The organism is Tepidibacter sp., from assembly GCF_025210165.1.
In the GTDB taxonomy this organism is placed as follows: domain Bacteria; phylum Bacillota; class Clostridia; order Peptostreptococcales; family Peptostreptococcaceae; genus Tepidibacter_A.
In genome coordinates, this window is record NZ_JAOASI010000010.1 from 1 (window position 1) to 87,546 (window position 87,546).

87 protein-coding genes, 1 pseudogene and 1 other annotated feature are annotated in these 87,546 nt (G+C 28.5%); of the genes and pseudogenes, 76 read left to right on the forward strand and 12 right to left on the reverse strand.

What is annotated here, in order from left to right; translation table 11 throughout:
• From N4A48_RS01145 to N4A48_RS01290, 30 genes are all read left to right on the forward strand, one after another.
• A partial coding sequence (locus N4A48_RS01145; RefSeq protein ID WP_293663841.1) for a PhzF family phenazine biosynthesis protein occupies positions 1-283 on the forward strand: 283 nt, incomplete at its 5' end.
• Between the two features lie 801 nt (positions 284-1,084).
• A complete protein-coding gene (locus tag N4A48_RS14935; RefSeq protein WP_330665022.1) occupies positions 1,085-1,249 on the forward strand; it encodes a hypothetical protein in 165 nt (54 codons plus the stop codon).
• Between the two features lie 11 nt (positions 1,250-1,260).
• Complete coding sequence (aroA, locus tag N4A48_RS01155; protein WP_330665026.1) at positions 1,261-2,289, forward strand: 3-phosphoshikimate 1-carboxyvinyltransferase; 1,029 nt, start codon at positions 1,261-1,263, stop codon at positions 2,287-2,289.
• Positions 2,267-3,367, forward strand: a complete 1,101-nt coding sequence (gene aroC / locus N4A48_RS01160) for a chorismate synthase (protein WP_293663842.1) — start codon at positions 2,267-2,269, stop codon at positions 3,365-3,367. Before aroA ends, aroC begins: the two co-directional genes overlap by 23 nt.
• Positions 3,355-4,461, forward strand: coding sequence for a prephenate dehydratase (pheA, locus tag N4A48_RS01165; RefSeq protein ID WP_293663843.1), 1,107 nt, complete (start codon positions 3,355-3,357; stop codon positions 4,459-4,461). The genes aroC and pheA overlap by 13 nt, the downstream gene beginning before the upstream one ends.
• An 18-nt stretch (positions 4,462-4,479) precedes the next feature.
• A complete protein-coding gene (gene aroE / locus N4A48_RS01170; RefSeq protein WP_293663844.1) occupies positions 4,480-5,310 on the forward strand; it encodes a shikimate dehydrogenase in 831 nt (276 codons plus the stop codon).
• A complete protein-coding gene (locus N4A48_RS01175; protein ID WP_293663845.1) occupies positions 5,307-5,804 on the forward strand; it encodes a shikimate kinase in 498 nt (165 codons plus the stop codon). Before aroE ends, N4A48_RS01175 begins: the two co-directional genes overlap by 4 nt.
• A complete protein-coding gene (locus N4A48_RS01180) occupies positions 5,795-6,034 on the forward strand; it encodes a type II 3-dehydroquinate dehydratase (protein WP_330665023.1) in 240 nt (79 codons plus the stop codon). The genes N4A48_RS01175 and N4A48_RS01180 overlap by 10 nt, the downstream gene beginning before the upstream one ends.
• A 33-nt stretch (positions 6,035-6,067) precedes the next feature.
• Positions 6,068-7,159: a histidinol-phosphate transaminase gene (hisC, locus tag N4A48_RS01185; RefSeq protein ID WP_293663846.1), complete on the forward strand. Its 1,092-nt coding sequence runs from the start codon at positions 6,068-6,070 to the stop codon at positions 7,157-7,159.
• A gap of 240 nt (positions 7,160-7,399) precedes the next feature.
• Positions 7,400-7,909: a flavin reductase family protein gene (locus tag N4A48_RS01190; protein ID WP_293663847.1), complete on the forward strand. Its 510-nt coding sequence runs from the start codon at positions 7,400-7,402 to the stop codon at positions 7,907-7,909.
• A gap of 100 nt (positions 7,910-8,009) precedes the next feature.
• Positions 8,010-9,029: a hypothetical protein gene (locus N4A48_RS01195; protein WP_293663848.1), complete on the forward strand. Its 1,020-nt coding sequence runs from the start codon at positions 8,010-8,012 to the stop codon at positions 9,027-9,029.
• Positions 9,030-9,144: 115 nt separating this feature from the next.
• Positions 9,145-9,825 carry a response regulator transcription factor gene (locus N4A48_RS01200; protein ID WP_293663849.1) on the forward strand — a complete coding sequence of 227 codons (681 nt, stop codon included), beginning with the start codon at positions 9,145-9,147 and terminating at the stop codon, positions 9,823-9,825.
• Positions 9,822-11,669 (forward strand): sensor histidine kinase, encoded by a 1,848-nt coding sequence (locus N4A48_RS01205; RefSeq protein WP_293663850.1) that lies wholly within the window; start codon positions 9,822-9,824, stop codon positions 11,667-11,669. The genes N4A48_RS01200 and N4A48_RS01205 overlap by 4 nt, the downstream gene beginning before the upstream one ends.
• A gap of 470 nt (positions 11,670-12,139) precedes the next feature.
• Positions 12,140-13,114 carry an ABC transporter substrate-binding protein gene (locus N4A48_RS01210; protein ID WP_293663851.1) on the forward strand — a complete coding sequence of 325 codons (975 nt, stop codon included), beginning with the start codon at positions 12,140-12,142 and terminating at the stop codon, positions 13,112-13,114.
• 53 nt (positions 13,115-13,167) lie between these two features.
• Positions 13,168-14,004, forward strand: coding sequence for an ABC transporter permease (locus N4A48_RS01215; RefSeq protein ID WP_293663852.1), 837 nt, complete (start codon positions 13,168-13,170; stop codon positions 14,002-14,004).
• A gap of 13 nt (positions 14,005-14,017) precedes the next feature.
• Complete coding sequence (locus N4A48_RS01220) at positions 14,018-14,767, forward strand: ABC transporter ATP-binding protein (protein ID WP_293663853.1); 750 nt, start codon at positions 14,018-14,020, stop codon at positions 14,765-14,767.
• Between the two features lie 94 nt (positions 14,768-14,861).
• Positions 14,862-15,863, forward strand: a complete 1,002-nt coding sequence (locus tag N4A48_RS01225; protein WP_293663854.1) for a peptidylprolyl isomerase — start codon at positions 14,862-14,864, stop codon at positions 15,861-15,863.
• A gap of 73 nt (positions 15,864-15,936) precedes the next feature.
• Positions 15,937-16,809: a methionyl aminopeptidase gene (locus N4A48_RS01230; protein WP_293663923.1), complete on the forward strand. Its 873-nt coding sequence runs from the start codon at positions 15,937-15,939 to the stop codon at positions 16,807-16,809.
• Between the two features lie 511 nt (positions 16,810-17,320).
• A complete protein-coding gene (locus tag N4A48_RS01235; protein WP_293663855.1) occupies positions 17,321-18,265 on the forward strand; it encodes an ABC transporter permease in 945 nt (314 codons plus the stop codon).
• A 12-nt stretch (positions 18,266-18,277) separates the two neighbouring features.
• The gene (locus tag N4A48_RS01240) at positions 18,278-19,120 is read left to right on the forward strand and encodes an ABC transporter permease (RefSeq protein WP_293663856.1); all 843 of its coding nucleotides are present in this window, start codon (positions 18,278-18,280) and stop codon (positions 19,118-19,120) included.
• Between the two features lie 35 nt (positions 19,121-19,155).
• On the forward strand, positions 19,156-20,148 hold the full coding sequence (locus N4A48_RS01245; RefSeq protein WP_293663857.1) for an ABC transporter ATP-binding protein: 993 nt from the start codon (positions 19,156-19,158) through the stop codon (positions 20,146-20,148).
• A complete protein-coding gene (locus tag N4A48_RS01250) occupies positions 20,145-21,125 on the forward strand; it encodes an ABC transporter ATP-binding protein (protein WP_293663858.1) in 981 nt (326 codons plus the stop codon). Before N4A48_RS01245 ends, N4A48_RS01250 begins: the two co-directional genes overlap by 4 nt.
• 19 nt (positions 21,126-21,144) lie before the next feature.
• The gene (locus N4A48_RS01255; protein ID WP_293663859.1) at positions 21,145-22,764 is read left to right on the forward strand and encodes an ABC transporter substrate-binding protein; all 1,620 of its coding nucleotides are present in this window, start codon (positions 21,145-21,147) and stop codon (positions 22,762-22,764) included.
• 67 nt (positions 22,765-22,831) lie between these two features.
• Positions 22,832-24,865, forward strand: a complete 2,034-nt coding sequence (locus N4A48_RS01260) for a molybdopterin-containing oxidoreductase family protein (protein ID WP_293663860.1) — start codon at positions 22,832-22,834, stop codon at positions 24,863-24,865.
• A gap of 145 nt (positions 24,866-25,010) precedes the next feature.
• Positions 25,011-25,397, forward strand: coding sequence for a GntR family transcriptional regulator (locus N4A48_RS01265; RefSeq protein ID WP_293663861.1), 387 nt, complete (start codon positions 25,011-25,013; stop codon positions 25,395-25,397).
• Positions 25,394-26,290 carry an ABC transporter ATP-binding protein gene (locus N4A48_RS01270; RefSeq protein ID WP_293663862.1) on the forward strand — a complete coding sequence of 299 codons (897 nt, stop codon included), beginning with the start codon at positions 25,394-25,396 and terminating at the stop codon, positions 26,288-26,290. The genes N4A48_RS01265 and N4A48_RS01270 overlap by 4 nt, the downstream gene beginning before the upstream one ends.
• Positions 26,265-28,277, forward strand: coding sequence for a DUF6449 domain-containing protein (locus tag N4A48_RS01275; RefSeq protein WP_293663863.1), 2,013 nt, complete (start codon positions 26,265-26,267; stop codon positions 28,275-28,277). The genes N4A48_RS01270 and N4A48_RS01275 overlap by 26 nt, the downstream gene beginning before the upstream one ends.
• Before the next feature lie 217 nt (positions 28,278-28,494).
• Positions 28,495-29,322, forward strand: coding sequence for a hypothetical protein (locus tag N4A48_RS01280; RefSeq protein WP_293663864.1), 828 nt, complete (start codon positions 28,495-28,497; stop codon positions 29,320-29,322).
• Positions 29,322-30,263, forward strand: coding sequence for a LiaF transmembrane domain-containing protein (locus tag N4A48_RS01285; RefSeq protein WP_293663865.1), 942 nt, complete (start codon positions 29,322-29,324; stop codon positions 30,261-30,263). Before N4A48_RS01280 ends, N4A48_RS01285 begins: the two co-directional genes overlap by 1 nt.
• Before the next feature lie 263 nt (positions 30,264-30,526).
• Complete coding sequence (locus N4A48_RS01290; RefSeq protein ID WP_293663866.1) at positions 30,527-31,948, forward strand: PAS domain-containing sensor histidine kinase; 1,422 nt, start codon at positions 30,527-30,529, stop codon at positions 31,946-31,948.
• A 44-nt stretch (positions 31,949-31,992) separates the two neighbouring features.
• Here the strand turns inward: N4A48_RS01290 and N4A48_RS01295 are convergent, their stop codons facing one another.
• The 4 genes from N4A48_RS01295 to N4A48_RS01310 all read right to left on the reverse strand — a co-directional run bounded on the left by N4A48_RS01295 (position 31,993) and on the right by N4A48_RS01310 (position 34,942).
• A complete protein-coding gene (locus tag N4A48_RS01295) occupies positions 31,993-32,424 on the reverse strand; it encodes a hypothetical protein (RefSeq protein WP_293663867.1) in 432 nt (143 codons plus the stop codon).
• A 10-nt stretch (positions 32,425-32,434) separates the two neighbouring features.
• Positions 32,435-32,977, reverse strand: a complete 543-nt coding sequence (locus N4A48_RS01300; protein ID WP_293663868.1) for a LytTR family DNA-binding domain-containing protein — start codon at positions 32,975-32,977, stop codon at positions 32,435-32,437.
• 71 nt (positions 32,978-33,048) lie between these two features.
• On the reverse strand, positions 33,049-33,579 hold the full coding sequence (locus tag N4A48_RS01305; protein ID WP_293663869.1) for a hypothetical protein: 531 nt from the start codon (positions 33,577-33,579) through the stop codon (positions 33,049-33,051).
• The gene (locus N4A48_RS01310; RefSeq protein ID WP_293663870.1) at positions 33,572-34,942 is read right to left on the reverse strand and encodes an NAD(P)H-dependent oxidoreductase; all 1,371 of its coding nucleotides are present in this window, start codon (positions 34,940-34,942) and stop codon (positions 33,572-33,574) included. Before N4A48_RS01310 ends, N4A48_RS01305 begins: the two co-directional genes overlap by 8 nt.
• 252 nt (positions 34,943-35,194) lie before the next feature.
• On the opposite strand from N4A48_RS01310, the gene N4A48_RS01315 reads away from it, so the two are divergent.
• The 14 genes from N4A48_RS01315 (at position 35,195) to N4A48_RS01380 (ending at position 49,680) form a co-directional block, all read left to right on the forward strand.
• Positions 35,195-35,518: a PadR family transcriptional regulator gene (locus N4A48_RS01315; RefSeq protein WP_293663871.1), complete on the forward strand. Its 324-nt coding sequence runs from the start codon at positions 35,195-35,197 to the stop codon at positions 35,516-35,518.
• On the forward strand, positions 35,511-36,074 hold the full coding sequence (locus tag N4A48_RS01320; RefSeq protein WP_293663872.1) for an HAAS signaling domain-containing protein: 564 nt from the start codon (positions 35,511-35,513) through the stop codon (positions 36,072-36,074). Before N4A48_RS01315 ends, N4A48_RS01320 begins: the two co-directional genes overlap by 8 nt.
• A gap of 15 nt (positions 36,075-36,089) precedes the next feature.
• The gene (locus N4A48_RS01325; protein WP_293663873.1) at positions 36,090-37,001 is read left to right on the forward strand and encodes a DUF4097 family beta strand repeat-containing protein; all 912 of its coding nucleotides are present in this window, start codon (positions 36,090-36,092) and stop codon (positions 36,999-37,001) included.
• Between the two features lie 54 nt (positions 37,002-37,055).
• A complete protein-coding gene (locus N4A48_RS01330; protein ID WP_293663874.1) occupies positions 37,056-37,616 on the forward strand; it encodes a DUF4269 domain-containing protein in 561 nt (186 codons plus the stop codon).
• A 20-nt stretch (positions 37,617-37,636) separates the two neighbouring features.
• Positions 37,637-38,185 carry a DUF4825 domain-containing protein gene (locus N4A48_RS01335; RefSeq protein ID WP_293663875.1) on the forward strand — a complete coding sequence of 183 codons (549 nt, stop codon included), beginning with the start codon at positions 37,637-37,639 and terminating at the stop codon, positions 38,183-38,185.
• A gap of 4 nt (positions 38,186-38,189) precedes the next feature.
• Positions 38,190-39,584: a hypothetical protein gene (locus N4A48_RS01340; protein WP_293663876.1), complete on the forward strand. Its 1,395-nt coding sequence runs from the start codon at positions 38,190-38,192 to the stop codon at positions 39,582-39,584.
• A 132-nt stretch (positions 39,585-39,716) separates the two neighbouring features.
• Complete coding sequence (locus N4A48_RS01345) at positions 39,717-41,519, forward strand: sulfatase-like hydrolase/transferase (protein ID WP_293663877.1); 1,803 nt, start codon at positions 39,717-39,719, stop codon at positions 41,517-41,519.
• 197 nt (positions 41,520-41,716) lie between these two features.
• Positions 41,717-43,021, forward strand: coding sequence for a hypothetical protein (locus tag N4A48_RS01350; RefSeq protein WP_293663878.1), 1,305 nt, complete (start codon positions 41,717-41,719; stop codon positions 43,019-43,021).
• A gap of 27 nt (positions 43,022-43,048) precedes the next feature.
• Positions 43,049-44,323, forward strand: a complete 1,275-nt coding sequence (locus N4A48_RS01355; protein WP_293663879.1) for a hypothetical protein — start codon at positions 43,049-43,051, stop codon at positions 44,321-44,323.
• Positions 44,324-44,442: 119 nt separating this feature from the next.
• Positions 44,443-45,831 carry a pyridoxal phosphate-dependent decarboxylase family protein gene (locus N4A48_RS01360; RefSeq protein WP_293663880.1) on the forward strand — a complete coding sequence of 463 codons (1,389 nt, stop codon included), beginning with the start codon at positions 44,443-44,445 and terminating at the stop codon, positions 45,829-45,831.
• Positions 45,832-46,108: 277 nt separating this feature from the next.
• Positions 46,109-47,596 (forward strand): SMI1/KNR4 family protein, encoded by a 1,488-nt coding sequence (locus tag N4A48_RS01365; protein WP_293663881.1) that lies wholly within the window; start codon positions 46,109-46,111, stop codon positions 47,594-47,596.
• Positions 47,597-47,758: 162 nt separating this feature from the next.
• The gene (locus N4A48_RS01370; RefSeq protein WP_293663882.1) at positions 47,759-48,403 is read left to right on the forward strand and encodes an SMI1/KNR4 family protein; all 645 of its coding nucleotides are present in this window, start codon (positions 47,759-47,761) and stop codon (positions 48,401-48,403) included.
• 49 nt (positions 48,404-48,452) lie between these two features.
• Positions 48,453-49,367, forward strand: a complete 915-nt coding sequence (locus tag N4A48_RS01375) for a YARHG domain-containing protein (protein WP_293663883.1) — start codon at positions 48,453-48,455, stop codon at positions 49,365-49,367.
• 16 nt (positions 49,368-49,383) lie between these two features.
• Complete coding sequence (locus tag N4A48_RS01380) at positions 49,384-49,680, forward strand: hypothetical protein (RefSeq protein ID WP_293663884.1); 297 nt, start codon at positions 49,384-49,386, stop codon at positions 49,678-49,680.
• Between the two features lie 255 nt (positions 49,681-49,935).
• On the opposite strand, the gene N4A48_RS01385 is transcribed toward N4A48_RS01380, so the two are convergent.
• The 3 genes from N4A48_RS01385 to N4A48_RS01395 form a co-directional block, all read right to left on the reverse strand.
• Positions 49,936-50,469, reverse strand: coding sequence for a carboxypeptidase-like regulatory domain-containing protein (locus tag N4A48_RS01385; protein ID WP_293663885.1), 534 nt, complete (start codon positions 50,467-50,469; stop codon positions 49,936-49,938).
• Positions 50,470-50,538: 69 nt separating this feature from the next.
• Positions 50,539-51,009 (reverse strand): hypothetical protein, encoded by a 471-nt coding sequence (locus tag N4A48_RS01390; protein WP_293663886.1) that lies wholly within the window; start codon positions 51,007-51,009, stop codon positions 50,539-50,541.
• 99 nt (positions 51,010-51,108) lie between these two features.
• Positions 51,109-51,552 (reverse strand): hypothetical protein, encoded by a 444-nt coding sequence (locus N4A48_RS01395; RefSeq protein ID WP_293663887.1) that lies wholly within the window; start codon positions 51,550-51,552, stop codon positions 51,109-51,111.
• Positions 51,553-52,190: 638 nt separating this feature from the next.
• Between N4A48_RS01395 and N4A48_RS01400 the strand changes: the two genes are divergently transcribed.
• From N4A48_RS01400 to N4A48_RS01420, 5 genes and pseudogenes are all read left to right on the forward strand, one after another.
• The gene (locus tag N4A48_RS01400; RefSeq protein ID WP_293663888.1) at positions 52,191-52,760 is read left to right on the forward strand and encodes a flavodoxin family protein; all 570 of its coding nucleotides are present in this window, start codon (positions 52,191-52,193) and stop codon (positions 52,758-52,760) included.
• A 61-nt stretch (positions 52,761-52,821) separates the two neighbouring features.
• Positions 52,822-53,613: pseudogene (locus N4A48_RS01405) on the forward strand (alpha/beta hydrolase).
• Between the two features lie 31 nt (positions 53,614-53,644).
• Positions 53,645-54,115 carry an HAD family hydrolase gene (locus N4A48_RS01410; RefSeq protein ID WP_293663889.1) on the forward strand — a complete coding sequence of 157 codons (471 nt, stop codon included), beginning with the start codon at positions 53,645-53,647 and terminating at the stop codon, positions 54,113-54,115.
• Positions 54,116-54,167: 52 nt separating this feature from the next.
• Positions 54,168-54,620 (forward strand): nucleoside 2-deoxyribosyltransferase, encoded by a 453-nt coding sequence (locus tag N4A48_RS01415; RefSeq protein ID WP_293663890.1) that lies wholly within the window; start codon positions 54,168-54,170, stop codon positions 54,618-54,620.
• 48 nt (positions 54,621-54,668) lie between these two features.
• Positions 54,669-54,971, forward strand: coding sequence for an HNH endonuclease (locus tag N4A48_RS01420; RefSeq protein WP_293663891.1), 303 nt, complete (start codon positions 54,669-54,671; stop codon positions 54,969-54,971).
• 408 nt (positions 54,972-55,379) lie between these two features.
• Here N4A48_RS01420 and N4A48_RS01425 read toward each other — a convergent pair whose 3' ends face one another.
• Positions 55,380-56,561, reverse strand: coding sequence for an FprA family A-type flavoprotein (locus tag N4A48_RS01425; protein WP_293663892.1), 1,182 nt, complete (start codon positions 56,559-56,561; stop codon positions 55,380-55,382).
• A gap of 229 nt (positions 56,562-56,790) precedes the next feature.
• Between N4A48_RS01425 and N4A48_RS01430 the strand changes: the two genes are divergently transcribed.
• The 10 genes from N4A48_RS01430 (at position 56,791) to N4A48_RS01475 (ending at position 64,326) form a co-directional block, all read left to right on the forward strand.
• Positions 56,791-57,084: a hypothetical protein gene (locus tag N4A48_RS01430; RefSeq protein ID WP_293663893.1), complete on the forward strand. Its 294-nt coding sequence runs from the start codon at positions 56,791-56,793 to the stop codon at positions 57,082-57,084.
• On the forward strand, positions 57,059-58,909 hold the full coding sequence (locus N4A48_RS01435; RefSeq protein WP_293663894.1) for a TIGR03960 family B12-binding radical SAM protein: 1,851 nt from the start codon (positions 57,059-57,061) through the stop codon (positions 58,907-58,909). The genes N4A48_RS01430 and N4A48_RS01435 overlap by 26 nt, the downstream gene beginning before the upstream one ends.
• Positions 58,909-59,607 carry a TIGR03936 family radical SAM-associated protein gene (locus N4A48_RS01440; RefSeq protein WP_293663895.1) on the forward strand — a complete coding sequence of 233 codons (699 nt, stop codon included), beginning with the start codon at positions 58,909-58,911 and terminating at the stop codon, positions 59,605-59,607. The genes N4A48_RS01435 and N4A48_RS01440 overlap by 1 nt, the downstream gene beginning before the upstream one ends.
• 11 nt (positions 59,608-59,618) lie before the next feature.
• Positions 59,619-61,019, forward strand: coding sequence for an Rne/Rng family ribonuclease (locus tag N4A48_RS01445; protein WP_293663896.1), 1,401 nt, complete (start codon positions 59,619-59,621; stop codon positions 61,017-61,019).
• 135 nt (positions 61,020-61,154) lie between these two features.
• Positions 61,155-61,466, forward strand: a complete 312-nt coding sequence (rplU, locus tag N4A48_RS01450) for a 50S ribosomal protein L21 (protein ID WP_293663897.1) — start codon at positions 61,155-61,157, stop codon at positions 61,464-61,466.
• Between the two features lie 4 nt (positions 61,467-61,470).
• On the forward strand, positions 61,471-61,803 hold the full coding sequence (locus N4A48_RS01455; RefSeq protein WP_293663898.1) for a ribosomal-processing cysteine protease Prp: 333 nt from the start codon (positions 61,471-61,473) through the stop codon (positions 61,801-61,803).
• Between the two features lie 5 nt (positions 61,804-61,808).
• Complete coding sequence (rpmA, locus tag N4A48_RS01460) at positions 61,809-62,099, forward strand: 50S ribosomal protein L27 (RefSeq protein WP_248484838.1); 291 nt, start codon at positions 61,809-61,811, stop codon at positions 62,097-62,099.
• A gap of 75 nt (positions 62,100-62,174) precedes the next feature.
• A complete protein-coding gene (locus tag N4A48_RS01465; RefSeq protein ID WP_293663899.1) occupies positions 62,175-62,729 on the forward strand; it encodes a Spo0B domain-containing protein in 555 nt (184 codons plus the stop codon).
• Between the two features lie 12 nt (positions 62,730-62,741).
• Complete coding sequence (gene obgE, locus N4A48_RS01470) at positions 62,742-64,019, forward strand: GTPase ObgE (RefSeq protein WP_293663900.1); 1,278 nt, start codon at positions 62,742-62,744, stop codon at positions 64,017-64,019.
• 13 nt (positions 64,020-64,032) lie between these two features.
• The gene (locus N4A48_RS01475; RefSeq protein WP_293663901.1) at positions 64,033-64,326 is read left to right on the forward strand and encodes a YhbY family RNA-binding protein; all 294 of its coding nucleotides are present in this window, start codon (positions 64,033-64,035) and stop codon (positions 64,324-64,326) included.
• A gap of 47 nt (positions 64,327-64,373) precedes the next feature.
• Here N4A48_RS01475 and recX read toward each other — a convergent pair whose 3' ends face one another.
• Together recX and N4A48_RS01485 are read right to left on the reverse strand one after the other, a co-directional pair.
• Positions 64,374-65,006: a recombination regulator RecX gene (gene recX, locus N4A48_RS01480; protein WP_293663902.1), complete on the reverse strand. Its 633-nt coding sequence runs from the start codon at positions 65,004-65,006 to the stop codon at positions 64,374-64,376.
• Between the two features lie 30 nt (positions 65,007-65,036).
• A complete protein-coding gene (locus N4A48_RS01485) occupies positions 65,037-65,954 on the reverse strand; it encodes a M14 family metallopeptidase (RefSeq protein WP_330665025.1) in 918 nt (305 codons plus the stop codon).
• A gap of 125 nt (positions 65,955-66,079) precedes the next feature.
• Between N4A48_RS01485 and nadD the strand changes: the two genes are divergently transcribed.
• From nadD to N4A48_RS01535, 10 genes are all read left to right on the forward strand, one after another.
• Positions 66,080-66,760 carry a nicotinate-nucleotide adenylyltransferase gene (gene nadD, locus N4A48_RS01490; RefSeq protein ID WP_293663903.1) on the forward strand — a complete coding sequence of 227 codons (681 nt, stop codon included), beginning with the start codon at positions 66,080-66,082 and terminating at the stop codon, positions 66,758-66,760.
• A 4-nt stretch (positions 66,761-66,764) separates the two neighbouring features.
• Positions 66,765-67,340 carry a bis(5'-nucleosyl)-tetraphosphatase (symmetrical) YqeK gene (gene yqeK / locus N4A48_RS01495; RefSeq protein ID WP_293663904.1) on the forward strand — a complete coding sequence of 192 codons (576 nt, stop codon included), beginning with the start codon at positions 66,765-66,767 and terminating at the stop codon, positions 67,338-67,340.
• Positions 67,341-67,351: 11 nt separating this feature from the next.
• A complete protein-coding gene (locus tag N4A48_RS01500) occupies positions 67,352-68,560 on the forward strand; it encodes an LCP family protein (RefSeq protein WP_293663905.1) in 1,209 nt (402 codons plus the stop codon).
• Complete coding sequence (gene rsfS / locus N4A48_RS01505; protein WP_293663906.1) at positions 68,561-68,917, forward strand: ribosome silencing factor; 357 nt, start codon at positions 68,561-68,563, stop codon at positions 68,915-68,917.
• An 18-nt stretch (positions 68,918-68,935) separates the two neighbouring features.
• Positions 68,936-69,120 (forward strand) — a binding site (T-box leader).
• A gap of 64 nt (positions 69,121-69,184) precedes the next feature.
• Positions 69,185-71,593, forward strand: coding sequence for a leucine--tRNA ligase (gene leuS, locus N4A48_RS01510; RefSeq protein WP_293663907.1), 2,409 nt, complete (start codon positions 69,185-69,187; stop codon positions 71,591-71,593).
• A 292-nt stretch (positions 71,594-71,885) separates the two neighbouring features.
• Positions 71,886-73,103 (forward strand): threonine ammonia-lyase, encoded by a 1,218-nt coding sequence (gene ilvA, locus N4A48_RS01515; protein ID WP_293663908.1) that lies wholly within the window; start codon positions 71,886-71,888, stop codon positions 73,101-73,103.
• A gap of 79 nt (positions 73,104-73,182) precedes the next feature.
• Complete coding sequence (locus N4A48_RS01520; protein WP_293663909.1) at positions 73,183-73,566, forward strand: RidA family protein; 384 nt, start codon at positions 73,183-73,185, stop codon at positions 73,564-73,566.
• A gap of 359 nt (positions 73,567-73,925) precedes the next feature.
• Positions 73,926-74,600: an L-serine ammonia-lyase, iron-sulfur-dependent subunit beta gene (gene sdaAB / locus N4A48_RS01525; RefSeq protein ID WP_293663910.1), complete on the forward strand. Its 675-nt coding sequence runs from the start codon at positions 73,926-73,928 to the stop codon at positions 74,598-74,600.
• A 16-nt stretch (positions 74,601-74,616) separates the two neighbouring features.
• Complete coding sequence (gene sdaAA, locus N4A48_RS01530) at positions 74,617-75,489, forward strand: L-serine ammonia-lyase, iron-sulfur-dependent, subunit alpha (protein ID WP_293663911.1); 873 nt, start codon at positions 74,617-74,619, stop codon at positions 75,487-75,489.
• Positions 75,490-75,688: 199 nt separating this feature from the next.
• Entirely contained in the window at positions 75,689-77,278 is a 1,590-nt protein-coding gene (locus tag N4A48_RS01535) for a S41 family peptidase (protein ID WP_293663912.1), read from the forward strand.
• Between the two features lie 262 nt (positions 77,279-77,540).
• Here N4A48_RS01535 and N4A48_RS01540 read toward each other — a convergent pair whose 3' ends face one another.
• Positions 77,541-78,803, reverse strand: coding sequence for a D-alanyl-D-alanine carboxypeptidase family protein (locus N4A48_RS01540; protein WP_293663913.1), 1,263 nt, complete (start codon positions 78,801-78,803; stop codon positions 77,541-77,543).
• Between the two features lie 80 nt (positions 78,804-78,883).
• Here N4A48_RS01540 and N4A48_RS01545 point away from each other — a divergent pair, with 80 nt between their 5' ends.
• The 6 genes from N4A48_RS01545 to N4A48_RS01570 all read left to right on the forward strand — a co-directional run bounded on the left by N4A48_RS01545 (position 78,884) and on the right by N4A48_RS01570 (position 85,714).
• Entirely contained in the window at positions 78,884-79,579 is a 696-nt protein-coding gene (locus N4A48_RS01545) for a helix-hairpin-helix domain-containing protein (RefSeq protein ID WP_293663914.1), read from the forward strand.
• Positions 79,580-79,647: 68 nt separating this feature from the next.
• The gene (selD, locus tag N4A48_RS01550) at positions 79,648-80,685 is read left to right on the forward strand and encodes a selenide, water dikinase SelD (protein WP_293663915.1); all 1,038 of its coding nucleotides are present in this window, start codon (positions 79,648-79,650) and stop codon (positions 80,683-80,685) included.
• A gap of 116 nt (positions 80,686-80,801) precedes the next feature.
• A complete protein-coding gene (gene selA / locus N4A48_RS01555; RefSeq protein ID WP_293663916.1) occupies positions 80,802-82,205 on the forward strand; it encodes an L-seryl-tRNA(Sec) selenium transferase in 1,404 nt (467 codons plus the stop codon).
• A 10-nt stretch (positions 82,206-82,215) separates the two neighbouring features.
• Positions 82,216-84,096, forward strand: a complete 1,881-nt coding sequence (gene selB, locus N4A48_RS01560) for a selenocysteine-specific translation elongation factor (RefSeq protein ID WP_293663917.1) — start codon at positions 82,216-82,218, stop codon at positions 84,094-84,096.
• 11 nt (positions 84,097-84,107) lie between these two features.
• Entirely contained in the window at positions 84,108-84,797 is a 690-nt protein-coding gene (locus tag N4A48_RS01565; protein ID WP_293663918.1) for a response regulator transcription factor, read from the forward strand.
• Positions 84,798-84,811: 14 nt separating this feature from the next.
• Complete coding sequence (locus tag N4A48_RS01570) at positions 84,812-85,714, forward strand: GerMN domain-containing protein (protein WP_293663919.1); 903 nt, start codon at positions 84,812-84,814, stop codon at positions 85,712-85,714.
• A gap of 133 nt (positions 85,715-85,847) precedes the next feature.
• On the opposite strand, the gene N4A48_RS01575 is transcribed toward N4A48_RS01570, so the two are convergent.
• Positions 85,848-86,399: a helix-turn-helix domain-containing protein gene (locus N4A48_RS01575; RefSeq protein WP_293663920.1), complete on the reverse strand. Its 552-nt coding sequence runs from the start codon at positions 86,397-86,399 to the stop codon at positions 85,848-85,850.
• A 130-nt stretch (positions 86,400-86,529) separates the two neighbouring features.
• On the opposite strand from N4A48_RS01575, the gene N4A48_RS01580 reads away from it, so the two are divergent.
• Positions 86,530-87,471, forward strand: coding sequence for a PLP-dependent cysteine synthase family protein (locus N4A48_RS01580; RefSeq protein ID WP_293663921.1), 942 nt, complete (start codon positions 86,530-86,532; stop codon positions 87,469-87,471).
• Positions 87,472-87,546 lie beyond the last annotated feature (75 nt).

The window sequence follows — 87,546 nt, forward strand, 5'->3', positions numbered from 1 at the left end:
AACATATAGTGAAAAGTTTAATATACATACAAGAAATATATGCCCTAGAAATGGAATTGAAGATCCAGGGTGTGGAGTAGGAAATTCAGCATTAGGTGCATATTTGTTAAGAAATAAATATTTCAATCAAAAGCATATAAGCTTAAAAGCAGAACAAGGAAATATAGTTAATCTGCCTTGTATCATTGAAATTAGAGCTGATCAAAGAGATGAAAATAATATAAATGTTTCAGTAGGTGGAAAAGGTAAAGTTATGATAAAAGGAGAATTTAGAATTGAATAAATTTAAATATAATCAAATAAGTACAAATAATTAAAATAGGAAACTAATCCCAATTGTATATAAAGGTATTATTTTGTGCTTTTTTGCACTAAAAATAAAAAAATGTAAAATTTATTATATTTGCGTTGACATTTTTCTGAAATTTGATACAATTATGAAAAATAACGAAATTACTATTAATAAAATATTATTTGAAAGGAGGAATTCTAAATGAAAAAACTTGTTGGAAAGGTAAATGTAAATCAATTTAAATTTTATTTTTTTAGCTGGAGCTATTTTTACTTTTATAGCGCTGGATATTTGTTTTACAAAAAAATAAAAAATTATCTTTCTAATGAGAATAAAAAAGTATTATGTATTTGTATATATTAGTAAAAAATATATTGCTCGTAAATGTGTTTTTTATTAATAGATACAGACAAAAAGAAGACTCATTAGATGGGTCTTCTTTTTTATGAAAGTTAAGAATTTAAAATAAAATTATTATGGAGGAATGTGAAATGAAAAAACTTGTTAGAAAGTCAAATGTAAATCAATTTAAATTTTATTTTTTTAGCTGGAGCTATTTTTACTTTTATAGCGCTGGATATTTGTTTTACAAAAAAATAAAAAATTGTTTTTCTAATGAGAATAAAAAAGTATTGCGTATTTGTACATATTGGTAAAAAATACATTGATTATAAATGTGTTTTTTATCAATATGTACAAACATAAAGAAGACTCATTAGATGGGTCTTCTTTTTTTATGAGAATAATGAAGTATTTTGTGTTTGTATATAAAAATTCAAGGAGGTAGTTAATATGGTCATTATTATGAAACCAAAAACACCACAAAGTGAAATTGAAAAAGTTAAAGTTAAAATGGAAAGTTTAGGATGCAAAGTACATGAAGTAATAGGAAGTAATTATACTGTTTTAGGTTTACTTGGAGATACAAGTAAGATTGATCCAACTCATATTCGTTAATAAATGATCAAATTGATTGCAAAGAATCTGGTTCTACATTAAGATTTTTTATACCAATGGCTTGCTTAATTGGAGAAAATATAACTTTTACTGGTAAAGGAAAACTTGTAGAACGGCCTCTTGATACTTACTATGAAATATTCAAAAAACAGGGCATACAATATTTAAATGATAATAAAAAATTACCTTTAACTGTTAATGGAATATTCAAACCAGGAACTTTTGAAATGAAAGGAAATATAAGCTCCCAGTTTATTACTGGTCTTATGTTTGTATTACCAATGCTTAATGGAGACTCTAAAATAGTAATAACAAATCCTCTTGAGTCAAAGGGATATCTTGATTTAACAATTGATGTTTTAGATAAATTTTCTATAAAAATAGAAAATAATAATTATCAAGAGTTTTATATGAAAGGAAATCAAAAATACGAGGTTAATGATTATAGGGTTGAGGGAGATTTTTCTCAAGCAGCCTTTTGGATTGTGGCAGGAATACTAGGAGATAATATTAAATGCATTGATGTGAATGTTAATTCTCTTCAAGGAGATAAAGCCATTTTAGATATAGTAAAAAATATGAGAGCAGATATAACTATAGATAATGAATTTGTTAAAGTTAAAAGATCAAGAACAGAGGGAATAGTAATCGATGCTTCTCAGTGTCCAGATCTTATTCCAATACTTGCAACATTAGGGTCTTTAAGTACTGGAACTACAAAAATAATTAATGCAGCTAGACTTAGGATAAAAGAATCAGATAGATTAAAAGCGATTAGTACAGAGTTGAATAAGTTGGGTGCAGATATTAAAGGATTAGAAGATGGATTATTAATCAATGGAAAAGAACTGTTAAAAGGTGGAACAGTTGATAGTTGGAATGACCATCGTATAGCAATGGCTTTAGCCATTGCTTCAATAAAATGCAATGACCCTGTTATTATACAAAATAGTGATGTTGTAAAAAAATCTTATCCAACATTTTGGAGTGATTTCAAAAACCTAGGAGGAAAAATAGATGAGTGGAACATGGGGGAATAATATAAAATTTTCAATTTTTGGTCAGTCTCATGGAAAAGCTATAGGAATAGTTATAGATGGTCTTCCTGCTGGTATAGAATTAAACTTTAATTATATAAACAATGAGATGCAAAGAAGAGCACCAGGTAAGAATAAATTATCTACAGCAAGAAAAGAAAGTGATGAGTTTGATATATTAAGTGGGTACTTTAACAATAAAACAACAGGAACACCAATATGTACTATTATATATAACACGAATCAACATTCTAAAGATTATGAAGCTATAAAAAATGTTATGAGACCTGGTCATGCCGATTATACGGGATATGTAAAGTACTTAGGTTTTAATGATTATAGAGGGGGAGGACATTTTTCAGGAAGATTAACCGCACCATTAGTATTTGCAGGAGCAATAGCAAAGCAAATTTTAGAAAAAAAAGATGTGATAATTGGAAGTCACATAAAAAGCATAGGGAATATAAATGAAGAATATTTTGATTGGGTAGATTTTGAAGGTGAATTTTTGAAAAAAATAGCAAAAAAAGACTTTCCTGTTATTGATGATGAAATAGGTATAAAAATGAAAGAATTAATTTTAAAAGAAAAAGAAGAAGAGGATTCTGTAGGAGGAATAATAGAAACGGCAATAATAAATTTCCCAGTAGGAGTAGGTTCGCCATTTTTCGATTCAATTGAAAGTAAATTTGCACATATATTATTTTCTATTCCAGCAGTAAAAGGAGTTGAATTTGGAGCAGGATTTGATATCACTAAATTGAAAGGCTCGGAGGCTAATGATGAATTTTTTATAGATGAAGATAAAGTTAAAACCTATACAAATAATAATGGAGGAATACTTGGTGGAATTACAAATGGTATGCCTATTATATTTAGAACGGCACTTAAACCTACTCCTTCAATAGGAAAAGCACAGAAAACAGTTGATATATCCAAAAAAGAAAATATACAAATAAATGTAACGGGACGCCATGATCCATGTATTGTACAAAGAGTAGTTCCAGTTATTGAAGCTGCTTGTGCTCTATCTTTGTTAGACATAGTGATAGAAAGGGAGGGGGTACAATGGATAATTTAAGAAAAGAGATTGATTGTATAGATAAAGAACTTATTAGGTTGTTTGAAAAAAGGATGGAAAAAGTATTAAGTATAGTTAAATATAAATATGAAAATAATCTTCCAATATTGAATATATCCAGAGAAGAACAAGTTTTAAGTAAAAATACTGATCATATAAAAAATGAACTTTTTCAAAAATCAACACATGAGTTTTTAAAAAACATTATGAATATTAGTAGATCAATTCAAGAAGAACAATTCAAAAATTATACTGATAGAAGTGATAAAAATAGATGTATAGTAGGTTTTCAAGGAATTAGGGGATCTTTTAGTGAACAAGCTCTTAAAGAATATTTTGGAGAAAATACTAAAACTAAAAATTTAAATGAATTTGAAGATGTTTTTAAAGCAGTCAAAAATAATGATATAGATTATGGAGTACTTCCTATTGAAAACTCCTCTACTGGGGGAATATCAGAAATATATGATTTATTACGTAAATATGGGCTTTATATAATAGGAGAGAAATGTTTAAAAGTAGATCATAACTTATTAGTAACTAAAGGTACTAAAATAGAAGATATAAAAGAGGTATATTCACATTCTCAAGCGTTTCAACAGAGCAGTGAATTTTTCAAAGCATATCCTCATTGGAGGTTAATTCCTTATACTAATACAGCTATTAGTGCAAAATTTGTTAAGGATAAAAATTCAAAAACCAAAGCTGCTGTATCTAGCAAAAAAGCGGCAGAATTATATGATTTAGATATACTCGAATCTAACATAAATTTTAATCAAAGTAACTATACAAGATTTATCATAATAGGTAAAAATATTGAAGTAAGTAATGATTGTAATAAAATTAGCATATTGTTTTCTATTTCACACAAACCAGGTACTCTTTTTAGTATTTTAAAGTATTTTGCTCAAAACAATTTGAACATGATGAAAATAGAATCAAGGCCTATTATTGATAAATCATGGGAATATTTCTTTTATCTAGATTTTGAAGGATCTTTAAGAGATGAAGTGATAAAAAAAACAATTAAATTAATTGAAAAAGAGAGTATATATTTTAAATTACTTGGAAATTACAAATCAAATAAGATATAAAAAGTTAGGGGGATTTCTTTGAGTAGTTTATATGGGCTTATAGGAGAAAAATTAGGTCATAGTTTTTCTCCTATAATACATTCAATAATATTTAAAGAGTTAAGTATAAATGCGTATTATAACTTATTTGAAGTTAATAATGAACATTTAAAAGATGCAGTATATGGATTAAAAGCATTAAAAGCAAAAGGAGTAAATGTTACTATACCGTATAAGGTTGATATAATGAAATATCTAAATGATGTATCAATAGAATCTAATAAAATAGGAGCAGTAAATACAATATGCTTTAAAGATAATAAAACTATTGGCTATAATACTGATTATTATGGTTTTGGAATAATGCTGAATAAATATAATATTACCATTAAGGGTAAAACTGCCGTAATACTTGGAACGGGAGGAGCTTCAAAGGCTGTAGTTCAATATCTTTTAGATAAAGAAATAAAGGATATTGTATTAGTAAGTAGAGATATTAGTAAAGTGGATGAGAAATTTAAGAATTTTAGATTAATATCATACAATGAAATAAAATCTTTAAAAGAAACAGATATGATAATAAATTGTACACCATGTGGGATGCATCCTAATACAAATATTTCTCTTATTAATAAAGAAGATATGTCAAAATTTAAAGTAGCAGTTGATTTGATATACAATCCTACACAAACCTTATTCTTAAAATATGCAAAAGAATTAGGAGTAGTATCTATAAATGGGCTGTATATGTTGATAGGTCAAGCTGTAAAATCACAAGAATTATGGAATAACATAGAAATTGATAGTGTTATCTATGATAAGATTTATTATAGAATTAATTCAATATTGCAAGGTGGTAAGAATGAATGAAAAAGATAAATAAAAATATAGTCCTTATAGGAATGCCTGGATGTGGAAAAACAAGTATAGGAAATATTTTAGCTGAGAAATTAGGTATGGAGTTTATTGACATAGATAAATATATAGAAGAAAAAGAAGAAAGAAGCATTACAGAGATATTTAATTATGGGGAAGATTATTTTAGAAAAATTGAAAGTAAGGCAGTAAAAGAGGTAAGTGGTAAGCTTTCTACAGTTATATCTACTGGAGGAGGGGTAGTAAAATCATATTCAAATATAGAAATGCTTAATAAAAATGGAATAATAATATTTATCAACAGACCTATAGAAGATATAATCGCTGATGTTGATATAAGTTCACGTCCTTTATTAAAAGAAGGAAAAGAGAAAATTTATAACCTATTTAAACAAAGATATTCCCTTTATAAGAAATACTGTAACTGTGAGATAATCAATGATATAGAATTAAATGAAGTTGTAAATAGAATAATTAAATGTTTATAATAAACCCTGCTGCATACACTCATAATAGTATAGCAATTTATGATGCATTAAAAGCAGTACAAATACCAACTATTGAAGTTCACATAAGTAATATTCATGCAAGAGAAGAATATAGAAGAAAATCTGTAACTGCTCCTATATGTATTGGGCAAATTTGCGGATTTGGAATTTATGGATATGTTATGGCTATGATGGCATTTGTGAATATAAATGATATTATGAATATTTAAATCTATATAATGTAAAAATAAGGAGTTGGAATTATGAGTAAAAATCTATTTAGAAAAGAAGTAGCTTCTATAAAACCTTATATACCTGGGAAGTCTGTAGATGAACTAAAGAAAGAACTAGGCCTTGAGGATATCGAAAAACTTGCATCTAATGAAAATCCGTTAGGACCATCTACAAAGGCCATTGAAGAGATTAAGAAAGAATTAGATAGTATACATATATATCCAGATCCTAACTGTACTAAGTTAAAAGATAAATTATGTGAAAAATACAATCTAAAGCATGAGAATATAGTTGTAGGTAATGGTGGGGAGGAACTTTTAAAGATAATAGCTCAAACTTTTATAAATGAAGGCGACGAGGCTATAATGGCTAAGCCTACATTCGGAAAATATGCAAGTGAAGTTCTTTTTATGGGAGGTGTTGCTCATCAAATAGAGCTTAAAGATTATAAGCATGATTTCGATAAATTTATTCAAAAAGTTAATGATAAAACAAAATTAATTTATATATGCAATCCAAATAATCCAACTGGAAATATAATGACAAAAGATGATATTGATTATTTAGTAAAAAACACTCCAAAAGATGTAGTTTTAGTGTTTGATGAAGCATATTATGAGTATGCTATAAAGAATGATAAGTATCCAGATTCTTTAGAAATACTAAGAAAAAGACCGAACACTATTATACTGAGAACATTCTCAAAAGTCGCAGGAATTGCATCTTTGAGAATTGGATATTTACTTACATCAAGTGAAATAACTAAAGCTATGAATAAAATGAAAATGGTATTTCATGTTAATAGATTAGCTCAAGCTGCAGGAATAGGAGCGTTAAATTATGATGATCATATAAATAAAACTGTAGAACTTAATTATGAGTGTATGAGCAAGATGGAAAAATACTTTGAAGAAAACGATATGGAGTATATAAAATCTAATTCAAACTTTATATTTGTAAATACTGGAGTTGATTCAAAGGTAGTATTTGAAAAATTGCTCAAAAAAGGAATCTTAGTTAGACCAGGATATTTTTGGGAGTTGAAAACCTGGTTAAGAGTTAGTATAGGAACTAAAGAGCAAACTGAAAAATTTATAGATGCATTACAAAAAGTATTATAAGAAAATAAAAGGAATTTTTACTGGTATTCCTGTATTCAAAATTAAGAAAAGAGCCTTAGAGTAAATTCTAAAGGCTCTTTTTTAGTGCATCTATATAAAGAAGTCTAGATTTTTAGAGGAGGAAAAGGTAGAGAAGAATATGATGGAATAGGTACGATTAAAAAATATTTTAAAATATGTTTCTTAGAGTGGTCCATGTGTGGTAAATTTAATATAGATTAAATTTGAGGAGTGATTTTTATGAAGGAAATAAAATACAATGAATTATCTAAAGAAATTTTAGAACAGCTTCAAAAGGGAGCATTTTTAAATGTCAAAGATAATGAAGAAAATGTAAACACAATGACAATAGCTTGGGGAAATATAGGCTTTATGTGGAATAAGCCTGTTTTTACTGCTATGGTAAGATATTCAAGACATACATATGAATTAATAGAAAATGCTAAGGATTTTTCTGTAAGTTTTCCACTAAAAGGTCAGTTAAAAGAAGCATTAAGTATATGTGGAACTAAATCAGGTAGAGATATAGATAAGTTCGAAGAATCTAATATACATGCAGTAGATAGCAAAAATATAAATTCACCTATAATAGAAGAATGTGATCTTCACATTGAATGTAAAATAGTTTACAAACAAGAAATGGATCCTAAATGTATGATTGATAGTGAAATAAAAGAGAAGAAATATTCAAATGATGACTATCATGTATTATATTATGGTGAAATAGTAGGTACTTATATAAAAGAATAATAAAAAAGATACAAAAAAGACACAAGTAGAATATTTGATGAATACATCTCTTTGCTAAAATATAATCACAATAAAAATTAAAACAAAGGGAGAGATTAATATGAATAGAAAATTTAAAAGTGCATTTATGGCGATGGCAATCTTAGTTTTTTCATCATCTATGGGATTTGCTAATCCACAGGGAACTACGAAAAATATTGTAAATATCGAAAAAAACCTAAATACTGTAAATGTAAAAGACTATAATGAAACAGATTTTAAAGATAGTGAATTCTTATCTTGGGATGAGTTTTTAAAAGATATGCAAGATGAATTTAAAGATATTGAAAAGGCAGATTTAGAAAAACTTAAAGCTTTTTATGAAGATGCTATAAAATTAGAAAAGTCTCAGAAATATGAAGAAGCAAATAAAGTATGGGAAAAGTTTGATAAAATATTTTTCAAATATGCAGACCAGATCGAGATATTAACAGCTGATAAGTTCTTGAAAGAAATGGAAGATAGATTTGGAGATATTGAAAAGGCAGATTTAGAAAAACTTAAAAAACTTTATGAAGATGCTGTGGAATTAGAAAAGTCTGAGAAATATGAAGAAGCACTTAAAGTATGGGAAAAGTTTGATAAAATATATTTTAAATATGCAGATAAGGAGATTAAGGTATTATCTGCTGATGAGTACTTAAAACAGATTCAAGAAGACTTTGAAGTTAAAAATATTGAAAAGGCAGACTTAGAAAAACTTAAAGCTTTTTATGAAGATGCTATGAAATTAGAAAAATCTGAGAAATATGAAGAAGCAGTTAAAGTATGGGAAAAGTTTGATAAAGTATTCTTTAAGTATGTAGAAGATTTTGAGTTATTATCAGTAGATGAAATGTTAGATGAATTAAAAAAGGAGATTGGTGATATTGATAAAGCTGATTTAGCTAAGATGGAATCTTTACTTAAAGAAGCTGTTAAATTTGAAGAATCAGAGGAGTTTGATAAAGCAGATAAAATATGGAAAGAATTTGATGAAATTTTAGTAAAGTATTTTGATGAGGGTGACTTTGATGATGTAAACTGGGAAGAATTAGAAGATGAAGATTGGGATGATGAAGACTTTGATTATAAAAAGTAGAAATTAGAGTAAATTATTTAATTAAGAGGAATTCTATATTAGAGTTCCTCTTAATTATGTTTAAATGAAATGCTATAATATATATTAATTAATATTATAGAAATGAGGAAATTATATGAATCATAAGGTGCTTGTCATAGAAGATGAAATTGGAATACGTAAAGTAATAAATGATTTTTTTAAGGCAGAGGGATTTTCTATAGTTGAAGCTTCAGATGGGCAAGAGGGGATAGACAAATTTTCAAAAGATGAATTTGATTTAGTGATACTTGACATTATGATGCCTAAATTAGATGGTTGGGCAGTATGTAGACGCATTCGAAAGAAATCGGATATCCCCATTATAATATTAACAGCACGTGGAGATGAAGATGATGAATTAATGGGGTTTGAACTTAATGCAGATGACTATGTAAAAAAACCATTTAGCCCTGCTATATTAGTAGCTCGAGCTAAGAAACTAATAAGTAAAAAGTATAATGGGAAGAATGAAAATCAAGAACTTATTATAAGAAAAGATATTAAGGTCAACAAACTGTCTAGAGAAGTGTTTATCAATGATGACAAAGTTAATCTCACTCTAAAATGCTTCGATATTTTATGGTACTTAATTTCTAATGAAGGTATTGTATTGAGTAGAGAGAAGATGTTAGAAGAAATTTGGGGGAATGATTATTTTGGTGATACTAGAGTAGTAGATAATCATATAAAGAAATTGCGAAAAGCTATGAATGAAAAATCTTTCTATATTAGAACTATTTTTGGAGTGGGCTATAAATTTGAGGTGAGTGAATGAAAAATAAGATTTTTTATAAGCTCTTTGGTATGACAGTAGGTGTAGTACTTGTCATTTTACTTTTGCAATTTGGATTTCAATGCTTTTTATTAGAAAGCTTCTATTTATTTAATAAGGAGAGATTAGTTTATGAGAATGTTGAATCTCTTATTGCTAAACTAGAGGTTGAAGAAATTTCAGATAACAGGATTGAAGAAATAATCAATATTTTTTCCATAGAGAATGATATACCAATTGGTATATCGAATATTTATGGTTCTATACAATATGGATTAATCAGTGAGTCAAAAGGATCATATTTATTAATAGAAAATGAAAATCGTGAAATTTATGAAATTAGTTTAGATGGTTTTTTAGAAAACAATAATTTTAGTGAAGCATTAAACATGAACGAAAAAATCACTGTTGAGGATTTTTGGTATGAAAAATTAGAAAGTACAATATACCCACAATACATTAAAATAGACGGCAAAGAATTTTATTGTGGATTTAATTATAATCAACAATTAGATGATAGTAACTATGAAGAGGACTTATATTTGGAAAATCTGGGCGATGATTATTATTATGAAGATGATAAAGTCATAGAAGCTAAAATCATTGATGCTAATATATATGAAAATGAATTTCAAGGTATTAGCTATAGAAATGACTTGCTTATTAATGAAATGGTACTAAAATTACAAGAAGGAGAAGGTGTAAAAGAAATATTTGAATCTTCTGAAGGGATTATTTATATTAAATCAGATGTAGATACTGGTACACAGAATATGTTTTTTGTTAGTCCTTTGTATTTAAAAAATAAAAAACCTCTCATTCTATTTGCAACAAGTTCCTTGCAATCAATTAATGAGGCTACAATTATTATGAACAAGTTTTCTATGTTTATTTTGATAGTGGCTATATTTATAGCTATGGTTGCTTCATATATTTTTTCAAAAAGAATAGCAAAGCCACTTTTGCATCTAAATAAAATAACTAAGGATATGTCTCATTTGGACTTTACGGATAAATGTGAGATACATACAAATGATGAGCTGGAGGAATTGGCAGACAATATAAATAATCTATCGAATCGATTAGAAGTAGCTCTTAATGATTTAAGAAATTCAAATTCTAAATTAAAAGAAGATATTGAGCTAAAGGAAAAAATGGAAGAATTCAGAAAGAGATTTATTGCACATTCTTCTCATGAATTGAAGACACCGTTAACTATATTAAAAGGCATTAGTGAAGGTTTGATGAATGGGGTCTATAATCGTGAAGATGATATAAATTACAGGAATATACTTAAAGAAATTGATAATATGAGCCAACTTACTCATGATTTGCTTGAAATATCTAGAATTGAATCTGGAGATTTGCCTTTCAAAGAAGAAATATTCCAACTTTCTGATGTTATATTAAAGGTTTATGACAAGTTGAAACCTCTTATTAAAAATAAAAATTTAGAGGTAGAGTTAGATTTATCTGAAGATTTTATTAGAGCTGATGAAGAAAAAATAGAGAGCGTGATAAGTAATCTTCTGAATAATGCTATACAGTACACGCCTGAGAATGGTAATATATCTATCAGAATTGAGCGTGATTATTCAATACTTAAATTTTCAATAGAGAATACACCAGCTATGATACCAGAAGAAGATATACAAAAAATTTGGGAGCCTTTTTATCGTGTTGAGAAATCTAGAAATAAAGCTTTAGGTGGGACTGGATTAGGTCTACATCTAATAAAAGAAATATTGGAGCGTCATGGATTTGAGTATTATATTAAAAATACACATGAGGGAGTAAAAATAGGTTTTTTTGTAGATCAGTCAGAAATAATAGGTTTGCTGGATTGATTGAAATTGTAAAAATATTATAATTGAAACGCACACTTCTTGTAATTGAAGATGTAGTAGAGATAATAGGTAAATAAAATAGTGAATAAAAAATACATGATAAAAATAGATGTTAATTATTTTAAATTAATATCTATTTTTTTATGCTTAAGGAAATTGTTATATTATGGATAAAATTATTCGATAACTGATAAGTTAAATATAAAAAAATGAATTTCACATAAACAACTAATTATATTATAATTTGATATGACAATATTGTTAAAATTTTTAACAAATATACTTTTATTTTCTATAATTAAGGAGGGGTTTATGTTGAAAAAAAACTTTTTGGGTATTATATTAACTATGATTATTTTATTAACAACTGCGTGCGGCAGTACAAGTCAAAACCAAAGTAATGAAAAAATGTAGAGGAAGAAATACCGACTATATCAGTTTCTTGGGGAAATGAGTTACATACAGGTATAATGAATATACCACTACATAAAACAGAAAATTTTAAAGAGAATGATATATACTTTAATCCTATATCAGAACAGCAATTTGAACTGATGAAAAATGGTAAAAAGTTAGCTTTATTTAACTTTGTACCTACAAAAGGTGGATCAGAAGCTGCTACGTTAATGGGACAAGGTCATTTAGATGCTGCGGTTTGTTCAAATACGGCTATGCTTTCAGCATATGATCAAGGAACAGATGTTAAAATTCTTTGCCCTATACAAACAGATGGTGTTAGTCTTGTTTTTGGTCCAGATAAAGATTTTTATGGTTGGGAAGAAGTTAAAAAATATATACAAAAATCAGATGTACCAGTGAAAATAGGATATCATTCACCTGTAAGTGGTCCTAGAATCGTTCTTGAATCTGTTCTTAAAACTGAAGGATTGAATGTAACTGAAAATCCTAATGACATTGAAGCGGATGTTCTTTTAATTGATTTAAAGGGATCTCAAAATCTTTTACCATCTCTTACAAGTAAACAGGTAGATGCATGGGTAGGACCATCACATTATCCTGAAGCAGCAGAGCATGAAAATCTAGGAAAAATAGTTCTTAATCTTAAAGACTTCCCTCCAAAAGGCAAATGGGAAAATTTCCCTTGCTGTGTTTTCTCAGCAAGAGAAGAAGTTATGTCTAAATATCCTGAAGTATTCGATGCTATGGTTCAACTTATAACAGATGATGCTAAATATTGTATGAAAAATAAAGAAGATGTAGCTGATGTATTATCTAATGTTATAGGAGTTCACGAAGATGTAGTTAAATCATCTACAATAACATATACAACTAATCCTACAGAAAAGTGGATTGATGGAATAAAAGTTTATTATACAGCACTTGATAAAATGGATAAGTTTAACGGAAGATTAAAAAATAAAGATTTTGATGAAGTAAAAGAAAAAGTATTTGAATTTAAATATGCTGAAGAAGCAAATAAATAGAAAATAGAATCTTCTGTCTTAAATGACAGAAGATTTTTTGTGAGGTGAATTTAATGGAAAAAACTATAAGAAGCTTTATTATACAGTCATTAGTACCTATTGCATTTATCATGATATGGAGTACTATGTCGATGTCTATAAACAATCCGGTTATATTACCTGGAGTTGGTAAGGTTTTTTGGAACCTAAAAAATGCTACAGACAATTTCATTGGATTAGGGTCGATACCCAGTAATATATTTGTAAGTCTATTAAGAGTTTTATTAGGGTATAGTGCTGGAGTAATTATAGCAGTACCTTTTGGAATATTGATGGGTTATAAAGGGATATTTAATAAGCTTTTTGATAACTTTATAAACATTTTTAGACCAGTGCCTCCTCTTGCATGGGTTCCTTTGGTTCTTGGATGGTTTGGGGTTTCAAGTCTTTCTAACTTGTTTGGATTAAAACAAGGTACAATGTATGTTTACTTAAATAATTTTAAGTTATCTATGATATTTATAATAGCCTTGGGAACTTTTTTCCCAGTATTAACAAGTGTTATTTTTGGAGTTAAGAATGTTAAGCAAACTCTTATAGACTCCGCAAAGGTTCTTGGAGCTAGCGAAAAAGATATTTTTTTAAAAACACTAATACCTGGTGCTGCACCAACTATGGTAAATGGATTGAGAACAGGTCTTGGAATTGCATGGGCTTGCCTTGTTTCAGCAGAAATGCTTCCAGGAAGTCTTTCGGGAGTAGGATATTTAATTACTCATTCTTATGAGCTTGCAAGAACAGATCTTGTAATCACAGGTATAATATGTATTGGATTTGTAGGTGCAGGATTAGACTGGATTTTTAGAAAATTAGAAAAAAAATATTTTTCTTGGGAGAGAAAAGCTAGATAAAGGAGAGATATAGTTGAATACTTGTATAAAAATTGATCGTGTTGAAAAAATTTTTAAATCTCAAGAAGGATTTGATATTAAAGCACTTGATACTATAAATATGGATGTTAATGAAAATGATTTTATATGTATTGTTGGACCATCAGGATGTGGCAAATCTACATTATTAAGATTAATTTCTGGATTAGAAAATGCAAGTAGTGGAGATATTTATTATTATAATCAAAAGCTTACAAAACCTACAAAGGATATCGGTATGGTATTTCAAAATTATTCATTACTACCGTGGCGAACTGTTTTAGATAATATAGGATTAGGCCTAGAATTTGAAGGAAAACCCAAAAAAGAAAGAGAAGAACTATCTAGACACTTTTTAGATATTATAGGAATGGCAGAATTTGAAAAAGCTTATCCGTATGAATTATCGGGAGGTATGCAGCAAAGAGTTGCAATAGCTAGAGCATTAGTTAATAATCCTAAAGTTCTTCTTATGGATGAACCTTTTGGAGCACTTGATGCATATACTAGAATTCTACTTCAGAGAGAACTCTTAAAGATATGGGAGCTTAATAAGAAAACTATTTTATTTGTTACTCATAGTGTAGATGAAGCAGTTTATTTATCAGATAAAATAGTTGTTATGTCGAATAAACCCGGACAAATTAAAGAAATAATAGAAGTCAATATGCAGCGTCCAAGAGATAGAGCTAATCCGTTATATGGTAAATTGACTGAAAAGTTACTTAATATGCTGGAAGAATAAAATTAAAGTGTAAAAACTAAAATCCTTTATGTTAATTGTAAATATATCACAAAAAGTGATATAATATCCTTAAAAAAGTGAGAGGATGTTATATATGAAAAAAATAATAGCAGCACTACTTATGGCTTTAATGGTGTTCTCTATTACAGGATTTACTTATAAAGAATCAAAGGATGTAGTGGCAAAGGTTAATAATAAAGAGATAACTGTTAGTGAATATGAAAAGAATTTGGCTATGTACAAAAAGAATTTTGAAGCTATATATGGACCTGATATATGGAATGTAGAAATTGAAAAAGGAAAAACTGTAATAGAAGTTATAAAAGAGCAAGTTCTTGATAATATGATTAAGGATGAATTGATTTATCAGTCAGCTCAAAAGGAAAATATAAATGTAGAGGATAAAGCTGTAGAAGAGGAATTTAAACAGTTTAAAACGCAACTTGAATTAAATCAAGAATTTAAGAAGTATTTAAAAGAAAATAATATAGACGATAAATTCTTAAAGAATCAACTTAAAAAAAATATATTAATATCTAAATACAAAGAAAGTTATATATTATCTTTAAAATTAAATGATGAGAAACTAAAAGTGTACTACGAAAAAAATAAAGATCAATACAAAAGAGAAGAGGCAAAAGCTTCTCATATATTATTTAAAAGTGTTGACGATAATATGAAGCCTATATCTGAGCAAGATAAAAAAATAGCAAAGAAAAAAGCAGAGGATGTATTAGTAAGAGCTAAGAATGGAGAAGACTTTGCATCTTTAGCTAAAGCATATTCTGAGGATACTATTTCTGGAAGTAACGGAGGAAATCTTGGATACTTTGGAAAAGGTGTTATGGTTCCAGAGTTTGAAAAGGCAACTTTTGAACTTAAAGCTGGAGAAATATCTGATTTAGTAGAAACTAAATTTGGATACCATATAATAAAGGTTATGGATAGATTAGGTGAAATTAGACCTTTTGAAGAAGTTAAGGATCAAATAAAGGTTACTATAGAAACAAACTCATACCAAGGAAAAATGTATCAGCTTCAAAAAAATAATAAGATAGAAAAATTTAAAACTAATATTAAAGAGATAAAAAAGTAAATAAAAATCAAAATGGTAAATGTGATTTATAAATAGTTTTATTGAGGGGGAGATTATTAAGCGAAGAGGGGGGATAAGCTTGAATAGAAATGATAAATGTTGGTGTGGTAGTGGACTAAAATATAAAAAGTGTCATATTGATTTTGATGAAAAATTAAAAAATTTAAAGCGACAAGGATATAGAGTTCCAACAAAAAAGATGATTAAGAGCAAAGAGCAAATTGAAGGAATAAGAAAAAGTGCTAAAATTAATAATGGTCTTTTAGATGCAATAAATAAGAATATTAGAGCGGGAATGAGTACGGAAGAAATAAATATGATAGCTCATGAGTACACAGTATCTCGTGGAGGAACACCGGCAGATCTTAATTATAATGGTTTTCCAAAGAGTATTTGTACATCAGTTAACAATGAGGTGTGTCATGGCATACCTAGTAAAGATACAATTCTTAAAGAGGGAGACATTATAAATGTTGATGCTACAACTATGCTCAATGGATACTACTCAGATGCATCAAGAATGTTTCAAATTGGTAATGTGAGTGATGAAGCTAGAAAGCTTGTTGATGTAACCAAAGAGTGTTTATATAAAGGCATAGATGAAATCAAACCGTGTAAAACTTGTTTAGGTGATATAGGAGCTGTAATTCAAGAACATGCAGAAAGTAATGGATACTCTGTAGTTAGGGAGTTTGGAGGGCATGGAGTTGGAATTAGTATTCATGAAGAACCTTTTGTATATCATTTTGGAAAACGAGGTACAGGTATACTGTTAGTACCAGGTATGGTATTTACTATTGAACCTATGATAAATGCTGGAAGCCATAAGATATTTATAGATAAAAAGAATGGGTGGACAGCACTTACAGCTGATGGGTCACTCTCAGCACAATGGGAGCATACACTTCTTGTAACTGAAGATGGAGTAGAGATAATAGCTAAATAAAACGATGGATTAAAAAGAGATGTTAATTATTTTAGATTAACATCTCTTTTTGAATTAAAAAAAATAATGATTATTTTTAATTTCTATAATAAGGATATTTTACATAAAAAGTTTTTATTGGACAATTTGACCAAAATATACTAAATTCTATAGTGAGCGACAAAATTTTAGATAAAATACCATATTATCTTACTTACTAAGCCATCATAAAATCTTATAATATACTTTTTAGGCATATGAAAAAAATAAGTAACTCAGGTTACGAAGTAGTTTTGATTATTTTCTAGGCACTCAATCACGAGTATACTAACTGTATGTAAGCGATTGAGTAACGACGAAAAGAATCAAAAGGACGAGTAAGATGACTAGTTTATTTTTGAGTATGACTTAATCCTAAAGCTAAGAGCTCTTGTATGTACCCTCTTAAGGCTATAAACAAGAACTCTACAGCTTCTGGATTAGATCACTTATGCAACTATTTAGTTACACTTTATGTTAGGAGGAATATATATTGTTTAACTATATTATAAAAAGATTAATATCTTTAATTCCTGTAGTTATAATAGTATCGATTATTGCATTTTTAATTACACATATAATGCCAGGAGATCCTGTGCGAGTAATACTGGGGAATTTTGCAACAAAAGAGCAAGTTATGCAATTAAATAGCGAGTTAGGACTTGATAAACCATTACACACTCAATTTGTATTATGGCTTTCTAATATAGTTAAAGGGAATCTTGGAAAATCGTTGTTTTTAAATGTTCCAGTAACTGAAGCTATATTAAGTAGAATAGAGCCTACATTTTTACTTGCTATAATAGGACAATTAATAGGATTATTTATTGGAATTCCAATGGGAGTAATTGCAGCGGTTAAACATAGAAGTTGGGTTGACCAAACTGCAATAGGGGTTTCTTTGGCAGGAGTATCAATTCCAAGTTTTTGGCTTTCATTAATGCTTATGTTAGTCTTTAGTGTGAAATTGAGATGGTTTCCTGTATGTGGATATAGACCTATAGCAGAAGTAGGATTTGGAGTAATAAAATATCTAATATTACCTGGAATAACTTTAGGGTTTATGCAAAGTGGATTAATTGCTAGAATGACGAGAAGTGCTATGCTGGATGTTTTAAGACAAGATTATATTAGAACAGCTAGAAACAAAGGTCTTCGTGAGAAAATTGTTATTGTAAGACATGCTCTAAAAAATGCGTTAATTCCTGTTGTTACAGTAATTGGGTTTAGCTTAGCAGTTTTACTTGGAGGTACATGGATTGTTGAAACTGTATTTAATATTCCAGGTGTTGGTTCTTTAGCAATAAATGCAATTATGAAACGTGATTATCCTATTATTCAGGGGTGTATGATATTTATAGCAATTATATATATATTAGTTAATTTACTTGTTGACATCAGTTATGCTTTCTTAAATCCAAAAGTTAAATATAAATAGGGAGGAAGCAGTATGGAAAATATAAAGCAATCTATAGAAGAAATGAAAAGACATCCATATATAGTAGTAGGAGGTATACTAGTAGTTTTAGCATTATTATTAGCTTTACTAGCACCATTAATTACAAAATTTGATCCATTAGAAATAGATGCTAAGAATAGACTTTTGTCACCATCACTTATTCATCCAATGGGTACTGACGAATTTGGTAGGGATGTTATGAGTAGAGTACTATATGGAGCAAGAATTTCTCTTCAAGTAGGTATATCGGTTGTATTACTAACTACTGTCATAGGTAGTATTGTAGGTGTTATAGCTGGGTATTATCCAAAAGCTGATAACTTGATAATGAGAATACTGGATGGATTTATGGTTTTTCCAGGAATTATTATAGCTATTTGCTTAGCAGCTATATGGGGGGCAGGTAAGTTAAATATTATTTTAGCCTTGTCTTTTGCATACTTTCCTCCAATGGCTAGGATAGTACGAAGTTGTGTAATAACAGTAAAGGAATGGGAGTGTGTTGAATCTGCAAAAGCAGTAGGTGCTAAGAATACATATATAATTTTAAAATATATATTATCAAATTCACTATCGCCAATAATTGTACAGGCTACATTTAGTTTTGCTGTAGCTATACTAGATGAAGCTGCACTTAGTTTTTTAGGAGTAGGTATTGCTCCTCCTAACCCTAGTTGGGGTGGAATGATTACTGAGGCGAGGTCTTTCATGGCTGTTGCACCGTGGACTATGATTTTTCCAGGAATTGCAATTGTATTAACTGTTTTAGGGTTAAATCTTTTAGGGGATGGATTAAGAGATTTATTAGACCCTCGCTTGCAAGAAGAATGTTAGATTATTATATAACAAGTTAAGAAAAGAGGGATTAAATGGAAGAAAGATTACTTGAAGTTAAAAACCTTAAAACATGTTTTTATACAAGAGATGGAATAGTTCGTGCTGTAGATAATGTGAATTTTCATATAAATAAAGGAGAATCAGTAGCGATAGTTGGAGAGTCAGGAAGTGGTAAGAGTATAACTGCTTTTAGTATTATGAATTCGATAAATGCTCCAGGGAAAATAGAATCGGGTGAAATAATGTTTAAAAATCATGACTTGTTAAAAAAATCAGAGAAAAAAATGCGAGAAATTAGAGGCAATGGAATCTCAATGATATTTCAAGAACCAATGACTGCTCTTAATCCAGTATATACTGTAGGCAGACAAATCAGTGAGGCTCTTGAAATTCATCAAGGATTAAGTAAAAAAGAAGGTATTAAAAAAGCTATAGAACTTTTAAAGCTTGTTGGTATACCTCTTCCCCAAAAACGTGTTAATGAATATCCTCATCAAATGTCTGGAGGTATGAGACAGCGTGTGATGATTGCTATGGCACTATCTTGCAGTCCTAGACTCTTAATAGCAGATGAGCCTACAACAGCACTTGATGTAACTATTCAGGCACAGATACTTGAAATAATGAAAGACTTAAAAAAGAAAATGGGTATGTCAATTCTTATGATTACTCATGATCTGGGTGTTGTTGCAGAGATGAGTGATAGAGTTATTGTTATGTACTCAGGAAAAATTGTTGAAATAGCTGATGTTAAGGATTTATTTAAAAACCCAAGACATCCTTATACTCAAGGATTATTATCTTCAATGCCAAGTCTTGCTAAAACAGAAGAAAGGCTCAATATAATTAAAGGCTCTATTCCCAAACCTACAGAGTTACCTACTGGTTGCAGATTCAGTCCAAGATGTGAATTTGCCAGAGAAGTATGTGAAAAAATTGAACCTCCTCTTATAAGTGGTAAGGATAATAGATGCTTAAGCTGCTGGATAGGAAGTAAGGAGTACACAAGAGAGGTAATAGCATGATAAATAAAGAGTGTGACGATATTATTCTAAAGGTTAACAACTTACATAAGTACTTTCCAATTAAAGAAGGAATTTTTTCTCGAGTAGTCAACCATGTAAAAGCAATCGACGGAGTTAGCTTTGAAGTAAAGCGTGGAGAAACATTAGGAATTGTTGGAGAATCAGGTTGTGGAAAGTCAACAACTGGTAGAGCTATTTTAAGGTTACTTGAAGCAACTAAAGGAGAAGTCATTTTTAACGGAAAAAATATTTATGATATTTCTAGTGATGATTTAAGAAAATTAAGAAAAGAGATGCAGATTGTTTTCCAAGATCCGTTTGCATCCTTGAACCCAAGAATGAAGGTTGGGGAATTAATAGAAGAACCTTTAAAGCTTCATGGAATTGGAACTAAAGAAGAGAGAATTAATAAGGTTAATAAAATTATTAGTGTTGTAGGTCTTAATGAATATCACTTAAAAAAATATCCGCATGAGTTCTCAGGGGGTCAGAGACAGAGAATATGTATCGCTAGAGCTTTAATATTAAACCCTAAATTTATAATATGCGATGAACCAGTCTCAGCACTGGATGTATCTATTCAAAGTCAGATAATTAACCTTTTAAAAGATCTTCAAAAAGAGTTTGACTTAACTTATATGTTTATTTCTCATGATCTTTCAGTAGTAAAGCATATAAGCGATAGAGTAGGGGTTATGTATCTTGGTAAGATGGTAGAGCTTGCACCAGTAGATGAGATTTTTAATAATCCAAAACATCCATACACTAAGGCTTTATTATCAGCTATACCAATTCCTGATCCTGAAGTTAAAAGAGATAAAATAATACTTAAAGGAGATGTACCAAACCCTATAAATGTGCCAAAAGGGTGCAGATTTCATACTAGATGTCCTTATAAGATGGATATTTGTGCTATAGAGGAACCAAAATTTAATGATTGTGGAAATGGACATTTTGCATCATGTCATTTTAAATAAAAATTAAGGAGGAGTACTGATGAAAAAATTATCTAAATTATTAGTTTGTACTTTAGTAATTACTATGCTGTGTGCAATGTTAAGTGCATGTTCAAGTAATGAAGTAAGTGAAGAACCAAAAAATGAAAAAGAAACTACTGAGGATAGTCGCTATGGAGGAACAATAGTAGTGGCTCAAAAAATGACACCACCACATTTAGATAGCGATAAATCAACAGACTGGGCTATTTCATCAATAATGAATCATGTATATGAAGGACTATTTGAGTTTGATAAAAACTTTGAAGCTCAGCCTCATTTAGCAAAAGGTTATGAAATTACAGATGGTGGTAAAACATATAATGTAAAATTAAGAGAAAAAGTATTATTCCATAATGGAAAAGAAATGACATCAGAAGATGTAATTGCATCATTTAATAGATGGGTTAAAAATAATGATGCAGGAAATATGATTGCTCCATATTTTGATAAAGCTGAAATAGTTGGACCTTATGAAATTAATTTTAAATTTAAAGAAAATTATGCTCCTTTTATAAACATTTTAGCTTCACACGTTTCTAATCAAAAGATGGTAGTAAGACCTAAAGAAGTTATAGAAAAATTTGGTGATGATATAATCACAGAGCATATTGGTACTGGCCCATATAAATTTGTTAAATGGACTCCAGATCAACAAGTTGAATTAGCTAAATTTGAAGAATATGCACCAAGTGAGCTACCATCTTCTATGCTTGCTGGAGAAAGAAAGGCTTATGCAGATAATATAGTTATACAATTTGTTAAAGAACAAGCAGTTAGAGTTGCAGGAGTACAAACTGGTGAATTCCAATTTGCAGAAGAAGCTCCACAAGATCAATATGATATGTTTGAAAGTAATCCAGATATAAATACAGTTATAGTTAAGCCTGATGGAATGGAAATGCTTATAATAAATGAGGGAATAGCTCCTTTTGATAATATAAATGCTAGAAAAGCTTTAGTTCATGCTATTGATATGAAAGAGCAAGGGAGAGGCATGATTGGTGATGAAAGATTTTGGGATTTAGAAGGGTGCTTATATCCTAAAGGAAATATATGGTATGATGAGGATTCTGGAAAAGGAATATACAATGATTATGATCTAGAAAAATCTAAAGAGCTACTTAAAAAGGCTGGATACGATGGAACTCCTATTGTTATAGTAAGTGGTCAAGATGATAAAGTTGAAAAGCAAGGAGCAATAACACTAAAGAATCAATTAGAAAAGGCTGGATTTAAAGTAGAGCTTCAACTATTTGATAGACCAACTGTAGTTGAGAAGCGTTCAAAGAAGGAAGGATGGAATCTACATTTATCATACTTCTATAAATCTGTACCAGATCCTCAAGTACATGAAGCTTGGACAGGAACAAATGCATGGATTTCAAACTGGGATGATGAAGATTCACATGAAATGGATGAAGTTTTTGCAAGAATGAAAAAAGAAACTGATTTCGAGAAAAGACATGAAATAGTAAAAGAGTTCTATAATAAAGCGTGGGATACTGTTCCATATATAAATATGCTGGATTACAGTAGATTACACATTACAAACAAAGAACTTAAAGGATATACTAATGGATGCCAGCCATTCTTCTGGAATACATGGTTAGAAAAATAATAAATAATACTTTTAAGGGAATCGTAAATATTTGCGATTCCTTTAAGTGTATAAAGGAGATGTAACGATGAGTGAAACAATAACTACATATTGTCGTATGTGTTTGGATGAGTGCTGTATAGATGTTAATGTGAATGATGGAAAAATTACTGATATTAAAGGTAATAAAGATCATCCTTGGAGTGAAGGAAGAATATGTGTAAAAGGAAAAGCTGCAAAAGATTGGATATATTCACAAGATAGAATAAAAAAACCACTTAAAAAAACTTCTAATGGATGGGAAGAAATATCGCTTGAGAGGGCAATTGATGAAATAGCAGAAAAAATGAATAAATTAAAAGAGAAATATGGTGCTCAAAGTATGAGTGTTTGGAAGGGAGAAGCTACAGGATTTGCTCAACAAGAAGAATACGTAAGAAGATTTTGTCATGCCTTTGGTACTCCTAATTATTTTTCATGTGATTCAATATGCTTTTCCTCTGTATATATGGCATATTGCTTAGTTGAAGGTACTAGACCAACACCAGATTTTGAAAATTCAAAGTATATTGTTATATGGGGTATCAATCCTACATACACTCATATTAATATGGCAGCTAGAATAAAAAAAGCAAGAGAAAATGGTGCTAAGCTTGTTGTTATAGATCCTAGAAAGACTATAACTGCATCTAGTGCAGATCTGCATGTTCAAATAAAACCTGGAACTGATGGTGCACTTGCCTTAGGTATAATAAATTTAATAATACAAAATAATTGGTATGATAAAGATTTTGTTCATAAATATACTAAAGGATTTGATAAACTAAAAAATTATGCCCAAAAGTTTACTCCTGATTATGTAAAAGAGGAAACTGGAGTACTTGAGGATATTTTATATAGTATTGCTAGAGACTTTTATCTTAACTCACCAAGCTCATTAAATCATTCAGGAAACGGAATTGAGCATCATGAAAATGGAGTTAACAATACAAGGTTAATTGCATGTATAGGAGCACTTTGCGGTTGTATAGACAAAATGGGTGGCGAACTTCTGATGAGAGGAATGGGGTCTAGAGCACTAACTTTATATGATGAAATTCCTTTAGAAGATATTAAGCCTATTGGAGCAGATGAATATCCGCTTCTTTATAAATATAGGAAGGAATGCAACTCTATGCTTGCAGTAGAAACAATTTTAAGTGGAAATCCTTACGATATTAAGGGAATGATAGTTACTGCTTCAAACCCAGTTCTTACAAATCCTAACTCTAATAAAGTAAAGAAGGCTTTAGAAAAATTAGAACTTCTAGTAGTAAGAGATTTATTTATGACACAAACAGCAAAGCTTGCAGATTATATACTACCAGCAGCATCTTTTCTTGAAAGGTCTGAACTTGTACTACATTCAACTATAAAAAGGGTGGGTCTTAGAAAAAGAATATTAAGGTATGAAGACTGCCAAGATGAATATGAATTTTTAGAAAGCTTATCTAAAAAACTTGGAATTAAAGAATATTTCTCATGGGATAATGAAGATGATGTAAATAAATGGATTCTTAAAGGAACTACAGTGTCTTATGATGAACTTAATGAGTCAAAGCTTGGTATTAAGTATGGAGAGATTGAGTATAAAAAATACGAAGAAGAACCATTTAATACTCCTTCAGGAAAAATAGAGTTTGTATCTGAACAGTTAAAGGATCTTGGCTATAGTGAACTTCCTGAATATAAATCACCTTCATATAATGATTTATCATATAAAGATTATCCATATGTATTAATCACTGGTGCAAGAAAGTTCTATCACGTTCAATCAAGAAAAGATACTATGCCTGATTATTTAAAAGAAAAAATAGTTTCTGAAGTTGAAATTCATCCAAAAGATGCAGAAATCCTAAAGCTTAAAGATAAAGATTTTATAAGAGTTACTAGTAGAATAGGTAGTATAGAAATGCCAGTAAAAATTGTTGCACAAACTGATATATTGCCTGGTGTTATACAAATTACTCATGGATGGGACAGTTCAAATGCTAACTTAATCACTGATGATTTAACGAATGACAATCTTAGCGGATTCCCAAATTTAAGATCTTTAGCTGTTAATATAGAGAAAGTAGATTAAAGAAAAAAAGTGTGTAATCTCCACTAGTGGAAGTTACACACTTTTTTCTTTACAAAATTAAAAGAGTGGTATATAATCAAAACTGTGCTATGAACAATAATACAGATGACACATGTAATATAGATAGAACGGAAGGAGGGTATAAATGTTTGAATTAGACTTAAGAAGCAGGTTACCTATATATGAGCAATTAGTGGATAAATTTAAAGAACTTATAATTAGTGAGGTACTAAAAGTGGATGAAAAGCTACCTTCGGTGCGTACACTTTCAAAACAGCTTACAATTAATCCTAATACTATTCAAAAGGCTTATAGAGAATTAGAAAGACAAGGATATATATATTCTATAAAAGGGAAAGGAAGTTTTGTAATGTCATCAGCTCAAACTACAAATTCTGAGAAGTTAAAAACTATAAAAAAAGAGTTAGTTAAGAATTTATCTGAAGCTATTTATTTGGGAATTGATAAAAATGAAATTATAGATATGATTGAAGAAGCTGAGATTTTAGTTAAAGGAGGAGAGAATAAATGATTGAAGTAAAAAGTGCTAGCAAATCTTTTGAAAATCTAAAAGCTCTAGATGATGTAAGTTTAAGTGTTCAAAAAGGTTCAGTATATGGATTAGTAGGATCAAATGGTGCTGGAAAAACTACACTTTTAAAGCTTATAGCAGGAATTTATAAGCAAGATAGTGGAGATGTATACATAGATGAGAATGAGGTATATGAGAATATAGATATCAAATCGGATATAATATTTATGTCAGATGATTTGTACTTCTTTTTTCAATACACGATAAAAGAAATGGCAAAATTCTATAAGAGAATTTATCCAAATTGGAATGAGGAAAGATTTAATAATCTTCAAAAGGTTTTTAATCTAAATATTAAGAAAAGAATTAGCAGTTTATCTAAAGGTATGCAAAGACAGGTTGCATTTTGGCTTACATTATCTACAATGCCAAAGATTATGATTCTAGATGAGCCTGTTGATGGATTAGACCCTGTTATGAGAAAAAAAGTAAAGAATTTGATTATTCAAGATGTAGCAGAAAGAGACATGACAGTATTTATATCTTCTCATAACCTTAGAGAACTTGAAGATATATGTGACCATATCGGTATACTTCATAAAGGAAAAATGGTTATACAAAAGGATTTAGATGATTTAAAATCCAATGTTCACAAGATACAAGTTGCTTTTGATAAGATACCACAAGACATTTTAAAGGATGAAGGAATTCTTTATAAGGAAGAAAGAGGAAGCATTCTTTTATTAATAGTTAAAGGAAATAAAGAAGAAATAATAGATAAATTACAAAAATATGAACCAAAGATATTAGACGTATTACCATTAACCTTAGAAGAAATATTCATTTACGAAATGGGGGGAATAGGATATGAAATCGAAAACATCATTTTTTAATAAAGGAATAGTGATTAATGAATTAAAGAGATTTTATTGGGTAGGAATAGTTTATTTGTTAAGCTTATTCTTTAGCGTACCAATGGCTATTATTATGGAGAATAATAATATGAAGAATTATGAATTTTACGGGTATTCTAATGTTATAAAACAAATATTTGAATTTAGAACTGGTCAAACACCATTACTTTGGTTTGTACCTATTCTAGTAGGTTTACTATTATTCAGATATATGCAGGTTAAAAAATCCTCTGATATGGTACATTCTCTTCCTGTAAAAAGAAAAGTAATATACAACAGTCAGTTACTTGTTGGAATATTACTTATAACAATACCACTGATCATTACTACTATTATATGTGCTATATTAAATTCAACACTAAGCTATAATGAGCATTATAAAGAGGTTGTACATATAGTAGATATTATAAGATGGGGTGGAATAAGTATATTTTTAGGCATATTAATCTTTATGTTTACAGCTTTAGTAGGAATGATTACAGGAATATCTGCGATTCAAGGGGTACTAAGTTGTATATTCTTATTTTTACCTGTAGGCTTGACTGGATTAATTTTATATAATACTGATATACTTATAGATGGATTTAATGCTAATCTTTTTTTAAGAGGAGATTTACTGAAATTATCTCCATTAACTATAGCTTCTGAAGTATCAAGTAAAGATCTTACAAGCTTAAAAGCAATAATAACATACATAATAATTTATATTATATTATATTACGTATCAAGATTTTTATATAACAAAAGAAATCTAGAATCTGCATCTCAATCTATTGCTTTTAAAGAATTTAAGCCTGTATTCAAATATGGAGTAACCTTTTGTAGTATGCTACTAGGGGGTCTTTATTTTGGAGGAATGAGAAATGGTATTTATTGGTTAATTCTAGGGTATATTGTTACTTCTCTAATCGGATATATTATCGCAGAGATAACTATAAAAAAATCCTTAAGAGTATTAGGAAGTTTAAAAGGATACCTTATATATCTGGGGATAATAGGATTAATTTTATTAGGAATGAAATTTGATGTCCTTGGATATGAAAAACATATTCCTAGTTTAGATAAAGTAGAGAGTATATATTTTGACAATAATTTTTATAGATTGATGGATAAAGAAACAGTATTTTATCATGATAAAAATAATTGGGAAAATATTCAACAACTTCATGCTCAAATAATCAACAATAAACAAAAAGGTTCAGAAATAGAAAGTTTTGATGGAAATGTTGCAATAGTATATAAATTAAAAAATGGAAAGACTATAAAAAGATTGTATGGAATTAATAAAGAAGAGTATGCTAAATACTTAAAAAGTATTTATGAATCAAAGGAATACAAAAAAATAAATAATAGAATCTTTGATATTACTGACGTAGATGTCGATAGAATAATAATTTCACCTAGAGAACCTAGTAATAAACAAGCATCTATAATTGATAGAGAAGATATTAAAGAATGTATAGATATTTTAAAAAATGAAATAAATAACCAGAAATATGAAGATATGATAGATAACAAAATGGAGTGGGCACATATAGATATTTCATTAAAAGAAGATAAAAATAGAAAAGAAGAAGATGAGAATTTTATAGAAGGAAAGTATAACCATGGCATAAATATGCAGTGGGAGAAGTCTTTTGTGAAATTTGAAAAATGGTTAGAAGAAAAAGACTACCTAAAAAATTCAAGAATAACTACAGAGGATGTAGCCTATGCTGTTGTTGAAAAAAGAGAAAAGATAGATGATATTCATATTGATGAAAATAATAAAAATGTAAAGAGATTAGATATATTAGACAAGGATAAAATAGAAGTATGCTTGAGAAATTATGAAAATAAATATTATAAAAAAGATTCAAATGCAAAGTATGTTATAGGGTTTTACTCAGAGGATAAACAAAATATATTCTATGGAAGTTTTAATGAAGACAATGCTCCTGATTTTATTAAAGACTTTTTTAAGTAAAAAATATGCGTTATATTATGTTTATATCCTCAATCAAATTTTTGAAGTTTTCGTAGATTAAATTAAGTTATGCCTCTAAGTGGAAAGTAATTTCCTTTTAGAGGCAAATTTTTTGAGTATTTCAAAAATATACAATGTATTCCAAAATATGCTTATTTCATGTATAATATCTTGTAGAGATTATATTACAAAAGAAAAAAACAAAGGGGGACTTTTTATGAATAAAAAAAGCAAATTATTGACTTTTTTACTATCTATGTTACCAGGTTTATCTCATGTATATCTTGATAATATACAAAGGGGAGCAGTATTTTTTACAAGTTTAGTTTTAAATTTATTTATGATGTTTTTTACAATTGAGATCTTAGGAATATATGAAGGGGAAACATTAGCAGTAGTATTTCCTGTTATTTGGTTAATAGGTATGGTTGATAGTATGGTTTTAGTAGATAAAATAAATAAAGGATATATAGGTAGTATTGAAGATTATAATGAAGAATTTAATCTACGATGGGGAAGTAAGATTAAAAATAAAAAAGTCATAGCTACAGCTTTATCTATAATTCCAGGAGCGGGTCATATGTATCTGAATTTAAAGGAACAGGGAGTTTGGTTAATGGGAGCTTTTTTCTTACCGTTTTTTCTCACTGATCTTTTAGAAGTTAACTTTTTCATGATTTTAGTACCTATAGTTTGGTTTTACAGCTTATTTGACGCTATGCACAAAGCATCAGAAGAAAATTTAGAAGATACAGGAATATCTATGTTTAAGGGATTAAAAGAAAATACATTTTTCACAAAAGAGAAAAGTAAAATATTTGGATATATATTAATTAGCATAGGTTGTATAGCAATATTTCAAAATATACTAATTGATGGAGTTTACACTTTAATTAGGCATTTAGGTATTACAGAACACTTAAATATGTATAGAATTAAAAGATATCTAAAAACAGGGATTATAGGTATTTTATTCATAATATCTGGAATAAAGCTTCTTAAGGGTAGTAAAAAATATAATCTACATAAAGGAGAGGAAGTTTAGTGCGAAAATGGAGAGTGGGAAACTTATCCTCAGGTATTATGTTTATTATACTAGGAGTAGGTTTATTAGCGTCTTTATTAAAGGGAGTAGAAATAACTGAATATATATTTAAATTTTGGCCTGTAGTTTTAATAATACTTGGATTTGAAATCATAGCTTATGTTTATTTTTCAAAGGAAGAGCAATCAAAGGTGAAATATGATGTTTTGAGTATGTTTATGATTATATTAGTAGGTATATTTAGTATAGGAGCTTATACAATATATTCCCTTGATATAATGTCAAAATTATCAAGCTGTATACATAGACAAGAATATAGTACTTTGATTAATGATCAAGAAATTGATTTAGATAACAATATAAAAAAAGTAATAGTAGATTATCCAAGACATTATACATATGCAACATTAGATATAAAAGAGGGTGTTAATAATAAAGTTATAGTTTCAGGAAAAGGAACAGTTTTAGCAACTTCAAAAGAAGAATCGGAGAATATTATAAATAGCTCAAAAATAAAGTCAAGAAAAGTTGGAGATAATTTATATATAGAATTTGAAGATTTAGCAAGAGCTGAAAATTTAAATTCAGGAGTTACTTGGGTTGAACATACTATATTTTTACCGGGAAATAAAAATATTGAAATAGAAGGTAATAATCAAAATATAAATATAGATGGAGATGCTGTAAAAAATAAATGGATTATAAAAAGGCCCTCAGGTGTAGACATAAATATTGATACAGAGGATAGTTTAGATATATTTGCAACAGTAAAAAATAATTCTAACGGATTGATAGGGAATGTAGAGTGGAATAAAAGTGATGAGTTACAGGATGAAGAATCTGATAATAGTTACATAAAAGGAAATGTTAAATTTAATGAAGGCTTAAATAAAATTTATATAACCCAATGTGAAGAGGTTAAAGTAAATACTTTATATTAGGCATATTCAAAAAATAAATTAGTCATCTTACTCGTCCTTTTGATAAAAAAGATGTATATCGAAAAATCTAATAAAATAGATATTTTGATATACATCTTTTTTTGTTGAATTTAACGTATAAGATTACATATGAATACAAAAAACATGATATATATATAAATTTTTATAAAATATACATATATTTCATGTATAATGTTGTAGGGAAGAATTTTAAAAATTATAGACATAATATGTCTATAATAGTTTTTTTGGGGGGGAAAATTTTGATAAGAATACAGAAAGTAGATCAACAACGGACTATTATATTTAGTCTGATTAATTGTTTAAGTATATTATTAGGCTTAATCTGTTACTGTTATCAAATTAAATTAAATAATATTACTGTTGTAAGTGTAGGTATTTTATTATTAATTTTAAATATATTATCAGTAATAATAAGTATAAAAATGAAGGCTTACACTAATGGGATAGAGGAGAGGCTTTGTATGTTTGAGGAAATTGTTGAGGAATCACCAAATGCAATTTTTGTACACAGAAAACTGGAGTTTAAATATTTAAATAAAAAAGCAACAGAGCTATTTGGACTTAAAAATTCAAAAAATATAATTGGAAAGCCTGTAGAGAATTTTGTAAAATTCAATATGGATGCAGTAGGACAAAAAAGATATGACGCTGTTAAAGAGGCGAGAAATTTTGAACCTTTGGTAGAAGAGGTGTTTTTTAGAGAAAATGGGAAAATAATTGATATGGAAATATTCAGCAACAACATAGAAGTAAAAGGGAATAATTATGCATTAGTTCTATGTAGAAATGTAATTGAAAAAAAGAAAATATTAGAGTTAAAGGAAAAAATATATTTAGAAGAAAAAAAATTAAGAGAGAAGATACAACATGATAGAATAAAGGATGAATTTTTTGCTAATCTATCACATGAATTAAGAACTCCTTTAACTATAATTTTAGGGACAATGCAATTATTTGAAAATACATCTGAAGCAATAATACCCAAGAAAAATAAAAGATTTAAAACATTGAAACAGAATGGTTATAGATTATTAAGATTAATAAATAATTTGATAGATATTACTAAAATAGATTCAGGGTATTTTGATATAAATATGGATAAATATAATATAGTATCTGTAGTTGAAGAGATTACATCATCAGTTATAGATTATGTAGAGAATAAGGGGCTATATATAGAATTTGATACAGAAGTTGAGGAAAAAATAGTGAATTGTCATATCGAGAGTATGGACAGAATTATACTTAACTTATTATCAAATGCTGTTAAATTTACACCGGAAGGTGGAAGGATAGTTGTTAATATATTTGATGAGGTTGATAATGTCAAAATTGTAGTGAAAGATACAGGAATTGGAATAAAAGAGGAAAATATTAATTTGATTTTTGATAGATTTAGACAGGTAGATAAATCTTTTACAAGGAATCATGAGGGTAGCGGGATAGGGTTATCTATAGTCAAATCGTTAGTAGAAATGCAAGGAGGAACAATTTCTTTAAGTAGTGAATACGGTAAGGGAAGTGAATTTGTTATAACATTACCTGTTGAAGATGAATTTACAAATCAAAGTGCAAACCTAACAATGGAAAAAGGAGACTATATGAAACAGAAGGTTAATATAGAATTTTCAGATATATATAATCTAAAACTAGAATGTTAGACTGAATGTAACAAAAAAGATGTGTATATACACATCTTTTTTGTTTATTCTAATCGTTCTAAGAATTCTTTTTTCTTTTCATCTAATTTTTGATTAAGTTTTTTATAATATTTATAGGATGCAAATGTAAATGACATACCCAATAACTCAGCTGTAGTAATGGTGATAATAGTTGTCGTTCTAAATAGGGGTTTTCCAAATATAAAGTGATTAATTATAGCAGGAAACATTGATATAATAAATAATAATATAGAAGATAGTATGAATATTTGATATACTTTAAGTTTTCCATAGGCAACAATAAAAGTTTGGCGTATTACAGATCCTATTAATAAGCCTATGAAAGAATCCACAAGTAATATGTAGATATCATTTGTTGTAAAATTTTTCAAAGAAACTTCTACTAAGCCTACTATAAAACCAATAAGTGCTGATATTATCAAATTAAATATTATATTTTTATTCTTTTCTTTCATTTTATAACCTCTACAATCCTAAAAAAGTTTTAAATTCTTTTAAATATCTACGTGTAACATATATATTTAAGGATGTATCCTTCATTTTTAACAATAATTTTCCGTTAAACCACGGCTGAATTTGATCTATTTTTATAATATTAACTATAAAAGATTTGCTAATTCTTATAAAACCATGATCTCTTAGCTTTTCTTCTAACTCGTATAGCTTTTCTTTTACCTTAAACTTTTTATTATCAACAATGCAAAAAACATCATTACCAAGACCTTCAAAATAACTAATTTGGTTATACTTAATAACTTCATAGTTACCTTCGTATTTTCCGGTAATAACTTTTCTATTTTCTTGCTGTCCTAAAAATGAGTCAAGAAAATGAATTAAATTATTTAGAGTTGATAACTCAAATACAATTCCTATTTTGCCATCTTCTATGTCATAACCCTTTTCAAGAATTACAATATCAGATTGGTTTGTTATTTTTATTTTTCTATTTTCAAGCATTTCTGTTAGAATCCCTTTTATGTTATCAGAACATTTTAAATCAACATTCATACAATTCTCCTTAACATCATTATTACTATATATTTATTTTATACTACTATAAATTATATTACTATAAAATTTTAAACATCAGGCATTAAATTAGGTATAGTAATAGAGCAAGCAATAGCAATAATTATTAGAATATTTGGAAGTATTATAAATATAGGGCCATTACCAATGAATCTGAAAATTGAATTTATGATATAAGTTGTACACCAAATAGTAGAAATTAACATATTAACTTCAATAAATAGTGGGGATATATCAAATCCTTTTTCATAACCATTTTTTGCACCATCCATTGTGAATGGTTTTCTGATAATTAAAGAATATAAAGACATTGTTCCTAGTAATATATAAGTATACAAATGTCTATTTATAATAACCTTATTAATATCAAATATAAAGTATAGAATATTCGATATTAAAAAATAGACTGTCAAAGTTTTTGTCATCAAACTTATATTTTTTTCAAATACTTCTTTAATTAGTATACATACAAGAGCTATAGAGCCTAATATAAGACCTAAAGATGAGCTTATTGACCAGTGAAGCATCATAGGAAGAAAGCCTGAACTTACTATAAAAAATACTCTTAATCCCTTACTCATGATTATCCATCTCTCTTTCAAGTACTTTTTTATGCTTTGAAATCATGTGCTTATACATATTTTTTTTAACTTCTGATTGAAAAGCCTTTTTATTCATCATATATCTAAATATAATATTTCCTAATTTATCTTTAATGGATTCATTTTTTATTAAATTATTTGATTTATAGTAATTATAATCAGCTAAAAAAATAGTACCTAATCTTGATTTTATTGCATCACTAAATAATTTAGCTCCACATACTGATAAAAACATTGGTGTTTTTATATATTCCTGTTCTGCATAATTAATGCTTTTACTAACCAGATTTTCGATTTGGGTATTTAAAATAGTATTATCTTGGCATTCATCTGAAACTATTCCAACTAAATTTGTTTCATTACTACCGTAAGCTCTCATAATCTCATTAAGTGATTCTAACTCACTAGCTGGTCCTGAAACAAGATATGCAATTTGGCGACCTTTAAATATAGGTATATGCGTATAACAGAAGCTTCTATCAAAGAATAGCTTCATTCTTGATGAAAAATATCTATCCTTTATTTCACAGGCATATACAATAATATCTGAGTTATCCAATATATAATCTAAAGTTTCTCTATGATCATCTATATTATGGTAAATACATTGATTATGGGTACTACAGTTACAACATCCGATACAGTAATTTTTAAAATTAGATTCATTAATATTTACAACTTTAACAGGGCCATCTATCATACTTGAATACTTAGTAATCATTTTATCTATATTTGAACCTTTTGCTGAATCAGTTACAATTACAGTTCTTTTAGTAGTTTTAATCTTTTTTAAAGACTGGTTATTTTGATAATTATAGTTATATTTTGATGTTTTCTTAAATCTTTTTGATGTGAGTTCATTTGTTTTTATTGAATTTATAAAATTATTAAAGAAAAACTCAAGTTCTCTTTGACATTCTTTTTTTATAAGATCATTCATGTCATGGGATAAACTTCCTAAGTATTTCATATCAAAATCATTGCAAATACCTTCCATATAATCATGAGCAGTGTGATCATAATAATGAATAGATGTAGAATAGGTAACACAGTATTTATTAAAGAATTTATCTATTAGATTATACTCATAAATTTTTTCAATAAATTCTTTCATATGAGCTGGTATAAGCATATGATAAACAGGAAAACTCCAGATAACACCGTCTGATTTATTTACCTTGTCAACAATCTTTAGTATTTCTTGTTTTCCTTTTCTTAGAGCATCTATAATATTTAAGTATTCAAAGTTATAAGTTTTGTTTTTTAAAGCTAAATAATGAATTGATTGTATAGTTACACTATTTGATGATTTTGGGCTTCCATTTAATATGACTATATTCATAATTATCCTCCCTTAAATTATAATTTGTATACTTTATATATTAAAGGAAAATAAATGATTTGTAATAAAAATCATGTATCATGCTATATAGCCTATGTAAGATGCAAAATTTTAATTCATATGGCATTAATGTAGGGATTAAATAGATTTTGATAATATTTTTTGAATTGTTTTTAATTTAGTACCTTGCAATATACAATACCATATAATATACTATATATAAACCAAATTTATATAGGAAAGGGAATAAACATGAATATTCAGTTTAAAAAAGGTGTTTTAGAATTATGTGTTCTAGTTTTACTCAGCAATAACGATTGCTATGGATATGAATTAGTAGAAAAGATATCAAAATATATAAATATATCTGAAGGAACAATATATCCTTTATTAAGAAGGCTTCAAAAGGAAGGATATTTTACAAGTTATCTTAAGGAATCAACAGAAGGACCACCTAGAAAGTATTATAAAATAACAGGTGAGGGTAAAAAAATAAAAAATGAATTAATAAATGAATGGAATTACTTTGTTAAAGGTGTTAATAGTATTATAGATGAGGGGGATTTAAATGAATAAAAAAGAGTTTATAGATATTTTGAAAAATCAACTTTCTGGATTACCTAAAGAGGATATAGATGAAATTCTTTATGATTATGAAGAACATTTTAGTGTAGGCTTGGTAAGAGGAAAATCAGAAGATGAAATATCAAAAGAAGTAGGTGATCCTAAAAAAATAGCTAAATCATATAAAGCTAATGTTATTATTGAAAATGCACAGAAAAACCCAACATCTACTAATATAGTAAAGGCAGTTATTGCTACAGTAGCACTTGGATTATTTAATTTAATTTTTGTTTTAGGTCCTTTCATTGGACTTATAGGAATACTGATAGGTTTGTTTGGAGCAGCTCTAGGAGTAACTTTAGGTGGAATAGGGATGTTTATTGGTGTAATATTTGGACCTTTATTTGGAGGGGATGTTACTATTAATCCTATAGGAGCCGTATTTATAGGAATAGGAACAACTGCTTTAGGTGTACTGTTTTTTATTTTGAATATTTACTTAACAAAATTTGCATATAAAGGAATTACAAAATATTTAAAATATAATATTGATATTATTAAAAAATAATTAGGAGGAGATTTTATGAATATTAAAAAACTTGTTACATACTTAGTAGCTATAATGCTAATCTGTTATGGAGTAGGATTTATTATAATACATTTTACTGGAGGATTTAAAGGAAATTTTAGTATTTCATATAAAAATAAAAAAACATATGATAATTTGAATCAAGAAAAAATTGAAAAAATAGATACAATAAATGAAATTTTTATTAAAGCTGCAAGCTGTGATGTTAATGTAATTCCAGAGGATAGAGGTGATATAAAAGCTCATTTTTATGGAAATGCTACTGCGACGTTTAAGCCTGAACTTGAAACTAAAATAAAAGGCAATGAGCTGTTAATATTTATAAAAAGACCAAAATCATATAGTATATTTGCTTCTGATTTAAAGCTTGATATTTATGTTCCTAAAAATTACAAAGAAAATATAGCTATAGATTGCTCTTCTGGAGATGTAAATATTCAAAATGAATTAACACTAAACAATTTTTTGGTAGATGTTAGTTCAGGAAATGTAAATTTAAAAGATTTAAATATCAAGAACTTGAAATACGACGGATCATCAGGGTCATTAATAGGAGAAAATATAGTTACAGATTCTACACTTATAGATGTATCTTCAGGATCTGTAGAGTTAAACAATTTCACAGGTGATTTAAAAGGTGATTCATCTTCTGGAATAATAAAAGTAAATTACAATATATTTGATAATAATATTGACTTAGATACTTCCTCAGGAGATGTAAAAATAGACTTACCAAATGATGCAAAATTCTATTTAGATGCTGAGTGTTCTAGTGGAGATATAGAGTGTGATTTTCCTATAGTTGTAAGGGGCAAACAAGAAGATAATACTTTAAGAGGGACTGTTGGAGATGATAAAAACAAAATAAAAATAAATACTTCATCAGGAGATATAGGTGTATACTAAAAAGTAGATTAACTACTAATTAGGATAGCAAGTATACGAATTTTAGGAGGTATTATGCAAAGAGAATGGAAAAATATTGATTATTTATTAAATATAGGAGAAAAGCAGAAAAAAACCTATGATATAATTACTGATATTGGCATTTTAGAAATTTTAGAAAAGTATAATCCTATATTAGTAGGAACAATTCCTATAGATATAGATATTGATAAAAGTGATATTGATATAGCTTGTGAGGTTTATGATTTTAATAAATTCAAAAAAATAGTAATAGAATTATTTCATAAGTATAAAAATTTTACTATTGATATAAGAAATGAACGAGAAAGAGAATTTATAGTAGCAAATTTCTATATAGAAGAAATGGAAATTGAGATATATGGAGAAGCATTACCTGTAGAAAAACAAAATGGGTATAGGCATATGATTATCGAAGATAGAATTTTGAAGATAGGAGGAAGAAAATTAAAAGAAGAAATTATAAAGTTAAAAAAGGCAGGTCTAAAAACAGAGCCTGCATTTGCTAAATGTTTAGATGTATATGGAGATCCATATGAGGAATTATTAAAACTAGAAAATAAAGATGATAATTATTTAAGAAAACTTATTTTGTAATAAGTTAGGAGGAGTTTAATTTGAAAAAAACATTAGTTGTAGCACTTATTTTGTTTTTAGTTTTCTCACTATTAATAGGTTGCCAATCTAATGAGATTAAGAGATTAGATAGTGTACAAGAAACAAATATAGAAAAATTAGTAGAATATAAAGATTCTTATGTTGGAGACAATAGTGCTGTAGGAGGTATTTTATATAGCTTACCTGGAAATATGTATGTAAAACAGTTTTCGTTACAAACAAATACTAAACCGTATGTTATAAAAGTAGAATATGGCTTAGATGAAAATTCAAATTTAAAAAAAGAAGATTTTAATGAGTTTTGGAATGATGAGAATGCTAAAAATATATTTTTAAATAATGCTATTACGTTGTTTATACTAATTAAGAATGTAGATGAAGTTGAATTTAATCTTAATACTCTAAACAAACAATCATTCAGAATAACAAGAAAAGAACTGGAAACACTCTATGGAAGAGATTTAAGAGAATATAGTAATGATATTTTAGCTTGGAAAAAAGAAGTTATAGATTCTAGTGAAAAAATAGAAGAATTCTTGGGGGAATAAAATAGTGAAAAATAAGTATTTTAAATGGATTTTTTTTATTATATGTACTCTTATATTGGTTATAGTAATAAAATACAGTTTAATAATAAAACGATATAATAAAGTAGACTATGACGGATATGATACATTGTCTATTGTACAACATCCATTTTATAGTAATAACGATAGTGTAGAATTTCTAATAGATGATAGTGCTGAATTAGATTTAAAGTTATGGTGGAAAAGTTTGAGTGGAGATATTGAAGTGAAGATAACAGATGATAAAGGGAATATTTATTTTACTAAAAAATCGAGTCAAATTAAAAATGAATACGACATACCTTTAAAAAAAGGGAAATATAAGCTGAATATTAATAGTTCTAATTTTACAGGTGCTATGGTTTTAGGTTATAAAAATATTGTTAAAGTGAATAAATTCCCTAATGATAATTACAGCATTATTTCAAGCAATCCATCATACGGTTTTGGGTGGGAATACATATTGTATATACCTAATAAAGTAAGTGAGAATAATCTTCTTGTAGTACCTAATAACACTGGGAGAGTTTCTGAGAATATAGATATTCATAAAGAAAAAGCAAAAGAGTTAATATTAGCTAAATCAAGATTAGCAGAAGAACTAGGGGTACCTTTAATAGTCCCTATTTTTCCAAGATCTGAAAATTATCAGGAAATATACACTCATGCACTCGATAGAGCTACTATGCTTACAGATATTGATGAATTGAAACGTTTAGATTTACAACTTATAGCTATGATTAATCATACTAAAAATATTTTATTGAAAAAGGGAATTACACTTGATAATCAAATTTTCATGTCAGGATTTTCTGCTTCTGGGAATTTTGTTGATAGATTTACATTTTTACATCCTGAAATTGTAAAAGCAGCAACTATTGGAGGGTGTGACAATATAATTCCTTATAAAAATCTAAATGGACAAAATCTTCCTTATCCAATAGGGGTTTATGATTATGAGAAAATAACAGGTAAAGAATTTGATGTCAACTTAATAGATGAGGTTTATAGATATATCTATAAAGGTGAAGATGATGAAGGTGGATGGATAACCAGTCAAGAAAATGGAAAGGTAACTACTTACACTGGAAAAGAATACTTTGATAAATTTGAAGCACCTAAGATTACTAAAAATATTAGACAAAATAAATTTAATATATACAATGATGGAGATTTAACTGATCTACAAAAAGAGGAAATATCATTTAGAGTATATAATGGTAAAATACTTGTTGATAGATTTTTACTGATCAAGTCTATTTTCGATGAACTAAATTTGGATAGAAGTCAATTTGTTGTGTATAAAGAAATTGGACATGAAATAAATCAAGAAATTGAAGATGATGAGTTGGAATTTTTCAAAAATGTATTGAACTATTGAAAGTATTAAAGGAAATATATAGCACGTTTTTGTATAAGGTGTCAATGATATTTGTATTTTACTACCAACACATTTTAATCACCCAAGTAATATAATGTAAAGATACAAATATTACTTTGGGAGGATTGTATAATGTTAACACCTAATTTTCTTATTATCATAGTAGATGAAGAAAGATTTCCACCTGTATATGAAAATGAAGAGATAAAAGCTTGGCGAAAAAAATATCTAAAGGCACAAAGAATTTTACATAATAATGGTTTGACATTTAATAATCACTATACAGGTAGTACGGCTTGCTCTCCTAGTAGAGGTACTTTATATACTGGGCAATATCCATCTTTACATGGAGTGAGTCAAACAGGTGGGGTAGCTAAAGGTGATTTTGATGCAGATATGTTTTGGTTGGACCAAAGTACAGTGCCTACAATTGGAGATTATTTATTTACTGAAGGATATGAAGTATTTTGGAAGGGGAAGTGGCATGCTTCTCAAGCAGATATATTAATTCCAGATACTCATGATTCTTTTCTTAGTTATAATAGTGTAAATGGGATACCAGAAGAAAAAAAAGAAAAATTATATCTTAATGCAAATCGTCTTGGTGAATTTGGATTTGATAAGTGGATAGGGCCAGAGCCTTTTGGAAGTGAGCCTCATAATTCAGGTTCATCTGCATCTGTTGGTATAAGTGGGCGTGATGAAGTGTATTCTATGCAGGTGGTTGATTTAATTAAAAGTTTAGATAATAATAAAGCTAATAAAAAAACTTTTGATAATAAACCGTGGGCTATTGTATGCTCTTTTGTAAACCCTCATGATATTGCTCTTTTTGGAGAAATTACAAGACTAGATCCTTTATTTGATTTTAAAATTGATAAATCAGTTCCTTTTATTCCTAAATCTCCTACTGCAACAGAATCACTTTCTACAAAGCCTAAGGCTCAGAGTAGCTATAGAGAGGTTTACCCTAAAGCACTTCAACCTCTTATAGACACAGAGTTTTATCGTAAACTCTATTATTCACTACAATTGCAGGTAGATAATGAAATGTGTAATGTTTTAACTGCTCTTTTTAATTCATCTTTTTATGAAGATACTATAATAATTTTCACATCAGATCATGGAGAAATGCTTGGATCTCATGGCGGGCTATTTCAAAAATGGTATCAAGCATATGAAGAATCTATTCATGTTCCTTTAATAATTCATAATCCTATTTTATTTAAAGAATCTAAGCAAACAAATATATTAACGAGTCATGTTGATATTCTCCCTACAATACTTGGTCTTGCTAATATAGATCAAAAAACAGTTCAAAACAAATTAAAACGTAATCATACAGAGGTACATCCTTTAGTTGGAAGAGATTTGTCGCCTATAATTAGTCAGGGTAAAAATTTTGAACGTATTAATGAACCTATATATTTTATGACTGATGACGATGTCACAAAGGGATTAAATCAAAAAAGTGTTCTGGGCATTCCTTATGAATCCGTTATACAGCCTAATCATGTTGAAACTGTTATTGCAAAACTACAAACAGGAAAGAACAATCAAGAAGAAATATGGAAATATTCTCGATACTTCGATAATCCTCAATTCTGGAGTTCTCCTGGATGTGAAGATGAAACAATAACACAACAATGTCCACAAACTGAGGTTGATGGTATACAATGCTGTTTATGTATAAAAAGAATTAAAACAACACCTGATCCTGATGAATTTGAAATGTATAATTTAACTACTGATCCTTTAGAAACTAAAAATTTAGCCCATTCTGATTTTCAAACTCCTGAAACTAAGGTTATTCAGGTAGTACTGAGTAATATGCTGGAGCAGCAGTGTAGACAAAAACGTATATATCCATCGAGTGGAAATGTTCCAGGAAAACCTAGTTGTAAAAATTGTGCACCTGATTTGACTTTTAGATAATTTATAAATAAAAACCAATATTTAATATGCTGAAGCATATTATAATATTGGTTTTTAAATTATTACTGATTAAAACTTTATAGACTGGTACAGTTGGAATGAATACAATAGATTGTTATAGATGTAGTATTAGGGAAATATTTACAAAGATCATAAAAAAAGTTATAGTAAAGAAGGTCTGTGAGGAGGTAATTACAATGAACAAGTTGTTTTCGAATAAGGTATTTCTTCAAATTATTAGTGTAGTATTGTTGATTATATCGGTTAATCTATTTATGCTAAATCGTAATTCAAATAAATATGTTTATGAAAGTGTGGATAGGAATTTAAAAAAAGCTATAACTGAATTAGAGAATATGAATGAAGTTATATTCAATATATATATGCAAGAAAATTTTGAAAAAGATTACGATATAGACACAAATTATATTGGAGATTTGGACAGACAATATAGAGAAATAAGAGATATATACAATATAAAATATGGTTCCTTCGATTGGTTTAATTTAGAGATTTTAGATTGGAATATTCGAGATATAAAGGATAAGAAAAATTTAACTAAAGAGGATGAACAATATTTAAAAACTGTACATAAATATAATAAAGAGTTGATAAATGCTTATTACAAAGTATTAGACGATAAGGATATAAGATCAAATAAAGACTATGTAAAAATCAAAAGAGTATATAAGGAATTTATAACACAGGCTAATAGAATTTCTATGAAGAAAGAGTATAGTAAATTAAAAAAATATAAGGTGAAAGAATCTGAAGTTACAGAAAATATTGAAGCGAAAAAAGAAAATAATCGAGTAAGTTTAAAAGAAGCAAAAGAACTAACAAATCAGGTATTACAAAAAATATTTAAGGAAAAACTTGTAGTAATAGAGGATAAAAAATCGAGAGAAAAGACATATGAATTTTATAATAAATGGGAAGATGGAAAAGATAAAAATTCATATAATATAAGTGTAGGGAAAGAAGATGGCTCTTTTAGTATGTATAGAAGTAGTCAGCTAGTAACAGATGTTGTATCAGAGGAAAATTTAGATAAGAAAGCTATAGAAATTAAGGATATTTTTGTACCAAAAGATTATGTATGCTATGAAAAGAAAAAAAGGCTTGATGAAGGAAAATTAAATAGAATAAACTATAAATTCATAAAAATAGTAGATGGTATATATGATGAGAGTCACCAAATTCAAATAGAAATGAATTGTTATGGAAATCTTAGTGACTTACGTATATCAGAGCCTTTAAATTATAAAGTGGTAAATATAGAGAAACCTAACATTGAAAAAAAAGATATATTATCTAAATTAACTAAAGGGAATATAACTAATGTCATATTAGTAAAAAACACAGATGAAGAGCTACAATATAGGGTTTTTATTGAATTGAATGAAGAATTGTATACATACATTTTTAATGCTAATACTGGGGGCAAAATAGATACAATAAAAAGTGAAAGAATGTATTTTAAAAGAGTAGATAATATATGAACGAATAACTATTTGGGGGGGTAAAGAATGGAGAATTTATATAAATTGGATAAGAAAAAAATGATTATATTTGCATTAATATTTTTATTAGCAGCAAGTACACTGACATATATATCTATACAAGATAATATAGAAGATGCAAAGGTAGTACAAGAGTATGGAGGTAGTACAGAACAGGGAGGTTTTGATATTTTAGAAAATGACTTCATTGAAAAAATGGAGTATAATAGAGTTACTAAAAATCATAATATTGGAATGCTTAGAACGATAATTATATGTGGCATTGAACTTACAATACTGTGGCTATGTTTTTTTGAAAATATTAAAATAGGCATAGATCAAGAGGGCATAAAGGTATACAGCTTGTACAGAAAAAAGTCTACCAAGATTTATAATTGGGATGAAATTGAAAATATAGGCTTTCAATATGGAGAAGGTATAAGAGGGTTTATTCCTTCGTATGGAATGAAAATAAAGATGATTAAAAGAGAAAGTGCTTTTATACCTATTAAAAAATTTTTAAATAATGAAGAAATTTCAAATATGGTAATAAATTATTACGACAATGTGGATAGTGATAATATTGAAGAATCTTGTGGTATTAGTGAACTGCTAAAGGATTCATATAAAGAGTATAAAAATGGATTTAATGTTTATATTAAATACAGCCTTATTGTACTTACATTTGCTTTACTGAAGGAATTAGTGAAAAGTCCAATTGCAGAATTTATTGTATTAATAGTAAATATATTTTTAGGATATAGAGCTTTAATAGCTTTGAATTATAAGGCATATATGTCTTATAATGGAGAAAATATAGATTTTGATACTGGATGGCAGTTTGCAAAAGATAAGATAGGGAGGTATTTTGGAGCGAGTTTAGTTTTAGAAATACCTGTATTTGTATTTGCGGGAGTTGGATATTTTTTCATAACTAGTAGTTCAGGATTTAATTGTAAAGTAGTTTTGAGTATAGTTTTAGGGATATTATGTATACTTAGTATATCTAGAATGTATTTGATAACTTATATAGCAAGTATAATTGATAAAGATAAGTCATACATGTCTTTAAATGGAATGATAATTAAAAAATATTACAAACAAGTTATGTTTATGTTTTTTGTATCAATTCTTAGAGTAGTACCTATTGTAATTGGAGGAGTTATTGGTTATAAAAATCTGAATGCAGGTGCAGATATGATAGAAACATCATCTTATATAATAGCTACATTAGATTTATTTTTGATACCTTTTATAAGTTGTTACTTTATGAGAATTTTAAAAGATTTACCTGTACAATAAAAAACGCTCTATTAGAATATCGTAAGGTAATGATATTTTAATAGAGCGTTTTTAAAAAAGAATATTAATGGTAAAATGGAAATAGATGTATAATCAAAAAATATAGCAGAGGTGAAAATATGTTAGAACTTGAAAAATTTGATGAATATTTAGACGAGCTTTCTGATGTAATAAAAAAATATCAAAGAAATATATCCACTGGAAGGGTTGTACCAGAGACTTCAAGACAAGATATGGAGAAACTTTTATTTGAAACTCTTCCAATGGAAGGTTCTGATGCAAAGAATATAATAAATGAGTTTAAGGAAAAGGTTATTCCGAATTCAACAAAAATTGGAAGCTCAAGATTTCTTTCATGGATAATAACGAGTCCTTCTCAGGCAGGTATCTTAGGAGAAATTGCAAATGTAGGAATAAGTCAGGCTCCATTTAATTTTAAAGCTGGTCCTGCAGCTACAGTAATAGAGGAAATGGTTATAGGTTGGATGGGCGAGCTTTTTGGATATAAAAAAGAGTCAGGAGGAATACTTGTAAGCGGAGGAAGTGTTTCAACTCTTACTGCTCTTGGTGCTGCAAGAGAAGCATTTTTACCTGGAAGTACTGAAACAGGAATTCAAAATATTTCAAATCCACTTACTCTTTATACTTCTAAAAAAGCTCATTCTTCAATAGATAAAGCTGTAGGGGTTTTGGGCTTTGGAAAGAATATGCTTAGAAAAGTAGGTGTAGATGAGTTTTTTAAGATAGATATAGATAGTCTTGAAAAAGAAATAGAGAATGACATTAAACAAGGATTAAGACCATTTTGTATAATAGCTCAGGCTGGAACATCTCTTTGTGGAGCAGTTGATGATATAGACTCTATTTCGGATATAGCTAAAAAATATGGAATGTGGCTTCATGTAGATGGAGCTTATGGTGGAGGAGCAATATTATCAAAAAAAGGGAAAGAAATTTTAAAAGGAATAGAAAAAGCAGATTCAATTTCTGTTGATCCTCATAAGTGGTTCTTTGTGCCGACAGAAGCTGGATGTGTACTTGTAAAGGATAAAAGACATTTATATAATGCATATAGTACAGGGGTAGCTGAATTTGATGAAAATGCACCTATAAATTATTTGGATTACGGAATTCAGTCAACTAGAACGTCAAGAGCTATAAAGACATGGTTTGCTATAAAGACTTATGGAATTAAGAAGCTCTCTCAGGTTGTAGATTTTAATATAGAAATAACAAATTATTTTGCCAATGAGATTGAAAAAATAGATGGAGTAAGATTACTACATAAGCCACAAACGAGTGCTGTTTGCTTTTCTTTTGAGAAAGAAGCAACTATGAACCAAGCTTTTTTAATAGAAGTAGAAGAAGAATTTTTCTTATCTCCAGCAAACCTTATGGGAGAGAATTGTGTAAGAGCATGTTTTTCAAATTATAGGACAAGCAAGGAAGAGGTTAATCTGTTGTTGTGTAAAATAAGAAGTTTTGCTAAAAACAATTTAAAAATATGATTTGTGCTTAGGCTCAAAATAATACACATTAAAATAACGCTACTTCGTCAATGTTTTAATAAAACTACAGATTTTGCCTTATAAAATATCCTAAAAGTTCTAAACTCCCTACGGTCAGACAACGAACTTTCTTAACGGATATTTTAACAGCATAATCTAAGTTTTATGGTAAAACGTTAACCAAAAGTATCTAACATTATAATGTGCATTATTTTTATATTTAATTTATGAGTAGATGAAACAATCTAAAGAAAAATAACAATTAAGGAGAAAATATATGGGACTGTTAAATAAAAATATAAAAGAGGAGTGCAGGCTGGTTAATAAGATAAAAGCATACATTCCTAATATTGGAGATTTATTAAATCAAGTTACTGATGATATAAAAATAAATGAATTAGAAAGTCTTATTGGGAAAAAGGTACCTGAAGATTTTAGAAGGCTTTATTTAGAACACAATGGTGAGGGAAATATGATTTTTGGAGTAATGGCAGGCTTTAGGTGGATGAACATAGAGTTAGTTATAAACGAATGGAAATCACTTCAAGAATCAGCCTATGATATTATAGGAGATAAAGATGGATTAATTAAGGAAGGAACGTTTAAAAAAGGTTGGATACCTTTTGCAGAAGATTGTGGAGGATCATTCTTGGTAATGGATTTAGAGCCAGGAATAAAAGGGACATATGGACAAATTATTACAATAGATCATAATTCATCAATTTCTTATGTTATTTCTGAGAGTATTGAAATGTTCTTTGAATTTATTGAGAAGAGTTTTAAAAATGGAGATTTGAATACTTGGCAAGATGAAGATGGTAGAGAAATAGAGTGGAAGCAAGGACATCTTTTTGATTACGTAATAGCTTTAACAGGTACAAAAATAGATAAAGGTACTTTTTTAATTAATGGATTTTGGGAAGAATATTTTAAAGATGAGGTTGTTAATGGGACTATTTCTACTGAAGTATTATCAAAAAGGAGAATGATATTTATAAAGGCTGATATGGCTAAAAAATTTGGAGTAATATCATTAGATATTTTAAAGAATATGATTAACCTTAAGGAACTGATTATCCATGCTGATGATATAAGTAGTTTTGAACCTATTAAAGAAATACCATCTTTGGCAAAACTTATAATTGGTAGTAAATCTTTTAAAGAGTCTGATTTAAAATATATATATAATGTAAAAGAGTTAACCTTAGTAAAACTTAAGTTAAATGATATACGTATATTACAAGATATAAAAACTCTAAAATATTTGAGATTATATAAAATAGCTAAACTTAATACTATCTCTATAGGATATTTGAAAAATTTAACAAAATTGAGTCTGGAAGATATGGAAGTTGGCGATTTATCGTACATTTCAGCCCTTAATAAATTGACAAACTTGGAATTAAAAAAAGTAAGTATACCAAATTTAGAATTTTTACAAGATTTAAAAAATATAACTACCCTCAATACTGATACAAAGGCAGATGATGAATCTAGTATAGGAATTTTTGAAGGTATGCAGAAATTAAAGGAATTGATTTACCCAATTGGAGATATGAAAATTATAAAAAATTGTATAAATCTAAAAAGCATTGGAGTTGATGCAGTAAAACTTGAAAATTTACAATGTATAAATGATTTAAATATAAATAATATAACTATCTTTAATGCAAAATCAGAAGAAAATGCAAAATCTATAGTAGCTGAATTTGAAAAGTATTGTAAACTTCAATCATATGGCTGGAAACAAACCTGGGAATCTTAATATCTTAAATTAAATCTATTTTTAATTTTTATAAAAAATAAAATTAATATTTGAAGTTGAAAAAAGAATAAATATATTGTGTTCATAGAGAGTTTGCATTATGCGCAAATAAAGGACAGATAAGTAAGTTGAAACAATGAGTATAGAAGGGGTTATAAAAGTATGCAAAAACAATTAAAACCAATGACTTTAAAACAAGATATTGAATTTATTAGAAAACATCTTGATAATTATTTTATTAAGATACCAAAAGAATACTTAAAATTAGAAGCAAAGATATATTCTAATTTATCAGAAGAAGATGGGGGAGTACCCGCTGAAATGATGCTTGGAGAAGTTGATAATGAGGGATATGTTTGCTGGAGCATGATTCCATCTAATATTACAGAGAATGATATTAATTATTTAGAAAAAGAATATTTTATAAAATTACCTAAATTATTTAAAGCATATTTAATGGGATATTGTTTTTTAATGGGTGAGTTTAATAATGGTTCCTTTGGAGTTACTCTACCAGAGATTCCTTTTGACAATCCATTGATGAATATTGAAAGTAATCTTTTTACCTGGAGATTATTAATAGGGGCAGGATATATTCCATTTGGAGAGTATGAAGGTGGCTATGGACCAATATGTTTTGATATAACACAAAAAAATGAGGATGAAGATTATGCAATAGTGTGGTTCAATCACGAAAATCTTTTCAATTTAGACTATGATCAATGGAAAGATAGAAGTGATTTAGAGCAGTATTCTAATAAATTATATGATTCTTTCAGAGAGCTTATAATTGATCTTTTAACATAAGTCATAAAAAAACAAACTAGAACATTATTAAAGTAAAGGTAGGAATTTGATGATAATTAAAGCTAGATTATTTATTTTATTTTTCTCAATATGCATGATACTTTCTGCTTGTGTAGAGGGATATAATGAAAGTAAAAACATAAATACTACTGATTTAGAAATAGAAATTGATTCTTCTAAATCAGATAAAGAGGTTGTTAATCTTTCATTAAAAAATGTGAAGTTTAATTTAAATGAGTTAATTGATATTAAAGAATTAAATAAATTAGATTCAGAAGAACTAGCAATTTTAAGAAATTCAATCTATGCAAAGGATGGATATATATTTTCTACAAAAGAATATAGTGAATATTTCTCACAGTTTTTATGGTATAAACCATTAAATAAAGATGTTAGAGATAAATTAAATGATATTGACAAAAAAAATATCGAAAATATAACTAATTTAGAAAAACAAAGAGTATCAATAAAAAATTCTAAAGACAATAAAAATTATAGCGATGGTGGGGAAGTTAATATTTCACTTGATAAAAATACACAAAAGAAAATATTACATATTTCTAAAGAAGAATTAGAAATTGAGGGAGGGAACTTTCCTACAAGAATTGTTCTTAAAGTAAAAAACAGTGAAGTAGTTTTTGATAGTCATTGGAATGATGGCTTATATGTTTGTGTAACTGATTTTGACAATCAAGATGAAGATTTAGATGTTTACATAACAGAAACAGGTACAGATATTCAAGCGACTACATATATTTATAAATTTGATGGAAAAAAACTATATAAATATACACAGTTTGATAATTTTGGTGGAGACTTTTTATATGATGAAAAAGGGAATATATACTATTGGTTTGATGAAGGTGAAAAATGGGAGTTTAATAAATGCTTTAATTATAGAACTAGAAAGTCAAGTGATATAACAGATGAAAATTTAAAAATGAGATTGGATAAATCAAAATAATTAAAGGAGCTTTATTATGAAAATAAAAATATTATCCATATTTTTTTTACTACTAATTCCATTTTCTTTAATAATTGGTTTTGAATTTTCTAATGGGTTTGTTTTAGGAGCGTATATTCTAACAAGTTTACAAATGCCTATATATTCTAATGTAAACACAGGATGGTATTTTCCAGGGATAATTGGTATGACAATTTTATCTATTGGGTGGATTGGATCAAGAAAGTTATTAAAAGGTAGACACCCTAGATTAGTTGAGAATATTTTTTGGTTTGTATTCGGTTTTATATTTTTACTTAAAGCAATAGGTTGATTTATAAAGAAATAATAATTTGAAAATATGATTTGTGATATTTAAGTACAACAATTTAGGAATAGTATATGCATAATTGGAAGTTTGAAAAAATAAAGGAAGAAGAATTTTATAAATGAAATAGTGATAATGAGAAATTATATAATTTAGGTGGAAAAAAGAAGTTATTTTATTGAGATTATGAAATAAAGGATTAACTAGATATATGTATTTAGTTTTGAATACAAAAAACTGACAACTTATAGATGTCAGTTTTTATAATTCATTAATTCGGATAGAAGAGTCACAGAAATTTTTTAAAGTTATAGACTGATGAATATTTTTTCCTGGTAAAACTTTTATGTTTGGAACTTTAGCATATAGAACATTATCAAGGTATACATGTAAAGTATAATATCCAGGTGGTAGATCTTTTATTACAAAACTTCCTGTATCATCTGATTTAGTTTTACAAACTGGAAATCCGCCGTCACTTCCAAAATATAATAGGATTTTTGCATTAGAAACAAACTTTTTAGTTTTTTCTAAGTAGGTATATCCTAAGATTTTTCCAGTATAATTATTATAACTATCTGTAACAATTTGAACATTTTGGAAATTTAACTGTGAAGGGTTGATATCAACATTTTGGTGTTGATCAAGGTCTTGAGCATTTTGCTGACTACTTGATTGATCTTGAATCTTTTGGTTGTTTTCTTTTTTTAGTATTTTTTTTTCTGATTCTTCATTTCTATATAAACTAAGTTTATTCATAGAATTATTTGTATCGTCATGTACAGTATCCTTCATAAGCTGTACCTCCTATAATTTCAAAATAGTGGGGAAAAATCCCCACTATTTTATTTGAATATACTGTTTTTATTTAATATCTAAATATTTTTTTAAAGCTTTAGCAAAAGCAAAGGCGAAAGCATCGGCATAAGCTTTTGCGTAAGCATCGGCATCCGAATAAGCAGAAGCTTTATTCTTAGCGTAAGCATCAGCATCAGCGTAAGCTTTGTTTTTAGCATAAGAATCAGCATCAGCATATGCTTTATTCTTAGCGTAAGCATCAGAATCAGCATCAGAATCAGAGTCAGAATCTGCATCAGCTTTTTGAGCTTGATATTGTTTTTGAGCAAGATTATTATAGTTTAATTGTTTATTATATTGAGTTTGCTTGTGTAAATCCTTTTCAACTTCAACCTCAACTTCTTTTTCAAGTTCTTTCTCAAATTCCTTTTCAAATTCATCATCAAGAATTATATTTTTATTTTTTGCATCAGCTTTAGCCTTAGCTTTAGCTTTTGCATCTATTAAATCTTTTTCGTACATATTAAATTCCCCCATTTATTTTAATTTATTTTGATTTTACTATTTTTCAGGGGGAGGCGATTTCCCCCTGGTATATATTACTTATTTGTTATATAAAGTGTTACATTACGAAATTTATTTGATGTCGAGATATTTCTTTAGAGCTTCAGCAAAAGCAAAGGCGAAAGCATCGGCATAAGCTTTTGCGTAAGCATCAGCATCTGAATAAGCAGAAGCTTTATTCTTAGCGTAAGCGTCAGCATCAGAATAAGCTTTATTTTTAGCATATGCATCAGAATAAGCATATGCTTTATTTTTAGCGTATGCATAAGCGTCAGAGTCAGAGTCAGAATCAGAATCTGCATCAGCTTTTTGAGCTTGATATTGCTTTTGAGCAATGTTATTATAGTTTAATTGTTTATTATATTGAGTTTGCTTGTGTAAGTCTTTTTCAAGTTCAACTTCAATTTCTTTTTCGATTTCTTTTTCAAATTCCTTTTCGAATTCAGCATCAACAATGATATTTTTATTTTTTGCATCAGCTTTAGCTTTTGCATCTATTAAATCTTTTTCGTACATATTAAATCCCCCCATTTGATTTAAGTGTATTAATTTTTAGGAGATATTTTTTCTCCTGATACATATTATTTATTTGTTATAAAAATGTTACATTTTGTTTTGTTTGTATTTTTTTTGAAAAATAATGTTGCTAACAATCGACTAAGCTAAAAAATTGTATATTGAAATTCTAGTTTTTGATTCCGTTAAATTTGATTAAGGTATATATTAAATTTCCCCAAAGTTTATATTGATTAGAGGATGTATTTTTCCCCCGCTATATACTATTTACTTATTATAAAAATGTTACATTCTTCAATTGGATTAGTTTTTAATCAGCTATCTTACCCATATTAGTTATAAGATCAATTATAGTTTTGTTTATAGTAGGAGATTCTAGTAAAAGACCCTTAGACATATTTATTGAGCCTTTTAATTTGTTTATTGATTATAGTAATGTATATTTGCATTTTCCAAAGAACTCATTTATGATATAACCATATTCTTTTCCTTTGTTTTACATGTTTTTTCGCAATTAACATTAAAACATATTTGAAAAAAATTTTTCTATATTTATTTATAAAATTGTCTTATTATTTATTTTAATATGCCTAAAGTGTAAATCAATAAGATATATTTAGTTTCTAAGAGGTGACTATATGTTTAAAAAATGGATTGCTATTGTAGGAAGTGCTAGAAATGGGAAAAATACAGAATTAATAACTGATTATATTATAAAAGCTCTTAAGCAAAAAGAAATTTATGTTGAAAAATACATTCTTGGTGCTGAGAATATATCAACTTGTTCTGGATGTGAGTATTGTATAAAAACAGGCGAATGCAATATAAATGATGGTGTATCAAAAATAATAGAAAATATGAAATCAGCTGATGGATATATACTAGCTTCTCCGTCTTATAATTACAATATGACGGCTCAAATGAAGGCTTTACTTGATAGAACATTTTGTCTTAACGATTATAGTGATGGAAAATGGAAAAGTAGACTGTCATCAAATAAAAAAGCTATAGTTGTAGGTACTTGTAAAGGTAAGAGCAAAGAATGTATGGGATATACTGTTGAAGGGATGAAAAAGGGCATGCTAGAACTGGATATAAATGTAGTTGATGAAATAGAGTATTACAATACAAAATATATGCCTGTTGAAATGAATGAAGGTATAGAGGAAAGGATATTAGACAGAATTAAAAATAATAGAAAAATATGATTGGATGAGTGAAAATATAACAATTTCAAGTTCAAAATTCTAAACAGGGGAGAATATAAAAATGAATAAATCAAAAGTAGAGAAAGTAAATTTTCACAGCGAGATTCTTGGCAAAGAAATGTCAATGTGTGTGTATTTACCTGAAGAATATAACACTTCAAGACCTTTACCTGTACTATATTTTCTGCATGGAAGAAGTGGTAGTGAAAATATAATATATGAAATGGATATAAATAATAAAGCTGATAGAATGATAAAAGCTGGAGAAATTAAGCCTATTATAATTGTATGTCCAAGAATTGAGAACAGCCGAGGGATAAATTCATCGTTGGTATATAAAGAAGTTTCTAATTCTGTAGATAATAATAGAATCATAAATTTAGGAATGTATTAAGATTATTTTATTAAAGAAATAATACCTTTAACAGATAATACTTTCAATACTATAAAAGATAAAAATGGAAGATATATAGGTGGTATATCTGCTGGAGGTTATGTAGCTCTTCATAATGCATTTCGAAACCAATATATGTTTTCAAAAGTAGGAGGACATATGCCTGCTGTAGAGTTAAAACTTGACGAAGAAGATAAGGCATATTATAAAGATATGGAGGTATGGGAAAAATATGACCCAATATTTATTGCAAGAAATAATAATATTTCTTGTGATATTAGTGTCTATCTTGATGCTGGAAATCAGGATGAAGGTGGATTTTATGAAGGCTGTTCAATTTTAAATAAAATATTGAAAGAAAAAGGTATAGATTGTCAAAATTATGTATTTTGTGGTAATCATAGTGCTAAATATATACAATCAAATCTTGAAAAATATTTGAAGTTTTATGGATGTTAATATATGAACTAGAGGTAAGGAGAGATTTATAATGGAAATTAATATACCAGGAAGAGAAGTAGTAAAAATCAAAAACCTGCTACTAGACTATAATGGAACTATAGCGTGTGACGGTAAACTAATACCTTCTGTAAAAGAGAAAATAGAAGCTATTAATAAAAAAGGAATAAAATTACATATAGTAACTGCCGACACTCACGGAACTGTAAAAAATCAATGTTCTAATATGCCTGTTCAAATACAAATATTCGATAACTCAAATGCATCAGAAAATAAAAGAGAAATAGTACAAAAGCTTAAAGGAGAGAATTGTGTATGTATTGGAAATGGATTTAATGATGGAGCAATGTTTAAGGAGTGTGCTATATCAATAATAGTAATGGGAGAAGAAGGATGCTCTGTAAAATCTTTAATGAAAGCAGATGTCGTGTGCAAAAAAATAGAAGATGCTTTTGATTTGATATTAAAACCAAATAGAATGATTGCAACTTTAAGAGGATAAGAGATAAAGAAAATCTATAAAGTATAATATATAAGAGAGGAATTAAATTGAAATGTTACTTTACTTTGCAGCACCATTATTTTGTAGTGCAGAATTAGATTTTAATATTAATGTAACAAATAAAATTGAAGATATAGGTTTTAAGGTGTTTTTACCACAGAGAGATGGAGATAAGGTAAATAAAGAACCGTACATAAATATGAAAACAGAAGAAAGAGCAAAAGAAATATTTAATATGGATAAAGCTAATATATTTAAATCTGATATATTTTTATTTGTATTAGATGGTAGAATTCCAGATGAAGGAGCAGCTGTAGCCTTAGGTATTGCACATGCACATAAGGAATTTGTTAAAAAGGATAGGCTTTTAGTAGGTCTTCATACAGATAAACGAGCAGCTTTTATGAATGAAAAATTGAATCCTATGATATATTCATCTTTAGAATACATTGCAGAGAGTGTGGAAGATTTAATAAATTATTTAAGAATAAAAACTACTATATAAATTCAAACTATATATTAAGTTAAATATATAGAAGGGAATAATGTATTTATGATATCTAAAACTGGAGTTTGTGAATTATGCAAGCGAGAAGGAGTTGAAACCACACAACATCATCTAACGCCTAGAGAAGAAGGTGGGAAATTTATGCCAACATCTAATTTATGCATAATATGTCATAAACAAATACATGCTCTTTATACTAATAAAGAACTTGCTCAAAGGTTATATACTATTCAACTGCTTAAAAATGATGAAAAGATTAGTAAGTATTTAAAGTGGATAAAAAAACAACCTCCTACAGCAATACTAAAGGTTAAAAAATCTAATGAAATTAAGAGAAAAAGAAGATAATGAAAATCCGTAAATTACAATGGTTTACAGATTTTTTCTTATTTAAAATCTGTGGGTTATCAAAAGCTCTATCATCTAATAAAATAATTCTATTATGTTAATTTAATACATAGATAAATCAAAAAAATCAAAAAACAATATTCTAATATCTGTAGAATTGGTTTAGCTAAAGGAAATTTTTTTCTGAAATTCTATTTAAAAAATACTTATTTCATCATATTGACTATTAAAATAACACTTAATTTTTTAATTTCAAGACGGTAAATCTTTGAAGGATACATTAGGTAATATATACAATCAATAACCACTCAACCTAAAAAAATATGGGTATGAAAATATCGTAGCATTACCGTTATTTTCATACCAATATTTTGAGCTTAGAGTACAATTAACCTACTAACAGCATATCTATATATGACTCGCAAATTCCTTACCAAACTCCACACATTTCTCTAAAGTCTCTTCAGATGGAGAAAATTTCTTCGTTATAGACTCAACAGGCATCTTAAAGCCCATTATCTTAACCATAGATTCAGCCATCTTAATTCCTTCACCACTCCATCCAAATGAACCAAACACTCCAGCTATTTTACCCATATTAGCCATAGGATCAATTATAGATAAAGCATCCCACATAGGTTTAACCATAGTTTTGTTTATAGTAGGAGACCCTAGTAAAAGACCCTTAGACATATTTATTACATCATGAATAGTTTCTAAACTTTCATTTTCTATATCTAAAAATTCCACATAAACCCCTTCAGATTCTAATCCTTCCTTTATCTTTTCAGCCATTAAAACAGTATTTTTATAAGCTGACAAATATAGTAGAGCTACCCTTTTTTGATTTGAAGTTTCAACTACTTTAGTAGACCACTCGGTATACTTCCCTATATTGTAGCTTATATCCTCAGATAGTACAGGTCCATGAGAAGTAAGAATCGTATCTATTTCAAAGTCTTTAATTTTATTTATAGCACTTAAAGCGTGCTTTGCAAAAGGCTTTACTATACAATCATAATAATATTTTAGTGATTTCTTGTAATCATCAGTATGAACAACTTTAGGATCTACACTTGCATAGTGAGAACCAAAGGCATCACAAGAGAACAACACTTTATCAGCTTCACTATATACGAACATTGTATCAGACCAGTGAAGGAAGGGCGCTGTTACAAACTTTAATTTTTTACTTCCAATGTCAAGTTCTTCTCCATCTTTTATAACATGGCATTTAAACTCTTTATTTATTTGTTCGCTTAAGAATATACTTGCAGCCTTAGTACAATATACTTCTATGTTAGGATTTATTTCTAGTAAATATTTTAAAGATCCAGAGTGGTCTGGCTCAGTGTGATTTATTATTACATAATCTATTTCTTTAATATCAGTTAATTTAGATAGTTTTTCAAGATACTCATCTTTAAAGTTAGCTTTAACAGTATCTATTAAAACTTTCTTCTCATCATCTATAAAATATGAATTATAAGTAGTTCCAAACTCTGTTTTCATTATAATATCGAATACCTCAAGACCTGGGTCTAATACTCCAGTCCAATGAATATTGTTTTTAATTTTAAATGATTCCATTAAAAAATACCTCCCAAATTTATTGTATTTATTGTATACCCAATACAAATTTAATTTAATCACAAAATAAATGGAAAAATTCAAGATTAAATTTTTCTATATAAGTTAATTATTAAAATAATATAGGAATAATATTCATACAATTAAATATAAGATTAATACATAAGTGTTACAAAAGTTATTTGAGTGTAAATTCAGGATTTAATGTATATATTAAGGAGGGGTTGTTATGGTTAGAAAAAGTAAGTTTAAGAGAAATTTAAGAAAGAATAGGGTTAAAAAACAAGGATTTAAGAAAAATAGGAATATAGTTAATAAAGTTTTGATACAGTTTGTAATTTCATGTATAATTGTTTTATTGGCTTTTGGGACAAAATTGAATATATATAATAGTCAAAGGTATACAAATCAAGTTAAAACAGTCTTGGAATATAATGTAGACTTTAAAGAATATTCAAATGTATTACACAAAAAAGTGACGGAGGTATTAAAAATATATGACCAAAAAGGTGAACTTAGATAATATTTTAATGAAGGTTGAAAAGCCTGCAAGATATTTAGGGAATGAAATAAATGCTTGTCATAAGGATACATCAAAGAAAGATCTAGTTAGATTTGGTTTTTCTTTTCCTGATGTATATGAAGTAGGAATGAGTCATTTGGGACTTCAAATATTATATGGAGTTTTAAATGAAAGAGATGATATTTTCTGTGAAAGAATATTTTCTCCAGCCATTGATATGGAAGAAAAAATGAGAGAAAACAATATTCCGATGTTTGGATTAGAATCAAGAGAAAGTATTACTAATTTTGATTTTTTAGCATTCACACTTCAATATGAGCTTTCTTATACTAATATATTAAATATATTAGATTTAGCTAAGGTTGAACTTTTAGCTAAAGATAGAAAAAGAAATGATCCTTTTATATTAGTTGGAGGGCCGTGTGCTTATAATAGTGAGCCTCTAGCAGATTTTGTTGATATAGTTTCTCTTGGAGAAGGAGAAGAAGTTTTATTAGAGGTAGTAGACAGATACAAAATTTGGAAAGATACAGATAAATCTAGAGAAGAATTCTTATATGACTTAGCTAAAAATGTAGAAGGTATATATATTCCTTCCTTATATGACGTTGAATATAATGAAGATAATACAGTAAAAAGTGTTAGTCCATCAAAAGATGATATACCCAAAAAAATTCCAAAGAGAATAATAAAGAATTTAGATGAATGCTTCTTCCCAGAAAAAATAGTAGTTCCTTTTATAGACATAGTACACAATAGAATAATGCTTGAGCTATTTAGAGGATGTACAAGAGGATGTCGATTCTGTCAAGCGGGTATGATATATAGACCTATAAGGGAAAGAAGTGTTGATAGATTAAAAGAAATTGCTAAGAAATTAATTGAAAGTACTGGATATGAAGAAATGTCTTTAGCTTCTTTAAGTACTAGTGATTATTCAAATCTTGGAGCTATAACAGATCATTTACTTGAAGAGTATTCTAAAAAACAAAGAATAGCTCTATCTCTTCCATCTTTAAGACTTGATAATTTCTCTTTAGAGCTTGCACATAAGGTTCAAGAGGTTAGAAAGAGTGGATTAACATTTGCACCAGAGGCTGGAACTCAAAGACTTAGAGATGTTATAAATAAGGGGATTACTGAATTTGACCTTGAAAATGCAACTAGAAAAGCATTTGGAAAAGGATGGAATAGTGTAAAGCTTTATTTTATGATAGGGCTTCCTACTGAAAATTATGAGGATTTAGATGGAATAAAAGATCTTGCTTATAAGGTGATAGATATATACAGAGATGTTCATGAAGGAAAGTTAACTAGAAACTTTGGAGTTACCGTAAGTACTTCTACATTTGTTCCAAAACCGTTTACTCCATTCCAATGGCATGGACAAGATACTCAAGAAGAGATTAGAGAAAAACAAATACACTTAACTAAAAAATTAAAAAATAGAAATATTAAATACAACTACCATGATAGCAAAACGAGCTTATTAGAAGCTGTAATGGCAAGAGGAGATAGAAAAATAGGTAAGGTTATCTATGATGCATATAAAAAAGGATGTAAGTTTGATGGATGGGGTGAGCACTTCAAGTTTGATTTATGGGCAGAAGCCTTTGAAGAGAATAATATAGATATAGATTTTTATGCTAATAGACATAGAGAGTATGATGAAGTGTTCCCTTGGGATCATATAGATGTAGGTGTTAGTAAGAAGTTCTTAATAAGAGAGAATGAACTTTCAAAAACTGAAGCCTTAACTCCTGATTGTAGACATAAATGTAATGCTTGTGGTATAAACACTGACTTAGCAAGGGGGTTATGCTAATGAATGTTATAAGATGTAAGCTTATTAAAGAAAAAGATATGGTATATATATCTCATCTAGACCTTCAAAGACTTTTACAAAGAACTTTAAGAAGAGCTGGTATTAAGGTAGCTTATTCTCAAGGATTCAATCCCCATCCAAAAATTTCATTTGGACAGGCTTTATCTTTAGGGGTTACAAGTTATGGAGAGTATATAGATGTTGAGCTTGAAGATGTAATTGAAGCTGAAGAGTTTTTAACTAGGGTAAATAGTGTGCTTCCAGAGGGAATAAAAATTCAAAAGGCAAAGTTTATAGACAAGACTACGACTAAGTCACTTAGTTCATCTATAAGTCATGGTTCATACGTAATAAGCATGAATATAAATTCTGACTTAGATATAGAAAATATTAAATCTAAGGTCGATGAATTTATGAAGCTTGATGAAATAATAAATGTAAAGAAAAACAAAAAAGGAAAATTAAAAGAAGTAAATATAAGACCGTTAATAAAAACATTAAAGATTGCATCTTTAGAGGAAAATATACTTACTTTAAATATGGTAGTTGCTATTGGATCTAGTGCCAATTTAAATCCAACTGTTTTAATTGATAAATTAAATGGGTTTGCTGATATAGGTATAGACCTTGAAAATCTTAAAATAACTAGAAATGATTTATATATAGAAAACAAAAATAAACTTGTAGTACCTATGTAGGAAGTGATTTAATGAAGAGTTTATTAGTGGATGTTGGATTATATCAATCCAAGGTTGCTTATGTTGAGGATGGAAATATAGTAGATTTGTTCATTCAAGATAAAATGAATGAGAAGCTAAAAGGTAATATATATAGAGGAATAGTTAAAAATGTTCTTCTTGGAATGGAAGCTGCATTTGTAGATATAGGCATTGATAAAAATGCATACTTAAAGCTTTCTAAGGGTCATAATATAAAAAAAGGACAAGAAGTACTTGTTCAAGTTAATAAAGAAGCCATAAATGATAAAGGACCAAAAATTACTCAAGAAATAAGTGTCCCTGGTAGGTATTTAGTATTGATGCCTACTGGAGATGATATAGCCATATCAAACAAGATAAAAGACAAAGAGGAAATACAAAGAATTAAATCTATAATACAAGATATAGATATTAAAGGTATGGGGCTTATAATAAGGACTGAAGCTATAGATAAACAAAAAATAGATTTTGAAAATGATTTGAAGGAGTTATTCAAATCATGGGATGAAATTCAAAAATACAATAAATTAGGTATGGGACCAAGAACTTTATATAAAGATTTAGACATTACATTGAAGGTTATAAGAGATGTTTTTACACCAGAATTTGAAAAAATAGTTGTAAATAATAAAACAGAATATGAAAAAATATTAGACACTTTAACTAAAATAGATAAATGCTTTAAAAATAAGGTTGAACATTTTGATGAAGGACTTGACTTGTTTGATTATTATAAAATAAAAAAAGATTTAAAAAATGCTCTAAATAGAAAAGTCTGGCTGAAAAATGGAGCCTATATAATAATAGATAAGACAGAGGCTATGACTGTTATAGATGTTAATACAGGTAAGTTTACAGGTAAGTTAGGTCTTAATGAGACTGTATTTAAAACAAATTTAGAAGCATGTAAAGAAATAGCTAGGCAAATAAGACTTAGAAACATAGCTGGAATTATAATTATAGATTTTATAGATATGAAAAAAGATAGTTATAAACAGCAGATTCTAAAAAAACTCCAGATCTACTTAAATAAAGATAAAACAAAATCACAAGTATTAGGAATGACAAACTTAGGGCTTGTGGAAGTTGTTAGAAAAAAATCTAATGATACATTAGATAGTTATTTTGAATCAGAGTGTATATATTGTAGTGGACAAGGTAGTTTAAAATCTAAAAACAGAATAGTTAATGATATAGAAAAGGAAATAATAAGACTAAAAAAGCATACAAGTCTTAAAACAGCTGTATTTAAATGTTCAAATTATATATATAATATAGTAAGAAAAGATGACTTTAAATATATAAAGGAAATATCTAAATATTATGATATTGAAATTGATTTTGTAGAGGATAAGAATTTAAATCCAAATGATATAATAACTATATATTAAAGTAAATATTTTCTTGACAATGGATGAAAACTTTGATAATATTTATATCTGTAGTAAGTAGCCGCACAATCCGGGTTACAAAATCCTAATTAGGTACCTAGAATTGGCGAGACTGGTTTGAGGAGGTGTAACGTAATGTACGCAGTAGTAGAGACAGGTGGAAAGCAATACAAAGTTTCTGAAGGAGACGTAATATTCGTTGAAAAATTAGAAGCTAATGCAGGAGATGTTGTTACTTTAGACAAGGTATTAGTTTGTTCTAAAGACGGAAATCTTGTAGTAGGAAATCCAGTAGTTGATGGAGCTAAAGTTGAAGCTAAAGTTTTAGAGCAAGGAAAAGCTAAAAAAGTGATAGTTTTCAAATACAAGCCAAAAAAAGACTACAGAAGAAAGCAAGGACATCGTCAACCTTTCACTAAGTTAGTTATAGAAAAGATAAACGCTTAATTCTATGATTAAAATTGTGATAAGAAGAAACTTCAAAAGTGATATAGTTGAATTTGATGTAAGAGGTCATGCTGGATTTGCAGAACATGGACAAGATATTGTTTGTGCAGCAGTTTCTGTATTGACTCAAACAGCACTGATTGGAATACATAACTATGCTAAGGTAGAGTCAGAGTACAAGATTAGTGATGGAAAGCTTCAATGCAAAATACCTTTTGATATTTCGGATGATAAAAGAAACATAATTAATCCTATACTTGAGACTATGGTATTAGGACTTGAAAATATAAAAGAAGAATACTCTTCTTATATAAAAATTAAAGAAGAGGAGGTGTAATTATGATGTTAAAAATGAACCTTCAGTTATTTGCCAGTAAAAAAGGAGTTGGTTCTTCTAAGAACGGACGTGACTCTATATCAAAAAGACTTGGAGTTAAGAGATATGACGGACAAGTTGTTACTGCTGGAAGTATAATAGTTAGACAAAGAGGAACTAAAATTCACCCAGGAAATAATGTAGGAAGAGGCGGAGACGATACATTATTTGCTAAAGTTGATGGTGTAGTTAAGTTCGAAAGAAAAGATAAAAAAAGAAAGCAAGTTAGCATATACCCAGTTGCTGCTGCTGAATAATCAAAAAGGAGTGTTTTTTAACACTCCTTTTTATAATGAGTAGGAAATTATATTTTAGTAGTAGGAGGGCTTCATTTGAAAAAAATTAATGATTCGGATTTAAAATATTGGAATTTAATAGATGAATTATTAAGAAATCAAAGACATGATTTTTTGAATGAAATACAAATAATATTTGGCTATATAAAGCTTAATAAAATAGATGAAGCTGTTAAATACATAAATAAAGTTAGAAAAGAAGCATCTATTAATTCCAAATTATCTAATTTAAGTTGTGTTGATTTGTATTTGATGATTGAAAAAAAACTAAAACAGTGCCTGTCTAAAGGCCTTAATATAGATTTTGAGATATACACAAATGCTAAAAGAGAAGATTTTAAAAATAAAGATATATCAAAAAGTTTGATATATATGGAAAGAGCATTAGATATAATATTTAATTATATGAATAATAATAATGAATTTGAAGAATATATAATTTATATTGAAGAAACATCAGAGTGTTTCATATTAAAAGTTGCTCTTGAATATTTAGAGGATATTGAAAGCATAAAAAAGGAGCTTGATTCACATCTTACAGAAATTATTATTGAAGAAGATTATTTGATATATGAAATTGAGCTTGAATAAAGGGTGATAAGAATGTTTATAGATAAGGCTAGGATATTCGTTAAATCTGGAAAAGGTGGAAATGGAGCTGTATCTTTCAGAAAAGAAAAGTACGTTCCTGCTGGAGGACCTGCTGGAGGAGACGGAGGTAATGGAGGTAATGTTGTATTTGAAGTTGATGAAGGATTAAGAACATTAATGGACTTTAGGTACAAGACAAAGTATGTAGCCGAAAATGGAGAAGATGGAAAAAAGAAAAGAATGCATGGTAAGTCTGTGGAAGATTTAGTTCTTAAAGTTCCTCCAGGGACTTTGATAAGAGATGAGGAAACAAATCTTGTAATAGCAGATCTTAGAAAGCATGGAGATCGTGCTATAGTTGCTAAGGGTGGATTTGGAGGACGTGGTAATACACATTTTACAACGGCTATAAGACAAGCTCCAAGTTTTGCAGAAGCTGGTAAAGAAGGTCAAGAAAGATGGATTGTATTAGAACTTAAGATGATAGCTGATGTCGGCTTAGTTGGATTTCCGAATGTAGGAAAATCAACATTTTTATCTGTTGTAACAAAAGCTAAGCCAAAAATTGCAAACTATCACTTTACTACTATAAAGCCTAACTTGGGAGTGGTTAAAACTAAATTTGGAGATTCTTTTGTTCTTGCAGATATTCCTGGACTTATAGAGGGAGCTCATGAAGGAATAGGTCTTGGTCATGCGTTTTTAAGACATGTTGAAAGAACTAAGGTACTTATTCATATAGTTGATGTATCTGGAATAGAAGGTAGAGATCCAATAGAAGATTTTAATAAAATAAATGAAGAATTAAAATTATATAACGACAAATTAACTACTAGATCTCAAATAGTAGTTGCAAATAAAATGGATATACCTGAAGCTAGAGAAAATTATGAAGCATTTAAGGAAGAAATTGAAAAAAGAGGATACAAGGTATTTAGTATGTCTGCTGCTACAAGAGAGGGTATAGATGAAGTAATAAACTATGCTGGAACTATTGTAAAAGAAACAGAAGATATAGAGTTGGTATCAGAAGAAGAAATGTTAAAAGAAGAGGATATTAAGCCTAAAAAAGAAGAAATAGAAATAAATAATGAAGATGGAGTTTTTGTAATAGAAGGAAAATCTCTTCAAAGACTTTTATATTCTGTTAATTTTGAAGATATGGAATCTGTTCAATATTTCCAAAAGATAATGGAGAAAAAAGGTGTATTCCAAAGATTAAAGGATATGGGTGCACAAGATGGAGATACAGTTAGATTATACGACTTAGAATTTGAATATTACGAGTAGGATGGAGGATATTATGTTAAAAGGAAAACAAAGATCTTATTTAAAGGCTATGGCAAATAAAACAAAGTCTATAACTCAAATAGGTAAGGAAGGTGTTACAGAAGCTTTCTTAAGTCAATTGGAAGATGCTTTAGAAGCCAGAGAACTTGTTAAAGTCACTGTACTTGAAAATAGTGGACTTGATACAAAAGAAGCTGCAAATGCAGTAGCAGAAGCTGTAAGAGGAGAATTTGTCCAAGCTATAGGATCTAAATTTACTATATACAAGAAAAATTTTGAGAATCCTAAAATTGATTTACCTAAATAATAGATAATACCCGTATTGATTTTGAATTAATACGGGTATTATTATGCTTAAAATTCAGTATTCATAATTGTATTAACCACTTTTTTAATGGTATCATAAGCAAAGCCTTTGTAAGTAAGGTGACTAGATAATTTTCTATATATTTTATTTTTATCCTCATTCTTTATTTTTTCATATTTCTTATTTCCCAGGTAAAGAGCATTCTCAAATTCTTTTTCATCGTCTATCTCGCAATTAAGTGTACTATTTATTGTTAAGCTATCAATTCCTTTTGAATATAGAGTTTGTTTAATTTTATTTTTTCCAAATTTATTTATATTAACTTTATCCTTTACTATATTTTTAGCTAGATTATCATCATCTATAAATTTATATTTTTTCAAAAAATCTATAACTCTATCTATTGTTTTTTCATCGAATTCATTTTTAGAGAGTTTATATATTATATTTTTTTGAGATTGAGAAGACCTAGAGAGTATGTTTAAGGCTTTGTTCTTAGCTTTTAAATACATCTCATCAGCTATAATTGTTTGAATAGATTCTTTCTCTATTGTGTTTCCTTTTTTTAGATTTAAAGTATAAACTAAATCCTTATACACTCCCATAAAAAATTCATCGTCTACATAAATATTGACTCTATTTTTATTTTTTTGTTCTTCTACTTTTGTTATCTTTGGCATATAATCATCCTTTTTTGTTTAGTTAAGAAACTATATAACAGATGCTAATAACAACAGTTCCTCGTTATCATTGTATATCTTATCAAACTGAGATATAGGGAGTGGATTTACTCCTTTTCCTACCTCTATTGTGTATCCTGGTCTCTTATAATCCTTAATAAACCAGTCTTTATATCCAGAGTAAGAAGTAATTCCGTAAGGCTCATCCAAAGGATACCCACTAACTTTAGAAAAAGACTGGCCTATATTCTTTGCTTGTGGTGGAGCCATATTCATATAGTTCCAGTATATGACTTCTCCTTGAGAGTGATAAGCAAGAACCAATTTAGGATTTATGGATCTGGTGAATTCTGCAACTGATTTTGATTCTGGCTCTGACTCGGGATATTCTCCTGAATATCTTGTAGGTCCAGGACCAGTAATTCCATATAAAGCTTCTGCTTCTTTTGATAATTCCCAAGAAGCATCATAGTTATGATTAAGATCAACTCCCCTAATGTTAGCACTCCAAGTTTTAGAAAAATCTGTACTGCTATTATTCCACTTTATTAAGTCGTTATAATAAGGATTATCTTGTGAGAGCCCATTTAAAACTAAATCAACTCCATCAGGGTTTACCATAGGCATTATATAAATTGTGCTTTTTTTATAAATATCTCTTGGATTATATCCTCTTATTGTCTTGTTTTTAGAATATGCTTTAGAAAAGTTTTCTATAAATTTCATTAAAAGAGGAGTTGTTATCCATTCAATAGCATGGTGAGATCCATTAAAAAATACCTTGTTAGGTCCATTCCCTAGTTTAACTGAATATAGATTTTTGTCAAGAACACTTTTTCCAGAAATAGATACCTCTATAAATGGATATCTCTTTTTTAATGATTTTAAATCTTTTTCTAAAGCTTCGTAGGTGTAGTCTCTAGTAGTATCAACTATGTCTAAGTTCATATTATCAACCTCCGAAAATAATAGTATGTTTCTTTATAAATTATGAATAAATATAATTTTTAGGACGACTTTTTTAAAAAAATATTATATAATATATAGGTTAGTAATATAAAAGAGGTGTTTAAATGAATGTAAGTGATATTTTGAAAAAAGCAATTATTATTAATAAAAAAAAATCAAAGAAATTACATACTAGAACAAAATTTAAAAAAATAGGTATAATGGGAGGAACCTTTAATCCTATTCATTATGGACATCTAGCAACAGCAGAAGCGGTAAGAAATAGATACGATTTAGATCAGATTATATTTATGCCATCTGGAAATCCACCTCATAAGTCTAAAGCAGAAATAATAGATAAAGAACATAGATATAATATGACTATGATTGCTACTATGAGTAATATATATTTTGAAACGTCAGATATTGAAATAAAAAGAGAAGGTATGACGTACACTATTGATACTCTTTGTGAATTAAAAAAAATTCACAAAAACTCCCAAATATTTTTTATAACAGGTGCAGATGCATTATGTGATATAGATAGTTGGAAATATCTTGATAAAAATTTTGAATTAGCTACCTTTGTGGGAGCAACAAGACCTGGGATAGAATCTAATGAGGTAAATCAAAAGATAGATCAATTAAAACAAAAATATAGAGCTAACATACTTAATATATATGTCCCATCTCTTGACATATCTTCAACTGATTTGAGAGAAAGAATCAAAAAAACGGAATCGATTAAATATTTGCTTCCTGAAAATGTAGAAAAATATATTTACAAAAATAATTTATATAGGTGATATTATGGAATTAAATTCAATGATACAGATTTTAGAAAAAATAATAACTCCAAAAAGGCTTAAACACTCATTAGGAGTAGTTCAAAGTGCTAAACGACTAGCTAACATTTATAAAGAAGATATAGAAAAAGTAGAAGTGGCAGCTCTATTACATGACTGCGCAAAATGTCTAAACAAGGAAGAAGTATTACATTTAGTTCAAAAATATGATATATTATTAGATGATATTGAAAAAAAAGAAACTGAGCTTGCACATGGTAAAATAGGCGCTTACTTATGTAAAGAAAAATTTGGCGTTTGTAATAATGACATATTATCAGCGATAACATACCATACAACAGGTAAAAAAAACATGAGTAAACTTGAAAAAATAATATATTTAGCGGATTTTATAGAACCAAGTAGAAACTATGATGGAGTTGATGAACTTAGGAATGTGGCCTATAATGAAGGATTAAATGAAGCTTTACTTATGGCGTTTGACAACACTATAAAATACGTTATTTCTATAAAAAAGATTATTCATCCTAGAACTATTGAAGCTAGAAACTTTTTACTTGGAGAATTAAATGAAATATAGGAGTGATAACCTTGAAGCACTTTTTTAAAATTTTTATAGTTTTTTTTGTTATATTTAGTATGATATTTGGAACGAGTTTATATCTTATTGTAGCTAAAGGAAGTGATGAATTAGTAAAAGTCCCACCACTTGGAGAGGGTCCTGATATAGTTGAACCTGAAAAAAATGAAAGAGTTAATGTATTGCTTCTTGGGGTTGATAGTTTAAATGGAGATAAAAAGGGTATTAGAACTGATACTATGATGATTCTAAGTATGGACCCTAAAAATGGTGATTCATCAATATTATCAATACCAAGAGATACTAGAGTTAAGATAAGAGGTAGAAAAGGATATGATAAGATAAATGCAGCTCATGCATATGGAGGAGTTGAACTAGCTGTTCAAGCTGCTAAAGACCTTTTAGGAATAAGGATACATCATTATGTTAAAGTTGATTATCAAGCACTTTATAAGACTGTTGATGATGTAGGAGGGGTTGAGGTTTATGTTCCTATGAATATGAAATATAGTGACCCTTATGCTACTCCGCCTCTTCATATAAATCTTAAAAAAGGGACCCAGGTCTTAGATGGAAAGAAGGCTATGCAGTTTTTAAGATTTAGAAAGGGATATGCTAATCAAGATCTTGGTAGAATAGAGTCTCAACAAAAATTTATGGATGCTTTAGCTAAAAAGGTTCTAAGTGCATCATCTATATTTAGAATAAAAGACTATATAGATACTTTTAATATGTATGTAGATACTGATATGAGTGTACCTGAAATGGTATCACTTGCTAAGGATGCTAAAGATATAGACGTAAGCAATATAAGAAAAGAGACTGTTCCTGGAGTTGCTATGTACATAAATGGACTTTCTTATTACAAGCCTAATACTGATAAGATAAATAAATTAGTAAATGAACTTTATTATGGAAATAATAATCAAAGTAATGTAGAATTGGATATTGCAGTACTTAATGGTTCAGGAATATCTGGAGTTGCAACAGAGGTTTCTAATAAGCTTGCACGTCAAGGGTTAAAACCTAATACAGTGGGTAATGCTGATGACTTTAATAATCTTAAGACTATAATATATTATGATTCTAAGAAAGAAGAAGCTGAGAAGATAAGTAGAATTATAGGAAAAGGTCAGTTGAAAAAAGATAAATCTAAGATTGAAAGTAAAGATGTGGATATAATAGTGTTAATAGGTAAAGATATTAAGGGAGGAAATTAAATGATAGAAAGTATTGAAAAAATTGTAAAAGTAGCATATGATGCTATAGATGATAAACTAGGGGAAGATATAATCGTTTTAAATGTCGGAAAGATATCTTCTGTTGCTGATTACTTTATAATAGCTAGTGCGCCATCAGAAAGACAAGTGAAAGCTATAGCTCACAATGTAGAAGATGAGCTTAAAAAGTATGAAGTATGTGTTATATCAAAAGAAGGACAAGATACATCAAGATGGATACTTCTTGATTACGGTGATGTAGTAGTACATATATTCCACGATGATGAGAGAGATGTATATAGCTTGGAAAGATTGTGGAAAGACGCACCAAATGTAGATGTTGACAATTTAGTATAAAAGTTGTATTATATGTAGATAATAGTCTAGAGTAGTAAAAGGAAGTTGTTCTTTAAGAGAGCTAGTGGTTGCTGAGAACTAGTAGTACATGCCTTTGAACTTGCTAGTTAAAGCTATTAGGGGTGGCTCCCTTACAAGCTATACTAAGAGGGCTTTTTAGCCAATTAGGGTGGTACCGCGAGATATAACTCCTCGTCCCTAAACTAGGGATAGAGGGGTTTTTTGTATATAAAAATATACTATAATATAAATTTAGGAGGATCAAATATGTATGATTTTAAAAAAATAGAACCGTATTGGCAGAATAAATGGGAAGATGAAAAAACGTTTCAAACTGTTGAAAATGACAAGCCTAAATACTATGTTTTAGAGATGTTTCCATATCCATCGGGAAAAATTCATATGGGACATGTTAGAAACTATTCAATAGGAGATGTAGTTGCTAGATTCATGAAAATGAATGGATATAATGTACTTCATCCTATGGGATGGGATTCATTTGGATTGCCAGCAGAAAATGCAGCTATAAAGCATGGAATTCACCCTGATAAGTGGACAAGAGAAAATATACAAGAAATGAAGGAACAATTAAAGCTTTTAGGTCTTAGCTATGATTGGGATAGAGAAATAGCTACTTGTCTTCCTGATTACTATAAATGGACTCAAGATTTATTTTTAAAGTTCTATGAAAAAGGGCTAGCATACAAGAAAAAGTCATTCGTTAACTGGTGTCCATCTTGTGAAACTGTTTTAGCTAATGAGCAAGTAGTTGGTGGAGAGTGTGAAAGATGTGATTCTTCAGTAATTAAGAAGGATCTAGAACAATGGTATTTAAAAATAACTGATTATGCAGAAACTCTTTTACAAGATATAGATAAGTTAGATGGATGGCCTGAGAAAGTTAAGATAATGCAAAGAAACTGGATAGGAAAAAGCACTGGAGCAGAGGCTGATTTTGAAATAAAGGGATATGATAAAAAGTTAAAAATATTCACAACAAGACCAGATACTATGTATGGCGTTACTTATATGGTACTAGCTCCAGAGCATGAATATGTTGAGGAACTTGTAAAAGGAACAGAGTATGAGTCAGCAGTTAAAGAATTCAAAAACAAAATTCAACATATGAGTGAAATAGAAAGAACTTCTACTGATACAGAAAAAGAAGGTGTATTCATAGGAAGATATTGTATAAATCCTTTAAATGGACAAGAAATTCCTATTTATATAGCTAACTATGTAATGGTTGATTATGGAACAGGAGCTATAATGGCAGTTCCGGCACATGATGATAGAGATGAAGAATTTGCTAAAAAATATGATTTAGATATAATACCTGTTATAGATGAAGATTCAAATATGATAAATTCAGAAGAATTTAATGGAATGAATTCTAAAGAAGCATTTGGAAAAATAGTTGAAAAATTAGAAAAAGCTAATATAGGTAAAAAGACTATAAATTATAGATTAAGAGATTGGTTAATATCAAGACAAAGATATTGGGGTTGCCCAATTCCGATAGTTTACTGTGAAGACTGTGGAACAGTTCCTGTTAAAAGAGAAAATCTACCTGTCAAGTTACCTACTGATGTTGAATTTACAGGAAAAGGACAATCTCCTTTAATAACTTCTGAAAGCTTTATGAATACAACGTGTCCTAAGTGCTCAAAACCAGCTAGAAGAGAAATGGATACTATGGATACATTTATAGATTCATCTTGGTACTTCTTAAGATATATAGATGCTAAGAATGAAAGTGAAGTTTTTGATAAAGAATTAGTTCAAAAGTGGATGCCTGTTAATCAATATATAGGAGGAGTAGAGCATGCTATACTTCATCTACTGTATTCAAGATTCTTTGTTAAGGTTTTAAAGGATTTAGGAATGGTAGATTTTGATGAACCATTCAAAAACTTATTAACTCAAGGAATGGTATTAAAAGAAGGAGCAAAAATGTCAAAATCTAAGGGCAATGTAGTTAGTCCTTTAGAGATAATTGAAAAATACGGTGCTGATACTGCTAGATTATTTGTATTATTTGCTGCACCTCCTGAGAGAGATTTGGATTGGGCTGAACAAGGCGTAGAAGGATGCTATAGATTTATAAATAGAGTATTTAGATTAATAGAAGAGCTTAAAGATTGCGTAAATTCTCAGACTAATCTTGAAAACTTATCGAAAGAAGATAAACAAGCTAGATTTGTTATACATTCTACAATCAAAAAGGTTACTGATGATATATCTGGTAAATTTGGATTTAATACTGCAATATCTGCTCTTATGGAACTTGTAAATGAGATGTACAAGTATAAAGAAAATAAAAATAGAAAAGAATGTATACTAAAAGAGGGTGTAGAGGCTATTATAACTATAATTTCACCATTTACACCGCATGTTGGAGAGCAACTTTGGACTATGATAGGAAAAGAAGGTAGCGTATCAGAAATATCATGGCCAAAGTATGATGAGACTGCTCTTGTTAAGGATGAGATAGAAGTTGTTATTCAAATTAATGGTAAGGTTAGAGGTAAGTTGAACGTAAGCTCTAATATTACAAGAGAAGAAATGCAAGAAATGGCATTAGAAGATGAGAAAATAAAAGAATTTACTGATGGAAAGGAAATAGTTAAAGTTATAGCTGTTCCTAAAAAATTAGTTAATATAGTTATTAAGTAGGACAAAACAGCTTAGGCATTGTTAAATGTTTAAGCTGTTTTTTTGTACCAGAAAACACACAAAAAAATATAATTAAAACACATGAAAATGAAATTTGAGACTATTGAAATAAGTTCGAAAAAACTGAAAAAAGCAAAAATATGTCTAGTACTTGTGGACATTAGTATGTTTGATGTGTAATTGTAATGATTGGATAAATTATAAAATTGTGAAAACGATTTTCTTGTTGATTTTTAGCAAAATACGATGTACAATACATGTTGTAGAATAATTAACTTAAGGAGTGATGATAATGGCAAAAGTTACTTTAGAAGATGTAAAAAAAGCAAGAGAAGCAATTAGTGGTATAGCTGTTAAGACTAAATTATTAGAATGTTCAGCTCTTAGTAATATGAGCAATAATAGAGTATTTTTAAAGTTAGAGAACTTACAAAAGACAGGATCTTTCAAAATAAGAGGAGCTGTTAATAAAATAGCTAACTTAACTGAAGAAGAAAAGAAATGTGGAGTTATAGCATCAAGTGCAGGAAATCATGCACAAGGAGTTGCCCTAGGAGCTAAGATGAATGATATAAAGGCTACTATAGCAATGCCTGCTACTGCACCACTTGCAAAGGTAGCTGCTACTAAGTCTTACGGAGCAGAAGTTGTATTAAACGGACTTGTATATGATGATGCTTATGCAAAAGCTGTAGAAATACAAAAGGAAACAGGAGCTACATTCCTTCACCCATTCAATGATCCATACGTTATAGCAGGACAAGGAACTATAGCACTTGAGATATTTGAAGATCTTGAAAACGTTGACATAATATTAGCACCAATCGGTGGTGGCGGTATAATATCAGGTATAGCTGTTGCTGCAAAAGCATTAAATCCAAAAGTTAAGATAATAGGTGTTCAATCAGAAAACATAGGTTCTATGAAGGCATCAAGAGAAGCTGGAAAAGTTACAACATTCTTTAAGGCTCCAACAATAGCTGATGGTATAGCTGTAAAGACTCCAGGAGATTTAACTTTTGAAATAATAGAAGAGTTAGTAGATGAAATAGTAACTGTAACTGAAGAAGAAATAGCTCAAGCAATCCTTTTCTTAACAGAAAAAGATAAGATAGTAGCAGAAGGTGCTGGTGCTGTTTGTACAGCTGCTATAATGAGTGGTAAAGTAAAAGAAACTAACAAAAATGTAGTTGGAGTAGTTTCTGGTGGAAATATAGATGTAAACATGCTTTATAGAATAATAGATAAAGGATTAGAAAAAGAAGGTAGAAGATTATGCTTTAATACTATGCTTCCAGATAAATGTGGAGAAATGTTAAAGTTCATAAACTTAATAGCTGAAACTAAGGCGAATATACTTCATATAAATCAAAGTAGAATGGGTAATGAAGTACTTTTAGGAACTCAAGAAGTGGATGTAGTTCTTGAAACTTTTGATAATGATCATATAAAAGAGATAATATCTAAGGTTGAAGAAAATGGATACAAAGTAAATATTAAAAATAAATAACATAAAGTAAAATTTACCTTTTATTATTATGAATTTATAGTATAATAATATAGAATTAAATATTTTAGGAGGTTTTAACATGAATAATCAAGTAATACATACAGATAATGCACCAAAGGCTATAGGACCATATTCTCAAGCTGTAAAGGCTGGAAATTTATTATTCGTATCTGGACAAGTTCCATTCGACCCAGCTACTATGGAAGTAGTTGAAGGTGGAGTTAAAGAGCAAACTGCTAGATCATTAGAAAATGTAAAAGCTATCTTAGCAGAAGCTGGAGCTACTTTTGCAGATGTAGTAAAGAGTACAGTATTCATCAAAGATATGAATGAATTTGGACAAATCAATGAAGTATACGCTGAGTACTTCGGAGAAAACAAGCCAGCTAGAGCTTGTGTAGAAGTTGCTAGACTTCCAAGAGATGTTAAAGTTGAAATCGAAGTTATAGCACTTGTAAAATAGTAAATTAAAAAAGACTGTTGGCATTTATAATGTTGACAGTTTTTTTAGTTATGTGGTGTATCAAAAAGTGCCTATGAAAATACCGTGAATATAACGATATTTTGAATACAACTAAGATTTTATCTTATTAATAATTCTAAAATTTATTCAAGTTGTATTAGTCAAAATATCTAAAAACATTCATTAACATCTTCATAGGCACTTTTATATAGTATGAAGTTCTTCAAAGAAGACAATTAAAGTGACATCAAAATATATGTAATATATTGAAAAAAAATATAGTATAATGATATTCTTTGTAGTATAATCTAACTTGTAATAATTAAACTATCATATTGTGTAATTTGAAAGGAGAAATTATGAAAGACTATAGTGTTTTTGATGTAGTAGGACCTAATATGATTGGACCTTCAAGTTCTCATACGGCAGGTGCTGCAAAGTTAGGAAGTATGGCAAGAAAAATGGCAGGAGGAAATGTTAAAAAGGTGAAGTTTTTACTTCATGGATCTTTTGCTCAAACTTATAAGGGACATGGTACGGATAAGGCTGTTGTAGGAGGAATATTAGGATTTTCTCCTGATGATGATAGAATAAAGACATCTTTTGATATAGCTAAAGAAAGAGGATTAGAGTTTGAAATGGTTCCAACAGATTTAGGAGATGATAAGCATCCTAATACTGTTAAGTTTATAATAGAAACAGAAGATGGTAGAAATGTAGAAGTTATGGGAGCCTCAATTGGAGGAGGAAATATAAAAATAACTGAGCTAAATGGACTAGCTATACAGTTTACAGGCGCATATCCTACTTTAGTAGTTAAACAATGGGATTTACCAGGAGCAGCAGCTCATATAACTAATTGTGTTGCTGAGAATAACATTAATATAGCATTTATGAGTATATATAGAGAAGAAAAAGGAAATGAAGCTTTTACTATAATAGAGGCTGATGATAAAATAGATTCTAATGTAATAATTGATATAAAGTCTAATGATAAGTTAATACAAGATGCATTTATAATAGAAGGAATGTAAGGAAGAGGTGATATTTATGAATTTTACTAATGGTAGAGAGTTATTAGATATATGTGAAAAGCATAATAAAACTATATATGAAGTTTGTATAGAAAGAGAAATAGAGTTAACTTCAAAAACTAGAGAAGAAATAATACAAAGAATGTCTCATAGTTTAGAAATAATGAAAAATTCTATTAACAAGAGTATAACGGAAGATATAAAGTCGGTTGGAGGACTTATAGGTGGAGAAGCAAAACTTATAAGAACTAGATTAGAAACGGGTAAAACTGTATGTGGGTCGTTAATGTCAAAGGCTATAAGTGCTGCTATGGGAGTTTTAGAGGTTAATGCTTCTATGGGTCTTATCGTTGCAGCACCAACAGCAGGTTCTTGTGGAATACTTCCAGCTGCTATAATAACAGTTGCTGAGGAATACGGATTTAGTGATGAAGATATGATAAATGCAATATTTGCTGGTGCTGCTATAGGTGCTATAATAACAAGAAATGCTACTGTTGCAGGAGCAGAAGGTGGATGTCAAGCGGAAACTGGTGCAGCAGCAGCAATGGCAGCAGCTGGTGTAGTCGAGATGATGGGTGGTAGTCCAAGACAAGCTATTCATGCAGCAGCTACTACATTAAAGAATATAATGGGACTTGTATGCGATCCGATAGCTGGACTTGTAGAAGCTCCGTGTCAAAAAAGAAATGCAATAGGAGTTGCAAATGCATTAATTTCTGCTGAAGTGGGACTTGCAGGAGTTGAAAGTATAGTACCATTTGATGAGGTTGTAGAAGCTATGTATAAGGTAGGAAAAGCTTTACCTATGGAGCTTAGAGAAACAGCTTTAGGTGGAGTAGCGGCTACTTGTACAGGATGTGCTATAACTAAGAAAGTATTTGGGTAAAATTCGTTGCCTAGATTTCAGATGAATGAGATCTAGGTTTTCTTATATTTTCTAGAGTCTGTGGGTTATCGAAAAACTATCTATGAAAATACCGCCAATGCAACGATATTTGGAATATATTTTGAATGCATCTACATAGAAATTAAGGATACAAGAAAGTACTTTTTGATATAAAATAAAATTTCAAGGAGTGATGTATATGAAATTTAATATAAAAGAGATAGGTAAGATATCAGTCGTTTTTATTAATATGATTATTGCTTTTTATGCAATTTATAGATTTTATTTTGTACATGTTGATATAAATATAAAATCAGAAAATAAAAATGATACTTATTTATCAGTACAGCAAAAACTTGAAGATTTTGATTATTTATATAAAGTGCTAGAAAGTAGTTTTCCGTTTTTTCAAGTTAAAAAGGATATGACTAAATTTGATTGGCTCGCAAATAAAGATAATTTCAGAAAAAATATTGCTCAAACGAAAAATAATAATGAATTCTATTATGAACTACAAACTATTTTAAATCGATTACAAAATAAACACTTAAATATTGTAGATTATAACCAAAGGAATGACTTAGAAACAACCTATAGCAAAGTAGATAAATCTTATCCTTGGAAGCAAATATTAAATAATTCAGTGATAAATGAAAAATATAATATGTGCAAAGATAATGCATATTCTAATTCAGCAAAGCAAGATCTTGTACCAATTAAAGCAAAATATTTTGAAGGCAAATATATTATATTAGAAAAAAATTTTCAGATACCACAATATTCAGTATTAACTAAAATTAACTCATTAAATATAGATGAGTACGTTAAAACATTATTTAAAAAAATATATTTGGATTACGATCATAAAAGAAATAAATGGTTTGCGAAAACACTACCCATATACAGTCAATCTTCTGATGAAATTAAATTGACTTTCGAATATACTGATGGAAAAACTGAACAAAAAATATTGACTGATTATAATACCTGTAAAATGGATTGGAATTATGATTATGAACCACTAAATATAAAAACAGATATAATAGAAGAAAACAAAATCGCATATTTAAAAATAAATAGTTTTGGCATGGAGCATATAGATGAAGATAACTCTATATTGATTGATTTTTACAGTAAAATAAAAGACTATCCGTATCTTATACTTGATATTAGAGGCAATAGTGGTGGTGCAACAAATTATTGGGAAAAAAATATTGTATCACCTCTCACGCAAAAAGAGTTAAAATATAAAAATTATATTGCTTTTAGGAATAGTAAATATATAAGACCTTTTATTATAGATAAAATGACATATCACTATATATTTAAGAAAAAAACGGATTCATTGAAATTAAAAAATAGAGATTTAACTGATTATGGATATTACTATACAGCAGAAACTATAATAAAGAAAAAAGGTAATATAAATTTTAAAGGTAAAATACTTTTGTTAGTTGATGAAAATGTATATTCCGCATCTGAAAGTTTTGCGTCATTTTGTAAAGCACCTAAATTTGCCACTTTAATTGGAACAAACACAGGTGGAGATGGCATTGGACCAGACCCGGCTTTACTCGTTTTACCTAACTCAGGTTTGATTATTAGATTTCCAATGACCTTAGGAATTAATTCTGATTTTACAATAAATGAAGAAATGCATACTAGCCCAGATATATATATTGAACAATCGCTGGAAGACTATAAAAAAAGAAGTGTGTTAACAAAAACAGTGAAAGATATTGCTCGATATGATACCGTTTTAAGAAAGGCTTTAGAGCTTACAAGGTAAATTAAATATATAAGTTATAATCAAGAAAATACATAAACCATACCTAAAAAATAGAGGGTATTAAAATGTTAGCGAATGATTTAAATATTTTTGTATAAAACTTGCATTACAGCGTTTGAATATCTGTTAAGAAAGTTCGTTGTTTGACCGTTAGGGAGTTTAGAACTTTTAGGATATTCAATAAGATGTAATGCTTAGTTTTATTAAAAATATTTAATACATAAGCGGTATTTCAATACCCTCTATTTTGGGAATAAGAACACTATTTTCTTTTATTTATATATCTGATAAAAAGCATTATAGAAAAAATTACAGCTACTATTAATAATATCCCTTTTATTACAAACCATAATATTCTCAATACCTTATTTATATCTACATCAAAGAATATAGAATTTACATCTTCTGAAGCAATCAAATTAATAGAAGATATTACTTTGTTATCTCTTAAAACTTGAATTTTTCCTACATTGTCGCCTTTTTTTATAGGTATTTCAAGTGGTTCTTTTAATATTATTTTAGTTTTTATATTGTCTATATTTTCGTCTTTTTTGATTACTATATTAAAATCTTTTTCTGCTTTGTATTTTAGAATTTTCTCTTTAGTAAATAATATTTTTTTACTTCCAAGTTCAGCATCTTTATTTATAATATTGTATTTTGTATAATTATCAAATCCATAATCTATTATAGTTCTGGAATCCTTATAGACTTCGTTTCCTTCTGATTTTAAAACAACTGAAATTAATCTCAAGTCATCTTTTTGTCCGCTAGATACTAAGCATTTTCTTGCTACGTTTGTATAGCCTGTCTTTATACCGTCTATTAAATCATACTTTATATCCACAATAGAACCTTTATATTCTATTGTATTACCACCTCGAACACCCCATAAGAACTTGTTTGTACTTTTAAAAACTCTATCGTATGGATATTGAGGGGTTGCAGCTATTTTAATATATCTAGATTTAACTATTTCTTTAAATTTATCATAATTCATACATTCTCTTGCTATTAGAGCTAAATCATATGAACTAGTGTAGTGATTCTCATCTGGAAGTCCGTTAGGGTTATTAAAATGAGTGTTTTTTGCACCTAATTCCTCTGCTCTCTTATTCATAAGCTTTGCGAATTCTTCTGTAGAACCTGAAATATGATTAGCAAGAACAACAGCAGCATCATTTGCAGATTTGATAAGAAGAGATCTTAGAAGTGTCTCTATTGTAAATGATTCACCTTGCTTAATATAAATGGAACTACCATCTATATATCCTAAATCATAATCTATAGTTACTACTTCACTTAAATCACAATTTTCAAGAGCTAAAAGAGCTGTCATAATCTTTGTTGTTGAAGCTGGATACATTTTTTTATGTATGTTTTTACCATATACAATTTTGCCAGTATCATGATCCATTACAATAGCAGATTCTCCTAAAATGCTAGGTCTCTCATCTGCAAAAGAAGTTATAAAGGAAGATGATATTAAAAATATTGCTAGAAATAATGATGTGATTTTTTTCATATATACCCCCCTTGCTTGATGCAATATGATTTTAGTATATCATATTTTTGTCAATAATATAGAATTAGGAGGGATATTTTATGAATTTTAATAAAAGAAATTGTATGGTATTTGTTAGTATATTATTGATTGTGATTATAAGTATGTTTATAAATAATAAAATAAACTTTGGAAAATCTGTATATGTAGTAAGCAAAGAAGAAGATAAATATATTGATAATGAAGAAAATAATATAAATGAAGAAAATATAAGTTTAGAAAGTGAAGAGTTGCTTATTGAAGATGAAAACTCAGAGATTGCAGTGTATATAAGTGGAGAGATAAGTACGTGTGGAGTTGTAAACATAAAAAGTGGGTCAAGACTTATAGATGCAGTCGAAAAGCTTGGAGGTCTTACTCAAAATGCAGATATGAATAAAGTTAATCTAGCTATCAAGTTAGAAGATGGAGCTCATTATATAATTCCTAGTAGTAAGGATAAAGAAATTCAAGAGGATTATAATGAAAATATTGAAAATAATACAAATTATAATAGTTATAATAATTCTAGTGATAATTCTAATTACAATGAAACAGAAATATCTAAAATAAATATAAATAGAGCAAGTGAGAGTGAGCTTAAATCCTTGACTGGAATTGGAGATGTTACAGCTTCAAGGATTGTAGAATATAGAAAACAAAATGGAAATTTTAAAACTATAGATGAGATAAGGATGGTAAAAGGCATTGGGGAGAAAAAGTTTGAGTCGATAAAAAACGATATAACAGTAAAATAAATACAACTATAAAACAAAATATGATATTATATATTTATATATTGTATTAAGAGGGACGGTGGAGCTAAATGGAAAATGAAATAAGATTAACTCAGATGACAAGTTCTGCAGGATGAGCGGCAAAAATTGGGCCAGAGGATTTGGCTAAAGCTCTTAGTAACCTGCCTAAAATAGAAAGTGATAAACTTATAGTTGGCCTTGATACAGCGGATGATGCGGCTGTTTATAAATTAAATGAAGAAATGGCATTGATACAGACTCTAGATTTTTTTACACCTGTTGTAGATGACCCTTATTTATTTGGTCAAATAGCAGCTACAAATTCATTATCTGATATATATGCAATGGGAGGAAAGCCTACTGTTGCTATGAATATAGTGTGTTTTCCATCTTGTAAAGATATGGGAATACTTGGTGAAATATTAAAGGGTGGATTTGATAAAGTTAAGGAAGCAGGAGCGTTACTGGTAGGAGGACATACAGTTGATGATAAAGAACCTAAATATGGTCTTTCTGTATCTGGACTTGTACATCCTGATAAAGTTTTATCCAATGCAGGAGCTAAGGATGGAGATGTATTAGTTATAACAAAGCCTGTTGGAACGGGTATAGTAAATACGGCTATAAAGGCTGATATAGCAGACAAATCTGTAGAAGATGAAGCTATTAAGATTATGACGCATTTGAATAAGTATGCAGCTGTAGCTTTTGATGAAATTGATGTGAATTCAGTAACAGATATAACTGGATTTGGACTTTTAGGACATGCTCTTGAAATGGCAAAGGCATCTGATGTTTGTATTGAAATTAACTCTGAAGAAGTACCTATAATTAATTCTGCAATTGATTTTGCAAAAATGGGTATAATCCCAGAGGGAATGTATAAAAATATGAGCTATATGTCAGATGATATAGAAAGTGAAAATGTAGAGCAGCATATAATGGATATTTTATACGATCCACAGACCTCTGGAGGACTGTTGGTTTCTGTTGAAAAAGAAAAAGCAGATGAATTGATAGAGAAAATGATAGAGAATGGGTCTATAGAGGCTAAAATAATAGGAAGTGTAGTTAAAAAACAAGGTAAATATATAAAAGTTAAATAAAGAGGCTAAACCCTCTTTATTTTTTTATGCTTTAAAATGTGTTATAATTGATTGTAAAAAGTATTTTTAAAAAAGTTATATATTTCAAACTAAAAATAGATGAAGGGGAGATCAACTTGAATAAGAAAAAATTATTTTCTTTATTACCATCTGTAGATGAGGTATTAAATGATAAAACTATAATAGAATTAAACGAAGAATACCCTAGAAGTTTAGTTGTTGATACAATAAGAAAAAACATAGAGAATATAAGAAAATCTATAATAAGCTTAAATGAAGAGCAAGCAGAGAATTTTTCTATTGATTACGATAAGTTTATAAATAATATTGTGAAGGAATTAAGATTATCTTATTCTCTTTCATTAAAAAAGGTTATAAATGCAACTGGAGTAGTTATACACACTAATCTAGGAAGATCTCTTTTAGCTGATATTATAAAAGATGATGTTTGGCAAGTAGCATCAAGATACTCCAATTTAGAATACGATATAGATAAGGGTAAGAGAGGATCAAGATATTCTCACTTAGAGGAAATAATAAAGAAAATAACAGGAGCTGAGGATGTACTTGTAGTAAACAACAATGCAGCAGCTGTTTTATTGGTTCTAAGTACTATGTCAAAGGGTAAAGAAGCTATAGTATCAAGAGGAGAACTAGTTGAGGTTGGAGGATCATTTAGAATACCTAAGGTTATGGAGGAAAGTGGCACTATATTAAGAGAAGTAGGTGCTACTAACAAAACTCACTTAAGAGATTATGAAGATGCTATAAATGAAGAAACAGGAGTATTACTTAAGGTTCATACTAGTAATTATAGAGTGCTAGGCTTTACTGATAGCGTTGATATAGACGAATTATCTAAACTATCAAAGGAATATGACTTGCCTGTAATTGAAGACTTGGGAAGTGGATTATTTGTAGATATATCAAAATATGGACTTAGCTATGAGCCTACAGTTATAGATTCTCTTAAAAAGGGTGCAGATATAGTTACTTTTAGTGGAGATAAAATACTTGGAGGACCTCAAGCTGGAATAATTGTTGGAAAGAAAGAATATATAGAAAAAATGAAGAAAAATCAGTTAACTCGTGCATTAAGAGTAGATAAGCTAACAATAGCAGCTCTTGAGGCTACATTTAGACTTTACTTAGATGAGAAAAAGGCAGTCAAGGAAATACCTACTTTAAGAATGCTTACTTATTCTATAGATGAATTAAAAGATAAAGCTCAAAAACTTTATAGTATAATAGAGAATCAAAATCTAGATGCTAATATTAAAATAGAAGATGGGCACTCTCAAGTTGGAGGAGGATCTATGCCTCTTGAAACTATAGATACAAAGATTATAACTATAGTTCCAAATAATATGGGTGTATCTGAGCTTGAGGAAAGATTAAGACTTAGCGAGGATAATATAATTGCTAGAGTATATGATAATAAATACGTTTTAGATGTTAGAACTATATTTGATGATGAATTTGAAATTATATCAAAACAACTAGCGATTGCACTAAAATAGGAGGAATAGTATGAAAAATATAATAATAGGAACAGCTGGACATATAGATCATGGAAAAACAACTCTTATAAAATCTCTTACAGGAAGAGAAACTGATAGATTAAAAGAAGAACAAAAAAGAGGGATATCAATTGATTTAGGATTTACTTATTTTGATTTACCTAGTGGAAAAAGAGCTGGTATAGTAGACGTTCCAGGTCATGAAAAGTTCATAAAAAATATGTTGGCAGGAATTTCAGGTATAGATATGGTTTTACTTGTTGTTGCTGCTGATGAGGGAGTTATGCCTCAAACTGTTGAGCACTTAGATATTATGAGTTTCTTAAATATAGAAAAAGGAATCATAGTAATAACAAAGTGCGATATGGTAGAAGAAGATTTCTTAGAGCTTATAAAAGAGGATATAAAGGAAAAGGTTCAAGATACTTTCTTAAAGGATGTTTCTGTAATAGAAGTGGATTCTATAAGCAAAAGAGGAATAGATAAGTTAATAGGTGAAATTGACAAAATAAGTGATGAGGTTAAAGCTAAGAATTTAAATGCTCAACCTAGATTAAATATAGACAGAGCCTTTTCTGTTAAAGGATTTGGAACTGTAGTTACTGGTACATTGATAGAGGGCAGTATAGACGTGGATGATACTCTAAATATATATCCTCAAAATAAAGCTACAAAGATTAGAAGTATACAGGTTCATGGAAAATCAGTAAAAACAGCTTATGCAGGTCAAAGGGTAGCTATAAACCTATCTAATGTTAAGGTTGATGAAATTGAAAGAGGGAATATATTAGCTTATCCTGAATCATTAAGTGAGTCTATGATGCTTGATGTAAAACTTTCTTTAGTTAAGCATTCATCTAGAATGGTAAAATATTGGGATAGAATAAGATTTTATCATGGTACTAGAGAAATTTTAGGAAGAATAGTTCCTATGGATAAAGAGTCTTTAAATCCAGGAGAAGAGGGTTATTGTCAAATAAGGCTTGAAGAAACTATTGTAGCTAAGAATAAGGATATGTTTGTAATAAGATTTTATTCTCCTATGGAGACTATAGGTGGAGGAATTATAGTAGATTCAAATCCAAAAAAACATAAAAGATTTGATACAGATGTTCTTAATTCTTTACAGTTAAAGGAAAAAGGAGATTTAAAAGAAATAATAGAAGAAATTATAAAAAAACATAGTAAAGAATATCCTGTTTTAAATGATATTGCTGTTTATATTGGCGAAAAAAGGGAAATAATACAACAAGAAATAGATATGCTTTGTGAGCAAAACAAGATTATGAATATAAACAATATATATATAGACAAAAGTTTTTATGATGATTTAAAAAATAATATTATAAAAGTGCTATCTAACTCTCATAAGAATAATCCTCTTAAAAAAGGAATATCTAAAGAGGAATTAAGAACTAGAATAGAGAAGAATTTGAAGACTAAGGATTTTGATGCTTTATTAAATCTTTTGGTAAATGATAAAGATATAAAGATTGTAGATAATATAGCTAGTTTATATGATTTTGAAGTTGAATTTAATAAATCTCAATTGAATATACAAAAGGATATAGAAACTAATTTAAAAAGTGATAAATTAACACCTAGAAATATATCTGAAATTATACAAGATAGAAAAGCTTATCAAGAAGTTTTAGAAGCATTATTAGGAGATACCCTTGTTATGGTTACTGAGGATCTTGTATATCATAAGGAAAATTATGATATGGCAGTTGATATGGTTAAAAAACATATTGAAGAAAATAAGGCTTTGACTTTATCAGAATTTAGGGATTTAATAGGTGCGAGTAGAAAGTATGCCATGGCTCTGTTAGAAGATTTTGATAGAAATAAGATAACAAGAAGAGTAGGAGACAAAAGAATGCTTTTCTAGGGGGAAGGTATATGGTAAAAATATTAATAATAGATTCTCAGTTATTATTAATAAAGGAAATAAAATATGCATTTGAAAATGAACAATATAAAATTGATAAAATATCAAATTCACAAGAAGCTTTAGATAAAAAATATAGTGATTATGATATAATAATAATAGACTCTGAAATAGGAAAAAAAGACGGATTTCAATTATGTAAAGAAATAAGAAATATATCAAATATACCTATAATAATGATAACACCACAAGCAGAAGACTATAAGAAGATAATGGCCCTTGAAATTGGAGCAGATGATTGTCTATCAAAGCCTGTTAATATATTAGAACTCAAGGCAAGAATAAAAGTTATATTAAGAAGAATTAAAAAAATAGAAGACGTAGGAATGTTATCTGAATTTAAGGTTGGAAACTTTGAAATAAATACGCTTGGTAGAAAAGTTATGTATAATAAAGAATATATAAACTTGACAGGTAAAGAATTTGATTTATTATTATTTCTAATAACTAATCAGGGAGAAGTATTTGATAGAGAATATTTACTTCAAAAAATATGGGGGTATGAATATTATGGAGATTTAAGGACGGTAGATGTTCATATAAGAAGACTTAGAGAAAAAATAGAAATGAACTCTTCAAGCCCTAGGTACATATTAACTAAATGGGGAAAGGGATACTACTTTAAAAAAATACCTATTTAGTTTAGGAGGTAAATATGAGAAAAAAAATATATTTTATAATGATGATATCAATTTTGATGATATTTGCAGTTGGATGTAATAATAAAGAACTAAATAATGATTTAAAAAAACAAGAAGTTAAGCTTTACTATGCTAGTAATAACGGTTCAAAAATAGATTGGGTTACAAGACCTATAGAGTATATAGATGGTGAAAAGTATGATGTTACTTTAAAAGCCTTATTAAATGGCCCGTATACTTCTAATATGAGTAGAAGTATAAATGAAAAAACAAAAATACTATCTGTAAATAAAAAAAATGATGTATTGTATATAGACTTATCTAAAGACTTTTTGAATTTTGAATCAGATATGGATCAAGTTAACTCTGTAATAACTATTAGTAATACTTTAAATCAATTTGAAGAAATAAATGGTATAGAAATAAAAATAGAAGGTAAGGACTTAATATCTCCTGAGGGTGAAAAGTATGGGATAATACAAGAATTTAACTTAAGTGATGAGAAAAATGTAACCCTTACTTTATATCTTCCTAACGAAAATCTAGAATATCTTCTTCCAGTTAAAACGAATAGTGTAATAAAAGAAGGAGAAGGAATAGGCCAAAAAGTTTTAGAAAAGCTTATAAATGAATCTGATAAACAGGGGTATAATGTAATACCTAAAGGAACAAAGTTATTGAACTATTCACAGGATAAGGGAATAGCAACTGTAGATTTAAGTCAAGAGTTTATAAATAATTCAAGTGGAGGATCAACATCTCAGACTATGGCTATATATAGCATAGTAAATTCTTTAACAGAATTTGAGAATATAAATAGTGTATTATTTTTAATAGAAGGAGAAAGTGTAGAGGATTTTTCTCATTATGAATTCAATAAACCTTTTTCTAGAGAAGAGAGTTTAATAAAGAACTAGTTAAAACAAACAACTGGATAGATTCTGATTATAATATAATAAGCCATTTAAGACTATAAAAAGTTTTAAATGGCTTATTTTAATTTCGTAGTAAATTTTTCATGTTTTTTCATGATTTACAATAAAGTTATTGTTAGACAGGATAGAAATTTGTTATAGCAGCCTTTAGAGTACCGTGTCCGCTATTAAAATATACATGTTTATTAGAGGCAGTAAAACTGACAGTGTTATTAGCCGCTACAATAAAAGTTTCATTGTTTACTTTTAGAGTTAATTCACCTTCTAAAACCATAATGTATTCCTCGGATTTTCTAGAATGACCAACAGAAGTATACGAGCATCCTTTATCAAGTTCCATTTGAAAGAGTTCAAAATTACGATATGGTGTACTGGAGTAGTAACAATATAGACGATAGTGAGATTCGTCAGTAATTTGAGCTTCTATATCTGACTTTTTTACAACGTAAATATCATTTTGGGGTTGCTCTAATAGTGAAGTATATGGAACTTTTAATCCCTTAGCTATTTTCCATATGGTATTTATAGTTGGATTAGTATCACCTTTTTCGATTTGAGATAACATAACTTTGCTAATGTCAGATGATTCCGACAGTTTACTCAAACTCAAATTTTGATCTTTACGAAGTCGCTTGAGATTCTCAGAAATGATTAAATTTATATTCATAAGTTGATAACCTCCTTTATACTATTGACAAATATATTTAACGATAGTAAAGTATAATTAACGGAAAATATATTTTACTATTGTTAAATATAGTTTATGATATCACAATTATTTTGAGGAGGCAATGAGTATGAAAAAAATAATGGAAAGTATTTATGAATCAATTGGTGAAACACCGATGCTACGTCTTAGCAGAATAACAAAACATTATGGAGTTAAAGGAAATATTTTTGCAAAATTAGAGTATTTAAATCCTGGATACAGCAAAAAAGACCGTCCTGCTTTACAAATGATTGAGGAAGCTAAGGCAAGTGGGCATTTAAAACCAGGTCAACCTGTGATTGAGCTAACAAGTGGGAATACAGGTACAGGACTATCAATTGTCTGTCAAGCAAAAGGACATCCGTTTATAGCTTGTATGTCAGAAGGTAATTCCATGGAACGAGCTAAAATGATGCGTGCACTTGGGGCAGAAGTTGTTATAGTTTCACAGGCTAAAAATTCAGTTAAAGGACAAGTATCTGGAGAAGATTTAAAATTAGTAGAAGAAATGACGAAAAGATTAACAAAAGAAAGAAATGCTTTTCGTGCAGACCAGTTCAAGTTAGAAAGTTCATATAGGGCACATCTACTCCATACTGCAGTAGAAATGTGGGAACAAAGTGATGGTGAAATAGATTGTTTTGTTGATATAGTTGGAAGTGGTGGTACGTTTGAAGGATGTGCTGAAAAACTAAAAGAATACAATAAAGACATTCGTTGCTATATTGCTGAGCCTGTTAATGCTGCTGTATATGCAGGTCATTCGATTATAAATGATGGTCGCCACAAAGTTCAAGGATGTGGATATGCTATGAATTTACCAAAGGTAAACAAAAAGTTAATTGACGGATGTGTACAAGTAACAGATGAAGAAGCTTGCCAAATGGCAAGAGACCTTGCTAAATTAGAGGGAACATTTGTTGGAATTTCATCAGGAGCGAATGTTAGTGCAGCAATTAAATTGCTAAAAGGCAAAGAAAAAGGAAAAAATATTGTATTAACGCTGAATGATAGTGGTTTAAAATATTAATCTGTACCCTTTGTAAAGGACAATTTAAAAAAGACTATGCTACATTAAGAAGATGATTTCTGTATTGGACAGGAG

Coding starts and splice junctions, on each gene's coding strand:
- N4A48_RS01370 (WP_293663882.1), top strand. CDS start 47,759: ATGCAAAAACAATTAAAACCAATGACTTTAAAACAAGATATTGAATTT.
- aroC (WP_293663842.1), top strand. CDS start 2,267: ATGAGTGGAACATGGGGGAATAATATAAAATTTTCAATTTTTGGTCAG.
- N4A48_RS01380 (WP_293663884.1), top strand. CDS start 49,384: ATGAAAATAAAAATATTATCCATATTTTTTTTACTACTAATTCCATTT.
- rpmA (WP_248484838.1), top strand. CDS start 61,809: ATGTTAAAAATGAACCTTCAGTTATTTGCCAGTAAAAAAGGAGTTGGT.
- N4A48_RS01425 (WP_293663892.1), bottom strand. CDS start 56,561: ATGGAATCATTTAAAATTAAAAACAATATTCATTGGACTGGAGTATTA.
- N4A48_RS01265 (WP_293663861.1), top strand. CDS start 25,011: ATGTTTGAATTAGACTTAAGAAGCAGGTTACCTATATATGAGCAATTA.
- N4A48_RS01365 (WP_293663881.1), top strand. CDS start 46,109: ATGGGACTGTTAAATAAAAATATAAAAGAGGAGTGCAGGCTGGTTAAT.
- N4A48_RS01225 (WP_293663854.1), top strand. CDS start 14,862: ATGAAAAAAATAATAGCAGCACTACTTATGGCTTTAATGGTGTTCTCT.
- N4A48_RS01545 (WP_293663914.1), top strand. CDS start 78,884: ATGAATTTTAATAAAAGAAATTGTATGGTATTTGTTAGTATATTATTG.
- yqeK (WP_293663904.1), top strand. CDS start 66,765: ATGGAATTAAATTCAATGATACAGATTTTAGAAAAAATAATAACTCCA.
- N4A48_RS01455 (WP_293663898.1), top strand. CDS start 61,471: ATGATTAAAATTGTGATAAGAAGAAACTTCAAAAGTGATATAGTTGAA.
- N4A48_RS01200 (WP_293663849.1), top strand. CDS start 9,145: ATGAATCATAAGGTGCTTGTCATAGAAGATGAAATTGGAATACGTAAA.
- N4A48_RS01385 (WP_293663885.1), bottom strand. CDS start 50,469: ATGAAGGATACTGTACATGACGATACAAATAATTCTATGAATAAACTT.
- N4A48_RS01205 (WP_293663850.1), top strand. CDS start 9,822: ATGAAAAATAAGATTTTTTATAAGCTCTTTGGTATGACAGTAGGTGTA.
- sdaAA (WP_293663911.1), top strand. CDS start 74,617: ATGAATTTTACTAATGGTAGAGAGTTATTAGATATATGTGAAAAGCAT.
- selB (WP_293663917.1), top strand. CDS start 82,216: ATGAAAAATATAATAATAGGAACAGCTGGACATATAGATCATGGAAAA.
- N4A48_RS01245 (WP_293663857.1), top strand. CDS start 19,156: ATGGAAGAAAGATTACTTGAAGTTAAAAACCTTAAAACATGTTTTTAT.
- N4A48_RS01175 (WP_293663845.1), top strand. CDS start 5,307: ATGAAAAAGATAAATAAAAATATAGTCCTTATAGGAATGCCTGGATGT.
- N4A48_RS01280 (WP_293663864.1), top strand. CDS start 28,495: ATGAATAAAAAAAGCAAATTATTGACTTTTTTACTATCTATGTTACCA.
- N4A48_RS01435 (WP_293663894.1), top strand. CDS start 57,059: ATGACCAAAAAGGTGAACTTAGATAATATTTTAATGAAGGTTGAAAAG.
- N4A48_RS01180 (WP_330665023.1), top strand. CDS start 5,795: ATGTTTATAATAAACCCTGCTGCATACACTCATAATAGTATAGCAATT.
- N4A48_RS01580 (WP_293663921.1), top strand. CDS start 86,530: ATGAAAAAAATAATGGAAAGTATTTATGAATCAATTGGTGAAACACCG.
- N4A48_RS01240 (WP_293663856.1), top strand. CDS start 18,278: ATGGAAAATATAAAGCAATCTATAGAAGAAATGAAAAGACATCCATAT.
- recX (WP_293663902.1), bottom strand. CDS start 65,006: ATGCCAAAGATAACAAAAGTAGAAGAACAAAAAAATAAAAATAGAGTC.
- N4A48_RS01250 (WP_293663858.1), top strand. CDS start 20,145: ATGATAAATAAAGAGTGTGACGATATTATTCTAAAGGTTAACAACTTA.
- N4A48_RS01420 (WP_293663891.1), top strand. CDS start 54,669: ATGATATCTAAAACTGGAGTTTGTGAATTATGCAAGCGAGAAGGAGTT.
- N4A48_RS01360 (WP_293663880.1), top strand. CDS start 44,443: ATGTTAGAACTTGAAAAATTTGATGAATATTTAGACGAGCTTTCTGAT.
- N4A48_RS01475 (WP_293663901.1), top strand. CDS start 64,033: ATGTTAAAAGGAAAACAAAGATCTTATTTAAAGGCTATGGCAAATAAA.
- hisC (WP_293663846.1), top strand. CDS start 6,068: ATGAGTAAAAATCTATTTAGAAAAGAAGTAGCTTCTATAAAACCTTAT.
- pheA (WP_293663843.1), top strand. CDS start 3,355: ATGGATAATTTAAGAAAAGAGATTGATTGTATAGATAAAGAACTTATT.
- N4A48_RS01430 (WP_293663893.1), top strand. CDS start 56,791: ATGGTTAGAAAAAGTAAGTTTAAGAGAAATTTAAGAAAGAATAGGGTT.
- N4A48_RS01315 (WP_293663871.1), top strand. CDS start 35,195: ATGAATATTCAGTTTAAAAAAGGTGTTTTAGAATTATGTGTTCTAGTT.
- N4A48_RS01345 (WP_293663877.1), top strand. CDS start 39,717: ATGTTAACACCTAATTTTCTTATTATCATAGTAGATGAAGAAAGATTT.
- nadD (WP_293663903.1), top strand. CDS start 66,080: ATGAATGTAAGTGATATTTTGAAAAAAGCAATTATTATTAATAAAAAA.
- sdaAB (WP_293663910.1), top strand. CDS start 73,926: ATGAAAGACTATAGTGTTTTTGATGTAGTAGGACCTAATATGATTGGA.
- N4A48_RS01190 (WP_293663847.1), top strand. CDS start 7,400: ATGAAGGAAATAAAATACAATGAATTATCTAAAGAAATTTTAGAACAG.
- rplU (WP_293663897.1), top strand. CDS start 61,155: ATGTACGCAGTAGTAGAGACAGGTGGAAAGCAATACAAAGTTTCTGAA.
- N4A48_RS01565 (WP_293663918.1), top strand. CDS start 84,108: ATGGTAAAAATATTAATAATAGATTCTCAGTTATTATTAATAAAGGAA.
- N4A48_RS01535 (WP_293663912.1), top strand. CDS start 75,689: ATGAAATTTAATATAAAAGAGATAGGTAAGATATCAGTCGTTTTTATT.
- N4A48_RS14935 (WP_330665022.1), top strand. CDS start 1,085: ATGGTCATTATTATGAAACCAAAAACACCACAAAGTGAAATTGAAAAA.
- N4A48_RS01570 (WP_293663919.1), top strand. CDS start 84,812: ATGAGAAAAAAAATATATTTTATAATGATGATATCAATTTTGATGATA.
- N4A48_RS01195 (WP_293663848.1), top strand. CDS start 8,010: ATGAATAGAAAATTTAAAAGTGCATTTATGGCGATGGCAATCTTAGTT.
- N4A48_RS01410 (WP_293663889.1), top strand. CDS start 53,645: ATGGAAATTAATATACCAGGAAGAGAAGTAGTAAAAATCAAAAACCTG.
- N4A48_RS01355 (WP_293663879.1), top strand. CDS start 43,049: ATGGAGAATTTATATAAATTGGATAAGAAAAAAATGATTATATTTGCA.
- N4A48_RS01390 (WP_293663886.1), bottom strand. CDS start 51,009: ATGGGGGAATTTAATATGTACGAAAAAGATTTAATAGATGCAAAAGCT.
- N4A48_RS01330 (WP_293663874.1), top strand. CDS start 37,056: ATGCAAAGAGAATGGAAAAATATTGATTATTTATTAAATATAGGAGAA.
- N4A48_RS01395 (WP_293663887.1), bottom strand. CDS start 51,552: ATGTACGAAAAAGATTTAATAGATGCAAAAGCTAAAGCTGATGCAAAA.
- N4A48_RS01485 (WP_330665025.1), bottom strand. CDS start 65,954: ATGAACTTAGACATAGTTGATACTACTAGAGACTACACCTACGAAGCT.
- N4A48_RS01445 (WP_293663896.1), top strand. CDS start 59,619: ATGAAGAGTTTATTAGTGGATGTTGGATTATATCAATCCAAGGTTGCT.
- ilvA (WP_293663908.1), top strand. CDS start 71,886: ATGGCAAAAGTTACTTTAGAAGATGTAAAAAAAGCAAGAGAAGCAATT.
- N4A48_RS01320 (WP_293663872.1), top strand. CDS start 35,511: ATGAATAAAAAAGAGTTTATAGATATTTTGAAAAATCAACTTTCTGGA.
- N4A48_RS01270 (WP_293663862.1), top strand. CDS start 25,394: ATGATTGAAGTAAAAAGTGCTAGCAAATCTTTTGAAAATCTAAAAGCT.
- N4A48_RS01210 (WP_293663851.1), top strand. CDS start 12,140: ATGAATATACCACTACATAAAACAGAAAATTTTAAAGAGAATGATATA.
- N4A48_RS01375 (WP_293663883.1), top strand. CDS start 48,453: ATGATAATTAAAGCTAGATTATTTATTTTATTTTTCTCAATATGCATG.
- obgE (WP_293663900.1), top strand. CDS start 62,742: ATGTTTATAGATAAGGCTAGGATATTCGTTAAATCTGGAAAAGGTGGA.
- N4A48_RS01215 (WP_293663852.1), top strand. CDS start 13,168: ATGGAAAAAACTATAAGAAGCTTTATTATACAGTCATTAGTACCTATT.
- N4A48_RS01575 (WP_293663920.1), bottom strand. CDS start 86,399: ATGAATATAAATTTAATCATTTCTGAGAATCTCAAGCGACTTCGTAAA.
- N4A48_RS01440 (WP_293663895.1), top strand. CDS start 58,909: ATGAATGTTATAAGATGTAAGCTTATTAAAGAAAAAGATATGGTATAT.
- leuS (WP_293663907.1), top strand. CDS start 69,185: ATGTATGATTTTAAAAAAATAGAACCGTATTGGCAGAATAAATGGGAA.
- N4A48_RS01325 (WP_293663873.1), top strand. CDS start 36,090: ATGAATATTAAAAAACTTGTTACATACTTAGTAGCTATAATGCTAATC.
- N4A48_RS01540 (WP_293663913.1), bottom strand. CDS start 78,803: ATGAAAAAAATCACATCATTATTTCTAGCAATATTTTTAATATCATCT.
- N4A48_RS01415 (WP_293663890.1), top strand. CDS start 54,168: ATGTTACTTTACTTTGCAGCACCATTATTTTGTAGTGCAGAATTAGAT.
- N4A48_RS01295 (WP_293663867.1), bottom strand. CDS start 32,424: ATGAAAGAAAAGAATAAAAATATAATATTTAATTTGATAATATCAGCA.
- N4A48_RS01275 (WP_293663863.1), top strand. CDS start 26,265: ATGAAATCGAAAACATCATTTTTTAATAAAGGAATAGTGATTAATGAA.
- N4A48_RS01255 (WP_293663859.1), top strand. CDS start 21,145: ATGAAAAAATTATCTAAATTATTAGTTTGTACTTTAGTAATTACTATG.
- N4A48_RS01310 (WP_293663870.1), bottom strand. CDS start 34,942: ATGAATATAGTCATATTAAATGGAAGCCCAAAATCATCAAATAGTGTA.
- rsfS (WP_293663906.1), top strand. CDS start 68,561: ATGATAGAAAGTATTGAAAAAATTGTAAAAGTAGCATATGATGCTATA.
- N4A48_RS01305 (WP_293663869.1), bottom strand. CDS start 33,579: ATGAGTAAGGGATTAAGAGTATTTTTTATAGTAAGTTCAGGCTTTCTT.
- N4A48_RS01520 (WP_293663909.1), top strand. CDS start 73,183: ATGAATAATCAAGTAATACATACAGATAATGCACCAAAGGCTATAGGA.
- N4A48_RS01260 (WP_293663860.1), top strand. CDS start 22,832: ATGAGTGAAACAATAACTACATATTGTCGTATGTGTTTGGATGAGTGC.
- N4A48_RS01350 (WP_293663878.1), top strand. CDS start 41,717: ATGAACAAGTTGTTTTCGAATAAGGTATTTCTTCAAATTATTAGTGTA.
- N4A48_RS01300 (WP_293663868.1), bottom strand. CDS start 32,977: ATGAATGTTGATTTAAAATGTTCTGATAACATAAAAGGGATTCTAACA.
- N4A48_RS01400 (WP_293663888.1), top strand. CDS start 52,191: ATGTTTAAAAAATGGATTGCTATTGTAGGAAGTGCTAGAAATGGGAAA.